The organism is Brevibacillus sp. NPDC058079 (assembly GCF_042885155.1).
Taxonomy (GTDB): Bacteria; Bacillota; Bacilli; order Brevibacillales; family Brevibacillaceae; genus Brevibacillus.
This window is the reverse complement of the sequence record NZ_JBHVSO010000002.1, coordinates 362,035-477,377: the sequence shown is the minus strand read 5'-3', so window position 1 is coordinate 477,377 and position 115,343 is coordinate 362,035. Positions and strand designations below refer to the sequence as shown.

General features: G+C 48.0%; 108 protein-coding genes, 1 pseudogene, 1 riboswitch and 1 other annotated feature (1 of these 111 running past the window's edge). Of the genes and pseudogenes, 86 read left to right on the top strand and 23 right to left on the bottom strand.

Annotated features, from left to right (window positions below):
- On the bottom strand, positions 1 to 127 hold the beginning of the coding sequence (locus ACFVS2_RS08955) for a DUF5665 domain-containing protein (RefSeq protein WP_015892138.1). The gene continues 185 nt to the left of window position 1, outside the view; 127 of the gene's 312 nt are visible here — the first part of the coding sequence; it begins with the start codon at positions 125 to 127; its stop codon lies off the left edge, out of view.
- A 168-nt stretch (positions 128 to 295) separates the two neighbouring features.
- On the opposite strand from ACFVS2_RS08955, the gene ACFVS2_RS08950 reads away from it, so the two are divergent.
- From ACFVS2_RS08950 to ACFVS2_RS08940, 3 genes are all read left to right on the top strand, one after another.
- Complete coding sequence (locus tag ACFVS2_RS08950; protein ID WP_173617185.1) at positions 296 to 754, top strand: pyridoxamine 5'-phosphate oxidase family protein; 459 nt, start codon at positions 296 to 298, stop codon at positions 752 to 754.
- Between the two features lie 74 nt (positions 755 to 828).
- A riboswitch (SAM riboswitch) is annotated at positions 829 to 948 on the top strand.
- 94 nt (positions 949 to 1,042) lie between these two features.
- Positions 1,043 to 2,206, top strand: a complete 1,164-nt coding sequence (locus ACFVS2_RS08945; protein WP_390233122.1) for an aminotransferase class I/II-fold pyridoxal phosphate-dependent enzyme — start codon at positions 1,043 to 1,045, stop codon at positions 2,204 to 2,206.
- Complete coding sequence (locus ACFVS2_RS08940) at positions 2,203 to 3,390, top strand: trans-sulfuration enzyme family protein (RefSeq protein WP_390233120.1); 1,188 nt, start codon at positions 2,203 to 2,205, stop codon at positions 3,388 to 3,390. Before ACFVS2_RS08945 ends, ACFVS2_RS08940 begins: the two co-directional genes overlap by 4 nt.
- A 23-nt stretch (positions 3,391 to 3,413) precedes the next feature.
- Here the strand turns inward: ACFVS2_RS08940 and ACFVS2_RS08935 are convergent, their stop codons facing one another.
- Entirely contained in the window at positions 3,414 to 4,016 is a 603-nt protein-coding gene (locus ACFVS2_RS08935) for a YhcN/YlaJ family sporulation lipoprotein (protein ID WP_390233118.1), read from the bottom strand.
- 202 nt (positions 4,017 to 4,218) lie between these two features.
- On the opposite strand from ACFVS2_RS08935, the gene ACFVS2_RS08930 reads away from it, so the two are divergent.
- Positions 4,219 to 5,553: a PhoH family protein gene (locus ACFVS2_RS08930; RefSeq protein WP_390233116.1), complete on the top strand. Its 1,335-nt coding sequence runs from the start codon at positions 4,219 to 4,221 to the stop codon at positions 5,551 to 5,553.
- Between the two features lie 333 nt (positions 5,554 to 5,886).
- Here the strand turns inward: ACFVS2_RS08930 and ACFVS2_RS08925 are convergent, their stop codons facing one another.
- Positions 5,887 to 6,363, bottom strand: a complete 477-nt coding sequence (locus ACFVS2_RS08925; RefSeq protein WP_390233114.1) for a DinB family protein — start codon at positions 6,361 to 6,363, stop codon at positions 5,887 to 5,889.
- A gap of 138 nt (positions 6,364 to 6,501) precedes the next feature.
- On the opposite strand from ACFVS2_RS08925, the gene ACFVS2_RS08920 reads away from it, so the two are divergent.
- Positions 6,502 to 6,948 (top strand): hypothetical protein, encoded by a 447-nt coding sequence (locus ACFVS2_RS08920; protein WP_039960866.1) that lies wholly within the window; start codon positions 6,502 to 6,504, stop codon positions 6,946 to 6,948.
- Between the two features lie 82 nt (positions 6,949 to 7,030).
- Positions 7,031 to 7,570: a hypothetical protein gene (locus tag ACFVS2_RS08915; RefSeq protein WP_390233112.1), complete on the top strand. Its 540-nt coding sequence runs from the start codon at positions 7,031 to 7,033 to the stop codon at positions 7,568 to 7,570.
- 52 nt (positions 7,571 to 7,622) lie between these two features.
- Here the strand turns inward: ACFVS2_RS08915 and ACFVS2_RS08910 are convergent, their stop codons facing one another.
- Entirely contained in the window at positions 7,623 to 8,123 is a 501-nt protein-coding gene (locus ACFVS2_RS08910; protein ID WP_390233110.1) for a hypothetical protein, read from the bottom strand.
- A gap of 63 nt (positions 8,124 to 8,186) precedes the next feature.
- Between ACFVS2_RS08910 and ACFVS2_RS08905 the strand changes: the two genes are divergently transcribed.
- Positions 8,187 to 8,834: an MBL fold metallo-hydrolase gene (locus ACFVS2_RS08905; RefSeq protein ID WP_390233108.1), complete on the top strand. Its 648-nt coding sequence runs from the start codon at positions 8,187 to 8,189 to the stop codon at positions 8,832 to 8,834.
- Positions 8,835 to 8,929: 95 nt separating this feature from the next.
- A complete protein-coding gene (locus ACFVS2_RS08900; RefSeq protein ID WP_390233106.1) occupies positions 8,930 to 10,186 on the top strand; it encodes a CapA family protein in 1,257 nt (418 codons plus the stop codon).
- Positions 10,187 to 10,199: 13 nt separating this feature from the next.
- Here the strand turns inward: ACFVS2_RS08900 and ACFVS2_RS08895 are convergent, their stop codons facing one another.
- Entirely contained in the window at positions 10,200 to 11,276 is a 1,077-nt protein-coding gene (locus tag ACFVS2_RS08895) for a coiled-coil domain-containing protein (protein ID WP_390233104.1), read from the bottom strand.
- A gap of 93 nt (positions 11,277 to 11,369) precedes the next feature.
- Between ACFVS2_RS08895 and ACFVS2_RS08890 the strand changes: the two genes are divergently transcribed.
- The gene (locus ACFVS2_RS08890) at positions 11,370 to 12,467 is read left to right on the top strand and encodes a class I SAM-dependent methyltransferase (RefSeq protein ID WP_173617196.1); all 1,098 of its coding nucleotides are present in this window, start codon (positions 11,370 to 11,372) and stop codon (positions 12,465 to 12,467) included.
- Positions 12,468 to 12,516: 49 nt separating this feature from the next.
- On the opposite strand, the gene ACFVS2_RS08885 is transcribed toward ACFVS2_RS08890, so the two are convergent.
- Together ACFVS2_RS08885 and ACFVS2_RS08880 are read right to left on the bottom strand one after the other, a co-directional pair.
- Positions 12,517 to 12,783, bottom strand: coding sequence for a DUF2626 domain-containing protein (locus tag ACFVS2_RS08885; RefSeq protein WP_017249582.1), 267 nt, complete (start codon positions 12,781 to 12,783; stop codon positions 12,517 to 12,519).
- Between the two features lie 138 nt (positions 12,784 to 12,921).
- Positions 12,922 to 13,620: a helix-turn-helix transcriptional regulator gene (locus ACFVS2_RS08880; protein WP_048033772.1), complete on the bottom strand. Its 699-nt coding sequence runs from the start codon at positions 13,618 to 13,620 to the stop codon at positions 12,922 to 12,924.
- A 463-nt stretch (positions 13,621 to 14,083) separates the two neighbouring features.
- Here ACFVS2_RS08880 and ACFVS2_RS08875 point away from each other — a divergent pair, with 463 nt between their 5' ends.
- The 3 genes from ACFVS2_RS08875 (at position 14,084) to ACFVS2_RS08865 (ending at position 16,091) form a co-directional block, all read left to right on the top strand.
- Positions 14,084 to 14,461: a Spx/MgsR family RNA polymerase-binding regulatory protein gene (locus tag ACFVS2_RS08875; protein WP_173617198.1), complete on the top strand. Its 378-nt coding sequence runs from the start codon at positions 14,084 to 14,086 to the stop codon at positions 14,459 to 14,461.
- A gap of 86 nt (positions 14,462 to 14,547) precedes the next feature.
- Positions 14,548 to 15,315 (top strand): enoyl-CoA hydratase/isomerase family protein, encoded by a 768-nt coding sequence (locus tag ACFVS2_RS08870; protein ID WP_390233101.1) that lies wholly within the window; start codon positions 14,548 to 14,550, stop codon positions 15,313 to 15,315.
- A 134-nt stretch (positions 15,316 to 15,449) separates the two neighbouring features.
- A complete protein-coding gene (locus ACFVS2_RS08865; protein ID WP_390233099.1) occupies positions 15,450 to 16,091 on the top strand; it encodes an RsfA family transcriptional regulator in 642 nt (213 codons plus the stop codon).
- Positions 16,092 to 16,177: 86 nt separating this feature from the next.
- On the opposite strand, the gene ACFVS2_RS08860 is transcribed toward ACFVS2_RS08865, so the two are convergent.
- Entirely contained in the window at positions 16,178 to 16,645 is a 468-nt protein-coding gene (locus ACFVS2_RS08860) for an N-acetyltransferase (protein WP_007723302.1), read from the bottom strand.
- 276 nt (positions 16,646 to 16,921) lie between these two features.
- Here ACFVS2_RS08860 and ACFVS2_RS08855 point away from each other — a divergent pair, with 276 nt between their 5' ends.
- The 10 genes from ACFVS2_RS08855 to ACFVS2_RS08810 all read left to right on the top strand — a co-directional run bounded on the left by ACFVS2_RS08855 (position 16,922) and on the right by ACFVS2_RS08810 (position 26,948).
- Positions 16,922 to 18,277, top strand: coding sequence for an acetyl-CoA carboxylase biotin carboxylase subunit (locus ACFVS2_RS08855; RefSeq protein ID WP_390233097.1), 1,356 nt, complete (start codon positions 16,922 to 16,924; stop codon positions 18,275 to 18,277).
- 36 nt (positions 18,278 to 18,313) lie between these two features.
- Entirely contained in the window at positions 18,314 to 18,526 is a 213-nt protein-coding gene (locus ACFVS2_RS08850; protein WP_015892116.1) for a biotin/lipoyl-containing protein, read from the top strand.
- A gap of 51 nt (positions 18,527 to 18,577) precedes the next feature.
- Positions 18,578 to 19,477, top strand: a complete 900-nt coding sequence (locus ACFVS2_RS08845; protein ID WP_173617202.1) for a hydroxymethylglutaryl-CoA lyase — start codon at positions 18,578 to 18,580, stop codon at positions 19,475 to 19,477.
- 38 nt (positions 19,478 to 19,515) lie between these two features.
- Complete coding sequence (locus ACFVS2_RS08840) at positions 19,516 to 20,289, top strand: enoyl-CoA hydratase-related protein (RefSeq protein ID WP_390233095.1); 774 nt, start codon at positions 19,516 to 19,518, stop codon at positions 20,287 to 20,289.
- 17 nt (positions 20,290 to 20,306) lie between these two features.
- The gene (locus ACFVS2_RS08835) at positions 20,307 to 21,845 is read left to right on the top strand and encodes an acyl-CoA carboxylase subunit beta (RefSeq protein WP_390233093.1); all 1,539 of its coding nucleotides are present in this window, start codon (positions 20,307 to 20,309) and stop codon (positions 21,843 to 21,845) included.
- 172 nt (positions 21,846 to 22,017) lie between these two features.
- The gene (locus ACFVS2_RS08830) at positions 22,018 to 22,983 is read left to right on the top strand and encodes a ketopantoate reductase family protein (RefSeq protein WP_390233091.1); all 966 of its coding nucleotides are present in this window, start codon (positions 22,018 to 22,020) and stop codon (positions 22,981 to 22,983) included.
- Positions 22,980 to 23,378 (top strand): DUF3397 domain-containing protein, encoded by a 399-nt coding sequence (locus tag ACFVS2_RS08825; RefSeq protein WP_173617206.1) that lies wholly within the window; start codon positions 22,980 to 22,982, stop codon positions 23,376 to 23,378. The genes ACFVS2_RS08830 and ACFVS2_RS08825 overlap by 4 nt, the downstream gene beginning before the upstream one ends.
- Positions 23,379 to 23,430: 52 nt before the next feature.
- The gene (locus ACFVS2_RS08820; RefSeq protein ID WP_173617207.1) at positions 23,431 to 23,988 is read left to right on the top strand and encodes a helix-turn-helix domain-containing protein; all 558 of its coding nucleotides are present in this window, start codon (positions 23,431 to 23,433) and stop codon (positions 23,986 to 23,988) included.
- Between the two features lie 123 nt (positions 23,989 to 24,111).
- Positions 24,112 to 25,734 (top strand): bacillithiol biosynthesis cysteine-adding enzyme BshC, encoded by a 1,623-nt coding sequence (gene bshC / locus ACFVS2_RS08815; RefSeq protein ID WP_390233088.1) that lies wholly within the window; start codon positions 24,112 to 24,114, stop codon positions 25,732 to 25,734.
- A 161-nt stretch (positions 25,735 to 25,895) separates the two neighbouring features.
- The gene (locus ACFVS2_RS08810) at positions 25,896 to 26,948 is read left to right on the top strand and encodes an S-layer homology domain-containing protein (protein ID WP_173617209.1); all 1,053 of its coding nucleotides are present in this window, start codon (positions 25,896 to 25,898) and stop codon (positions 26,946 to 26,948) included.
- 39 nt (positions 26,949 to 26,987) lie between these two features.
- Here the strand turns inward: ACFVS2_RS08810 and ACFVS2_RS08805 are convergent, their stop codons facing one another.
- Complete coding sequence (locus tag ACFVS2_RS08805) at positions 26,988 to 28,250, bottom strand: APC family permease (RefSeq protein WP_390233086.1); 1,263 nt, start codon at positions 28,248 to 28,250, stop codon at positions 26,988 to 26,990.
- A 111-nt stretch (positions 28,251 to 28,361) separates the two neighbouring features.
- Here ACFVS2_RS08805 and ACFVS2_RS08800 point away from each other — a divergent pair, with 111 nt between their 5' ends.
- The 34 genes from ACFVS2_RS08800 (at position 28,362) to ACFVS2_RS08635 (ending at position 65,008) form a co-directional block, all read left to right on the top strand.
- Positions 28,362 to 29,291: a LysR family transcriptional regulator gene (locus ACFVS2_RS08800; protein ID WP_173617211.1), complete on the top strand. Its 930-nt coding sequence runs from the start codon at positions 28,362 to 28,364 to the stop codon at positions 29,289 to 29,291.
- Between the two features lie 83 nt (positions 29,292 to 29,374).
- Positions 29,375 to 30,634 carry an adenosylhomocysteinase gene (locus ACFVS2_RS08795; protein ID WP_144614064.1) on the top strand — a complete coding sequence of 420 codons (1,260 nt, stop codon included), beginning with the start codon at positions 29,375 to 29,377 and terminating at the stop codon, positions 30,632 to 30,634.
- Positions 30,635 to 30,785: 151 nt separating this feature from the next.
- Complete coding sequence (gene mraZ, locus ACFVS2_RS08790) at positions 30,786 to 31,217, top strand: division/cell wall cluster transcriptional repressor MraZ (RefSeq protein ID WP_007717680.1); 432 nt, start codon at positions 30,786 to 30,788, stop codon at positions 31,215 to 31,217.
- 17 nt (positions 31,218 to 31,234) lie between these two features.
- Positions 31,235 to 32,179, top strand: coding sequence for a 16S rRNA (cytosine(1402)-N(4))-methyltransferase RsmH (gene rsmH, locus ACFVS2_RS08785; RefSeq protein ID WP_173617213.1), 945 nt, complete (start codon positions 31,235 to 31,237; stop codon positions 32,177 to 32,179).
- Between the two features lie 33 nt (positions 32,180 to 32,212).
- Complete coding sequence (gene ftsL2 / locus ACFVS2_RS08780; protein ID WP_173617214.1) at positions 32,213 to 32,626, top strand: cell division protein FtsL; 414 nt, start codon at positions 32,213 to 32,215, stop codon at positions 32,624 to 32,626.
- A gap of 147 nt (positions 32,627 to 32,773) precedes the next feature.
- The gene (locus tag ACFVS2_RS08775; RefSeq protein ID WP_390233082.1) at positions 32,774 to 35,245 is read left to right on the top strand and encodes a penicillin-binding protein; all 2,472 of its coding nucleotides are present in this window, start codon (positions 32,774 to 32,776) and stop codon (positions 35,243 to 35,245) included.
- Between the two features lie 64 nt (positions 35,246 to 35,309).
- Positions 35,310 to 37,238 carry a stage V sporulation protein D gene (locus ACFVS2_RS08770; RefSeq protein ID WP_007717697.1) on the top strand — a complete coding sequence of 643 codons (1,929 nt, stop codon included), beginning with the start codon at positions 35,310 to 35,312 and terminating at the stop codon, positions 37,236 to 37,238.
- A 152-nt stretch (positions 37,239 to 37,390) separates the two neighbouring features.
- Positions 37,391 to 38,869: a UDP-N-acetylmuramoyl-L-alanyl-D-glutamate--2,6-diaminopimelate ligase gene (locus ACFVS2_RS08765; RefSeq protein WP_390233080.1), complete on the top strand. Its 1,479-nt coding sequence runs from the start codon at positions 37,391 to 37,393 to the stop codon at positions 38,867 to 38,869.
- A gap of 42 nt (positions 38,870 to 38,911) precedes the next feature.
- A complete protein-coding gene (gene mraY, locus ACFVS2_RS08760) occupies positions 38,912 to 39,883 on the top strand; it encodes a phospho-N-acetylmuramoyl-pentapeptide-transferase (RefSeq protein ID WP_007717699.1) in 972 nt (323 codons plus the stop codon).
- Entirely contained in the window at positions 39,880 to 41,244 is a 1,365-nt protein-coding gene (gene murD / locus ACFVS2_RS08755) for a UDP-N-acetylmuramoyl-L-alanine--D-glutamate ligase (RefSeq protein WP_390233078.1), read from the top strand. The genes mraY and murD overlap by 4 nt, the downstream gene beginning before the upstream one ends.
- Before the next feature lie 65 nt (positions 41,245 to 41,309).
- Positions 41,310 to 42,404 (top strand): stage V sporulation protein E, encoded by a 1,095-nt coding sequence (gene spoVE / locus ACFVS2_RS08750; RefSeq protein ID WP_390233076.1) that lies wholly within the window; start codon positions 41,310 to 41,312, stop codon positions 42,402 to 42,404.
- A gap of 79 nt (positions 42,405 to 42,483) precedes the next feature.
- Positions 42,484 to 43,587, top strand: coding sequence for an undecaprenyldiphospho-muramoylpentapeptide beta-N-acetylglucosaminyltransferase (gene murG / locus ACFVS2_RS08745; protein ID WP_390233074.1), 1,104 nt, complete (start codon positions 42,484 to 42,486; stop codon positions 43,585 to 43,587).
- A 102-nt stretch (positions 43,588 to 43,689) separates the two neighbouring features.
- Positions 43,690 to 44,595, top strand: coding sequence for a UDP-N-acetylmuramate dehydrogenase (gene murB / locus ACFVS2_RS08740; protein ID WP_390233072.1), 906 nt, complete (start codon positions 43,690 to 43,692; stop codon positions 44,593 to 44,595).
- Between the two features lie 15 nt (positions 44,596 to 44,610).
- Positions 44,611 to 45,867 (top strand): UDP-N-acetylglucosamine 1-carboxyvinyltransferase, encoded by a 1,257-nt coding sequence (gene murA / locus ACFVS2_RS08735; RefSeq protein WP_173617221.1) that lies wholly within the window; start codon positions 44,611 to 44,613, stop codon positions 45,865 to 45,867.
- 131 nt (positions 45,868 to 45,998) lie between these two features.
- Complete coding sequence (locus tag ACFVS2_RS08730) at positions 45,999 to 46,784, top strand: cell division protein FtsQ/DivIB (RefSeq protein ID WP_390233473.1); 786 nt, start codon at positions 45,999 to 46,001, stop codon at positions 46,782 to 46,784.
- A gap of 22 nt (positions 46,785 to 46,806) precedes the next feature.
- Positions 46,807 to 47,517: a DUF881 domain-containing protein gene (locus tag ACFVS2_RS08725; protein WP_173617223.1), complete on the top strand. Its 711-nt coding sequence runs from the start codon at positions 46,807 to 46,809 to the stop codon at positions 47,515 to 47,517.
- A gap of 20 nt (positions 47,518 to 47,537) precedes the next feature.
- Positions 47,538 to 48,284, top strand: a complete 747-nt coding sequence (locus ACFVS2_RS08720) for a DUF881 domain-containing protein (protein WP_007717719.1) — start codon at positions 47,538 to 47,540, stop codon at positions 48,282 to 48,284.
- A gap of 2 nt (positions 48,285 to 48,286) precedes the next feature.
- On the top strand, positions 48,287 to 48,634 hold the full coding sequence (locus tag ACFVS2_RS08715) for a small basic family protein (RefSeq protein WP_007717721.1): 348 nt from the start codon (positions 48,287 to 48,289) through the stop codon (positions 48,632 to 48,634).
- 142 nt (positions 48,635 to 48,776) lie between these two features.
- A complete protein-coding gene (gene ftsA, locus ACFVS2_RS08710; RefSeq protein ID WP_007717723.1) occupies positions 48,777 to 50,030 on the top strand; it encodes a cell division protein FtsA in 1,254 nt (417 codons plus the stop codon).
- 125 nt (positions 50,031 to 50,155) lie between these two features.
- On the top strand, positions 50,156 to 51,304 hold the full coding sequence (ftsZ, locus tag ACFVS2_RS08705; protein WP_087348016.1) for a cell division protein FtsZ: 1,149 nt from the start codon (positions 50,156 to 50,158) through the stop codon (positions 51,302 to 51,304).
- Positions 51,305 to 51,539: 235 nt separating this feature from the next.
- Positions 51,540 to 52,502, top strand: a complete 963-nt coding sequence (gene spoIIGA / locus ACFVS2_RS08700) for a sigma-E processing peptidase SpoIIGA (RefSeq protein WP_390233068.1) — start codon at positions 51,540 to 51,542, stop codon at positions 52,500 to 52,502.
- A 2-nt stretch (positions 52,503 to 52,504) separates the two neighbouring features.
- A complete protein-coding gene (gene sigE / locus ACFVS2_RS08695; protein WP_007717727.1) occupies positions 52,505 to 53,227 on the top strand; it encodes an RNA polymerase sporulation sigma factor SigE in 723 nt (240 codons plus the stop codon).
- A 149-nt stretch (positions 53,228 to 53,376) separates the two neighbouring features.
- Positions 53,377 to 54,156 carry an RNA polymerase sporulation sigma factor SigG gene (gene sigG, locus ACFVS2_RS08690; RefSeq protein ID WP_007717728.1) on the top strand — a complete coding sequence of 260 codons (780 nt, stop codon included), beginning with the start codon at positions 53,377 to 53,379 and terminating at the stop codon, positions 54,154 to 54,156.
- Positions 54,157 to 54,316: 160 nt separating this feature from the next.
- Positions 54,317 to 54,595, top strand: a complete 279-nt coding sequence (locus ACFVS2_RS08685) for a YlmC/YmxH family sporulation protein (RefSeq protein WP_007717731.1) — start codon at positions 54,317 to 54,319, stop codon at positions 54,593 to 54,595.
- 81 nt (positions 54,596 to 54,676) lie between these two features.
- Positions 54,677 to 55,507, top strand: coding sequence for a peptidoglycan editing factor PgeF (gene pgeF / locus ACFVS2_RS08680; RefSeq protein WP_390233065.1), 831 nt, complete (start codon positions 54,677 to 54,679; stop codon positions 55,505 to 55,507).
- Positions 55,508 to 55,527: 20 nt separating this feature from the next.
- Positions 55,528 to 56,226, top strand: a complete 699-nt coding sequence (locus ACFVS2_RS08675) for a YggS family pyridoxal phosphate-dependent enzyme (RefSeq protein ID WP_390233063.1) — start codon at positions 55,528 to 55,530, stop codon at positions 56,224 to 56,226.
- A 42-nt stretch (positions 56,227 to 56,268) separates the two neighbouring features.
- The gene (locus ACFVS2_RS08670) at positions 56,269 to 56,697 is read left to right on the top strand and encodes a cell division protein SepF (protein ID WP_173605318.1); all 429 of its coding nucleotides are present in this window, start codon (positions 56,269 to 56,271) and stop codon (positions 56,695 to 56,697) included.
- A 31-nt stretch (positions 56,698 to 56,728) separates the two neighbouring features.
- Positions 56,729 to 56,992 (top strand): YggT family protein, encoded by a 264-nt coding sequence (locus ACFVS2_RS08665; RefSeq protein ID WP_173617228.1) that lies wholly within the window; start codon positions 56,729 to 56,731, stop codon positions 56,990 to 56,992.
- 12 nt (positions 56,993 to 57,004) lie between these two features.
- A complete protein-coding gene (locus ACFVS2_RS08660; protein WP_390233060.1) occupies positions 57,005 to 57,778 on the top strand; it encodes a YlmH family RNA-binding protein in 774 nt (257 codons plus the stop codon).
- Positions 57,779 to 57,878: 100 nt separating this feature from the next.
- The gene (locus tag ACFVS2_RS08655; RefSeq protein ID WP_007717747.1) at positions 57,879 to 58,370 is read left to right on the top strand and encodes a DivIVA domain-containing protein; all 492 of its coding nucleotides are present in this window, start codon (positions 57,879 to 57,881) and stop codon (positions 58,368 to 58,370) included.
- Positions 58,371 to 58,460: 90 nt separating this feature from the next.
- Positions 58,461 to 58,730 (top strand) — a binding site (T-box leader).
- Between the two features lie 46 nt (positions 58,731 to 58,776).
- Complete coding sequence (gene ileS, locus ACFVS2_RS08650) at positions 58,777 to 61,554, top strand: isoleucine--tRNA ligase (RefSeq protein ID WP_390233057.1); 2,778 nt, start codon at positions 58,777 to 58,779, stop codon at positions 61,552 to 61,554.
- Positions 61,555 to 61,707: 153 nt separating this feature from the next.
- On the top strand, positions 61,708 to 62,478 hold the full coding sequence (locus tag ACFVS2_RS08645; protein WP_390233055.1) for a TraR/DksA C4-type zinc finger protein: 771 nt from the start codon (positions 61,708 to 61,710) through the stop codon (positions 62,476 to 62,478).
- Positions 62,468 to 63,619, top strand: a complete 1,152-nt coding sequence (locus ACFVS2_RS08640; RefSeq protein WP_390233053.1) for a mandelate racemase/muconate lactonizing enzyme family protein — start codon at positions 62,468 to 62,470, stop codon at positions 63,617 to 63,619. The genes ACFVS2_RS08645 and ACFVS2_RS08640 overlap by 11 nt, the downstream gene beginning before the upstream one ends.
- 15 nt (positions 63,620 to 63,634) lie before the next feature.
- Entirely contained in the window at positions 63,635 to 65,008 is a 1,374-nt protein-coding gene (locus ACFVS2_RS08635) for an MFS transporter (RefSeq protein ID WP_390233051.1), read from the top strand.
- Between the two features lie 74 nt (positions 65,009 to 65,082).
- Here ACFVS2_RS08635 and ACFVS2_RS08630 read toward each other — a convergent pair whose 3' ends face one another.
- Both ACFVS2_RS08630 and ACFVS2_RS08625 read right to left on the bottom strand, forming a co-directional pair.
- Positions 65,083 to 65,556: an NUDIX domain-containing protein gene (locus ACFVS2_RS08630; protein ID WP_390233049.1), complete on the bottom strand. Its 474-nt coding sequence runs from the start codon at positions 65,554 to 65,556 to the stop codon at positions 65,083 to 65,085.
- Positions 65,557 to 65,569: 13 nt separating this feature from the next.
- Positions 65,570 to 66,499: an NAD(P)/FAD-dependent oxidoreductase gene (locus ACFVS2_RS08625; protein ID WP_390233047.1), complete on the bottom strand. Its 930-nt coding sequence runs from the start codon at positions 66,497 to 66,499 to the stop codon at positions 65,570 to 65,572.
- A gap of 237 nt (positions 66,500 to 66,736) precedes the next feature.
- Between ACFVS2_RS08625 and ACFVS2_RS08620 the strand changes: the two genes are divergently transcribed.
- The 3 genes from ACFVS2_RS08620 to ppsA all read left to right on the top strand — a co-directional run bounded on the left by ACFVS2_RS08620 (position 66,737) and on the right by ppsA (position 71,608).
- Positions 66,737 to 68,098: an LCP family glycopolymer transferase gene (locus ACFVS2_RS08620; RefSeq protein ID WP_390233045.1), complete on the top strand. Its 1,362-nt coding sequence runs from the start codon at positions 66,737 to 66,739 to the stop codon at positions 68,096 to 68,098.
- Positions 68,099 to 68,182: 84 nt separating this feature from the next.
- Positions 68,183 to 68,782, top strand: coding sequence for an Hsp20/alpha crystallin family protein (locus tag ACFVS2_RS08615; protein ID WP_390233043.1), 600 nt, complete (start codon positions 68,183 to 68,185; stop codon positions 68,780 to 68,782).
- 210 nt (positions 68,783 to 68,992) lie between these two features.
- The gene (gene ppsA / locus ACFVS2_RS08610) at positions 68,993 to 71,608 is read left to right on the top strand and encodes a phosphoenolpyruvate synthase (protein WP_390233041.1); all 2,616 of its coding nucleotides are present in this window, start codon (positions 68,993 to 68,995) and stop codon (positions 71,606 to 71,608) included.
- A gap of 86 nt (positions 71,609 to 71,694) precedes the next feature.
- On the opposite strand, the gene ACFVS2_RS08605 is transcribed toward ppsA, so the two are convergent.
- Genes ACFVS2_RS08605 through ACFVS2_RS08580 form a run of 6 tightly spaced genes read right to left on the bottom strand, consistent with a single transcriptional unit; the run spans position 71,695 to position 73,638 of the window.
- Complete coding sequence (locus ACFVS2_RS08605; RefSeq protein ID WP_017249535.1) at positions 71,695 to 71,910, bottom strand: spore germination protein; 216 nt, start codon at positions 71,908 to 71,910, stop codon at positions 71,695 to 71,697.
- Positions 71,911 to 71,913: 3 nt separating this feature from the next.
- The gene (locus ACFVS2_RS08600; RefSeq protein WP_390233039.1) at positions 71,914 to 72,306 is read right to left on the bottom strand and encodes a spore germination protein GerPE; all 393 of its coding nucleotides are present in this window, start codon (positions 72,304 to 72,306) and stop codon (positions 71,914 to 71,916) included.
- Positions 72,307 to 72,320: 14 nt separating this feature from the next.
- Positions 72,321 to 72,512, bottom strand: coding sequence for a spore gernimation protein (locus ACFVS2_RS34600; RefSeq protein ID WP_228088502.1), 192 nt, complete (start codon positions 72,510 to 72,512; stop codon positions 72,321 to 72,323).
- Positions 72,509 to 73,129 (bottom strand): spore germination protein GerPC, encoded by a 621-nt coding sequence (gene gerPC / locus ACFVS2_RS08590; protein WP_390233037.1) that lies wholly within the window; start codon positions 73,127 to 73,129, stop codon positions 72,509 to 72,511. Before gerPC ends, ACFVS2_RS34600 begins: the two co-directional genes overlap by 4 nt.
- 15 nt (positions 73,130 to 73,144) lie before the next feature.
- A complete protein-coding gene (locus ACFVS2_RS08585) occupies positions 73,145 to 73,390 on the bottom strand; it encodes a spore germination protein GerPB (protein WP_173617240.1) in 246 nt (81 codons plus the stop codon).
- A complete protein-coding gene (locus ACFVS2_RS08580) occupies positions 73,387 to 73,638 on the bottom strand; it encodes a spore germination protein (RefSeq protein ID WP_016740748.1) in 252 nt (83 codons plus the stop codon). Before ACFVS2_RS08580 ends, ACFVS2_RS08585 begins: the two co-directional genes overlap by 4 nt.
- Positions 73,639 to 73,785: 147 nt before the next feature.
- On the opposite strand from ACFVS2_RS08580, the gene ACFVS2_RS08575 reads away from it, so the two are divergent.
- Complete coding sequence (locus tag ACFVS2_RS08575) at positions 73,786 to 73,983, top strand: hypothetical protein (RefSeq protein WP_390233034.1); 198 nt, start codon at positions 73,786 to 73,788, stop codon at positions 73,981 to 73,983.
- 9 nt (positions 73,984 to 73,992) lie between these two features.
- On the opposite strand, the gene shc is transcribed toward ACFVS2_RS08575, so the two are convergent.
- Positions 73,993 to 75,975 carry a squalene--hopene cyclase gene (gene shc / locus ACFVS2_RS08570; RefSeq protein WP_390233032.1) on the bottom strand — a complete coding sequence of 661 codons (1,983 nt, stop codon included), beginning with the start codon at positions 75,973 to 75,975 and terminating at the stop codon, positions 73,993 to 73,995.
- Here shc and ACFVS2_RS08565 point away from each other — a divergent pair.
- From ACFVS2_RS08565 to ACFVS2_RS08540, 6 genes are all read left to right on the top strand, one after another.
- Positions 75,948 to 77,081 (top strand): DUF2515 domain-containing protein, encoded by a 1,134-nt coding sequence (locus tag ACFVS2_RS08565; protein ID WP_390233030.1) that lies wholly within the window; start codon positions 75,948 to 75,950, stop codon positions 77,079 to 77,081. The genes shc and ACFVS2_RS08565 overlap by 28 nt on opposite strands.
- An 85-nt stretch (positions 77,082 to 77,166) precedes the next feature.
- Positions 77,167 to 79,425: a type IA DNA topoisomerase gene (locus ACFVS2_RS08560; protein WP_390233028.1), complete on the top strand. Its 2,259-nt coding sequence runs from the start codon at positions 77,167 to 77,169 to the stop codon at positions 79,423 to 79,425.
- A 116-nt stretch (positions 79,426 to 79,541) separates the two neighbouring features.
- Entirely contained in the window at positions 79,542 to 80,207 is a 666-nt protein-coding gene (locus ACFVS2_RS08555) for a PspA/IM30 family protein (protein ID WP_390233026.1), read from the top strand.
- A gap of 66 nt (positions 80,208 to 80,273) precedes the next feature.
- Positions 80,274 to 80,678, top strand: a complete 405-nt coding sequence (locus tag ACFVS2_RS08550) for a DUF350 domain-containing protein (protein ID WP_007717777.1) — start codon at positions 80,274 to 80,276, stop codon at positions 80,676 to 80,678.
- Positions 80,679 to 80,703: 25 nt separating this feature from the next.
- Positions 80,704 to 81,210, top strand: coding sequence for a DUF4178 domain-containing protein (locus tag ACFVS2_RS08545; RefSeq protein ID WP_173617245.1), 507 nt, complete (start codon positions 80,704 to 80,706; stop codon positions 81,208 to 81,210).
- A 17-nt stretch (positions 81,211 to 81,227) separates the two neighbouring features.
- The gene (locus tag ACFVS2_RS08540) at positions 81,228 to 82,019 is read left to right on the top strand and encodes a DUF4247 domain-containing protein (protein ID WP_173617246.1); all 792 of its coding nucleotides are present in this window, start codon (positions 81,228 to 81,230) and stop codon (positions 82,017 to 82,019) included.
- Between the two features lie 76 nt (positions 82,020 to 82,095).
- Here ACFVS2_RS08540 and ACFVS2_RS08535 read toward each other — a convergent pair.
- Positions 82,096 to 85,034, bottom strand: a pseudogene (locus ACFVS2_RS08535) (collagenase).
- A gap of 314 nt (positions 85,035 to 85,348) precedes the next feature.
- Here ACFVS2_RS08535 and ACFVS2_RS08530 point away from each other — a divergent pair.
- The 5 genes from ACFVS2_RS08530 to ACFVS2_RS08510 are packed head-to-tail and all read left to right on the top strand — an operon-like array spanning position 85,349 to position 94,677.
- Entirely contained in the window at positions 85,349 to 85,969 is a 621-nt protein-coding gene (locus ACFVS2_RS08530; protein WP_390233021.1) for a DUF4912 domain-containing protein, read from the top strand.
- 10 nt (positions 85,970 to 85,979) lie between these two features.
- Positions 85,980 to 88,817, top strand: a complete 2,838-nt coding sequence (locus tag ACFVS2_RS08525) for a 1,4-alpha-glucan branching protein domain-containing protein (protein ID WP_390233019.1) — start codon at positions 85,980 to 85,982, stop codon at positions 88,815 to 88,817.
- A 30-nt stretch (positions 88,818 to 88,847) separates the two neighbouring features.
- Entirely contained in the window at positions 88,848 to 91,253 is a 2,406-nt protein-coding gene (locus ACFVS2_RS08520) for a sugar phosphate nucleotidyltransferase (RefSeq protein WP_390233017.1), read from the top strand.
- A gap of 18 nt (positions 91,254 to 91,271) precedes the next feature.
- Positions 91,272 to 93,233, top strand: coding sequence for a glycoside hydrolase family 15 protein (locus ACFVS2_RS08515; RefSeq protein WP_390233016.1), 1,962 nt, complete (start codon positions 91,272 to 91,274; stop codon positions 93,231 to 93,233).
- A 19-nt stretch (positions 93,234 to 93,252) separates the two neighbouring features.
- Positions 93,253 to 94,677 carry a phosphoglucomutase/phosphomannomutase family protein gene (locus ACFVS2_RS08510; protein WP_390233014.1) on the top strand — a complete coding sequence of 475 codons (1,425 nt, stop codon included), beginning with the start codon at positions 93,253 to 93,255 and terminating at the stop codon, positions 94,675 to 94,677.
- A 612-nt stretch (positions 94,678 to 95,289) separates the two neighbouring features.
- On the opposite strand, the gene ACFVS2_RS08505 is transcribed toward ACFVS2_RS08510, so the two are convergent.
- Both ACFVS2_RS08505 and ACFVS2_RS08500 read right to left on the bottom strand, forming a co-directional pair.
- On the bottom strand, positions 95,290 to 95,733 hold the full coding sequence (locus ACFVS2_RS08505; RefSeq protein ID WP_390233012.1) for a DUF2269 family protein: 444 nt from the start codon (positions 95,731 to 95,733) through the stop codon (positions 95,290 to 95,292).
- A gap of 2 nt (positions 95,734 to 95,735) precedes the next feature.
- A complete protein-coding gene (locus ACFVS2_RS08500) occupies positions 95,736 to 96,089 on the bottom strand; it encodes an ASCH domain-containing protein (protein WP_390233010.1) in 354 nt (117 codons plus the stop codon).
- A 327-nt stretch (positions 96,090 to 96,416) separates the two neighbouring features.
- On the opposite strand from ACFVS2_RS08500, the gene ACFVS2_RS08495 reads away from it, so the two are divergent.
- The 14 genes from ACFVS2_RS08495 to pyrE all read left to right on the top strand — a co-directional run bounded on the left by ACFVS2_RS08495 (position 96,417) and on the right by pyrE (position 112,944).
- A complete protein-coding gene (locus ACFVS2_RS08495; protein WP_173617255.1) occupies positions 96,417 to 97,055 on the top strand; it encodes a hypothetical protein in 639 nt (212 codons plus the stop codon).
- Between the two features lie 1,373 nt (positions 97,056 to 98,428).
- On the top strand, positions 98,429 to 99,070 hold the full coding sequence (locus ACFVS2_RS08490) for a serine/threonine-protein kinase (RefSeq protein WP_173617256.1): 642 nt from the start codon (positions 98,429 to 98,431) through the stop codon (positions 99,068 to 99,070).
- A gap of 77 nt (positions 99,071 to 99,147) precedes the next feature.
- Positions 99,148 to 99,597, top strand: coding sequence for a signal peptidase II (lspA, locus tag ACFVS2_RS08485; RefSeq protein ID WP_173617257.1), 450 nt, complete (start codon positions 99,148 to 99,150; stop codon positions 99,595 to 99,597).
- 45 nt (positions 99,598 to 99,642) lie between these two features.
- A complete protein-coding gene (locus ACFVS2_RS08480; protein WP_173617258.1) occupies positions 99,643 to 100,572 on the top strand; it encodes an RluA family pseudouridine synthase in 930 nt (309 codons plus the stop codon).
- 19 nt (positions 100,573 to 100,591) lie between these two features.
- Positions 100,592 to 100,993, top strand: coding sequence for a VOC family protein (locus tag ACFVS2_RS08475; protein WP_390233007.1), 402 nt, complete (start codon positions 100,592 to 100,594; stop codon positions 100,991 to 100,993).
- Positions 100,994 to 101,092: 99 nt separating this feature from the next.
- On the top strand, positions 101,093 to 102,454 hold the full coding sequence (locus ACFVS2_RS08470; RefSeq protein ID WP_390233005.1) for a hypothetical protein: 1,362 nt from the start codon (positions 101,093 to 101,095) through the stop codon (positions 102,452 to 102,454).
- 223 nt (positions 102,455 to 102,677) lie between these two features.
- Complete coding sequence (gene pyrR / locus ACFVS2_RS08465; RefSeq protein ID WP_173617261.1) at positions 102,678 to 103,217, top strand: bifunctional pyr operon transcriptional regulator/uracil phosphoribosyltransferase PyrR; 540 nt, start codon at positions 102,678 to 102,680, stop codon at positions 103,215 to 103,217.
- Positions 103,218 to 103,379: 162 nt separating this feature from the next.
- Entirely contained in the window at positions 103,380 to 104,732 is a 1,353-nt protein-coding gene (locus ACFVS2_RS08460; RefSeq protein ID WP_390233003.1) for a solute carrier family 23 protein, read from the top strand.
- Between the two features lie 255 nt (positions 104,733 to 104,987).
- Positions 104,988 to 105,929: an aspartate carbamoyltransferase catalytic subunit gene (locus tag ACFVS2_RS08455; RefSeq protein ID WP_173617509.1), complete on the top strand. Its 942-nt coding sequence runs from the start codon at positions 104,988 to 104,990 to the stop codon at positions 105,927 to 105,929.
- The gene (locus tag ACFVS2_RS08450) at positions 105,896 to 107,176 is read left to right on the top strand and encodes a dihydroorotase (protein ID WP_390233001.1); all 1,281 of its coding nucleotides are present in this window, start codon (positions 105,896 to 105,898) and stop codon (positions 107,174 to 107,176) included. Before ACFVS2_RS08455 ends, ACFVS2_RS08450 begins: the two co-directional genes overlap by 34 nt.
- Before the next feature lie 55 nt (positions 107,177 to 107,231).
- Positions 107,232 to 108,329 (top strand): carbamoyl phosphate synthase small subunit, encoded by a 1,098-nt coding sequence (locus ACFVS2_RS08445; protein ID WP_390232999.1) that lies wholly within the window; start codon positions 107,232 to 107,234, stop codon positions 108,327 to 108,329.
- The gene (carB, locus tag ACFVS2_RS08440) at positions 108,313 to 111,525 is read left to right on the top strand and encodes a carbamoyl-phosphate synthase large subunit (protein ID WP_390232997.1); all 3,213 of its coding nucleotides are present in this window, start codon (positions 108,313 to 108,315) and stop codon (positions 111,523 to 111,525) included. Before ACFVS2_RS08445 ends, carB begins: the two co-directional genes overlap by 17 nt.
- Before the next feature lie 15 nt (positions 111,526 to 111,540).
- Positions 111,541 to 112,278 (top strand): orotidine-5'-phosphate decarboxylase, encoded by a 738-nt coding sequence (gene pyrF / locus ACFVS2_RS08435; protein WP_390232995.1) that lies wholly within the window; start codon positions 111,541 to 111,543, stop codon positions 112,276 to 112,278.
- Positions 112,279 to 112,305: 27 nt separating this feature from the next.
- The gene (gene pyrE / locus ACFVS2_RS08430) at positions 112,306 to 112,944 is read left to right on the top strand and encodes an orotate phosphoribosyltransferase (protein ID WP_390232993.1); all 639 of its coding nucleotides are present in this window, start codon (positions 112,306 to 112,308) and stop codon (positions 112,942 to 112,944) included.
- A gap of 32 nt (positions 112,945 to 112,976) precedes the next feature.
- Here pyrE and ACFVS2_RS08425 read toward each other — a convergent pair whose 3' ends face one another.
- Complete coding sequence (locus ACFVS2_RS08425; protein WP_390232991.1) at positions 112,977 to 114,074, bottom strand: saccharopine dehydrogenase family protein; 1,098 nt, start codon at positions 114,072 to 114,074, stop codon at positions 112,977 to 112,979.
- Between the two features lie 99 nt (positions 114,075 to 114,173).
- Entirely contained in the window at positions 114,174 to 114,491 is a 318-nt protein-coding gene (locus tag ACFVS2_RS08420) for an ArsR/SmtB family transcription factor (protein ID WP_390232989.1), read from the bottom strand.
- 190 nt (positions 114,492 to 114,681) lie between these two features.
- Between ACFVS2_RS08420 and ACFVS2_RS08415 the strand changes: the two genes are divergently transcribed.
- Positions 114,682 to 115,343 (top strand): peptidoglycan-binding domain-containing protein (locus ACFVS2_RS08415; RefSeq protein WP_390232987.1); only part of this gene is annotated, 662 nt, incomplete at its 3' end.

Sequence of the window (115,343 nt, the reverse complement as noted above, 5' to 3'; positions counted from 1 at the left end):
GGGCTGTGTAATTTTGGATCACATCTGCTAGTCGAATATCTTCCAGGAACATCGCAATTTTATGCATCCGCTCATTTACCTTCCGAACTTCCTGAAGCTCTTCAAGGACTTGATCAATTTGCTGCATGAGGCGGTCTGTAGGCGACAAGGTGTCCAACCCCTTCCATCATTCGGTATCGTTACCTACCAGTCTAGGGAAAAAGACAACCAGAATCAAGGTGAAGAGGAAACGTTTGCCTATCAGCTAAGCGAAGGGTAAAATGAACGTACAAAACGTTTGTTAGGAGGCTTTGAAATGGCTGAAACTGTTTCCCAATCTCTTTCCGAAGATTTATTCAAGCTCTTGCAAAAGGAGCGTTTTGTTACCTTGGGCACAGTAGACCATGAGTCAGGGGCACCATCGCTCAGCTCTTTGTCCTGGACGTATGCTGTCAGCGCCGATATGATTCGTTTTGCCGTGGATAATCGCTCACGTATTTTGGCTAATATTGCGAAGGAACCGCAAGTTGTCCTGCATTTGATCGGTGCCGGCTCGTCTTTCGCCATTAATGGTCGTGCTGTCGTCAAAACAGACCGACTGGAAGGTGTTCCGCTCAAGCTGGCCATGGCAGAAATCAAGATTGAGGCTGTTCGTGATATTATGTTTTACGGTTCCCGTATTTCCGTAGAACCACAATATGAAAAGACGTATGACAAAAATGCGGCAGCGAAGCTGGACAATCAAGTTATGACCGCCTTGAAAGATGCAAATTAACGGGTGGAAATAAATTGTTGACAAGAATCCTGCCGATCCTTTAGTATTAGGGTCAATCAAATTGAATAGCAATCTTCTTATCCAGAGCGGCGGAGGGACTGGCCCGATGATGCCCGGCAACCAATCACCTGTATTTTAACAGGGAGATAATGGTGCTAATTCCTGCAGAGTTATCAAACTCTGAAAGATGAGAAGGATTTGCTTACGGTGACGTAAACAAAGCCTTCTTTCAGAGGAAAGGGGGCTTTTTTGATGCCCTCGTACACAATTGGAGGGAGAGAAACAGACATGAAATTGGAAACGAAATTGATTCAGGCGGGAGTAGGCAGAGACGAAAAAACAGGGGCGGTGAGCTTTCCTGTTTACTATGCAACAGCCTATCGCCATCCTGCCTTGGGCCAGAGCACTGGATATGATTATACACGCACAGCTAATCCTACTCGAACCATTTTGGAGGAGACTATCGCTGAAGCGGAATCAGGGGATGCAGGATTTGCTTGCGCCTCAGGAATGGCTGCTGTTCATACTGTCATGGGTTTGTTTTCCCAAGGGGATCATCTGATCGTTTCACTCGATCTGTACGGGGGAACCTATCGATTGTTCGAGCAAGTGCTCTCTCGTTACGGTCTGACGTTTTCGTACGTGGATTTGCGTGACATTCGTGCACTCAATGATGCGATTCGCCCGGATACAAAGGCCATCTTCGTCGAGACGCCAACCAATCCGCTCATGCAGATTACTGATATTCGAGCAGTAACACAATTGGCGAAACAGCACGGGATCCTGACGATTGTAGACAACACATTCTTAACCCCGTATTGTCAACGCCCACTAGAGCTTGGTGCAGATATCGTCCTACATAGTGCAACCAAGTATTTGGCAGGACATAACGATGTGCTGGCGGGACTCATCGTAACAAAAGGAGAAGAGTTGTCGGAAAAAATCCGGTTTTTGCACAATTCAATCGGTGCTGTACTCGGACCGCAAGATTGTTGGCTTCTCGTTCGCGGGATGAAAACATTGGCATTGCGGATGGAGCGCCACCAATCCAATGCCTTGATTGTAGCGGAAAAGTTGCGTGAGCATCCAGCAGTGGCTGAGGTATTTTATCCAGGTCTGCCAGAGCATCCGGGACATGAGATCCAGGTGAATCAAGCGACTGGGCATAGTGGGATGGTATCGTTCCGCGTACGTGATGCAGAGCAGGTGGGATTGTTCCTGCAAAATCTGCAAATCGTGTCCTTTGCAGAAAGTCTGGGTGGTGTCGAGTCATTGTGTACGTATCCGGCGACGCAAACTCACGCCGATATCCCGCAAGAAGTCAGAGAGCATGTCGGTGTTTGTGATCGATTGTTGCGACTGTCGGTTGGCATCGAGCATCCAGATGATGTCGTAGCCGATTTGTTTCAGGCCTTGAATGCTAGTTTGGTCGTAGGAGGGAGTGTACGATGAATTTTGCAACCAAGCTCCTCCACGGTTCGACTTGCATTGACCCGTTCACAGGTGCGTCGTCGGTTCCAATTTATCAGGCTTCCACGTTTCATCAGGCTGATATCGATCAGCCAGGTACATTCGATTATGCCAGATCAGGCAATCCGACCAGGCAGGCTTTGGAGGAAGCCATTGCGTCTCTGGAGGGAGGCTCACGCGGTTTCGCGTTCTCATCTGGCATGGCTGCCATTTCCAGCGTGTTCATGTTGTTTTCAGCTGGAGACCATGTAGTAGTGGCGGAAGATGTATACGGTGGCACGTTTCGGTTTTTGACCAAGGTATTGTCGAGAATGGGCATCTCCGTTACGTTCGTGGATGCAACAGATACAGAAGCCGTTCGTGCGGCCATTACACCGGCAACGAAAGGGGTTTACCTGGAGACCCCCTCCAATCCCACCTTAAAGGTGACAGATATTGCAGCGGTTTCTCGTATCGCGAAGGAGCACGGCTTGCTCGTCATTGTCGATAATACATTCCTTACACCGTATTACCAGCGGCCATTGGAGCTTGGCGCAGATGTGGTCATTCATAGTGCAACGAAGTTTATCGGAGGGCATAGCGACGTCGTGGCAGGTCTGGCTGTGACCAGAGAGGCTGCGTTAGGGGAACAGCTCTACTTTATCCAGAATGGCATGGGAGCGATTTTGGGTGTGCAGGACTGCTGGCTCGTAATGCGTGGGCTCAAAACATTGAAAGCCCGACTGGATGTCAGTACGAAAACAGCCGCGAGCTTGGCTGACTGGTTGTCTTCGCATCCACAGGTAAGCCGAGTCTACTATACAGGACTGGAGGATCATCCCGGTCACCTGATTCAAACACAACAAGCGACCGGTCATGGGGCTGTTCTTTCTTTTGATGTAGGGAGCCGCGAGCGAGCAAAAGCGTTGTTTGATCGCGTAAAATTGCCGATTGTGGCTGTCAGCCTCGGGGCAGTGGAAACGATTCTCTCCTACCCAGCTACGATGTCACATGCAGCGATGCCTGCTGAGGAAAGAGCTGCAAGGGGAATAACAGATGGTTTGATCAGGCTGTCAGCTGGTTTGGAGGATTTCGATGACTTGGTGGCAGATTTGAAGCAAGCTTTGGATCATTTGCCATCTGAAGCACCAGTCCATAAAGAAAAAGAGGTATTCTCCCGGGCTTAAATTCGGGGGATACCTCTTTTCTTTTAAGGTGTTCCTGTACGATTTACGTTGATCTTGTTTTGTCCTTGTGGCTCTTTGTGCATGCGTTTTTCTTTTACTTGAGCAGGTGTTTCTTCGCGAGGCTGCACACTGCGCGGTAGTTGCGGTATGATCCGACCTACGATATCCGCTAACTCTTCCGTAATTCCGGCAACAGGATGACCGCGGCGAATATCATCTCTCATCTCCCGTAACCGTTGTACGACGGCGGGGTCTGCGGTTACGACAGCGTTCGCTCCTTGAGGGTCTTCTTTCAGTGCCTCCGCAACCGTATACTTAATGACGCCGACTTCTGGGCGATCCAGATTCGGGTCCACAGTAATACCGACTACGGCATATTTGCCCAAGACCACAGCAGTCGCGCTGTGTACTCTTTTCACACGTGTTGCCAGTTGGACCAGACGATCAGCGGTAGCTTGCGAAGATTGATTATAAGCAGGCTTAGGAGCTGTTTGCTGAACGCGTTGAGTATGAGTGGCATGCTTCGGCTGTGCAGCCTGATTCGCCGGTGGTTTATTGCCCGACATGCATGCTGTAAGCAACAAGCTAAAACCGAGGCAGAAGATCATGATCCGTTTCACAGGCATTCTCCCTTTCCCAGTATTGCCTTCCTTCGTGAGGAGGGCAGGGTTACAAGTATTTTGTTCTGGGCTGCCCATTTTCATTCTGCCAATGGGTCGTCTATCTCTGTCTACCTGAACATAGACTGTAGTACATCACGTCGCCGCATTTGAGCATCCCTCCAAAAATTGCATAAGGTATTTAAGAAGGGGAATAGGAGGCGAGATTTTGAAGAAAATCTACGTACTGGACACAAACGTACTCCTGCAAGATCCTAGGGCGATGTTTTCTTTCGCTGACAATGAAATTGTCATACCAGCTGTCGTATTAGAAGAAATCGATTCCAAAAAGCGGTACATGGATGAAATTGGTCGCAATGCTCGGTACGTATCTCGGCTCTTTGACAGTTTTCGTGAGCTGGGGCAATTGCACACTGGCATTACCCTAGAAACAGGCGGGTTGTTTCGGGTGGAACTGAATCATTCCTCTTTCCACCGCCTTCAGAAACAATTCACGGAAATGAGCAATGACAACCGCATTTTGGCGGTTGCACTAAACTTACAGGAGGAGGAAAACGGAAAACCACAGCCAAGACCAGTCATTTTGGTAAGTAAGGATGCTCTCATGAGGGTCAAGGCTGATGCATTGAATATTTCCGCAGAGGATTTTCTTTCGGATCGAGTTGTGGGGGAGTTCTCCAGTATTTACCCGGGATATCAGAAGATGATGGTAGCGTCCGACATCATCAAGACTTACTACGCGACAAGAAAGCTGCAGCTGGCCTCCTGCTTTCCACGCTATCGCTTTTACCCTCATCAATTTTTAGTGCTGAAGGATGAATGTAACCCATCTATTTCAGCGATTGGAAAAGTCGACTCGGACGGAAAAATGTTAGAAATGCTTGTGTCAGATGATGATCCGATTTGGGGCATCCGAGCCCGTAACGTGCAGCAACGGATGGCGACCGAATTGCTGCTGCGAGATGATATTCCTTTAGTAACCATGACCGGGAAGGCCGGTACAGGAAAAACCTTGCTGGCATTAGCAGCGGGCCTGCTGCAAATCGAGGACCAGCAAAAATACAAAAAACTGTTAGTGGCAAGACCTATCGTTCCGCTTGGAAAAGACATCGGTTATTTACCCGGCGAAAAAGAAGAAAAGCTTCGACCGTGGATGCAGCCGATTTATGATAATTTGGAATATTTATTTAACACAAAGCGCCCAGGTGATCTCGATAAAATTTTGGCAGGCATGGGTAGTTTGCAGGTGGAAGCTTTGACGTATATTCGTGGGCGCTCCATCCCAGAACAATTTATTATCATTGATGAAGCCCAAAACTTGACAAAGCATGAAGTGAAGACGATCCTGACGAGGGTGGGGGACGGTTCGAAAATTGTGCTAATGGGTGATCCTGAGCAGATCGATCATCCGTATCTGGATGAGAGCAACAACGGTTTAACCTACGTGGTAGAAGTATTTAAAGATCAAAAGCTAGCTGGACATATCCAGTTGGAAAAAGGCGAACGGAGTGTGCTCGCACAGCTGGCCGCAGATTTATTGTAAAGAAGATGTATGAAAAACTGGGAGGAGGTCATACTATATTTGTCGAGCCCGATGATTCATGTAAGTAAACGGCGAAATGCCTTGCAGGAGGCGAAGATCCGTGGATAATCATGATCAAGCAATCGACGAAAGTCGTATGGAAATACACCGATTCCTTTAGCTACTTTTCTCTACGATGGAGGTTGAAGAGCCAAAGAGAATAACCGGTAGAACCCCATAAGCAATTCGGGCTCGACAAGGACCGCTCCTCATTGGAGCGGTTTTCATTTTTTGCATATTCGGAGGCAAAAAGAAAAACGCGGATAAGATTTTCCGCGTTTTTGTCTGATTTACTTATTTAGCAGCTGCGATCGCTTTTCGCAATGACGAAATACATCCGATGTGCATTCCTTCATGGAAAAGAGTGAAGACCATCATTTCCCCATAAGTATGCATAGTGCCTTTGTCGCCTAGTTCAAACGGTTTTGGCAATGGATCATTCAATCGGGCATGCAATTCTTCTTTGATTCGCACATGCTGTTCCTTTAGCTCGGTAGCTAAGGCTTCGAGGGAAGGCCCTTCTTTTTGCCAATCAGCAGGCTTGGTTCCTGGAGCGAACATGGCTGCGTAATGCGGAGGACATTTCATTCCTTCTGGTCCGAAGAGCAAGTAATCTTGTGTCAGAAGAATATGACCAATATTCCAGCGAATGTTGTTATTAAAGCCAACTGGAACCACCTCTGCTTCTTCCTCGGTTATTTCCGTCAATCTCGCCAAAAACATTCCGCGAATCAAGTCGTACTGATTCCATACAAAAGAAAAGTCCTGCATAGCAATCCCTGCCCTTCCTCATATTTACATGCAACAACATGTTACCGCATAAACGGCAAAGGGGAAATATACAAACTGCAAAAAAATTTGCAAGTTGTCCCTCCAACTCCATACATATGTACAAAGGAGGGGAGCATGATGGTTACGTTGGATTCATCTATTTCTTTTTTGATTTATATAACAGCGGTGTCCAGCGCGGCAGCAGGTGTAACGGAAGCATTTAAATCAGTCATTCCCTTTTTGGCGACGGACTATGAGGCGAAAGAAAATTGTTGGGAGGATCAGTATCACGCTGCTCGATTGATGCATTACAAGCGCTTTTTCAATTTGGTAATTTCCGTATTGGCTGCTGGTGTCATTTTTGGCATGCTTGGTCTGGATCCGGCTCTCATTTTAACTGGTTCAGAATCCGCTTATGTAAAAAATTCGTGGCAGTTAGGAACCTGGATGTGGGGAATTGTTGCGGTGTTTGGCTCGCCTTTTTTCGCATCACTCCTCAAAATACTAGAGAGCTTCAAACAATCGGTGGATAGCAATCTGCCGCCTAATCGACCGCGCCGCAAAGTCAGCGGCACACGAGAATAACCTCGTCTCCCTATGGTTGCCCGATGCTTGCCGGATACGCTAAGATAACCAAAAGAGCGGTAGCAAAGGTGGGCACAGCTGAATGATGTGGAAATGCTTGCGAATGACTGCGTTTTGGGTGTTGACAGTAGTTGTCTTGGTGGCATGTTCGGCCCAGTCGGAACCAACTGCTACATTTGACCCCGAAAATCAAAAGGAATATGGAGTAAACGGCATTTATCTCGGACAGAACATAAAAGAAGCGATGGATATTTTGAAGCCGACAAAAGCTGATTTTATGGATATGGTGACAAGACAAAGCTACACAGTAGAGCAGATGGCGCAGGGTGCGGGAGATGCAGTGATGGGCATGCTGCTAATTAACCAGACCCAGATGATGATCAAAGTCCACAAAGGTGAATTAACATCGATCATGCTGGGAGGAGTTCCCCGTGAGGACGCGCAAAAATTCAAAACATATCGAGGACTCGCCATGTTTGATAGTGCTGAGCAGCTAGAGAAGCTGTACGGCATAGGAAAAGGCGAACAAGAAGTGGTATATGAAGGCAGCAAATACACCGCCAATTTTGGTCTTGTGGACAATCAAGTGGTGTGGTTCCGATTTGATCGTAAATCATCGTAAAAAGGAGAAGGGAGTCCTCTTATCAGGAACTCCCTTTTTGCATGGAAAGGATTCATTTAGTCGGATGGTGCCAAACGAGTTTCACTTGATAAGCCTTCGCGATTCCTTCTGCCAGTGGAATCAAGCTCTGATCGATCAGGTAGGCTTCGGGTTGGTGTGTATTTTCGGGTATCACGCCTAGAACATGCTCGCGGAGTTGCTCCATAGCAGCCCACTGATCTTCTGATTGGGATGGAGCTCCGAGCGTTACGATAGCAACTTGATCTGCATATACATACAAATGTTCATTTTGGGATAAAAAACCGATATCATCGAGTTGATCAATTGTGGTTGCAGACGGGAGCAGCAATAGGGAAAAGGCATCGCCTAACATGTTGGACTTCTCCAAAATGGTTTCTAGCTTCTCCTGTTCAGCTTGATGCTCTACAATAAAAAGCAGTTTGTCCCGATCAAAGACATTGACATGATCTCCGATTTTATGTATGACTTGAGCATAGAAGCCAGGGAGCTTCCCGGCTGGTACATTCAGTTCAATTCCGTACATATGGCGCATGTCATACCCCCATGTTTGCAAGCGTGTTTTTTCTATCGTATCAAAAAATCAAGGAGGTTTCCTATGACGAATCAAAATCTTACCATTGAATCTTATGCATTGGGAGCATTTCAAACCAATGCGTATGTGGTGACAAACACCGATACCAACCAAACCATTGTGATTGACCCAGGCATGGAGCCAGATCAGTTGCTCCGCGCACTCGAGAATAAAAATGTTGTTGCCATTCTTCTGACCCATGCCCACTTGGATCATATTGGTGGTCTCAACCAAGTAAGAGAATTGACCAAAGCACCTGTTTACATTCATCCACTGGAGCAGGACTGGCTCACGAACCCTGATCTCAACGGATCTCGACGCTGGAATCTGCCTGAACTCATCGTATGTGAGCGGGCCGAGCACGAGTTGGAGGATGGTCAGACGCTGGAATTGGCAGGTTTTCACATTCAGGTTTTGCATACGCCAGGTCATTCACCAGGCAGCTGTTCCTTTGTAATTGGCCAGCACTGCTTCGGTGGTGACGTTCTGTTTAACCAGAGCATCGGGCGTACGGATCTCTTCGGAGGAGATTACGAGACACTGATGATCAGTATCCAGGATAAACTGTTTGAGCTCGATGATGAAACCATTGTTTATCCAGGACATGGACCGAAGACGACGATCGACTATGAGAAAACGTACAACCCGTTTGTCACAGGCATGCTTCGTTAAATCACTTCATCATTCTTTATAAAGGTTGGGAGAGGATTTTGTCAGCTGGTGGAGAAAAGGAAGGGGGTTACCATTTACTAAAGGAGCTATTCATTATGAAGCGAACATGGAAATGGGCACTCATTCTCGTTATCGCCTGCACGAGTCTGGTTGGGTGTGCGGCACCCATCGCCCAAGCAGATAAGACGAACCAAGCTCCCAACGTGAAAGCGCCTGATCCCGAAACACCACCGCAGACAGCGCCCAATCATCAGGAGACACAACCTCCGCCTTTGCCATCAAGATTTCCGGAACAGCGCATCTCCCTTCTTGCCGTTGGGGATATCATGATGCATCAGGAGCAGTTGGATGCCGTTTGGGACCCAGCGACGAAAAGTTATGATTTTAAACGATTCTTCCCGAATGTCATCCCGATGTTCCGCGAGGCAGACTGGGTCATCGGCAATCTTGAGACAACGATGAGCGGTAGCAAGGAAAAATACTCAGGCTATCCGATGTTTAATTCTCCTGAGTCGCTTGCACATACGTTGAAGGAAATTGGATTTACTGCGGTATCGACAGCGAATAACCATTCGATGGACCGCAAAGAACAAGGGGTTCTGCAAACCATCAAATATCTCGATGAAGCCGGTCTTCCGCACACGGGAACGTTCGCAAGTTCCGAGGATCGAGATGAGCCCTTGTTGTTGACCAAGGACGGATTCACACTAGCCTTGCTATCGTATACGTACGGAACGAATGGAATCGCGATTCCAGAAGGCAAGCCGTATCTGGTCAATCTGATTTCGCCTGCGCTGATGAAAAAAGACATCGCACGGGCAAGAGAAAAAGGAGCCGATCTGGTTGCAGTAGCGCTTCATTTCGGAAATGAGTATCAACGCATGCCCAGTCCTGAACAAATCAAGAGCGCCGAGCAAGCTCTAACATTTGGAGCGGATTTGATTTTGGGTGCGCATCCACATGTGGTACAACCTTATGAATGGAAGACGGTTACCCTCGAAGATGGACGTCAACACAAAGGACTGATCACCTACTCTTTGGGTAATTTCATCTCTGCGCAGCGTTGGGACTACAAGGATGTTGGCGCTATCCTGAAGCTCGTGCTGTACAACAATGAGTCAGGAGAGGCCAGCATCGAAAGTGCTGAAATGATTCCGACTTACGTTCATTTTTATCGGAAAAATAACAAGCGCAACTATGTCATTTACCCGGTGTCAGAAACATTGGAAAAGCTGAAGCAGGGACAGAAATACCCTACGCTGACGAAAGAAGCTATCCAGTACATGACACAATTGCAGAAGGAAATGCCGGCTCATGTCAATAAGGTTGTCTCCAAGAAAAAAGCCAGCTAATGAATAGCTGGCTTTACTTCTTTCCGAATCCAAATGGAAGATTGAATTGTAACTGGAGTTTTAATTCTTCGTCCATCAGCGTGATGCCTTGCACTTGGATATTGGGGGAGATCAGCTCCGGATAAAATCCGAGATCGTACGCTTCCTCCATTTCCTCCACGGTCGATTGAGGCAAGGCAAAGCCGTCAAAGTACAGCTCGGTAATGTGGAATTTGAGTTGGGTAGGAGAGACGAGCTCATAGTTACCAACGAGCTTTAGCTCCATCTGATCATAGGTGCCTTCCACGGTTAGCTTGTTATCCTCAAAAGAGAAATGGGATTGTTTGAACAAGGCGTCTTTCTCTATCAAAAAATTGTTGAAGTCAGTCTGGTTGATGGTTAACGTATGCTTGAGGAGACCTTCCGACTGAATTCGATCGGGCGTCGCCAACTCGGGAACTTGAACCATGATCTGCGCGAGCATTCCGAAGAAGGTCTGGAAAGCGGGCAAACCACGTTTTTCCCAGTCTAAAATCAAGTGATTCATCATGGATTCCACAACCGTCGGGTCATCCAGTTTTTGTACGTTTTTTTCTTTTTCAGTGGCGACGGCGAGCATCTCTGCTAATTGAAGCTCGTATTTTTTTCGCAGCGTTTGAAGTTGGTCCAATCGATTCTTTTTGTCGGTTTGCATCGCGGTGAGCTTGGTGCGCTCAGTATGATAGGACTCTAGTCGAGACATGTCACGCTCGTACAAGATCTCGTAGAAGTCGTACATCAATAAGAACTGATTGAAATTTTCCGCATTTAATAGTAACGTCAGAAGATTAGTACGCTCGCCCATGTAATAGGCCCGCGCTACCTCACCGGCCCGACGTTGTGTCGCTTCCATCACCAGCTTTTGCCGTTGCAAATCGAGATCCATTTGAGCGATTTCCCCGTATGTCTGCGTCTCTTCTTCCTTGAGTAAGATGAGGGTTCGCTCCAGCTCTTTTTGTGTAAAATGCTGCTGCAGGATGAGCTGCTCCAAAGGAGTAGAGGGCTCTTCCTGGGCGAACACCGTCGTCAGTGGACATACAAGTAGGAACAAGACGAGAAGAAATTTGCGCATGATTTCACCTTTTGCTTTTGCCTTTCCATATTGTATGCTTCTTTTCGTATTATAGCCTTATCTAGTTGAATTTGGATAGCAGGAGAAGAGCTTATGACGATGATTGAACTGATTCGCGAAGAAATAGCAAGCCAACCAGGGAAAGCGATTACGTTCGCGCGCTTTATGGAGTTGGCCCTCTATCATGACACTTTTGGATATTATATGGTCGAACAACCCAAAGTAGGCAAAGCGGGAGATTTTTATACGAGTGCATCGGTGCATCCTGTCTTTGCGGAAACAATCGCAGATGCAGTCTTGGCATTATGGGAGAAGGCGGATATCACTTCGCCTGTGCTCGTTGAGATCGGTGGGGGAACCGGAGCTGTTTGCCGTCACCTGCTGGAGCGCGTCCGTGAGAGCAGGCCAGAGGTATACAAAGAGCTGACGGTCATTTTGATAGAGGCGAGTCCGTATCACCGGAAAATGCAGCAGGAGGCGCTCCAGTGGCACGAGGGTCCGAAGCGTTGGTATTCTTCCGTGAATGAAGCTGCCAAGCATGAAAAAATAGAAGGGGTTATTTTCTCGAATGAATGGCTGGACGCATTTCCGGTACATATAGTGGAGAAAACCAGATCCGGCTGGCAGGAAGTGTGGGTGCGTGTTGGTGAGGACGGGCTGGAAGAGTATCTAGGGGAGATGACACCAGCTCTAGGGGAATATTTGCGTGAGCTGAACTTGAAGCTGCCAATCGGAATGCGGATCGAGATAAATATGGCGATGGAGCAAGCTGCACAAGAAGTTTCCGGCCTATTGAAAAAAGGGTTCGTCATCACGATTGATTACGGTGATCTGCAAGAAGAGCTTTACCATCCCAGTCGAAAAAACGGAACACTGATGTGCTACCATCGTCATCAGGCTCATACGAATCCGTATATCAACATAGGTGAACAAGACTTGACGACACATGTGAATTTTTCTGCGTGGAAGCAGCATGGAGAAAAGGCGGGTTTACGGGAAATAGACTATATGAGACAGGATCGGTTTTTGATGCGGAATGGCTTGCTTCATAAAGCGGTCGCGCATATGGATACAGACCCTTTCACGAGCGTTGCGATGAAACGGAATCGAGCGATCCAGCAGTTGATTGATCCTGCTGGCTTGGGTGGGCGTTTTTGGGTCATGGTCCAAGAGAAAGGCACCCGGGAGTAAAAGAAGAGGAGAACACAAAAAAAGATGCTCATGGCGAGCATCTTTTTTCTTACATGATCAATTGTAGAAAAGCGTGTTCTTGTGGGCCAACAGGCATCACGAAGAATGTGTAATACGTGAATCCAACAAAAGACAGGAACATGAAGCCGAAGAAAATGTTTAGGTATACTCGTTCAGTCAGGTTCATGTAGCTCAGCGCTACGAAGAAAGCAGTCAAACTGAAGAAGATGAGCGCCATCGGGTACAATTCTGCCCAAAACGCCATCAACGCGATCACGATGGTCCAGAAACCAAGAACGCGATACATACGATCCATTTTTTGTCCCCCCTTTTTGCCTCGATCGGTAAGATTTACAAGATTCCTCCCCCATTATATAGGACAGGTGAACACGTGTAAACGATAAAGGTATGACGGATTGTTGTCACCCGGGGAGGAGAGACTGGACTTGCGGTGCTAATACTGAATCACCGTATAGTTGCAGGATTGGCATCCGCGAATTTTGGAATCATCCTCACGTAATTCAATGTTCCCCAAGTACGTTTCGAATATTCCCATCAACAGAGCGTTGTGCATCTGGCATACGGCATTCGGATATTTTTTTGCGCTGTCAGAGAAGGTGCAATTATTTACGCGAAAACGCAGCTTTCCTTCGTCCATTGCTTCGATGTCTGGTTTCAATCCCTGAGCCACGACAATCCGATGGACCAGGTCCAATTTTTCTTCCATAGAGGCTATTTCTAGATTGATTCCGCTTTGGACAACCGCCCGTTTTGCCATCTCTGTTCCAATGCGATGTCCCATTTTAATTAGAGCGGCTTCGCCAGCTTCGCCGAGCGAGAGCAGGCTTTCAATCGCGATATCGGCCAACAGCTGATAATCACGAGGAGGGAATTGCAGACTCACAACCTGTTCAGACAGTGAGTACAACCGACTGGGACGTCCTCCCTTACCACTTTTGTCTGTAACAGCAGTGAGTAAATTCACGTCCTCTAACTTCGTCAAATGCAAGCGTGCCACATTAGGGTGGATAGAGAAGTGATCAGCTATATCCTGAACCGTGATGGGATCTTTACTGTAGGCGACAAATTGGTAAATGGAAAAACGGGTGGGGTCAGCTAAAGCACTGGTTAACTTTTGCGCATCGTGGTCCATGCCGATACCCCTTTCTCAAAACAATCTCCATAAGATCAAATTCAAAAAGTCGTCTTTTCAGCACCGAGAAAGTGGTGAGAACCTGAAAAAGGAGGAGCAGAGTGTAGGGGACCTACATGAGCACCGGACTTTGAAGGTGAACGCCTCTTTCGATGTTGCCCAAGCTTTCAGGACTCCTTCGTGATCAAAAGACGACTTTTTGAACAATCTCCATAAGTGTATCCCATTTTGTGTTACTTGTTAAGGTAGCAGTGTGCTACAACAGCATATCACACGAATTTTCATCTAGTTTTTAAATTAACTACTATTGACATAGTGTTAATGAAGCAGTAAAATCCAAAGTAAGGAAAGAAAATTTATTGACTAACTTTTTGTAAGAGATTAAACGAAACATCAAGAACTACAAATGGTAAGACTTTTATAGATGAAATCACTCGTGATAGATGAGATGGAGGGGTAACAAATGGCCGTTGCTGAACGTACACAAACACAAAAATTAACGTTTTTCACTTATCCTAGCTGCACATCCTGTCGCAAAGCGAAGGCATGGCTGGCAGAAAACGGAGTGAATTACGAAGAGCGTCACTTGTTCAAAAATCCACCGACAGCGGAAGAACTGTTGGATATTATCAAAATGACTTCAAATGGCTTGGATGAGATCCTGTCGATGAGAAGTCAGCGTTTTAAAAACCTGGATGTCGATGTTAATGATATGTCTGTGAAGGAGCTGCTCGAAATGCTTAGTGAAGAGCCTCAGCTTTTGAAGCGTCCGATCCTGACTGACGGTGAAAACCTGATCGTCGGATTCAATTCTTCCGCCATGAAAAATCTGCTGTCCTAATGAAGAGGGGGGAAAGACCTCCTCTTTTTTGTTTGTCCATCGAAAGGTAAAATAAAGCCACAAGCTGATAAAAGGTGGGTGTTTTTATGGAGACCTTGCTTTTGCAAAAACAGGACGGTATCGTAACGATCACATTAAATCGACCTCATGTACATAATGCGATCAGCGTGGAGCTGGTTGACGAACTGCATCAGGTCTTACGAGACTGCCAAGCCGATCCTGAGGTAAAGGTTCTGATTGTGACGGGGACAGGCAGAAGCTTTGTTTCCGGAGGCGATCTGAATCAGTTTATTGCAGCGCGCGGTTTTGAACAGGCGCATCCTTTGCTCAGTAAAGTAACAGGGCTTTTGTCCGCCATTGATCAGTATTCGAAACCGGTGATTGCCATGATTAACGGTGCAGCGGTCGGAGGTGGCTGTGAGTTTGCGGGCGCGTGTCATTTTCGTTTTGCCAGTGACCGGGCGACCTTCGGGTTTGTACAAATCAGCATGCATATTACAACAGGCTGGGGTGGAGGAAGTCGGCTGTTGGACTTGCTGCCAGAGTCAAAAGCACTCGCTCTCCTGTTGACTGGTGACAGATTGCGTGCAGAGGAAGCCAAGTCCTACGGCTTTGTTGACGAGGTATATACAGAAGAGAAGCTGCATGAGGAAGTATATCGTTTTGCTCGAAAAATCGCTGCCCAGCCGCTAACTGGCATTGAGGCGTATATGAAGGTTTTGCAGTGGAAGCGTATGGGCATTCCACAAGAAGAACGAATCCGGCGCGAAGTGAGTCAATGTGCGCATCTTTGGGGTAGCCCTGAACACGTCACCGTAGTGGAAAGCTTCCTGACAAAGCGCCCCACGTCCTGATCGATGTAGTCCTTTTCGTTTAAACATTTATTTGCTTGGACATACTTTTTCTAGTAGAAAGCGATTCTACAAGAGTAGGGAAAAGCATAGGATGAATTACATCATCCTTTTTAAAGGTAACGGGAGGGACTCATATGGTAGCTTCCAGACAAGACGCATGGACCGAAGATGACGATCTAGTGTTGGCGGAAGTCACCTTGCGCCACATACGCGAAGGCGGCACACAGCTTGCTGCATTTGAAGAAGTGGGTCAAAGGTTAGGAAGGACAGCAGCTGCGTGCGGCTTCCGCTGGAACAGTTGCGTACGCAAACGGTACGATGCGGCTATTTCGATTGCGAAAAGCCAAAGGCAGCAGCTGAAAAAGCTCGGGAGGATTCAAGCATCGCCTCCTGTGGTGGCTGAGGTCGAGGTCGTCACATTGCACACAAAACGATCTGAAACACCAGTAGCAGAGGTACAAAAGTACGCGGATGTAGAGGAGCAGCAGATTGAAGCAGTCATTCGCATGCTCGGCAATCAAAAAGAAATGACTCGTCGTTTGCGACAATTGGAACAAGAGTTGGAAGGAAAAGAGTTGGAGTTAAAAGAATTGAAAGAAGCCCACGAACGCGCTAGAAAAGAGCTGGATCAGGTTCAGGGGGTCAATGATGACTACCGTGCCTTGGTACAGATCATGGAACGTGCACGTAAGCTTGCTTTTTTACAGGAAGAGGATTCCAACAAAGCGATCTTCAAAATGGATGAAAACGGAAATTTGGAGCGCGTGGAAAAATAAGCGCGAGGCATGAAAAAAGAAGCGGTCATTGATCCGCTTCTTTTTGTTTACGCATTCATTTGTCGTTCATGTTGGGAAAGGAAGAGCTAGTCTTGCAGCTCTACGCTCTCTGGCAACCATACGTACGGGTTTTCACCACGGTCACGCATGAGGTTGTATTTCACAGGCGTGAAGCCCATTTTCAACCAAAAATCGTCTGCGCGACAGCGGGAGTTGGTTTTAATAGGAGCTCCAAAGCTCTTCGCGTGGTTGACCAAAGCAGTACCGTAATCTTTGTGACGGTAGTCGGGCAGGACCTCGAGCTTCCACAGCTCGTAATAGTCTTGCGCAGGTTGGAAGTAACGATCGTATTTCCCGTCAATTTTGTAGAGGCTCATACGTGCTACCATAAGATCGTTGTCATAAATACCGTAAAATGGAGATTCCGAATCGTTTTCCACGATGTTCGCCTCCAGGTCTTCCTTCATAGAAAGCTCCTCCAGGCCAAATTCGCGAAACTTCTGGAATTCCTCCAGTGTCTTATAGTTGATTTGCAAACGTCTTACTTCAAACATGGTTAGCCACTCCTCTCACAGCTCTTTGCCTTGGCCACCTTTTGGCCCCGCCCCTTTATTATACACGATGATTGGCTTTTCCGAAGTGTTTTTCTTTTTTTATTGGAGGGATTGTCAGGAAATGATTTCGCTTCCTTGGAAAAATTTAAAATTTCATCCTAGAACTATGATCATTCTCGTGGCAAAATAGAAAGTAGCATCACATGATACAAACCAGGCAAACAATTTGGAAGCGCTTACGGTTGTAGTCGGTTTGTCAAAGAGGGGAGCGTTGCCATGAACAAGGTATTAATCGCAAACCGTGGTGAGATTGCCAGACGAATTATCCGTACATGCAAGGCAAGAGGAGTGGCTACGGTTGCTGTCTATTCGGATGCAGACAAGGATCTGCCGTTTGTTCGTGAAGCAGATGAGTCAGTCCATATTGGTCCACCACCTGTACCACACAGCTACCTGAACGTAGAGGCCATTCTTGCAGCAGCAAAAAGCACCGGTGCCGATGCCATTCATCCAGGCTACGGTCTTTTGTCAGAAAACGAATCTTTTGCCCGTCGCGTTCTGGAGGAAGGTCTTGTTTTCATTGGTCCAACCCCAGAGGTCATCGGTCAAATGGGTGACAAGCTGACTGCCCGCCATATTATGGAGGCTGCGGGAGTACCAGTCGTTCCAGGGTGCGAACAGGCTATCGATTCTCCTGATGAAGCAGCTGTCATCGCGATGTCCATCGGATATCCGGTGATGCTCAAGGCCAGTGCTGGCGGCGGAGGAATCGGAATGCACATTTGTCGAGACGAGGCCGAGCTGCGTCAAGCCTACCAATCGGCGAAAGGTCGCGCAAAAGCGTATTTTGGTAACGATGCGATGTACATGGAGAAGTACGTGGAACGTCCGCGTCACATCGAAGTACAGGTCGTTGCCGATCAGCATGGAAACGTCATCCACTTATTAGAACGGGAATGCTCCATACAGCGCAGACATCAAAAGGTGCTCGAAGAAAGCCCTTCGCCCTTTTTGGACACAGCAACGAGAGAGCTTCTGTGCGATGCAGCGGTAACAGCAGCGAAAGCAGTGGGCTATTCGGGTGTTGGAACGGTTGAATTTATCGTAGATGAACAGAAAAACTTTTACTTCTTGGAAATGAATACACGCTTGCAAGTGGAGCATCCCGTGACGGAAGAAATGACGGGCATTGACCTTGTGTCGCTCCAACTGGACATTGCTGATGGTCACCCGCTGTCGATCAAGCAAGAGGACGTAAAGGCTCTGCGCCACGCGATTGAGCTGCGTGTCTATGCGGAAGACCCTGTCACCTTCCTGCCATCGCCAGGGACGATTACGTTGTACCAACCACCTTCATTCGAACATGTACGAATTGATGATGGGGTAGAGACAGGTACGCAGGTGACTCCTTTTTACGACCCGATGATTGCAAAGGTCATTGTATCGGGGGAGACAAGAGAAGAGGCTGTGCAACAAGCGCAGAAAGCTATGGATCATTTTCTGATTACTGGTATTAAAACGAACATTCCGTTTTTGCAAGAAGTATTACAGGACGAACAATTCCGAGCTGGTAACTATACGACATGGTTCGTTACTGAGCGTGGAGCAGCGTCAAGCACGGAAAAACGCTAAGCTAATAAAAATGATATGCAAGGGAGAGGACCATCCATGAAACAAGTAGCAGCCAATATGGCAGGAACCGTTATTAATGTCCTGGTGCAGCCTGGTGATGAGATCAATGAAGGACAAGACGTTCTTGTACTGGAATCGATGAAAATGGAAGTTCCTGTACAGGCTCAAGCCTCAGGCAAGGTTGTGGAAGTAAAAGCGAATATTGGCGATTTTGTCAACGATGGCGATATCATTGTCGTTTTGGAATAGGATTAGAATACTTCTAAACTGAGCGACCGCTAGGCAAGGAGGTGACTTGTTGTGCGTGTGCAAATCGTGGAGGTCGGTCCTCGTGACGGGCTGCAAAATGAGAGTGTGATCGTTCCGGCAGCAGCAAAAATCGCGCTGATTCATAAGCTGATGGCAGCAGGCTTGAAGCGAATAGAAGCAAGTTCGTTTGTGAATCCGAAATGGATACCGCAATTGGCGGATGCAGATGAGGTCTTGCAGGGAATCAATCGCAGCCAAGAGGTAACGCTTAGCGCATTGGTTCCAAATATTCGCGGCCTGGAGCGGGCGCGTCAATGCGGACTGACAGAGATTGCCCTGTTCATGTCTGCTTCTGAAACGCATAATCAAAAAAATATCAATAAACGGATAGAAGACACGTTTCCGATCCTGCGGGAGGCTGCCCAGGAAGCACTGGCTCTCGGGATGAAAGTTCGCGGATATATCTCAACGGTGTTCGGTTGTCCGTACGAGGGAAACGTTCCGTTGGACAATAGCCGCAGGGTGACAGAGGCGCTATTGGAAATGGGAGTGTACGAGATTTCTCTAGGGGATACGATAGGGGTTGCAACACCGAAGCAGGTTCATGAGGTTTTTGGAGAACTTGTGAAAGATGTTACGAACGAGCGCTTAGCCGCCCATTTCCACGATACGAGAGGAACTGGATTGGCGAACGTAGCAGCAGCGCTGGATGAAGGAATCCGGATCTTTGACAGCTCAATCGGCGGCCTCGGTGGATGCCCGTATGCCCCAGGAGCTGCCGGTAACATTTCGACTGAAGATTTGGTTTACATGTTACATGGAATGGACTATGAAACGGGAGTCGATCTAGAGAAGTTGATTGAGGCTGGTGCGTATATTGGGCAGCAGTTGGACAAAGAGCTCCCCTCAAAAGTGCTGCGGGCATCGCTCGCAAGCAAACCAGCTGGATGATCTGTATTTTCCACACATTCGCAAAGAGGGGATAGAATATGACGGTTTCCCTGCAAAGAGAGGGCGCAATCGGTGTACTAACGCTGCAACGGCCAGAAGTTTTTAACTGCCTCAATCTTGAAACGCTCGTGACACTCCGCGGCTTGATCAGTGAAATCAGCCATGATCGTGACATCCGGACAGTCATTGTGACAGGTGCTGGCGACAAGGCGTTTTGCTCCGGTGCGGATTTAAGAGAGCGGCGCTCAATGTCACCACAACAAGTCGAAGTATATATCCAAACGATTCGAGATACGTTCACAGAGCTGGAAAAGCTACCGAAACCAGTCATCGCGGCGATTAACGGGCTGGCACTGGGGGGCGGTACAGAATTGGCGTTGGCGTGCGATCTGCGGATCATGAGTGAACATGCCCAGATGGGTTTAACGGAGACATCGCTCGGGATCATCCCGGGTGCTGGCGGAACACAGCGTTTACCTCGGCTGGTTGGAAAAGGCGTCGCCAAGGAACTGATTTTTACGGCAAGGCGTGTATTTCCAGAGGAGGCACTGTCCATTGGGTTGATCAATCGGATTGTTCCCGCTGATCAACTCATGGCGACAGCGATTTCTTTGGCCGAGCAAATTTCAGAGAATGCTCCACTTGCCTTAGCCCAAGCCAAGTTTGCCATCGATTGTGGAGTGGAGGTCGAGTTAGCTAGCGGACTTCAGATTGAGAGCAATGCGTACAAGCTGCTCGTCCCGACGAAAGACCGCCTAGAAGGACTCGTAGCCTTTCAAGAAAAACGAAAACCGATGTACCGCGGAGAGTGACGAGGGGGATTACGCTGATGACCAAACATTTGGAAGACACATTGCACGGAAAAATCGCTCAAGTAGTGCAAGGGGGCGATGCCAAGTATCATGACAAGCTCAAGGAGCAAAACAAGCTGTTCGTCCGCGATCGCCTCAAGCTATTGTTCGATGACGAGTTCATGGTCGAGGATGGGCTGTTCGCGAATGTTATGGCAGGTGATCTGCCGGCGGATGGAGTTGTAACCGCAATCGGCAAGGTAAATGGTCAAACTGTCTGCGTGATGGCCAATGATTCGACAGTGAAAGCAGGGTCTTGGGGATCGCGGACCGTCGAAAAAATTATCCGCATTCAAGAGACAGCTGAAAAAATGCGTGTTCCTCTTCTCTATCTCGTCGATTCAGCAGGAGCGCGTATCACTGACCAATTGGAGATGTTCCCAGGCCGACGGGGTGCAGGGCGAATCTTTTACAACCAAGTGAAGCTTTCCGGCAAAATTCCACAAGTGTGCATTTTGTTTGGACCTTCTGCTGCTGGTGGCGCTTATATCCCAGCTTTTTGTGACATTGTCATCATGGTCGACAAAAACGCGAGCATGTACTTGGGCTCCCCGCGTATGGCGGAAATGGTGATTGGAGAAAAGGTGAGCTTGGAAGAGTTGGGCGGCGCACGCATGCATTGCTCCGTCAGCGGATGCGGCGACGTACTGGCTGCCAATGAAGAAGAAGCGATTCAAGCAGCGCGCAGCTATCTGCGTTTCTTCCCGGCGAACTATACGTTGACGCCGCCGACTGCACTGGCGAAAGCCCCTGTGCCTACAGCGAAGGAAATCACGAGTATCGTGCCGGAGAACCAGAATGCAGCTTTCAATATGCATGATGTCATTACAGCATTGGTCGACGAGGATTCGTTCTTTGAAATCAAAAAGTTATTTGCCCAAGAGCTGATTACCGGATTGGCGAGACTAGATGGCAAGCCTGTTGGAATCATTGCCAACCAACCGCGTGTGAAGGGAGGAGTCCTGTTTGTCGATTCGGCTGACAAGGCGGCTCGATTCATCACGTTGTGCGATGCGTTTTCGATCCCACTCCTGTTCTTGGCGGATGTTCCTGGCTTTATGATCGGGACAGCAGTAGAGCGGGCAGGCATTATCAGACACGGGGCCAAAATGATCTCCGCCATGGCGGAAGCCACCGTACCGAAAATATCCGTCATTGTACGCAAAGCGTATGGTGCCGGCTTGTATGCAATGGCCAGCGCTGCGTTTGAACCAGATGCTTGCCTTGCACTTCCAGGTGCCCAAATCGCTGTGATGGGACCAGAAGCGGCGGTCAATGCCGTGTACAGTAACAAAATTCAGGCGATTGAGGACCCGGCAGAGCGTCAAGCGTTTATTCAGGAAAAACGCAGAGAGTATCAGGAAGACATCGATCTGTACTTACTGGCATCCAACTTGATTGTTGATGCTGTTGTGCCTCCAAGCGAACTGAGACGAGAATTAATCCAGCGCTACGAGGTTTACAAGGAAAAGCGTCACGTTTTTTCGGACAGAAAGCATGCAGTTTATCCCGTATAAATCAGGGTTCAGGCTGTCGTCAAAAGGCGATAGCCTGATTTTTTTTACAGAAAATGTGTAATAACCTAGGAATATTTCGATAATTTCGATCTTTTTTTGTGGCAATCAATTGAACAATCCCGAAAACTCTGTTATTCTTGAAAAATAAGCATTGATTAATGTGGGTGAACAAATGCTGCTAGAACCAAGGAAGTATCAGGTGGTAGTCATAGGTGGAGGGTCTGTCGGGCTGCTGTATGCAGCAAGGCTCGCACTTGCTGGACAACCTGTTACGATTGTTACACGCAGTTCACTCCAGGCGAATCAGCTAAATGAACGCGGGCTCAGCTTTCAAAAGCTTAATGGCGAAACAGTCACTGTTCCCGTCACCGCCAGCCCCATTGAAAAAGGATTGCCTGAAGGGAAGCTGTATCTGTTAACTGTAAAGCAGCCAGATTTGCACAACGTGCTTCCAGCCTTACAAGGGGTAAACCTTGAGGCAAGAGTGATCGCTTTGCAAAATGGCATGGGTCATTACGAATTGCTTCGAACCGTTTTAACGGAGACGCAGTGCTTCTTTGCGATTAATACGGAAGGAGCAAGGAGATTGTCGCCTACAGAAGTCGTGCATACCGGTACAGGTACTTTGCGCGTAGGTTCTTGGGAGACTTCTGATTGCAATGATCCACTGATTCGCACATTTGTCGACTGGGCGATATCAACAGGCATGGAGGCTGTCTATGAAAAGGCAATACAGCCCTTCGCTTGGCGCAAGCTCATCGCAAATGCGCTGATCAATCCGTTAACCGCGCTTTTTGAAATCCCAAATGGTGCTCTCCTCGAAAATTCACATACGCAACAGCTCATGCGTGCTTTATTTATGGAAGCAGCTGCAGTGGCTGCGTATGCCGGACAAAAAATCGAGGATGCAGACTTGCAGGAAATTGTCTCCATTTGCCGAAATACTTCCCGTAATCTTTCCTCCATGCTGCAGGATATAAAGAAGCGCAGACCGACGGAAGTGCAGTCTATCAACGGCTATCTCGTCCAAGTAGGAAAAGAGGCAGGGATTCCGACTCCGCTGCACGAAACCTTGCTTCGCGTTATCCTTCTGAAGTCAGACATGGGAATACGGAAGGAGGGAGGCGACAGTAGATGACCTTTTTGGCGAATGTCTGGGCCTATTTGTGGGGTACGCTGACGGTTGTGCCGTTTCTCGGGTTTCCGCTCGTTTATTTCATCTTGTATGTGACGACGCGGAACAAGAAATTGGCAGGCCGCTTCGCGATAAATATCACGAATCTTTTGGTGATTCGTTCTGCCGTTTCCGCATACGAACTGATCTGGCCCGAGGCTTTTTCCGCTTGGTGGTGGGTATTCTGCTTTTACCTGGTGGTAACCGTGCTCCTTGGGTGGGTACAAATGAAGTGGAAGGGACGGCTCTCCCTCAAAAAGGTAGGATTTTCGGCTTGGCGTTTGTCGTTTCTCTGGTTTGGATTCGTCTACATAGTGCTGTTTACGACCGGAATTATCAAAACGATGGGTGTCGTGTAAAGCACTGTTGATACATATCGTATTTATTCCGATAAGAAAGAAGGTTGGAAATATGCGACTTCCCATCGAGACCATCGGTCACAAGATTCGAATGATTCGGAAAGAACGCGGCTTTACCTTGGAAATTATGGCAGGCAAGACAGGGTTAAGCAAAGGTTTGCTGAGTCAAGTAGAGCGTGGAATTTCGCAGCCGTCGCTTGATTCGCTGTGGAAAATCACCAAAGCTCTGGAGTCACCCATCATTCATTTTTTCGAAGATATTGATCAAAAGCAGGTGCATGTGACTCGCTTGCAAAAACGCAGACAACTGGTCTTTCCTGAATCGACGGGCACTTATTCGCTGCTCTCGATGGGAGGTAGTGCCAAGCTGGGGATGCTGGAAGTGCGACTGATGCCTGGAGAAATGGTTGTCGACAAGTTCGTACAGTCAGAGGGAGAAGAGTGCTTCACGGTCATTACTGGTAGTGTGACAGCGCGCTTCAACGATGAAGAGCATGTATTGGAAGCAGGAGACAGTATTTCATTTGACAGCAGCAAAACACACTCAATCGAAAATACAGGAGAAACGGAAGCGTTGTTAATCTGGTCCGTCACCCCTCCGCAATTTTAATACAAGCGCAAACGAGTCTGTATTACACTTTGACAACCCATTAAAGTGGGTTGTCTTGTTTTTTGTGGCTGTGGAGCATGGTATAATTTTGGATGACCATGGCCCTAAGAAAGGTGAGCTAGCATGAATGTTGAATGTCTCGCGCTTCCATTGGCGAATCCGCTGGCACAGGAGTACCAGCAGCAAAATGCCTCTGCATTACAGTTTTTTGCGCATAATCCCTACCGTGAACAGTCCTACCGAGAACGCGTGGAATGGCTTCAAAGTCAATCCTATCCTCACCGGAACCAGCTCGTGGAAGGCTTATATCATTTTAATAAAGAGATGGGTACTCACCCTGAAGCACTGAAAAATATCGAGTTGCTCAAACAGCCAGACACCTATGTGGTCATTGGCGGTCAGCAAGCAGGAGTTCTGGGTGGACCACTCTATACGGTCAACAAAGCTGTTCATCTGATCCAGGCAGCGAAGAGGCTGTCTGCCGAGCTTCAGGCGAACGTCATTCCGGTGTTTTGGATTGCTGGCGAAGACCATGACATCGATGAGATCGATCATGTGTACTGGGGAGCGGACGATGGGAAGCGCCTACACAAAGAGCGACTGGCTCTGAACAAAAAGGGCCGCCAATCGGCAAGTACGCTACCCTTGGACCCTGAACTGTGTACGCAGTTCCTGGAAAAGTTTTTCCAGGGACAGACAGAGACAGCCGAAACCAAACAGATTCGTGAGTTGCTGACGCAGACTGCAGCAGATTCGCGTACAATCGCAGAGTGGTTTGCCCGCTTGATGGCAAAACTGTTTGGCAGGCACGGTCTTGTTCTGGTTGAATCTTCGTTGCCGATTGTTCGTGAACTGCAGCAACCCATCTTTTCACAGATCATTGAGAACAATGAGCAATTGACGAAGGTGTTGCTACGGGCAGCGGATCGGATTTCAACCGCTGGCTATCCGCTTCAATTGCAAGTGGAAGAGCATCAAGCCAATCTATTCGTCTATGAGGGCGATGATCGATTGCTGCTAGAACGTCACGGGGAGCGCTTTATCAATCGGAGACGTTCTTACAGTCGCGATGAATTGCTCAAGCAGGTTGCAGATTCACCGGAGCGTTTCAGCACAAATGTTGTTACCCGCGGGTTGATGCAGGAGCATCTGTTTCCTACGCTTGCCTTCATTGGAGGTCCGGGCGAGATTGCTTATTGGGCATATTATCGGGAGGTATTCGAGCTATTCGGGATGCAGATGCCGATCGTATTGCCTCGTATGTCCATTACCCTTGTGGAAGGTGCTCAACTGAGACTGCTGGATAGCTTAGGGCTTTCTATTGAACAAGTCTTGACTGATTTCACTGCTTGGAAAACCGAGTGGTCCAAAAACCAGCCGCCACATCCGTTGGAGCAGCAATTCGCATCGGCACGGGAGTCGATCATGTCGATCTATCGTCCGCTGGTAGAGGAGGTTATTTCTCTTGATGGCGGATTGCGTGGTCTGGCTGAGAAAAATAGTAAGCTGTTGTTAGAGCAAGTATCCTTTTTGGAAGAGCGTCTGATTCGCTCGCTACAGCAAAAAGATGACGTGGAGCATGTGCGCGTCCAACGAATTGAGACCGCATTGTTGCCCGAAGGTGGGCTGCAAGAAAGAAAGCATTCGTTTTTCCCGTTTGCGAATAAATATGGTCTTGGCTTGGTTGACCGATTAGTAGATGCGCCATTCGCGCATGATGGTACTCATCAACTTTATTACCTGTAAAATGCAGGGCAAAAATAGTCGGATCGTCCTAGAGGTGGACCCGGCTATTTTTTGTTGTTTAAGCAGATGGAAAACTTTTCTTCAAATTATGCCGAAACTTTTCCGACAAATTCTGCGTATTAGTAGTAATGGATTGTTTTTGGGGAAAGGTGGTACTCGGGATGCAGATTACATTACAACAAATCGGGAAAAAAGCCACTCTACTAGTTGTAAGCTTGTCGGTTTTATTGACGGGCATCGCAACCGCAGGATTGAAAAAGGCCGACGCACGGGAAGCATACGTGGCCAATTCCCCTGCATTTATCGACACAAATGGACATTGGGCAGCAAAAGAAATAGGGATTGCTACCAAAAAAGGATTGATTAAAGGCTTTCCCGACGGAACCTTTAAGCCAGAGCAAACAGTGACGCAAGAACAGTTTTTATCCCTGATTGAACGCGTCATTCCTTCCTTTACAGGTCATGAGCCGGAGAGCTTTATCAAAGAGACCTACTTGCAAGCTGCTGTGGGACGTTGGTCGGAAAAAACCTATCACCATTTGGCTTCAGCGGGTATCATGCCATCCGGGAAACCGACGGATAGCATGACGCGGTTAGAAGCAGCAAGAACCTTGCTGGCAGCCATCGGGCATCAATCAGAAGGGGAAAAATATCGGGGAACGACAGCGAAATTTTTCACGGATCTTTCGGTCGAAAATGAAACACAGGTGATGACGGTCTACCCTGCCTACAAAATGGGGATTTTGGCTGGCTTTCCAGATGGAAGCTTTCGGCCTGATGACAAAATCAACAGAGCACAGGCAGTCGTTCTGTTAAATCGTTTGGAAACAAAAATCGACGAGCTGTACCCTGGCAATGTAACAGAGAGCGAGAAAAAGGCAATGACACAAGCTGTCTCGTCATTTGTAGGTGACGTGATGGATAAGCAAAAGATTCGTCGCTTTGATGACTTGGTCGCGTATGTAAAGAAAAACAATCTGCCTGTGAGCGAATCGTTTTTACGCGAGCATTTTTCGTTTATGCAGTATGAAGTGTATGATTATGTCCGGTTTCCGCAGTTTAATGAGCTGATGTACTTTGCAAAAATCGGAATGAATAAATATAGAATGACGGTTCAATATTACGCAGGAGATTTGGGTGGAAGCGTCGATCGCACGTTTTACCTTTACTCAAGCGATGGCAAAACGTTTCGACTGATTGGAAAAGATGAATAAGAAAAGAAGGCTGGGACATGATCCCAGCCTTTTTTCGTGTCAGGCATGACGTTTTTGCCAGATAAAAAGGACGAGTGCAATCACGAGTGGATAGAGAGCGGACCACCCCAAAAAAGGATAGAGTCCTACTGTACAGATGAGAGAAGTCCAGGAAGCGATTCGGCCTACGCGACTATTGCGCAAGAGTCGGACCCCAGCAAGACATCCACCGATGTAAGTCGCAAAAAAGGTTGCATTGGGTAGCTCGATGAGTCTGGACAAGTCGATTACGTCGAAATAGAGTACGCCGAGAACGAGGACAAAACAAAGAGAGAGAAACAGAAGCCCGCCGGTTGGAGTCCGGTACTTGGCGTGGAGGGTGCCAAACCAGCGAGGAGCGATCTTTTCTTGCGCCAACGAATAGGCGATGCGTGACGCAGCTCCAATGTAAGCGTTGGCTGTTGCGATACAAATGAACAAGGCGGTTACGGCTACAATCCATCCGCCGATCGGACCCAGGGAGAGTTGAACCATGACACTGAGCGAGGCAGCAGAGATGCCGACCCCGTAGCTATGCGTAGCCACAGTCATAAAGGCCACGGCAAAATACAAGAGAGCAACGATTCCCGCACTCCACAAAACGCCGCGAATCGCGTTTTTCGCAGGATCGACGAATTCCTCTGAGAGATGCGTCACGGCTTCCCACCCAATGAAGCACCAGAACATCAGACCTGCTGCTTGCACGACACTCAACCAACCGTTTGGCATAAAAGGGGAAAAGTGAGTGACAGATGCATGCGGAATGCTTGCGACAACGGCCAAAATCAAAATCGTGATAATCAGCGAAACAACAATCGTTTGGACACGTGCAGCTACATGCAAGCCTACAACATTCATCATAAGGACAGCGAGAAGAAGCAGAGCAGCTGTTGCATATACTTGCGAGTCATTCCAGTTCAGCAGGATCGCAATATAGTTGGCCCCTGTAACACTCAGGATCGGTGCGCCAATCGGGACAGACAAGAGAAAGAACCAGCCTACCATGTTTCCGAATCGATCTCCATACGCTGTCCGTACAAATGTAGAGACTCCACCTGAGCTTGGATAACGAGCAGATAACAGCCCCATCGTAATGGCCATAGGTAGGACGAGAATAGACATGACGAGCCAAGCTAAAATGGAAGCAGGGCCAGCCTTTTGCGCGGCGAGTCCGGGGATGAGCAGTACGCCGGAACCGATCACCGCCCCGATGTATAAGGCGACGATCTGCGGAAGTCGCAGTGTTTTGGCTAGTCCGGGGGCTTGCGTGGATAAATTCCCCATAGGTAGATCCCTCACTTTTTTTACTTACCTTGTCGTTGGTAACTGAAGTGTAGCATAGACATAATCATCGGAGTTATCTATAATATTAGATAATTCGAATCGATTTTTCCGATGAAAAGAGGGGGAAATCTGGATACTCGTTATTTGCAAACATTCCGTGAAGTAGCAAAATGCCAGAGCTTTACACGTGCAGCAGAAATTTTAGGCTACGCGCAGTCAAGTGTGACGGCCCAAATTCAAAATCTGGAATCGGAGTTCGGTGTCAGCCTATTCGAGCGTTGGGGCAAAAAAATCAGGCTTACCCACGCAGGCGAAGTGCTTCTCGGCTACAGCGAGCAGCTGCAAGCCGTATTAGAGGAGGCAAAAGCGAATCTGTCGGAGCAGGCACATTTGGCGGGAACGTTGAGTATTGGAACAGTGGAGTCACTGGCAGCCTTTTATTTACCACCTTTTTTGCAAAAATTTCGCTTGGAGCAACCACGTATGCGGATCATGCTTGCACCGGGCATCTGCCAAGACTTGAGACAGGGAGTAAAGGAAGGGAAGTTCGATTTTGCCTTTGTGCTCGATTGGCTCCAAGATCAATCTGAGCTGACAAATGTCGTTTTAGGTGAGGAAAAACTAGTTGTTGTGGCTGCACCTACCCATCCGCTTGTAAAAAAAGAAAAGGTAGAAACTCACGATTTTAACGGGGAAACCTGGATTTTTACAGAAAAGGGATGCAGTTACCGAGGGATGATGGAATCGGTGTTGCGTGAAGAAGGAGCCACAGTGGAATCTTCTTTTGAATTTGGCAGTTTGGAAGCGATAAAACAATGTGTTGCCTATGATTTAGGAATTGCGTTACTTCCGAAAATTGTCGTACAAGAAGAAGTGAAAAATGGTACACTAGTGATACTCACGTTTTCCCATCCGGATATCCGTGTTTTCCGACAGTTGGTCTACCATAAAAAGAAATGGATGCCTCAGGCTTTGTTACGCTTTTTGGAGCTGCTTACGGTAGAAACCGCAGAGCGTAAATTGCCGATAATAGGAAAATAATTGGAAAAACTGATGATGGTTGAACTTGCGTATGATATGATAGACAAGGTTGCTTTATGAGATAAAAGGAGGTCCATCCGTACATGAACACAGTATCTGAAAGCATCGTAAAAGATATGGCGTTGGCGCACAACGGCCATCTGAAAATTGATTGGGTAAAAGAACATATGCCTGTTCTTAACCGCATTCGTGAGCGCTTTGAAAAAGAGCAGCCGTTTGCAGGCCTGAAAGTTGCGATCTCCTTGCACTTGGAAGCAAAAACGGCTTATCTGGCAAAAGTAGTTCAAGCTGGTGGCGCTGAAGTAACCATTACCGGTTCCAACCCGCTGTCCACGCAAGATGATATTTGCGCAGCTTTGGTGGAAGACGGTATTCGCGTATTTGCGAAATACAACCCAGATCCTGCGGAATACAAAGATCATCTGATCAAAACACTGGAAACTCGTCCTGACCTGATCATTGACGACGGTGGCGACCTGATCACTATTTTGCACAGCGAGCGCCGTGATCTGTTGTCTCAAGTACGTGGTGGTGCAGAAGAAACGACAACAGGTATTCTGCGTCTGAAAGCGTTGGAGAAAGAAGGCAAGCTGGAGTTCCCGATGGTTGCCGTAAACGATGCATTCTGCAAATACTTGTTCGATAACCGCTATGGTACGGGTCAATCCGTATGGGATGGTATCAACCGTACAACGAACCTCGTAGTAGCTGGTAAAACTGTTGTGGTAGCTGGCTATGGCTGGTGCGGTAAAGGTGTAGCGATGCGTGCAAAAGGTTTGGGCGCAAAAGTAATCGTAACCGAAATCGACCCAATCAAAGCGGTAGAAGCTTACATGGATGGATTTGAAGTAATGCCAATGCTCGAAGCTGCGAAGCATGGTGACTACTTCGTAACAGTGACAGGTAACCGCGATATCATCAGCAAAGAGCATTTTGCAGTGATGAAAGATGGCGCAATCTTGTCCAACGCGGGTCACTTCGATGTCGAAGTAAACAAGGTCGATCTGAATGCAATGTCGACATCTTCCCGTATTGTGCGTAAAGATATTGAAGAATTTGTCTTGACTGATGGTCGAAAAGTGTACCTGCTCGCAGAAGGCCGCCTCGTGAACTTGGCTGCTGGCGACGGACATCCGGCTGAAATCATGGATATGACCTTTGCTCTGCAAGCGGTATCCTTGGCTTATGTCAATGAACAGTACAAAAACATTGGCAAAAAAGTGCTGAACGTACCATTCGAGTTGGATCAAATGGTTGCTCAGTACAAGCTGGAAGCTCTGAACATCGGAATCGACAAATTGACAAATGAGCAAAAATCCTACCTGGAAAGCTGGGTCGAATAGTCCCTCGAATCCCGTCTTTTCCCGGCAAAAAAATATGCGAAAAAATCCTGCTTACAAACGCAGGATTTTTTTTTATAATAACAAATAGGTACTAGGTGGGGAAAAGTGGGGGAAAGTGGAGCCAACCGACAGGAAAGTGGGGGACTAGGGCGTGTTCATGGGGGAATATCAACACAGCATCGACGAAAAAGGCCGCCTGACGATCCCAGCCAAATTCCGTGAAGGGCTAGGCACTTCCTTTGTTATTACCCGCGGTCTGGACCAATGTTTGTTTGCTTATCCGCAAGATGAGTGGAAACAACTAGAGGAAAGACTCAAGTCTCTCCCATTTACAAAAGCAGATGCTCGCGCATTTACACGATTTTTCTTTTCAGGTGCCACCGAATGCGAGTGGGACAAGCAGGGAAGGGTAAACATACCACCCAATTTACGTGAGCATGCAGGCATGCAAAAAGAATGTGTGATCATAGGGGTGTCAAACCGTGTAGAGGTATGGAGCAAGGAACGCTGGGAAGATTACTTTGCCCAGTCAGAAGGCTCTTTTGGAGAAATTGCCGAAAAACTGGTTGATTTTAATTTGTAGCAGCGAGAAGAACAGGAGTGACGACATTGTCGTTTCATCACGTAACCGTTTTAATGGATGAGGCTGTCCAAGGGCTGAATATTCGTCCTGGAGGCATTTATGTAGACTGTACGCTCGGTGGAGCAGGGCATAGCAGTTTGATTGCTTCCAAGCTGACGGAGGGCGGTCGACTTATCGCCATCGATCAGGACGACTGGGCGCTGGATAATGCCCGCGAAAGACTCTCTTCCTATATGGACAGAGTCACGCTGGTAAAGAGCAACTTCCGCCATATCAAAGACATTGTAAGCGATTTAGGTTTGACTGGCGTAGACGGAATTTTGTTTGACCTTGGGGTATCCTCTCCACAGTTGGATGAGGGAGAGCGTGGCTTCAGCTACAATGCTGATGCGCCTCTGGATATGAGAATGGACCAACAAGCGCCATTGTCAGCCTATGACATTATCAATGAGTGGGAAGAAGAAGAGATTGCCAAGATCATTTGGCTGTACGGAGAAGAGAAATTTTCCCGCCGAATTGCCCGGCAAATCGTTCAACAACGAAAGAAGCAGCCGATCCAAACAACAGGCGAGCTGGTTGAATTGATTAAGGAAGGAATTCCTGCCGCTGCGCGCCGTACCGGACCCCATCCGGCGAAGCGCACATTTCAGGCGATTCGGATCGCAGTCAATGATGAGCTGGATGCATTCAAAGAGGCCGTCGTCGATGCTATTACTGTCTTGAATCCAGAAGGTCGGGTAAGCGTCATCACGTTTCATTCCTTAGAGGACAGAATCTGCAAGCAAATTTATCAAGACTTTGCAAAAGGGTGCACGTGCCCGCCAGCCTTTCCGATTTGCACATGTGGGAATAAAGCAGTCGTAAAAGTCATTACAAAGAAGCCGATTTTGCCATCTGAAGAAGAATTGGAAGCGAATAAGCGTGCACGATCAGCTAAGCTACGGGTAGCGGAGAAGCTGTAGAACGGAAACAACGAGAAAGGAGAGGGAGAAGCGATGAGTTATTACTACCGAGGAAATTTAGCTATGGAGTTGGAACAACAATCCAAATCTGTAACGAAGACAACAAAGCGAACGGTTCGGATCAAGCCAACGATTCCGACCGGAGAAAAATTGCTGTATCTCTTATTTATCTCGTTAACCGTCGTCGGCTTGGGTCTAGTGGGTGTCCGCTACTCGCAAATTTCCCAGTTGAATTACGAAATCCAAAGCACTAAACATGAAAATCGTGTGATGACAGAAAAAAATGCAACGATGAAATTGCAAATTGAGCAAATGACTAACCGGGATCGCCTGCAAAAAGAAGCAGAGAAGCAGGGGATGGTATACAATCCAGGAGCTGTACATACGATTGGGAAATCAGAAGTACGGGCAAGTTCTCTGCCACAAACACAACCCAAAAAACCTTAAATGTTACTGCTCCTTATGTGCGGTAACATTTTTTCTTAGCTGGGCCAGAGTTTCTGACTCGGCTATTATGTGTTCGTCTCCCAAGAAGGGATACATTCTCGTGGCTTAAGGAGCGGGCGATCTTTGATGCGATGGAGTTGAATGGAGATGGAATGGAAGCGAAAAGTAAATTGGCGAATTCTCATGGTAGCCTTATGTACGATTTTGATTTTTTCGACGTTGAGCTTTCGAATCTACTGGCTTCAGACCGTCAAAGCTACCGATATCATGGGAACGGCTCAAGAACAGTGGGACAGGCAGCAAGTCTTGAAGCCGAAGCGCGGAGCGATCTATGATCGAAACGGCGAGATTTTGGCGTATGATGGTAAGGCATACACGGTAAACGCAAAACTGAAGCCGCGCAATGAAAGAGACGAAGATGTGGTGAAAGATCCTTACTACACAGCGAATATGCTGGCTCCTATTTTGAATGCGCCTGTTCCAGAATTGGTGAAGAATTTGACCAAGCCGAACAAAGTCGTGGAATTGGGACGCTACGGGCAAAAGATCAGTGAAGAGCAAAGGAACCGAATTCTGAATTTGCAATATCCGACCCTGCCAAGTGGTGAGAAGCTCAAAAAGAATCAGCTCCCAGGAATCTATTTGACTGAAACGACTCGCCGGGTTTATCCGAATAACGCCTTCGCTTCCCATGTGATTGGTTATCTTGATTTGTATGATGAACCGAAAATGGGGATCGAGCTGCAATTGAACGAAGAATTGGCTGGCAAAAAGGGACATATTGCCTACCAAAAGGATCGCGCAGGCTACCAGCTGCCGGACGGAGAAGGGGAGTACATTCCGGCAAAGGATGGTTTAGATGTTTACCTGACAATTGACCGGCAAATCCAGAATTATGTAGAGCAAGCGCTTGACAAGGTGGAACAGCAGTACAAGCCGCAGGGCATGACGGTCATTGTGGCTGACCCGCAAACGGGTGAGGTATTGGCGATGGGCAACCGCTCGCAGTTTAATCCGAATACATACTACAACGGGATTGATAATTACAATAACCATGCTGTCACCACAATGTTTGAGCCGGGCTCTACGTTTAAGATTATTACTCTTGCGGCAGCAATTGAAGAAAAAATGTTTAATCAGAATGAAACCTATCAATCAGGTGCTTATACCATCAAGGGGCAGATTCCGATCCGTGACCACAACAATGGTGCCGGTTGGGGAACCATCACCTTTTTGGAAGGGGTTCAGCGATCCAGTAATGTATTGTTCGCGAAGTTGGGGTATGAACGTTTGAAGCTGGAAGGTCTGAAGAAATACTTCAAAAAATTCGGGATGGGTGAAAAAACCGGAATTGAGCTTCCTTACGAGAAAAAAGGAAGTCTGATCAACCTGGAAAAACCTCGGTCACCACGTGACTGGGCTGCAACAACGTATGGACAAGCAGCGACGGTCACGGCGATCCAGCAGATTGCCGCTGTAGGGGCAATCGCGAATGGAGGAGAGCTTCTAAAACCTCATATTGTAAAAGAAAAGCGTGATCCTCACACGGGAGCAGTCGTCAATCGCACGCAACGTGAGGTTGTGGAGCGGGTTGTAAGTGAAGCGACTGCGCAACAAACACGAGACATTTTGGGTAAGGTTGTCTCAGAGAAGCCCGGGACTGGTACACTATATCAGATCGAAGGGTACCAAGTAGCAGGAAAGACGGGAACTGCACAAAAATATGATCCCAACACAGGGAAAATCATGGATGGCCGTTACGTTGCTTCTTTCATCGGTTTTGCGCCAAAAGACAACCCGAAGCTGTTGGTTTATGTCGTCATTGACGATCCGCAAACAGATGCATGGTATGCATTGTGGGGCCAAATGATGCTCGCTCCCATGTTTACAACCATCATGGAACGCAGCCTGCAATATTTGCAGCAGCAGCCTGATTTGTCGGTAGGCAAGAATAAACAGAATGAAAAGGCAACGTCGAAAAAAGAAGCCCAGGCAGCACTGGCATCCTCACCTGCTACACCGAAGACATTGCCTAAGTTTGAAGGGATGTCCACGACAGCCGCGCAATTGCGAGCGAAGCAGGACAATTTGACGGTCACAGTAGCCGGGACAGGTACGAAAATCGTTAAACAGTACCCGGAAGCGTATGATCAGGTCGTTCCAGGTGAACAGATCATCCTTGTAACAGACAGGGTCAAAGGAACAAAGATGCCTGACTTCAAAGGAAAATCATTGCGGGACGTCATGGAGTTCAGCTCTTTGATCAATCTCGCAATGAAATCGACTGGAACTGGCTTCGTCACCCAACAAAGCATTCCTCCGGGAACGGTGCTCCAGGGTACAGAGTTGCTTCAGGTGACGCTGCAATCCGTGTCGGAACCATCTGTACCGACAACACCTCCTCCAGGTCAGGAGGGCAGCACAGTGCCTGCTACAACGACGCCAAGCAATACGGCGCCGGATGCTACTACAAATCCAACAGGTGGAAATAATCCGGCTCCGCCATCTTCCGGTCAGCAAACTGGGCAAGGCGGTGCAGCACAGCCGCCAGCATCTGGACAGACACCTCCTCCTGACAATCCAGGAGACCAATCAACACAAACACCGACAACTCCATAGTTCTAACTAGTCCCCCCTGCGAATAAGGTTAAGAAGAGACAACCTATTTGAGGGGGGACTCGCTTTGCGGGTATCCAATGCTACTGTACGCCGTCGCATTTTTATCATCTTGATTGTAGGAGTTGTTTTGTATTCGGCACTTGTCACCCGTTTGGGTTATGTTCAATTGATAGAAGGACCGAAACTCTCGCAAATGTCTGATGAACTGCTCAAGCGGGAAATTAAGTTTCAACCCAATCGCGGTCGCATTCTAGACAGAAGCGGCAATGAGCTCGTGACGAATATGACCGTCCCCACACTGGTATCGGTAGGGGCGCAAATCAAAGACCCTAAAGAAACAGCGAGACAGCTCGCCGTCATTTTGGAGCGAAAAGAAGAAGATGTATTTCGTGCCATTACGAAAAAAGAAATGAGCAACAACCAGATTCCAGGTGGAAGAAAATTGTCTGTTGAAAAGGCAAGAAAAATACAAGAACTGAATTTGCCAGGTATATACTTGGCAGGGGATACGAAGCGTTTTTACCCGAACGGTAATATGGCAGCCCATATTCTTGGGTTCACAGGCATTGACAATCAAGGGCTGACAGGGCTTGAAAAAATTTACGATCCCTTCTTGATGGGGACTGAGGGACATATCTCATTTCCGTCAGATGCCAAAGGGCGCGTACTGCCAGGTGGAACCGAAGACTACGTAGCACCCGTGAATGGTATGGACATGTATTTAACACTCGACAGTACCATCCAATCGTTTATCGAACGCGAGCTGGATCAGGCGGTGGTCGCTTATCAGCCTGATGATGTTCTGGCGATCGCCATGAATCCAAAGACAGGAGAAATATTGGGGATGGGAAGTCGCCCGACTTTTCAACCGGATGCGTACAGAGACTATCCTTCAGAGGTGTACAATAGAAATCTCCCTATCTGGAAAACATACGAGCCTGGTTCCACATTCAAGATTGTGACACTGGCAGCCGCTTTAAACGAAGGGGTCATCAATCTGAATGAAGGCTTTTACGATCCGGGATTCATAAACGTGGCCGGTAAGCGATTGCGTTGCTGGAAGCGGCAGGGGCATGGACAGGAAACGATGCTGGAAGTGGTAGAGAATTCTTGTAACCCTGGCTTCGTTACGATGGGCCAGCGACTGCAAAAAGAACGACTTTTTGACTACATCAAAAAATTTGGCTTCGGACAAAAGACAGGGATCGATTTGATTGGCGAAGAAAACGGGTTGTTATTCAACTTGAATAAAGTGGGACCGGTAGAACTGGGGACGACTTCTTTCGGTCAAGGGGTATCGGTAACGCCAATTCAACAAATGGCTGCAGTCTCAGCCGCTATCAATGGGGGCAAACTTATGAAGCCGTTTGTCGCCAAAGAATGGCGGGATAGTGTGACACACGATGTCGTAGCGAGGACCTTGCCGACAGAAGTTCGACAGGTGATTACCGCGGAGACCTCAGCGAAGGTTCGGCATGCGCTGGAAAGTGTGGTTGCTCAAGGAACGGGTAATAAGGCATATATTGAAGGATATCGGGTAGGAGGAAAGACGGGAACTGCGCAAAAAGTAAAAAATGGCCGTTACATGGATGGGGAATACATCGTGTCGTTTATCGGCTTTGCGCCGGCTGATGATCCACAGATCGTCGTATATTTCGCCGTAGACAATCCGAAAGCACTGGCGTTTGGTGGATTGATTGCCGCTCCGAGTGTAAAAAGTATCATGGAATCCTCCCTTCAACATTTGAATGTACCGAAACGAAAAGATGGCATCCCCAAGGAAATTAACAAAGCACTTGGAGAAAGGGCGCCAATCGAAGTACCAAACATGGTCGGACAATCCATGAGAGACGTAGTGACAACATATGATACTCTGCCGCTAGTCGTTTCAGGTAAAGGTCAGTACGTCATCCAGCAGTCCCCTGCTCCCGGAGTAAAAATTGATGAGGGCGGAAAAATTCGCATATACCTTGGTGACAAATTGACCAATTAGCTATAAAATGAGATTTCGAAGGCGGAGGGGAGTAGGCTTGTCTACGTTCGCTCTGCCTTTGTTCGTCAAGACTGCGCCTAAATGTACGGCGTAGCCAAGTACAAATGTTCAAATTTCTGTCTATACTAGTTGGAGAATGGGGTGCCTGTTTCATGTTTCTACGGGATCTGCTCATGCCTTTGTTGCCAGTAACGGTTTCGGGGGATGACAGCATGGAGATTACGGGTTTGACAGCAGACTCGCGCCAGGTAAAGCCCGGCTACTTGTTTGTCTGTCTGACTGGATATACCGTGGATGGACATACGTTCGCGGCCCAGGCGGTGAAGGATGGTGCCGTTGCCGTGTTATCCGAACAAGATCTGGACGTGCCAGCGACTATTGTCAAAGTACCGGATACCCGGCGGGCAATGGCTATGCTGGCTGATCGTATTTTCGGATCTCCTACGAAAGAAGTAAAAGTCATTGGCGTAACGGGGACAAATGGCAAGACGACCACTACGCATTTGATCGACAAAATTTTGAGCGATCAAAGCAAGCAAACAGGCTTAATCGGGACGATCCATATGAGAATTGGAGACGTAACGGAGGAAGTCAAAAATACGACTCCGGATGCCATAGATTTGCAAAGAAGCTTTCGTCGCATGTGCGATGTAAACACAGACTATGCGATTATTGAGGTTTCCTCTCATGCATTGGAGCTGGGAAGAGTCCGCGGTTGCGAAATTCATACAGCGGTTTTCACCAACCTGACGCAGGATCACCTCGACTATCATAAAACGATGGAAAACTATCGCTACGCCAAATCATTGTTGTTTTCCCAGCTGGGCAACGGCTATGACACAGACCGTTTAAAAACGGCTGTACTGAATGCGGATGATGAGGCGTCCGAATTATATGCTACCGTTACACCGGCGCGAGTCATTACATACGGCATAGATCAACCAGCAGATGTAAGGGCAAAACAAATCGAAATCACCAGTAAAGGAACTTCTTTTACAGTCGAAAGCTTTGCTGGTAGTGCGCGTCTGAACTTGAAGCTGATGGGGAAGTTCAATGTGTATAACGCTTTGGCAGCCATCGCGGTTACACTTGCAGAAGGTATTCCACTAGAAGCGATCAAAGCGAGCCTGGAAGAGGTAGCGGGCGTAAATGGGCGATTTGAAGCAGTAGATGCTGGTCAGCCGTTTGCGGTACTCGTCGACTACTCCCACACACCAGACAGCTTGGAAAATGCATTGATGACCGTCAAGGAATTTGCCCGTGGCAACGTATTTTGCATTGTTGGTTGCGGAGGAGACAGAGATCGAACCAAACGCCCAATCATGGCGCAAATTGCAACGAAATATGCCGATCTGACCGTCTTAACATCAGATAATCCGCGTTCGGAGGAGCCGCAGGCGATTCTCGATGACATGCTGGCTGGCTTATCGGAAGTGGCACCTGATCGTTATGCGGCACTGACAGACCGACGCGAAGCAATTGCGCATGCAGTTTCGCTTGCAAAGCCGGACGATGTGATCTTGATCGCCGGAAAAGGACACGAAACGTATCAAATTATGAAAGACCAGGTGTTGCCCTTCGATGACCGTGAAGTTGCGCGCGAAGCGATTGCCCGGTACAACCAAGAATAAAACAGATGCCACACACTGCATCGAAAGAAAGGAGGCTCGGGCATGTTCGTTGACAACGTCCTAATCGTCACGATCGTCGCTGCGTTTCTCATCGCCGTACTCATTGGCCCATTGTTTATTCCATTCCTTCGCCGCCTGAAATTTGGGCAGGCAATTCGTGAGGAAGGACCGCAATCCCATTATAAGAAGGCTGGAACTCCCACAATGGGAGGCACCATCATTCTTTTGGCACTCATATTTACCGTGTTGAAGTTTGCCAATGCGAAAATGGAAATTTACTTCCTGTTATTGGTGACTCTCGGATACGGTTTAATCGGGTTTCTGGATGATTTCATCAAAATCAAGAAAAAACGCAACCTCGGCTTGACCGCCAAACAGAAGTTTGCAGGTCAGATTGTCTTGGCAATCGGCGCTTATATTTTGCTGCTCATGATGGGGCATGACACGTCTATTCATCTGCCAGGTACACCTTGGAAGCTGGAGCTCGGCTATTTTTACTTCCCATTCCTGTTGTTCCTCTTGGTAGGTACAACGAATGCCGTTAACATCACAGATGGAGTGGATGGACTATTGGCAGGGACGGGAGCCATTGCTTTTGGTGCTTATGCGATCATCGCATGGTTTGGTCAAGATTATGACACCGCTATTTTTAGTGCGGCTGTTGTAGGTGCGCTACTTGGCTTCCTCGTCTTCAATGCACATCCGGCACGCGTGTTCATGGGTGATACCGGTTCACTCGGACTTGGTGGAGCACTTGCGGGGATTGCAATCATGACCAAGACGGAATTGCTCTTGGCTATTATCGGTGGGGTATTTGTTGTCGAGACGCTCTCTGTTATTATGCAGGTAGTCTCCTTTAAGACACGTGGAAAGCGCATTTTCCGTATGAGTCCCCTGCATCATCATTTTGAATTAACAGGCTGGTCAGAGTGGCGCGTGGTTGTCACGTTCTGGCTCGTTGGTATGTTCTTTGCTGGATTGGGTGTATACCTTGAGGTGGTGACAATCAGATGATGCGTTTTCAAGATAAGCATGTCGTCGTTATTGGTATGGCAAAGAGCGGTGTCGCAGTGGCAAAACTGCTACACCGCTTTGGTGCTCATGTCGTCGTAAATGATAAAAAGCCACGTGAAGAAGCGGTGGGGATAGAAGAGCTGGAATCGTTGGGGATTCCGGTCATTTGCGGCTATCACCCAGATGATCTGATTCATGAAGGCGTCTCCTTGGTGGTCAAAAATCCGGGGATTCCGTATGAAGCAGCACCCGTCAAGCAGGCGCAGGCACTAAGCATTCCTGTTGTGACGGAGGTGGAGCTGGCCTCCCAGATTGCCAAGGCACCGATTATCGGCATTACAGGCTCCAATGGCAAGACCACGACTACTACGCTCGTCGGACTGATTTTTAAAGAAGCGGGTCTGGATGCGAAGGTAGGAGGAAACATTGGTACCGTGTTGTGCGGCCTAGCGGAGGAAGCTGGTCCCGACGAATGGCTCGTTGCCGAATTGAGTAGCTTCCAACTGATGGGGACGAGGGAATTCCGCCCGCATATCGGTGTTTTGCTCAATCTGTATCCTGCACATCTCGATTACCATCACACAATGGAAGAGTATTTGGCAGCCAAACTGAAAATGTTTGCCAATCAAACGGCAGATGACGCAGCTATTTTGCCATATGACCAACCAGAGATTGTAGAAAAATGCAAAGACCTCCCTTCAGCTATCTACTACTTTAGCAAGAGTCAAGAGGTGCCAAAGGGAGCTTTTATCAAGGATGGTTTGATCTTGTTTGCGGATGGGAATGGGAATACAGAGCCAATCGTGGCGATAGCAGACATTACTGTTCCTCATCTGGACAACGCTCTGGCAGCGATTCTAGTTGCGAAGCTCGCGGGCGCGGACAAGCAATCGATTATTCAAGTTCTTACTACCTTCCCAGGGGTAGAGCACCGGATGGAGTTCGTGGATTCGATTCGCGGTGTCAAATACTTCAATGATTCAAAAGCGACTAACCCGGAAGCGGCATCGCGCGCCTTGCAAGCATGCAAGGAGCCGGTCGTATGGATTTGCGGCGGGCTCGATCGTGGTGTTGATTTTCGGGAACTGCTACCTGTGATCCAAGGTCGGGTAAAAGCAGTCATCGCTCTCGGGCAAACGGCTCCGATTTTACTGGAACGTGCTCAGGAAGCAGGGATTAATGAGCGTATCCATGTCGATACTGTGGAAAAAGCCGTTCTTGCTGCTTCCCAGTTAGCCGAATCAGGTGATGTGGTCTTACTGAGCCCTGCTTGTGCGAGTTGGGACATGTTTCCTTCGTTTGAGACAAGGGGGAGCATGTTTAAGGACGGCGTGCATAGACTTAAAACAAGCCTAGCATAACGTCCCACTGTACCATCAAGAATATGACAAAAGCGGGACGGCATGAGAAAGGATGACCTGGCACAATGAGCAAGGTACGCTCTGCCCCCGACTTCGTAATTATTTTTGCAACACTTTTTTTATTGGGAATTGGCATCGTGATGGTGTACAGCGCCAGCGCGATCGTGGCGCAAAAGCCGCCATTTTCTGATCCGTATTTTTTTGCCAAGCGGCAACTGATCTTCGCTCTGTTAGGGATTACATCCATGTACATTACGATGAATATCGACTACTGGGTGTGGAAGCACTGGGCCAAGCCAGGGTATTTGATGAGCATCGGTTTGTTGATTCTGGTTCTGATCATCGGGATTGAAGTAAATGGCTCGAAAAGCTGGCTTGGTTTTGGAGCTTTTGGAATTCAACCAGGTGAATTTGCAAAGCTTGGCGTCGTTGCATTCTTGGCGAGGTGGCTCGCAGATAATCAGAAGCAAATTGTCTTGTTCCGAAAAGGTCTTATGCCTGCCTTGGGAATCCCAGTTCTTTGTTTTGGTTTGATCATGCTGCAACCGGATTTGGGCACAGGAACGGTTTTGATGGGAACAGCAGTTATCATGATTTTTGCGTCAGGTGCGCGGATCAGTCATTTTGTCGGATTAGGAATGATCGGAGTTGTTGGCTTCATCGGCTTGGTTTTGTCAGCACCTTATCGAATCAAAAGGATTACGTCTTTCCTCGATCCGTGGTCTGACCCCCTCAATACTGGCTATCAAATCATCCAATCCCTTTACGCAATAGGTCCCGGCGGCTTGTTGGGTCTTGGTCTAGGGCAAAGCAGACAGAAGCATCTGTATCTGCCTGAGCCTTACAATGATTTTATTTTCTCGATTGTCGCGGAGGAGCTTGGCTTTATCGGAGGCACGCTCATTCTCCTGCTTTTCCTCCTCTTGTTGTGGAGGGGAATGCGGACAGCGATTACGGCTCCAGATTTATTCGGAAGCCTACTTGCGCTAGGGATCATCGGCATGATAGCCATCCAGGTGGTCATCAATATTGGTGTTGTGACAGGGATGTTTCCAGTGACAGGAATCACGTTGCCGTTCTTAAGCTACGGTGGTTCATCGTTGACACTGATGCTCACGGGTGTAGGTGTTTTGTTGAACATCTCTCGTTTTTCTCGATAATAGAAACCTCAACAGGGAGTACGCAATAAGCGAGTAAATCAGCCTATTGCTACTCCTTCTCAAAAAAGGGTGTGAACGTATGCGTGTCGTCTTAACAGGCGGTGGCACAGGTGGACATATTTATCCGGCGCTTGCGGTGGCGAGGGAAGTTTCTCGCCAAAATCCGCAGGCTGCCTTTTTGTATATTGGCAGTAAAAAAGGCTTGGAAGCAGGTTTGGTTTCGAAATCAAATATTCCTTTCCAATCCGTGGAAATTAGTGGGTTGAAGCGCAAGCTGTCGTTGGACAACCTGAAGACCTTGTGGAAATTCGTCCGTGCCGTTGGTGATGCCAAGAAAATGTTGCGCGAATTCAAACCGGATGTCGTAATTGGGACAGGTGGCTACGTATGTGGTCCAGTCGTATATGCAGCTTCTCGATTGGGAATCCCGACTCTCATCCATGAGCAAAACGTAGTGCCGGGCTTGACCAACAAGTTTCTTTCTCGTTCAGCTACAAGGGTGGCCGTTTCGTTCAAAGAATCGCTTGACCATTTCCCCCCTTCTAAAACAGTACTGACCGGCAACCCGCGTGCTACGGAAGTCATGCACGGTAATGCAGAGGCGGGGCGTAGCTTTTTGGGCGTGGACAACAACAAAAAAATCGTCCTGATCTTTGGAGGCAGCAGGGGAGCACGCGCAATAAATGAGGCAGTGCTTTCGGTTGTTACGCAGTTGGGCAAATATGCCGATACTCATTTTGTATATGTGACAGGCGACGTTCATTTTGAAACGATTTCGGCACAGCTTCGTGAACTGGGAACACTTCCAAGTAACATTTCTGTGCTTCCTTTCGTCCATAATATGCCGGATGTTTTGGCGGCGACGCATGTATTGGTTGGTCGTGCAGGGGCATCTACCTTGGCAGAAATAACGGCACTAGGTGTGCCTTCGATCTTGATTCCGTCCCCGTATGTCACGAACAACCATCAAGAGAAAAATGCAAGGGGATTGGAGCGCGTAGGGGCAGCTCAAGTCATCGTAGAGCGGGAGCTCACCGGAGAGAGCTTGCTACTTTCCTTGGAGAATATCCTTGCCAATCCAGCGAAATGGGAAGAGATGAAAAACAGTTCACTTTCATTGGGAATGCCGCAAGCTGCGACGGAGATTGTCCGTCAATTAGAGGCGATTACACGAAAAAAATGATCAGATGGGCGATTGTCACGCCGATCTGGGCGAACGCATAGTATGGAGCAAACACGTGAGAAGACTAGGTCCGACCTAGCAAACGTATCAGGAGGTTCACAAATGAAAAAGATCGCAGATGAACTCATGCAAGCAGGAATCGAAAAAGTGTGGACCGATGAACCCCTTGCTAATCATACAACGTGGCGGATCGGGGGTCCTGCTGATTTGTTAATCCAACCCAAGGATAAAGCATCCTTGCAAAAAGCCTTGCAGATCATCCATCGTCATGAAATTCCTTGGAGTGTAATCGGGCGCGGTTCAAACCTTCTGGTGAGGGACAGAGGGATACGTGGAGCCGTGCTTAAAGTGGCCGAGGGCTTGAGCCACTGTGAGTTCAAGGGCGAAGAGGTGTGTGTGGGTGCCGGATATTCCATGATCCGCCTGGCGGTGGAGACAGGCAAGATGGGATTAACAGGTATGGAGTTTGCAGGAGGGATTCCTGGTACGGTAGGCGGCGCCGTCTATATGAATGCGGGGGCACACGGATCTGATCTTTCACGTATTCTTATTGATGCCGAGATCCTTTTCGAAAACGGCGAAAGTAAAGTGTTGAGTAACGAGGAACTGAGCTTTAGTTATCGGACTTCTCTTTTGCAAAAGCAAAAAGGGATCGTGCTAGAAGCCCGTTTTCAATTGAGGATGGGCGACAGCAAAGAGATTGCGGCCACGCTCGCTGCCAATAAGGAACGACGGCGCAATACGCAGCCACTGCAGATGCCGTGTGCCGGCAGTGTGTTCCGAAATCCGCCAAATGACCACGCAGGTCGCCTGATTGAGGCGGCGGGGTTGAAGGGCTATCAGGTCGGAGGAGCTCAGGTTTCAGAAAAACACTCCAACTTCATCGTGAATTGCGGAGGAGCAACGGCTGCCGACGTCCTCACCTTGATTGATCACGTTCGGAGCACCATTCTCGAGAAAAATGGGATTGACCTGCATCCGGAAGTCCTGGTGGTGGGCGAGGGGTAACACGGAGGTGAAAGTTTGGAGACTTTTGCGATCGAAGGCGGAAGACCTCTGTCCGGTTCGCTTCGGATCCAAGGTGCTAAGAACGCTGCTCTTCCCATTCTTGCCGCTGCTGTGCTCGCGGAAGGGCAATTCTATATCTATGACGTCCCCCATCTAAAAGACATTAAAGTCATGCTCGAAATCTTGACGTTGCTTGGGGCGAATACGAAGCATGAGGACGGATGTGTCGATCTGGATACAACATCTGTCTGTGTCCCGCAGGTGCCGGATGACTTAATGAGCCAAATGCGATCTTCGATTTTTTTGGCGGGACCACTCCTGGCACGTCTAGGTGAGGTCACGATTTCCAGGCCAGGTGGATGTGACATTGGAGAGCGCAGGATTGACTTGCATTTAGCTGGATTGACTGCGCTAGGAGCCAAAATCGAAGAAAGTGAAGGCTACATTACATTTCGGGCCAAACAATTGCGTGGGTCCAATATCTTTCTTTCCTTCCCCAGTGTGGGCGCGACGGAAAATATCATGATGGCGGCTGTGCTGGCAAAAGGCACCACCCGAATTTGTAATGCAGCACGAGAACCGGAAATCATCGACCTCCAAAATTTCCTGAATGCAATGGGGGCGCGGATCAGAGGGGCAGGCACCGATACGATTGAAATCAGTGGTGTACCTCGCTTGCGTTCCGTCAGTTACCGGATCATCCCGGACAGGATTGTGACAGGAACCTATATGCTGGCGGTCGGTATTTCACAGGGACATATCGAATTGACCAATACTCTGCCTGAACAATTGACGGCATTGATTGAGGTCGCCCGTAGCTGCGGTGTTGAAATCAAGACCCGCCATGATATAATGGAAATCAAAAGCACCTCCCGTCCACGTGCCTACGACCGGATCATCACCTCGCCATATCCTGGGTTTCCAACCGATTTGCAGGCGCAGCTGATGGTGTTTCTATCACAGGCTAGGGGAACGAGTGTCATCAAAGAGACCATTTTTGAAGGAAGATTCAAACATGTGAATGAATTGGCGCGAATGGGCGCCTCTATATACGTTGATCTTGGCTCCGCAATCATTCGGGGTGTCAACAAATTGACCGCTACGAATGTCGAAGCTACTGACCTTCGAGCAGGTGCTGCCTTAGTCCTCGCAGGGCTTGCTGCAGAAGGTATTACCACGGTGAACCAGATCCATCATATCGATCGCGGTTACGATCGGCTGGAAGAGCAGTTGCGTCAATTAGGAGCCGATATATCACGAGTATCGATTTAACCGAGGGAGAGTGGGCGGCATAATGTTATGCCGCTTTCCCTGTTTTGTTTAGTGACATTTATTCGAAAGACATCCAGTAATTTACTTTGCTCTGGGCAAGGAGCCTAAAAAACATGAGGAAGGGTACGGCCATGGCGGTATATGAGGAACGCATTCCGCAAGTCAAGCAACAACGCCCCAGAAGAAGGGGCAACCGCAAGCTGGTCATTCTACTGGTATTGTTTTTTCTTACCATTCTCATCATCGTTTTTATCCGTTCCCCTTACAGTAAGGTGCAAGAGATTCGAGTGATTGGTAATGATATTTATACGACGGAGCAAATCATTACACAATCTGGCTTAAACAAGGACATGCAGTTTCTAAACGTATGGGAGAACAGTGTACGAAATAACTTGAAACCACTAGAGGCCATTAAAGATGTGACGGTGAGCCGCTCTTTCCCAGGATTGATCACGCTACATATAACTGAACAAAAGCGCGTCGCTTTTTGGAGTGTGCAGGACGGAAGCCGCTATGCTTTACTGGACAATGGCTATGTGCTCAAACAGGTTAATTTCGCCAAGCGCGTAGTGGACAGGCCATTGATTAGCTCGTGGGCCTCACCTGAGCTCCTTCCCCATCTCGCGAAGTCGCTATCGAAATTATCGCCAGATGTACTCGCGGAGATTTCGGATATTACACTGACGCCAACGGTTTACGACAAGCAGCGCGTCACGCTGTACATGCGAGACGGGAATGAAGTAAGAAGTGTTATCTACAAGCTGGACAAGATGATGAACTGGTATCCGACGATCGTGAAAGAATTGCCGCCAGATACAAAAGGGGTGCTCTCTTTGTTTGAGCAGCCATGGTTTATTCCGTACGGGGCTCAAGGGGCTATTTCTATTCAGGAAGGGCAAGAGCAACCACAGCAGTAAATGAAAAAGGGGAAAGTTGACAATGAGTCGTCGTCGCAAATTTCATTTGTATTTAACCATCGTGACGTTTTCTACCGGCTTTCTAGTGGCCACTTCCTTCGAAACGAACAAGCTTACGCGCAAAGAACGGCTGAATGATCAGCTGTTCCAACAGGAAACGCAATTGAATGACCGAATTTTGGCTGAGAAGGAGCAAAATCAGCATCTGGAAAATCAGCTGCTCGATTTGCAGCGTCAGGTGGGAAAAGTGGAAGAAGCGATGGCGGAGCGTAAATCGGAGGCTGCCGAGACACTCAGTCAACTGGATGCAGCGCGGATGCTGGCAGGGGTAGTCGCTGTCCAAGGGCCGGGTATCGTCATAACGATGCAGGATAGCCAGAATGCAGCGAACAGCGCAGACATCGCGAACTACATCGTACATGAGCAGGATGTCCGCCTGGTCGTCAATGAACTGCGTGCAGCAGGAGCAGAGGCGATCAGCATTAACGGACAGCGAGTGGTGAGTAATTCCGAGATCCGTTGCATTGGACCAACGATCATTGTAAACGGCATCAAGTCGGCCGCTCCATTCGTAGTAACAGCGATCGGAAATCCCGACACACTAGACAGTGCGTTGAACTTGCCGGGAGGCGTTTTGCACTCCTTGCAAGATTTTGTCCAAATAAGCGTAGCCAAAAAAGAGCGGGTCGAGCTGCCTGCCTTTGTTGGTGACACGAAAACGAAACACTCCTAAATAAAAGGATGCGTTTACCTATGTTACAAAAAAGCCGTAAAATCACATTTATTCTTGCCATTATTAGTGCTATCATAGGTGTGATGTTGACTGTGCAATTACGAAGCAGTCTTCATCCTATTCATAAAGAGTCTCGCAGCATCGCGGAACTTCGGACCACGTTGCAAAAAGAACTGGAGAAACACAAAAACCTGCTCGCAGACATTTCAAAGTATAATCAGCTGTACTACCAATACGAAACCTCACTCAGTGAAGATGAAAGTATCTCCGTTATGAAAGAGGAGTTGGCACGGACTCGCCGAATGGCTGGTATGGTAGGGATGGAGGGAGAAGGCATCGTTATTGATGTTGTCGATGCCCATACGCCTGAAGAACCAGCTATGGATGAACATATGCCTGTGCCAGTTGTAGGAGACTATACGATTGACGATGAAGATTTGCGCTGGTTGGTAAATATCCTGTTTGCAAACGGAGCACAAGGTGTTTCCATTAATGGTCATCGACTGATTGCTACCACTGCGATCCGCAATGTGGGAGACGTCATCCAAATCGATACCAGGACGATCAGGGCTCCGTATGAGATAAAAGCATTGGGGGAACCTGAAGTATTGTTGTCCGCATTGAAGCTGGAGGGCGTAGAAGAGAACTTTCAGCTGGCGAATAAGAAGGTGCTGGCCGAAAAACGGGACAAGCTGATGATCTCAGCGAATAACGAAACGCGTGTCATTCAATTTATGAAACCTGTGAAAGAAAAAGGAGATTCGTAACCATGTGGCTCCCGCTTATCGGACTGATTGTCGGTCTTGTTGTCGGCTTCCTGCTGGATTGGCGTGTGCCCCAGGAGTATAGCAGCTATCTATCAATAGCCCTCTTGGCTGGATTGGATACGATCTTTGGGGGGATTCGTTCGTTTTTAGAACGTACTTTTAACGTTCGTATTTTCATGTCTGGATTCTTTTTCAATACACTTTTTGCAGCAGGCTTGGCCTTTATCGGAGGGTTCTTGGGGATTGATCTGTATTTGGCTGCGATCGTGGCTTTCGGGGTCCGCTTGTTCAACAATCTCGCTGTCATTAGGAGAATTGTTCTATCCAAATGGATCAATCAGCAAGAATAACGCGAAGAAAAATGGGAAGATGGTCATTTTTTCACAAAAAATCAATAAGAAAAAAAGGGAATGGTTGTCCTGTGTGGAATAATTTATGCAGGTGTTCTCACTTTAGCAAGAAAAAAGACGTAGCAGGGGAGGTGTCACAGGTTTGGTAAGCAATGAATTCATCGTCAGCCTAGACATTGGAACATCCAAAGTACGCGTCATGATCGGCGAGATCAACAACGGTTCCATCAACATCATCGGCGTCGGACAATCACACTCAGAAGGTATCAAGAAGGGCGTGATTGTAGACATCGACCAAACCGTGCATGCCATCCGAGAAGCAGTTGATCATGCCGAGCGCATGGTTGGCGTTTCAATCGAAGAAGTGTATGTGGGGATCACTGGAAACCATATCGATCTGCATGAAACCCAAGGGGTTGTCGCTGTATCCAGCGAAGACCGTGAGATACGAGAAGAAGATATTCAACGCGTAATTCAGGCAGCGAAGGTTGTGGCTATTCCTCCAGACCGTGAAATCATCGAGGTAGTCCCAAAGGAGTACATCGTTGATGGACAAGGGAGCATTAAGGACCCACGTGGGATGATTGGTGTCCGACTGGAAATGGAAGGGACCATTGTGACCGGATTGAAAACGGTCGTACATAACATCGTTCGCTGTGCTCAACGAACCAATCTGCGTGTAGCTGGAATATTCTTGCAACCGCTTGCGGCTAGCACTGTTGCTCTATCCAAAGATGACAAAAATATGGGTGTCGTTCTTGTCGACATCGGTGCGGGTTCTACCACGATCGGTGTATTCGAGCAGGGGAAACTGGCAGCGACCACCGTGATCGGCATCGGTGGCGACCACATTACGAGCGATATCTCACTGGGACTGCGCACGCATACAGATGTGGCAGATCGTGTGAAAACCAAGAACGGCTGTGCCCTTATTGACGAAGCATCCGAAGATGTGAAGTTCAAGGTGAACCGGATTGGCAGCGAAGTCGAGAAGCAATTTACGCAAGTGGATTTGGCCAATATTATCGAGCCGCGCGCTGCGGAAATATTCCAATTAGTCGAGGATGCTGTATACAAATTAGGCTATCGCGACGAAATTGCAGGTGGCTATGTTCTTACGGGTGGTACCGTAGCCATGCCGGGCATGTTGGAATTGGCAAAAGAAGAATTGGACGCACCTGTTCGAATTGCGATTCCTGATTACATCGGAGTGCGAGATCCTGCCTACACCACTGGGGTAGGTTTGATTCAATATGCCTTGCAGTTGATGGAGCGCCGCAGCATTCGCGTGACCCCCTCATTCAAGGGCACTCAGAAGCAAACCGTCTCGTCTAAGCCAAAAGAAGGCGGCGGTTTGATGGAAAAAGTAAAAAACTGGTTTAGCGAATTTATTTAATGAAGTTCGCTTACCAAGCTTAACTACAATGACGAAGATGAGGATCGATTCGTTCCATTGTGTTTAGTTGACAGGCTTCTGTAGCCACGAAGTTTTCTTATGTTGAATTGGGGAGGACTAGCAATATGCTGGAATTTGATATGGACTTGGAATCCTTTGCACGAATTAAAGTCATTGGTTGCGGGGGCGGAGGTAGCAACGCAGTAAACCGCATGATCGCAGGTGGAGTAAAGGGTGTAGAATTCATCACCTTGAACACTGACGCGCAAGCACTTCAGCTCTCTAGTGCAGATATCAAGCTGCAAATCGGGGAAAAGCTGACACGTGGACTTGGAGCAGGTGCGAATCCTGAGATCGGTAAAAAAGCGGCGGAAGAAAGCCGTGATTTGATTGAAAACGCTCTGCGTGGAGCTGACATGGTATTCGTAACTGCCGGTATGGGTGGTGGTACGGGTACAGGTGCAGCACCTGTTGTTGCAGAGATCGCCAAAGAAATGGGTGCTCTTACAGTTGGTGTTGTAACCCGTCCATTCTCCTTCGAGGGTCGTAGACGTTCCCAACACGGTGAGATCGGTATCGCTGCTCTGAAAGAAAAAGTAGACACACTGATCGTGATTCCTAACGACCGTCTGTTGGAAATCGTTGATAAAAATACGCCAATGCTCGAAGCGTTCCGCGAAGTTGACAACGTACTGCGACAAGGTGTTCAAGGTATTTCCGACCTGATTGCGGTACCTGGATTGATCAACTTGGACTTCGCTGACGTGAAGACGATCATGACTGAGCGCGGTTCTGCTCTCATGGGAATCGGTGTAAGCAGCGGCGAAAATCGTGCGGCTGAAGCAGCTCGTCGCGCTATTTCCAGCCCGCTGCTCGAGACTGCGATTGATGGTGCACGCGGTGTTCTCATGAACATCACAGGCGGTACCAACCTGAGCTTGTATGAAGTAAACGAAGCAGCTGACATCGTATCTTCTGCATCGGACCCAGATGTAAACATGATTTTCGGTGCGGTAATTAACGAGGATCTGAAAAATGAATTGGTAGTGACCGTGATTGCTACAGGCTTCGAGCATAGTCAACGCGCGGTGGAGGCTCCTCGCCGTCAACAACAGCCGATCAACACGCCTGGCAATCGTCCGACACCAGTTTCCAATACGAATAACAGCCGTGCGAAGGAAGAAGAGGAAGACAAGTCCTTCTTCTCCATGGGCAACCTGGATAATCTGGATATTCCAGCATTCCTGCGCAATCGCCGCCGCAACAAAAACTAAAGCAATAAATGACTGTCAAAAGCCTTGTTCCCGTCAGTGGGGACAAGGCTTTTTTTCGTTGATTGGATGAAAAATGTTAGACAAAAAAACCAAAAAAACACCGTCAAGAATTGACAGACTTTACATACACATTGATATATACTGCTTTTACTGATAGAAGTCGTCCTACTATTTACCATTTTTGCTAGGACACATGCTTGCTGCCAAGTCGGTTAAAAGATGAGGGGGAAAGCAAGTGGTTGTGTATCTTGATATCATTCTACTCCTGAATGTGGCTATTGATACCTTGTTACTCTGGTTTACTGCTTATTTTCGCAAAGAGCGCATGGTGTGGTGGAGAATGATACTTGCCTCTGTTTTTGGCTCCGCGTATCTGGTCTTTTTCTTTTTCCCTGTGTTTTCTCCGATGTATCAATGGTGGGTCAAACTGCTCTTTTCTGTCATCATGCTGTGGATTGCTTTTGGGAACAGGAGGTTGTTGTCCTTTGCGCAAAACTTGATCATTTTTTACTTTGTCGCATTTGTGTTCGGAGGGGGAGTGCTTGGGCTACAGTATTTTTTGGCACCGCAGAGTGAAATTGTGAATGGACTGGTTGTCACGCATAATGATGGGTTTGGCGTTGGGTTCAAGCCAACCTTGGGGATCGTCCTGATAGGTTTTATCCTGATCTTTTTCCTCGGGAAAAAGAGCTACCGCGCAATCCAGGAGCCGCGAAGAATCGAAACCTTTCTCGTCGATGTCATCGTTACGTTGGCAGGGGAAAAAGTCATTTGCCGTGGACTTGTGGATACAGGAAACCAGCTCCACGAGCCGATTACACGCATACCCGTCATGATTATGGAGAATCGCATGTTCGCACATTTGCTTCCGCCGTCGCTTCTCCGACAAGCCGATGAAAACGGTGGAGTGTGGGAGAAGCTGGACGGATCTTGGGACCAGCTGCCGCTGGAATGGCAGTCTCGGGTACGTTTGATCCCGTATCGCAGCGTGTCAAGAGGTATGGATTTTTTGCTCGCGATCAAACCAGACCATGTGATGGTCGTGCAAGACGGGATTCGTTTTGAAACAGAAAGGGTGTTAATCGGGCTTAACCCGATCCCATTGGCCGCTGACGGCAAGTATCAGGCCATCGTGCACCCAGCCATGATGGAATCTTATACAGAGGAATCAACCTTTATTCTCAAACAGGAGGGCTAATCATGTATGTAAAACTTCGCCTACAACTCCAATTGACCTGGTACCGAATCTTGCTCTGGCTTGGTGTACGCGCCGAAGAAGTCTATTATATTGGCGGGAGTGAAGCATTGCCTCCACCGTTGACCAGAGAAGAAGAGGAGCTGCTGCTCGGACGACTGCCTTCTGGTGATCCGGCTGTCCGCGGTATGCTAATTGAACGCAATCTTCGTCTGGTCGTATACATCGCCCGCAAGTTTGAGAATACGGGAATTAATATTGAGGACTTGGTCAGCATTGGCACCATTGGCTTGATTAAGGCAGTGAACACCTTTGATCCAGACAAGAACATCAAGCTGGCAACGTATGCATCTCGTTGTATCGAAAACGAAATCCTCATGTATCTTCGCCGTAATAATAAAATTCGTTCAGAGGTATCTTTTGATGAACCGCTTAACATTGATTGGGATGGCAATGAGCTATTGCTCTCAGATGTTTTGGGTACGGAGAATGACACGATCTATAAAAACATCGAGGACCAAGTGGATCGAAAGCTTCTGAAAAAAGCACTGGATAAGCTATCTGACCGCGAGAGAATTATCATGGAGCTGCGCTTCGGCTTAGCGGGGGAAGAGGAAAAGACACAGAAGGATGTAGCGGATTTGTTGGGTATCTCACAGTCGTATATTTCGCGTTTGGAAAAGCGAATTATAAAACGGTTACGAAAAGAATTCAACAAGATGGTCTAACGCATATTTTCCCAGCTTGGGGGGATACTGTTCCTAAACCGAAACAGATGGTGGTTTTTGCCACCTTCTTGGTCGGCTACGCGTCAGTTACGCGGCCTTTCAAGACAACCGGGTTAGGGACTTTTTTCTTGCTTCGAGGAGGGAAAGACGTGACGCGCAATAAGGTAGAGATATGCGGGGTAGATACCTCCAAGCTTCCGGTGTTGACAAACAAAGAGATGCGAGAATTGTTTGAGCGCCTGCAAAGCGGGGAGCTTGCTGCCCGCGAGAAGCTGGTCAACGGCAACTTGCGACTGGTGCTTAGCGTAATCCAACGGTTCAACAATCGCGGAGAGTTCGTGGATGACTTGTTTCAAGTGGGTTGCATTGGATTGATGAAAGCGATCGACAACTTTGATCTCGGACAAAACGTGAAGTTTTCCACGTATGCCGTACCGATGATCATCGGAGAAATTCGACGCTATTTACGGGACAACAATCCGATTCGCGTTTCCCGCTCTTTGCGAGACATCGCGTACAAGGCCTTGCAGGTGCGTGACAATCTGACCAACAAACATTCGCGAGAGCCTACCATTATCGAGATTTCTCAGGAATTGAACGTAGCCAAAGAAGACGTCGTGTTTGCACTCGATGCGATCCAAGATCCGGTTTCATTGTTTGAACCGATTTATCAGGATGGCGGCGATCCGATTTACGTCATGGATCAGATTAGTGACGAGAAGAACAAAGACGTCACGTGGGTAGAGGAAATTGCGCTTCGTGAGGGAATGCAGCGACTAGGTGACCGAGAAAAAATGATATTATCCATGCGCTTTTACGAAGGAAAAACGCAGATGGAAGTAGCAGAGGAAATCGGAATCTCACAAGCACAGGTCTCTCGATTAGAAAAAGCGGCAATTGCCCATATGCAAAAGCACGTTCAATCGTAAGGAGAAACCAAATAGGCGACCCGGCGGTCTTGTACCGTTCGGGTTTTTTGTACGAGTCGAAAAGTTAGTTTTCAATCGCCTTACTTTTTGCCAAAGAAGCGGACATATTCCTCATTGGACTCATATACTGAAAGTAACGGAGAAAAGAAGGTGAGGAAGAATGGTAAAAATCTCTGACTTCCAGACCAAAGAAGTGGTAAATATTCTCGATGGGAAACGGCTTGGGCAAGTTTCAGATTTGGAGATCGATCTGCGTCACGGTCGTGTAGAGGCTATCGTCGTACCGGGACCAGGCAAGTTTCTCGGCTTCTTTTCTGCCGGGAACGATTATGTCATACCCTGGCGCAATATTGTGAAGATCGGGAAAGATGTGGTGCTTGTTCGGATGGAAGAAGCACTTAAAGTTGAAGTAAAAACTTCTGGTGGAGAAGAATACTAACGCGTAAAGGGAGAAAGGCACGGATAGCCTTTCTTTTCTTTTCGGCTATGGTATGATTAGCCATATGAGGAAGGTGACAACATGAGAGAACCTTTTGTCAGGGTAGAGGATAAGTCAATCTTATCGTTAACAGAGTGGGAGCAACAATTTCCTGGATTAGTGGCGGGGTTTACTATTCGCTCAGGCGGGGAAAGTGAACAACCGTACGGGTCTTTTAATATGGGGCTGCATGTGGGTGATGAATCTGCGAACGTAGTAGCCAATAGACGCAAGCTGGCAGAACAAGTCGGGATGTCTTTTACGGCGTGGACATGCGCCGATCAAGTGCACGGGAATCGGGTATGCCAGGTCACAGCAGGCGGTGCGGGTAAAGAAAGTCTGGAGGACGTCATATCTGCAACGGATGGTTTGTTTACCCTTGAAAAAGGAGTCATGCTGACCTCGTTTTATGCAGATTGTGTTCCCCTCTATTTTCTGGATCCCCAATCGGGAGCAATCGGACTTGCTCACGCAGGTTGGAAGGGGACAGTGGGCCGTATTGCCGAGGAAATGGTGAAGGCCATGAAGAAGCAATATCAGGCAAAGCCAGAGGACATTCGCGTCGCAATTGGCCCATCCATTGGCGGCTGTTGCTATGAAGTCGATGAGCGAATCATGACGCAGGTACGCACTTGTGCAGCCGATTGGGAAAAAGCAGTCATCTCCTCCACAGGGGAGCGGTACATGCTGGACCTTCGTCAGCTGAACACAGAGATATTGCTCGAAGCAGGAATTTCTTCAAGGAATATTTTATCCACAGATTGGTGTACAAGTTGCAGAACAGACTTGTTTTTCTCTCATCGCAAGGAAGCCGGGATACAAGGGACTACTGGACGCATGGCTTCCTATATCGGCTGGAAGGAAAACCTGTAGAAGAAAGGGAAGGGTTCGTTATGACCAAGGAACAAGAATTGTTAAAAGAACGACTGCAATCCATCGAAGCAAGAATTCAGGCTGCTTGCGATCGGGCGAACCGCAAACGTGAGGAAGTAAAAATTATTGCTGTGACCAAGTATGTCGATGCAGATGCCATTGGGGACTTGCTCGCGGTAGGCGTAGAGAATATCGGGGAAAATCGCGTGCAGGATGCCCTGCCCAAGTACCAGCTACATGGCGATAAAGGAATCTGGCATTTTATCGGGCACCTCCAGACGAACAAGGCAAAAGAAGTTGTAGGACGATTCCCGTACATCCATTCTCTGGACCGACTTTCTTTGGCACAAGAGCTGAATCGACGCGGTGAAGCGTTGGATCATGTCGTAAAATGCTTTTTGCAGATCAATATATCCGGCGAAGAGACAAAATTTGGGCTTAGTCCCAATGACGTATTGGCTTTTTTGCGCGAAACCAGTAATATGAAACATATAAGTATCGTCGGATTAATGACGATGGCGCCTGTTGTCGAAAACCAAGAGGAAGCCAGGAAGGTGTTCCGTGGCCTCTATGAGTGGAAGCAACGGATTAACGAAATGGCATTCCCACACGCCCAGGTGGAAGAGCTGTCCATGGGCATGTCTAGTGATTTTGAAGTTGCCATTGAAGAGGGAGCTACATATATTCGTTTGGGATCGGTATTGGTCAAGCCGGAGTAAAGGAAAACAGACCAAACCACGGAGTAAGAGAGGAGGAAGAGTATGGGTGTTATGAATAAATTGATGGGGTTTCTGGGGTTAGAAAACGAGGAATACATCGAAGAGACAACAACGGTGGAAGAGGAAAGAGAAGAGCAAGAGTCCTCGCACAAACGCCAGCCAGCGATCGGCCGAACTAACAACGTGGTACCGTTTCAAGCACGGGAAAAGGAGGGAATCCGTTTGATTCTCTGTGAACCCCGTCATTACAGTGATGCACAGGATATCGCAGACAACCTGCGTCATCGTAGACCGGTTGTGGTCAACCTCCATCGTGTGGAAAAAGACCAAGCTAAAAGAATTATCGACTTTTTGAGCGGGACGGTCTACGCATTAAACGGCGATATCCAAAAGGTCGGAGACACGATTTTCGTGTGCACGCCTGATCATGTGGATATTCAGGGTACGATTTCAAGTGTGTTGGAAGAGTAGCCAATTAAGACGAAATTAAAAGGGTGAGCAAATGATTGCTGTTTTTTCGGTTTTAAATTTTGCTTTTACGGTATATCAATACATGATTATTGCTTACATTTTGATGTCATGGGTTCCTCAAATGAGAGGTACAGGCATCGGACAGTTACTGGAAAAACTGGTTGAGCCTTATTTGGCTCCATTTCGCCGGTTTATCCCACCGCTCGGGTTCATCGATATCTCCCCCATTGTCGCATTGATTGCACTGCGCTTTGCCCAATCTGGCCTGTTCGCCATTTTGCAACAAATCATGTAGGCGAGTGAAACGATGAGCATATTTGACCATTTTTCAAAAGAAGAACGTCCCTTTGTTGAACGGGCGCTGGAAATGCTGACGCAAGTAGAGCGGACGCAGGCCATGCGCCTTACTGATTTTGTAGACCCGAGGCAATTGATGATTTTTGAGAGTCTATCTTCACAAGTAAGAGATGTGAAGGTTTCTCCTTATGGAGGCTACGAGGGTGCTGAGCGTGTTCGGATTATCATCCATCCGGAGTACCTCCCTGTTGAGCCTGAGGATTATCGCCTTACCTTATTGGCAATCAAGGCTGATCAGCGCTTTCATGTGCTAGAGCATCGAGATGTGATGGGGGCGATGCTGGGCGTCGGGATGAAGCGGGAGAAATTCGGAGATATGCTGACAGATTCAGCTGGCAGCTACGCAATTGTAGCAGAGGAAGTCGCTGATTTTGTTTGTGCGCAGGTGACGCAAATTCATCGGACATCTGTTAAATTTGAGCGGGTAGCATGGGAGGCGTTTACACCGCCTGCACCCAAGTTTGTAGAGAAAACAATCACCGTGCCATCACCGCGAATTGACGCGATCATTGGAGAAGTACACAATATGTCTCGCGCAAAAGCACTGGTGCCAATTCGAGCGGGAAAAGTAAAAATCAACTGGAAAGTAATCGAAGACCCATCTTATCAACTCCAGATGGGAGATATGGTATCTCTTGCAGGCTATGGTCGGTTCAAAATTCTTGAGGTAGCAGGTCCAACACGCAGTGGAAGACTTCGCATGATTGTCGGACTGGTTACATAAGATGGACCAAGGCTCAAAAATTTGTAAAATACGGCAGGAAACACAGCTAATTCTGTCGAAATGATTGAAGACGAATTATCGGGAAAAGTGGGGGGTTCATGTGCCATTAACGCCGTTGGATATACACAATAAGGAATTCAGCACAGGCTTTCGTGGGTATAACATTGACGAAGTGAATGAATTTCTCGATCAGGTGATCAAAGATTTTGAGCTCTTGATAAAAGAGAAAAAAGAACAGGAAGAGCGCGTAGCCATTCTGAATGAGCGCGTAGATTACTATAAGAGCTTGGAAGAAAATTTGAGCAAGTCGATTCTGGTGGCGCAGGAGACAGCGGAGGACGTGAAGTCGAATGCCCGCAAAGAAGCGCAGCTCATCTTAAAAGAAGCCGAGAAAAATGCAGACCGAATTGTCAATGAAGCACTGGCGAAGTCGCGCAAAATCGCGATCGAAATCGAAGAATTAAAAAAACGTGCTTCGGTTTACCGTATGCGCTTTCGGACGCTTTTGGAAGCACAGCTCGAGATGCTGGAGAATGGCGATTGGGATAGCATTGAACAGCCACAAGTTGATTCGCCTGTAACAGTTGAATAAATCATTGACGTTCGAGCAATGATGGTATTATAATGAAAGACAACTTTTTCGAAATAAAGCACTTATAGTAGTTGAACAGGCTTATACAAATCATAGACGATGAACGGGAAGAGTACGTGAGCCAGCACTGCCTAGAGAGTCGGGAAAAGGTGAAAACCCGGCCAGTTGCTTTCGCAGAAAATCACCCGGGAGTTCAATATCCGAAAGCCCAGAAAAACCTTGATGGTGAAACAGGTGAGTAAGTGAGCGCGTCATTCCCGTTACGAATGAGTGAAGTGGAACAATTCCGATGCAGGTTTTTTTGCCGTACGGGTTTGTTCAATCAGGGTGGTACCACGGGAGCTTTCTCTCGTCCCTTTTATGGGATGAGTGAAAGCTTTTATTTATTTAAGGAGTGAATCAGGCCATGGATTACAGCAAAACCTTAGCGCTACCAAAAACAGATTTCCCCATGCGCGGAAATTTGCCAAGCCGCGAGCCACAAATGCAAGCGGCATGGGAAGAGCAAAATATTTATCAACAAGTGTTAGATCGTACAAAAGACCGCCCGTCTTTTGTCTTGCATGATGGCCCTCCGTATGCGAATGGAGACATCCATATCGGTCACGCACTGAACAAAATCCTCAAGGACTTCATCGTTCGCTACAAATCCATGGCAGGTTTTTATGCGCCGTACATCCCAGGCTGGGATACACATGGTTTGCCAATTGAGCAAGCGATTATCAATGCACAAGGGCTGGATCGCCGCAGCATCGAAGTGAACGATTTCCGCCAGCGCTGTGAAGAGTATGCTTGGTCCTACATCGACAAGCAACGCGACCAATTCAAGCGTCTGGGCGTTCGTGGAGATTGGGAAAACCCTTATGTGACACTCCTGCCTGAGTATGAAGCCAACCAAATTCGCGTATTCGGCGAAATGGCGAAAAAGGGTTATATTTACAAAGGTCTACGCTGCGTGTACTGGTCTCCGTCTTCTGAGACTGCTTTGGCTGACGCAGAAATCGAATACAAAGACAAGCGCTCTCCTTCTATTTACGTCAGCTTCCAGGTAGCAGATGGAAAAGGCAAGCTGGACACAGAAACAGGCGTTGTTATCTGGACAACGACTCCGTGGACATTGCCAGCAAACCTTGCGATCAGCCTGCACCCTGAACTCGAGTACAACGTAGTGAAGGTAGATGGCCGCAAATTCCTGGTAGCCAACGGTCTGATTGAAGCTGCGAGCAAAGAAATTGGCTGGGAAGGCGTAGAGATTCTTGCGACCTTTAAAGGTCAAGATTTGGAAGGCGTAGAAACTCAGCATCCGTTCTATGATCGCAAGTCTCCACTCATCCTGGGTGAGCATGTAACCTTGGATGCAGGTACTGGTTGCGTTCATACTGCTCCAGGACACGGGGAAGATGACTTTACCGTTGGTCAAAAATACAATTTGGGTGTCCTTTGCCCAGTAGACCACGAAGGTAAAATGACCAATGAGGCACCAGGATTTGAAGGTCTGTTCTACGAAGATGCCAACAAAGTGATTACAGAAAAGCTGAAAGAAAACGGAGCACTCTTGAAGCTCAATTTCTTCACGCACTCTTACCCACATGACTGGCGTACGAAAAAACCGGTTATCTATCGCGCGACAGAGCAATGGTTCGCATCTATCGACGGATTCCGTGCGCAAATGCTCGAAGCGATTAAAAATGTAAAATGGATTCCGCATTGGGGAGAAACTCGTCTGGCAAACATGATTGCGGATCGTGGCGACTGGTGCATTTCCCGTCAGCGTGTATGGGGTGTACCGATTCCAATCTTCTATTGCAAATCGTGTAACGAACCGATCATTAACGACACGACGATCAACCATGTTGCTGATCTGTTCCGGAAAGAAGGATCGAAAGTATGGTTCTCCCGTGAAGCAAATGAGCTCATTCCAGAAGGGCTTTCTTGCACCAAATGCGATTGCAATGATTTCCGCAAAGAAACGGATATTATGGACGTTTGGTTCGACTCCGGTTCCAGCCACCAGGCTGTTTTGCGCGAAAGAGGCATTGCTTGGCCAGCTGACATGTACCTGGAAGGCTCTGACCAGTATCGTGGTTGGTTCAACTCTTCTCTCTCGACGGGTGTTGCTGTGTATGGCACAGCTCCTTACAAATCCGTCCTGAGCCACGGCTTTGCTTTGGATGGAGAAGGACGCAAAATGTCCAAATCCCTCGGTAACGTCATCGTGCCTCAACAAGTTATTGACAAGATGGGCGCAGATATCTTGCGTCTGTGGGTAGCTTCTGTTGATTATCAAGCTGATGTGCGCATTTCCGATGCGATTCTGAATCAGATCGCTGAGGTGTACCGCAAAATCCGCAATACGTTCCGCTTCCTGTTGGGTAACCTGGATGGATTTAATCCAGCAACAGACCGCGTAGCGTACGAAGAGCTGGGAGAGCTTGACCGTTATGTTCTGGCGAAAGCAGCAAAAGTAGCGAAGCGTACACGCAAAGCGTACGATGAATATCAGTTCCATACCGTTTTCCATGCCGTTCACAACTTCTGCGTTATTGATTTGTCCGCGTTCTATCTGGACATTTGCAAGGATCGCCTGTATGTAGAGGCGCCAGATAGTTTGAAACGACGCGCTGCACAGACAGTGATGTACGATTGCTTGATCAGTCTGGTGAAGCTGGTTGCTCCACTGTTGCCGCATACAGCCGATGAGGTGTGGGCGTTCATTCCAGGCGTGGAAGAGAAGAGTGTGCAGTTGACGGATATGCCAGAAGGCGACGAACAACATCTCAGCTTTGCAGCAGAAGCAGAGAGCAAATGGGATGCGTTCCTGGCGATCCGAGACGAGGTTCTCAAAGCCATGGAAGAAGCGCGCCGCAACAAGGTGTTCGGTAACTCCGTTGATGCGAAGCTGGCTCTGTACCCACAAACGGAAGAAGTTGCGAAAACATTGGCAGCAATGGACGATCTGGCTGACCTGTTCATCGTGGCTCACGTGGACGTACACAGCGGTTCTGCTCCGGCAGAAGCGGTACAACTCGAAGGAATTGCTGCTGTGGTCTCTGCCGCAGACGGTGGAAAATGCGAGCGTTGCCGCGTAGTGAAACCGGATGTTGGCACTCGCGAGTCGCACGCGTCGCTCTGCGTACGTTGCGCAGATATCGTAGAACAACACTACGCACATGTAGCAGAATAAAAATCGGTTGATTAACCTGTCATTCCCTTTGGGGATGGCAGGTTTTTTGCTGTGATAGGCCACATGCGAACCAACAAAACGATCATGGCCGTTTTGTTGGTCATATTTCCTACGGGACCAAGACATACTACCTGTTGAGGAAACCAAACAAAGGTGGTGTACAGCGTGGACCAAAAGAGAGTGGCCAGCTTCCGGGAAAAGCTGCTGGAACAGAAAAAAGAACTGGAAGACCGCGTACAGGACCATTATGGCATGAGAGAACCGATGACAACCTCTTTGCAGGAGTTTGCCATGTACGATAATCATCCGGCAGATATCGGCAGTGAGATGTTTGAACGGGAAAAAGATTTGGCCCTAGACAGTCTCGATCGTGAGACATTAAAAGAGATTGATCAGGCGCTACTGCGCATGGAGGAAGGCACCTACGGCCTGTGTACGGTCTGTGGAGAGCAAATACCTGTGGAGCGACTGGAAGCACTGCCTCAGGCACAAACGTGCAAGGAGCATGCACCAGCGCCGTCAATCAACGAGTCGCGTCCGATCGAGGAACAGTTTTTGCAGCCGCCGTTCGGACGTACATCTCTGGATGAAAAAGAAGGCCAGAACGGATTCGACGGTGAGGATGCTTGGCAAATTGTCGAGTCATGGGGGACATCCAGCACGCCTTTCTCGTATCAGGAACCCGACAAAACAGATTACGATGAAATGTATATCGAGAGCAATGAGCCGGATGGCTTTGTAGAAGCCGTAGAGGAAATCGGTTATACCGATATTGAGGGCTATCATGGACCGGATAGTGTGCATTTTATGAGAAGCGGGACGTATGAGGAGTACATGAGAAAAGGAGAAGGGAAAGGAAACTTCCTCTCCTATAACGATTACGAAGGAGAGCAAGCAGAACGAGAGGGATTGGATGACTACTAATGAGCAGATAGCGGTCATTGACCTGCAAATTGAGCGAGTGGAAACGTATCCGCTACTTCATCGTCTACCGCAAGCTTACGGCGATGCGAATGGGTATAAGCGTTATCGAACCAGTTATCTCATTCGGATTATCACAAGGGCTGGAATAGATGGCTGGGGAGAAATTATCGACTGGCTGCCGACGCTTCATAAGGGATTTTGTGAGCGCATCATTCCGTACTTGCTGGGTAAGCAGGTGGACAACAGAGTAGCCATTGTAGATGTCATAGGAAAGTGGCATCAGCGATCGGCTTCAGGTGTCAGTATGGCACTTACGGAAATTTTGGCAAAAGCGGCGGGGCTATCTGTGGGTCAACTGTGGGGAGGCCAGATACATTCGGGCATCCCGGTATATGCCTCCCTCCAATCCTACCGTGAAACAGAAGACTGGATGCAGCAGTCATGGAAACAAGTCAGCCAGCAAGTCGACGACGGCTTCAAGATGGTGAAAGTAAAGATTGGAGGGCGCTCTGTTCAAGAGGATCAGACGCATATCGAAAAACTGATGAATTTGCTTCCTGAACAAGTTCAAGTAGCGGTAGATGCCAATCAGAGCTACGACTGTGTGACTGCAAGGAAGTGGGAGGGGCTTTTTTCCCGTTATGGCAATTGGCTTTGGCTGGAGGAGCCGATGCCCATGGATCGTACAAACGAGTATATCAAGCTTCGTTCGGCATTATCCATCCCGCTTGCTGGTGGAGAAAACTTGATTCGCTGCGCACAGTTTTTGCCCTTGTATGAGGGGGGCGCTATCGATATTGCTCAGCCTGACCTGATGCATACGGGGGGCATTGACGATTATCGAACGCATCTTCAAATGGCCCGTCAGTTTGGCTATCGCGTGTCTCCACATTCCTTTGACGGATCACTGGCACGATTGTATACGTTATTTGCACAAGCGTGCTTGCTGGCATGGACCAAGATGGATAGCCATCCGATTGAGCCTGTCGAATGGGATGTCATGGAGAACCCGTTTTCACAATTGTTTCCGCTGCGACCCATAAATGGCGAAGTGACGCTTCCTACTGGCGTGGGAATAGGCGTTGAGCCTGACTGGGAGATTATTAACGCGTCGCGCTGGGACGGTAGCGCTTATGCGTAAGACAAGGAGTTTCGTATGGCACAAAATGCGAAAAACCTGATTGGGCTTGTCGGGGTTCCATTAGTGATGGTGCTGGGCAACTCGATGCTGATCCCTGTACTGCCTACGATGAAAACAGAAATGAAGCTCACCGCCTTACAGACGAGCTTGTTGATCACTGCTTTTTCGATTGCAGCAGGTATTGTTATCCCTTTTGCCGGCTATTTGTCAGATCGATTTGGGAGAAAAATTGTCATTATCATCTCCCTTGCCTTGTACGGTATTGGTGGTTTGCTCGCAGGGCTTGCCGCGTTGTGGATAGATCAACCTTATATGGCTATCATGGGAGGGCGAGTCTTGCAGGGGATCGGGGCTGCCGGGACAGCGCCCATCGCAATGGCATTGGTAGGGGATCTGTTCGATGGCGCTTCGGAGAGTAGGGCATTGGGGCTGTTGGAGACATCAAACGGGATGGGAAAAGTATTAAGTCCGATTTTTGGCTCCTTGCTTGCTCTCATTTCTTGGTACATGGTCTTTTTAGCTTTTCCGATTATTTGCGGTGTCGTCCTCCTGATGTTTTTATTTCTGACTAAGGAAAAGAAACAGGATAAGAAGCCACTCCCTGTCAAGCAGTACATGCATTCGATCGCGCAAGTGTTTAAGCAGCATGGAAAATGGCTTGTCCCCGCGTTTTTTATTGGGAGCATCTGCCTGTTCACGTTGTTTGGTGTACTGTTTTACCTGTCTGATTTATTGGAAGAAAAATACAAGATCGATGGTGTCATCAAAGGCTTCTTTTTGGCGATTCCCTTGCTTGTGATGAGTATCGCGGCATATGTGACAGGAGTCATCATCAAAAAGAAGCTGAAGCTGATGCGTCTGTTTGTGATTATCGGCATGTTTTTGCTGGCTACGTCTTACATTCTGGCCAGCTTTGTCAAAGGGGCTTATGTCCTGATTGGCATTTTGGTCATCGGCAGCGCGGGGACGGGAATGATTTTACCGTGCTTGAACTCCATGATCGTTGGGGCCGTGCAAAAAACAGAGAGAGGCATGATTACTTCTTTGTATAGTGGTGTCCGTTTTATCGGTGTTGCGATCGGCCCACCTATTTTTACCTGGTTGCTCGGGATTTCTCGATCGGTCATGTTTCTATCAATCGCAGGTTTATCGCTCGTTTTCGCTGTGCTTGCGATCTTTTTCTTGAAGCCCAAGCAGGTCGAGCAGCAAGGACAAGGGACAAAAGACAGCGAGACGAATGGGTGGCGGCAAATATCAGAGGTACTTGGAATTGAACCAGAAACGGTGCACGAGGTACAACGAGAGAGAGCCATCGAAAAGTATGGCTTTGATCCAAATGAGCTCGTCAAGCGTGTGTTGTCGGGAAAGAAGGAAAAGGAAAAACAATAAACAGGCTGTCTCTGTCGGTCAGTCTCACCGAATACAAAGCCGGGGAGCGACAGGGACGAGCCTGTTTATGATGGCTAGGACTCCGCAAAAGGATGACGTAAAGCTCGTTCGAGTGCGAGCGGGTACACATCATCTTGCAGAATACGACTAAACTCCTGATTGCCTTTTACATCTCGCGGGATATCCGCAAACACAATGGTGGCGAGCACGTCTGAGCCACTTGGCTGGTTTGTATAATGCGCTACCTTTGCGATATAAATGTCTTTTCGCATCGAGTCGTCGACGGTGTACTGTCCGATGCGCTCAATCCCTTCCAGAATGGCGCCGGTTTCTTCATAGACCTCACGAACTGCTGCCGCTAGGCTGTTTTCACCCGCTTCTACTTTTCCCCCTGGTAGCTCCACGCCGCGTGTACGATGGCGAGTAAATAACAGCTTTCCCTGATAAAAAGCGAAGATCAGCACGTGACCTGCTTGGTGGTTACGATACTCTTCGGGAGAAAAGGTTAGCTGGACAGGTAAGCCGAAATCGTCGTAAAAAGCGTACATGCAAAGCGCTCCTCTACAGGCTCATTGATCTATTGTTTTGAATTTGCAAGGAAATATGCTTGACTGCCTTCATCGCTTGACCAGCTGCCAGTGCCAAACTCGCATAAGCGGCTCCGTTGCTCACATCTCCGACTGCGTATATCCATGGAGAGTTGACTCGTTGATACGAATCCGTTTGCAAATAGTCATCGCCAAACGTGTCCAAACCTTCGAGACCCGCTGTGTTTCCATGAACACCAATTCGTGGCAGAATCCAATCGACTACGATCGTCTCTGGATTGCCTGCGCGCGTAGAGGTGAGTGTCAGAACCGTCCGTGCCTCTTCGTCCTGATAGTCAGTTACTTGTGTTTCCCACAGGACCTGGATGTTGGGTAGGCCTGTGATTTTCTTTTGCCATTCGGGACGAGCACGCCACTCACTGCTCCGAACCAACAGATAAACTTGTCGGGCATGAAAGCTCAAATTTGCTGCACTCTCCAATGCGCGATCTCCTCCGCCGATAACGGCGATATCTTGCCCGGCGATGGTGTGAGCTTGGGCTGTTGTAGAAAACCAAGGCGACAGGACACTTGGACAATCAGCTAGGGCCGGTATTTCATTCCAGCCAACTCCTGTGGCGATGAGTAGATAGTCGACACGATAAACGGATTTCGAAGTCATTACCTGTTTCGTTTCCCGATCAATGGAAAGAATGGCTTCGTTCAATCGTATGTTTGGCTGCTGGATGAAAGGATGGGCGATCAGTACCTTTACAAGGGCAGCTCCCTGGTCATATACAAGGGGCGGAAAGTCGGTAATCTCGTTGTAAATGTGATGCAATTGGCCGCCGAGTCTATCCGTTTTTTCGATAAGAAGACAAGAAAGACCTAATCGTTGGCACCATATTGCTGCGGACAACCCTGCGATGCCGCCACCTACGATCAGCACCTGTATGTGTTCCACTCTCAAGTCCCTCCGATTCCCATATTCATCTATCTGATTTTCCTCAGTTTTAGACTACCTTTTTCGATTCGCAAGTGCAAGAACTCTCAGGGAAAACCGATCGAGTTGAATCGGCAGGATTCTACATTTTGACGGCATATTGTGGTAAAATGGGACGAAAGTTTTACAGAATATATTGAAAAATGAAAAGCCCAAAGCACTATGGACCCTGTGATTTTAAAAAGGAGTGAACCGAACGTGCAAGCCAAGAATGACAAGCCTCAAGCTCCTGCAAAACAGCCGCGTAAACGGATCAAGCGTGGCCAGCGAAGCAAGCGGATGTATCTGCTCTTGGCGGGTTGCTTATTCCTCTGTTTGTTGGCCGTAGGAGCAGGCTTCGCCCTCAACCAGTTAGACAAGACATTGGACATCGTAACGCAAGACCCTTACAAGTTACCGGATCAACCTGTGGTGGAGAAGCCGTACGAACAAAAGAAATCAATCGCCTTCGCCATCGTCGGGGTGGATACGCGCAAAAACATCGGTATGTTAAACACGGATGTTCTGGTCGTAGCCGTCGCTAATCCGGTTACGCAAAAGCTGAGCATGGTATCGTTGCCCCGTGATACCCGCGTTCAAATCCCAGGATATCCAGGCTTTCACAAGGTCAATGAAGTATTTGCATTAGGGGAAAATATCAGGAAAGATGCGGAAATCAAAGGAAAGCCTGTTACGGAAAATGGCATGACGATGCTCAAGAAAACATTGAATCACATGCTGGGGATCTCGGTTGAGCATTATGTGCAGCTTGACTTTGAGGGCTTCACAGCGGTCATTGACAAGCTGGGCGGGATTACGGTTGATGTAGATCGCGATCTCGTATACGAACTGCCGAAGCAAGGTGTATACCGTAATTTGAAAAAAGGGAAACAAGTATTGAACGGAGAGCAGGCACTCGGCTTCGTCCGTCATCGCATCGACAGACGTGGAGACGCTTACAACTCGAGCGACTTCGATCGCAACCGCAGACAGCAGCAGGTGATTCGTGCTGTTGCAGAAAAGAGCATGTCCTTGGATGGATTATCGAGTTTGACAGCCGTACTGGATACCGTTGGTCAGCATATTAAAACCGATCTGTCGACAGACCAAATAAAAGGATTGGCCCTTGATTTTGCCAGCTTTTCGTCAAGCAACATGGTTACTTTGGATAATGGGGCGATCTGGAGCTCTCCTTATTCCTTGTGGCCGAGGGAGAACATGCAAGCTGTTCGAACTGCCCTCCAAACAGAAGTGGGTGTAGCTGGAGCGAGCGAACAGCTCAGTGATGCAGCTGTAGCGGAAGTAGCCAAGGTCGAAATGAAAACAGAGAAGAGAGCACCAGCTCCGAAGCCCAAGCCCACGACAGGTACAAAAGAGCAGCCAAAAACACAAAAACCAGCCACACCATCACCAAATCCGGCTCCAGAATCAACACAGGAGCCTGTAACACCGCCGACTATACCAGATGGAAATGGCGGCGAATCCAATCCTGAGCCGACGGATAGTAACATGCCACCACCAGATATTTTGGCTCCGCCTGCACCAGCGACAGATAGTGCTGATGTAGGGCAAACTGGATGATCTTGAACACACCCCCCAGGCAACAGTACATATTCTATCGTACAAAGACAGTCGTGCCTTTGCTGGGGAGGGAGTGCGGAAGTGATGAAAAACCTGCAAGAGACCATGAAGCAGTTACAAAAAGCATCCGAAAGTTTGTCCAAGCTCGGCTTTGACCCAGATCATCCGTGGAAAGCATTGAGCCAGATGGGGCAGGTGCTGGATACGAATTTTTGGGAGAATATCGCGACGCTCAATAAGCAAGCAGCACAAAAGACGGCCACCGCCGCCGCAGCGCCAAATGTACCACCCGGGAAAAAGGGGAAAAAAAAGACGAAGGAAAAACCGATGCGTTTTGTGCAGGTAGACGATTCGCATTTTTCCCCAGCCTCGGATATTTTCCAATCAGAGCAAATGGTCATCGTTTCCTGTGAACTGCCGGGCTTCGATCGCGATAGTTTGGAGATTACCCTCTCCGACCAACGGTTGCTAGAGGTCAAAGGGATCTTCAAAGAAAGTGAGCACCAGGGACTTCGTACACAAGGGGAAAGAAGCTACGGCCCCTTTTATCGAAAGCTGGCTTTACCGGTTTCCGTTAGTTCAAAAGGGATGAAGGCCCAGTATCAAGACGGGGTGTTAGAAATCTATTTGATGCGTGATGGAGCTGCGAACGAACGAAGAACAACATTTAAAGCGAGTTTGTAAAAACAGGTGGTAGTGGAAAAATCAAAAAAGAACCTGAGTATTCCTACCAGGTTCTTTTTTATTGCACATAAACAGAGGCGATGATATAATCAGTTCACGACTGTTTATTATATATAGTCATAATTATTGCATCTTACACTTTAATCGTACCATGCTGGTGAACTCTTGTCAAATGTTTTTTCTCAATTTAATGGTTAGGAGAGATATTGAATGAGTTCTTTGGTTCTCAGTTTTCAGGAGATGGAAAAAACGCAGCTTTTGCTCGTTGGCGGAAAAGGGTTACATTTAGGGGAATTATCGAAAATTCAAGGAATACAAGTACCGGAAGGATTTTGTGTGACAACAGTGGGATATCAAAAGGCCATCGAACAAAACGAAACGTATCGTGCTTTGTTGGATCGACTAGCCATGCTAAAAGTACAAGATCGAGAACAAATTAGTGGAATCAGCAGGAAGATTCGCCAATTCATTATGGAAGTAGAAATTCCTTCAGATGTTGTGAAAGCCGTTACTCATTATCTCTCCCAATTCGGAGAGGAGCATGCTTATGCAGTGCGTTCCAGTGCGACTGCTGAAGATTTACCACATGCCTCTTTTGCAGGTCAACAAGACACCTATTTAAATATTATTGGTAAAGAAGCAATCTTGCAGCACATCAGCAAATGTTGGGCTTCTCTATTTACGGATCGCGCGGTAATCTACCGTATGCAAAATGGATTTGACCACCGTCACGTTTATTTATCCGTTATCGTTCAAAAAATGGTTTTCCCACAGGCTTCCGGTATTTTATTTACCGCTGATCCCATTACATCCAACCGGAAGTTGCTATCAATCGACGCCAGTTATGGACTTGGAGAGGCACTGGTCTCTGGCCTGGTATCTGCTGATTGTTATAAAGTGCAGGAAGGGGAAATCGTCGATAAGAGGATAGCAACCAAAAAATTGGCTATCTATGGACGAAAAGAAGGTGGAACAGAGACAAAGCAGATCGATCCTGATCAGCAAAAGACCCAAACACTTACGGAACAACAAATTTTACAACTGGCACGTATTGGAAGACAGATCGAAGCTTATTTTGGTTGCCCACAAGATATCGAATGGTGTTTGGTTGATGATACTTTTTCTATTGTCCAGAGCCGTCCAATCACGACTTTATACCCCATCCCTGAAGCGAACGATCAAGAAAATCATGTCTATGTATCTGTTGGCCATCAACAAATGATGACCGATCCCATGAAACCATTGGGACTGTCTTTTTTCCTGTTAACGACTCCGGCACCTATGCGTAAAGCGGGAGGAAGGTTGTTTGTTGATGTTACAAATATGTTAGCTTCACCTGATAGCAGACAAATCATATTAGATACCCTGGGACAATCCGATCCGCTTATAAAAGACGCGCTTCTGACCGTAATAGAGCGAGGAGATTTTATACCATTGTTACCCATAGATAAAAAAGAGCAGAGTCCTGGTAAAAGCAAGAAAGGTATGTCGTCTTTGGGTTTTCAAGAACAATTCGAAAACGATCCGATCATTGTTTCTGATTTGATTAAGCGTAGTCAAGCATCGATCGAAGAGTTAAAGCATGACATCCAAACGAAATCAGGAGCGGATTTATTTGATTTTATTCGAGAAGACATTCAGCAATTAAAGAAGATTTTATTTGATCCACAAAACATAGGTGTAATTACGGCTGCAATGAATGCTTCAAAATGGATCAATGAAAAAATGAACGAGTGGTTGGGGGAAAAAAATGTAGCAGATACGCTTTCTCAATCTGTGCCACACAATGTTACTTCGGAAATGGGGCTGGCGCTCATGGATGTTGCAGATGTCGTTCGTCCTTATCCAGAAGTAATTGATTTTTTACAGCGTGTAAAAGAAGATAACTTTTTGGATGATTTGGTTCAGTTTGAAGGTGGGCAGGAAACGCAAGACGCAATCTATGCTTATCTCACGAAATACGGAATGCGATGTGCCGGAGAAATCGATATAACGAAAACGCGTTGGAGTGAAAAACCAATGACGCTTGTCCCCATAATTCTAGGTAACATCAAAAACTTTGAGCCGAATGCTGGCAATCGGAAATTCGAACAAGGGCGACAGGAAGCTTTGGAAAAAGAGCAAGAGCTATTAGAGCGATTGAAGCAATTACCGGATGGTGAACTAAAATCCAAAGAAACAAAACAAATGATCGACCTCATCCGGAATTTCAGTGGGTTTAGGGAATATCCAAAATACGGCATGGTGAATCGCTACTTCGTTTATAAGCAGGCTTTACTGAAAGAAGCCGAGCAACTCGTACAAGCAAGCGTTATTCATGAAAAAGAAGATATATACTATCTCACTTTTGAAGAACTTTACGAGGTCGTACGCACAAACAAACTGGATGATCAGATCATCAGCAAACGAAAAGACGATTACAAGTTTTTCGAAAAACTGACTCCCCCACGTGTCATCACGTCTGATGGTGAAATCATTACAGGTGAGTACAAACGAGAAAATCTGCCAGCCAATGCGATAGTAGGTCTACCTGTTTCTTCCGGGGTTATAGAGGGGCGAGCACGAGTCATCGTAAACATGGAAGATGCTGATCTAGAAGATGGAGATATATTAGTCACCTCCTTTACTGACCCTGGTTGGACACCGTTGTTTGTATCCATAAAAGGTCTTGTCACCGAAGTCGGTGGACTGATGACCCATGGGGCAGTGATCGCGCGTGAATATGGCTTACCAGCAGTTGTCGGCGTGGAACATGCTACCACTCTGATAAAAGACGGGCAACGAATTCGCGTGCATGGAACAGAAGGGTATATTGAAATATTGTAGTCAGGGGGCCTCGTGCCTCCTTTTTTGTTTCGTTTTTCAGCCAAAATAAAAACAGTGTCAATGAAAAGACATTAACACTGCCGGGATTAGATGTTCCCAAACATCGGTTGATCGACGACATTGGGGTCCAGTGTATTCGTTGCGTTGACACCATTGAGTGTATTGACGACGTTACCTGTGTTGCCGCCTCCTGAACCGGAGAATGTCTTGGCGGCTGTTTTTGGCGATATGTTGAGCGTATCTCCGAAGTTAACGGTACCCGAATTACTATTGATATTGACAGCTCCAATGACAGAAGGCACAGCCTACCCCCTCCCTCTAGTTTTCGGCTCTTCTTGGAAAATGTGACGAATATTTACGACTCGTGTTTCGAGTTTTATGGATTCGTTCGAACCAACATGGATGACGGAGGATCCTGCTACGAAAGGGACTTCCACTTTTCGAATGAAAATGTACGGGCAGTCGTGGAACGTATCGATGCAAATCGGATCTGAGAGACTAGGGGGAGTTAAAGGTACGGAAAAGGTCGAGTAATTCTCAAACATAAATTCATTTTCATAGAAGATGGCCTGCTCACGTTGGACGGCTAATATGTTTGCGACAGCGTCAATCTGCCGGGAATCACCTATTTGCAGAACAGATGAGGTATCGACCGAGAGAACATCCAGCTTACGGACATGACTGGTCCTTCGGTACATGGTGACAATCCTCCTTATGAAGCGGGCAGCGCAGTATCAATCGGGATCGTGGCTCCGACAATCATTTTTTCGGGTGGCGTTTCATAAATCGCTCTGAGGTCTACTGTCTGCGTGTCCCCAATAAACAAGGAAGCGGAAGAAGTGAGAGCACTGACGGAGACCCTCTTTACACAAATGGCTTCGTTTATCACTTGATACCTCATCATGGTTCGTTCACCTCACGCGGCAAATTTTTCACGAATGTTTCGCAGGTCTTGTCGATATCCCGTTTCACTTTTTGGACTGTCTTTTGTACGAAAACATCGAGCTGCTCTGGTTCTAGTTCTAGTTCATCGGTAGGGAGCTCACTCAGGTAATACTTAATCCGTTGATCGATCTGCTTTTTAATGTCATCCAAGATAAAGGCACGATAATTGTTATCCAGTGGATAGTTGCACTCTGTTTCGATTCTTTCAAGAACGAGGTAGGCATCTTGCTCCAAGTATTGATAAATTTCTTTCTGGACACGGTCAAAAAGTGGGGCATTGCTTTGGTGCGGATTAGGGACATCCATCGATTGATTGATGGAAAAATCACCGATTCCTGCATCATTTCCTTTCGGGTTTAAACCGATATTGAGAGTCCCTTCCAGTCGCTCAACTTTTAGCAGATCGAATTTGTACTCGTTTTTGATGACGGAAGGAATCTGTTTTTCCTTGAGATCATTTACATCTTGCTGCAGCTGTTCAATCATTTGCTTCAATTTCTCGATCTTATCATTTTGCAATTGTATATAGTCATGTAACTGTTGCATATACTGCATCATTTCGGGATCCATGTACATGACGACCATCCTTCTTCATCTAAGAGTGCCAGAGCGAACAGGTGAAGGCTGAACCAATGGAATGAGGGGCACGAATTCTTCCGCACCGGTTGTGGGCAGAGGCCCCACCTGTGGAGCTGGCTCTGTGAATCCGCCGGTGTTGTACAGCTTGGAAACGGGCTTGATAATCCCTGCGCTTCCTATTTGGCACACCGAAGAGTTGCTTATGCCTTCGATCTTGAGCGAATTGATTACGATATGTTGCGTAACAAAAAAATTCATGCGAAATCTCGTCCCTTTGCCCTGAAATCGTTCGTTTCCTCTACAAAAAGCGGGATATCATTATCGGATTGTTCATTGACGTAGACGACGCTACGTGGAATTTTAAAGGATAGATTGGTACCAGAATTGAATGATCCTCCACCCGCGAAGGTTTTGGCATAAGTGGTAGGTGCGATTTTACGGACGTCTCCGACATTGAAAACGCCGCCCACGTTGTTTACATTGATGACTCCAACGAATGCTGGCATGTTCGGCACATCCTTTTGGGAGAGATCCTCTCTGTATTGTATGTCGTAGGCCAGTGGGTGTTCATACCTGTTTTTGCGACCGAACCAGTGTAAGCAGCATACGATGTATGGATAGGCGCGAGTTTTAGGAAAAGGAGAAAAAGTTCCATGAATATGAAGGTGACGAATAAAAAAATTGATGTCGGTGATTTCAGCTTTGGTGGAGTAACTAAGTCGTCGATTGTGCTGATTGGGGACACCGATGTCCTTTCCTGCTACTCAATATTTGATACGCCGCCACACGCCGTGATTTATTCACCCCAAGTTCCTCTCCAGCCGTTAGACATTGGTTTGCGAAGAGGGTAGAGGTGTTTTTTACTGGTTCGCGTATTTCGTCTGGTAGTGGCTGAGAGCCAGCAACGGCCAAATCCAACGATAGCTGTGATAAGCAAAGTAAGTGCCGCCAGGACGGCCCCCGCCAGTCGGGTAGCGAGTCGTCCAGTCATTTGCTTGATTGTGAGTGAGCAAATAGTGAATCCCTCGTTGAAGCTCTGCTGTCGGCTTGGATGACACGGCTATCAGTGCATCGATTGCCCATGCCGTCTGCGAGGGAGTACTTGCTCCGAGGGGGACGTACGTTTTTTTCTGGTCGCTTTGGCAAGATTCGCCCCAGCCGCCGTCGGGATTTTGATTGGCAACCAACCACGAAACCGCTTTTTGGATGGCGGGATCAGTAGGGGAAAAGCCAATCGCCATCAGCCCGGTAATCGCAGCCCATGTACCGTATAGGTAAGCAATTCCCCAACGTCCATACCAGGAGCCGTCTGACTCTTGATGTTTGAGAAGCCAGCGGACTCCTTTTTCTACATGTGGGTCAGTCAATGTTCGGCCGGCATAGTTTCCGAGGAACTCTAAGGTCCTCCCTGTCAAATCGGCAGAGGAGGGATCTGTACTGACGGTATCGGCACCTTCGATCGGCAAGTGGCGAATGAAATCAGCATCTGTATTTCGTTCAAAAGCAGGCCAACCCCCATCGTCGTTTTGCATCGATAATAGCCATTCGAGACCGCGTTTCCAAGCGGCTGCTGTTGTTATATTCGTGCGGGCGAGCAGGCGCAGAGAGCGCAGAGCTGCCGTCGTATCATCAATATCCGGGTTCATGGTGTTGTAGTCAGAAAAGCCCCAACCGCCAGGCTTTCCTTTTGGATTGCGGATTTTCCAGTCACCGTACGTATGCTGCTGCTTTTGGAGAAGGTAACGATTTGCTTTTTGAATCGCGGGATGTGTGGTAGGAAGTCCACTTTTTTGCAGGGAAGAAGCCAAGAGCGCAGTGTCCCAGACGGCTGAGGTAACTAGCTGCAAATGTGCGCCGTTTTCATAATCGTAGACACTATTCGCAAGCCCCTGCATCGCTTTTTGGATGAGTGGGTCTTTCGGAGAAAACCCCCGAGCGAGCAGCGCAAATATCATGAAAAAGGTAGAGGTCGAATAATTGTACAGAGTTCCGTCCGGCTCGATTCGCGCCAGGATGTATTGTTCCAGACGCCGTAGGGCGAGCTTATGTAGTTGTCCGGGCAAAAAGGGGAGACTTTGCAAGGAATCGTGGATGGTAGCGAGGAACGATTGGCCCTCTTTGAGGAAATGATCTAGGAATCGATGCGGATATAGCCCACGAGTGATAGGCGTATCTGCGTATAGATCGGACAAGTCTGGCGCATCGTCAGGCTTTTTTACATATTTGCGATCAGCCACAATCATCATGGGGGCAAGATGGACACGTGCGTAGCCGACAAAATCGTAAAAGCTGACAGGGAAACTCGGGGGCAATAGTGCAATCTCGACGGGAACGAGAAAATGCGAGGGCCATTGGTATTGGCCTGTCAGGGCTGTAGAGAATTTGGTCAGTATGTTCGCTTGTGTCAGCCCACCCTTTTCCAAAATAAAGGAGCGAGCCAGGGCCATTCTCGGTTCGTCCTTCGTGTATTTGCCTGATAGTAGAAGGGCGTAATACGAATCAATCGTCGTAGATAGATGGCCTTCATGCTCGTCGGGATACAGCTTCCATGCCCCATTATCGTGTTGGAGAGACGTGATGTGAGCAGTGAGCTTCTCCATCAAACGCTCATCATGAATACCCAGCGTGCGCAATAGGATGATCATGTGAGAATCTGTCATCGGTGAGCTTTCCAAACAAAAGCGCCAAGTGCCATCCTCTTGTTGGCGCTGTAACAAAAAGGCTTGAATGCGGTTCATTTCTTGCTGAACTTCACGCAACTCATTCACCTCCCGATAAAATACGGCACCAAAGGAAGAGAGGGGGAAGAGCATCGATGGGTTTGTCGTGGTACCAATACGCATCTCGCTTGCCGCTTGCCAAAAATCTGGGGAAAGTCCGTACGGCGACAGCACCATTGCCAGCACAAGATCAAAAGACGGTAGAGCGGATTAGACAGGAGACGCTCGCCCAAAACCGTGACAATCTCGACAGAACGCGCGCCTATTTGTCGTTTTATCAAAAGCATCCACAAATTCATTGGGCGTTATTGGCCCATCTTGTATCGCGCAATGCGGGATGGAGTATGACCGATTTGCGGGGAGAATTATTGCCTCGCTTGCTGCGAACAAAAGAGCAGCAGGATTATTTTTCGTTTTTGGAGCGGGGAAACTGGCTGATTTTTCACGATGCGTACCCTCAATTGTTACTGTATGAAGAGAGTGTCAGGCGACAGACCAACCTTTTTTATATACTGCCTCATTTGGGCGTGTCTACTTTCATGCAGGCGATCTGGAATCATTTCTGGAAGACCACTGACAAAGAGCTACTCACCATTGGATTGATTATCAATGAACAAAACTATTTGGAAGAACAGGTTATGAAAGACCCGGCCTATCAAAATTCAGTTGTCCGAACAATCCCGTTTGCCCTGCAGGAGCTTTTGCAACTGAACATGATCTTGCTTCCCTATCGGAAAGTGACTGATGTGCAGGGAAGCTCCTTGCAGCTCGCGGGTGAGCGAGTGTTTCATTTTGCCTCCTTACCGGAGAGAATCACCTTGGGAAAAAGGCTGTACAGTCTGCTGTTCGGTGGTACGAATAGGCAGGAGACTGTGTACACTTGGGCATTGGAACAGCCACACACAGGTTCGCGAAAAGATTATTGGCCCCATCTCTTTCATGATGTGAATGATACAGCTCCTGGCAAGCCTTATCAGGTAAAACTAATGAACTGTCAGCTGCGTTCAGGGGCAAAGCGGCTATTTTCCCCAACGTTGCGCCAAGTTTGGAAGCCTATCCACCATGAGCCGCCAAAGGAGTTCGATTGGTACAAAAACAAGAGCGATGTATGGCGTATGCTAACTCAGACGGAGGAGATAACAAATGCAGCAGAGATGAGTGAAGCGTATTGTCAGGCGTTGGCAAAAATCGAGTGGGCTGTCGCAGCCAGAACGAGAATACTTAGCTAACTTGTAGTAAAATAGAGAGGAATTCAGAACGTAAGACTAATCCTCGACGGGTTGCTTAGAGAGTTTTAGAAGGAGCGATTATCATTTGAAGACACTAATTATTGCGGAGAAACCTGACATGGGACGAAATATTGCCGCCGCAATAGATCCTAAAGCTAAAAATCACCGCACCTATTTAGAAGGTGAAAAATACATTATTACGTGGGCAATCGGGCACTTAATTGAACTGGCGGAACCGGAGGCGTACGACCAAAAATATAAAAAGTGGAACATCAATGATCTTCCTATCATTCCCGATCCATTTAAGCTAGTGCCCAATCGGAAAACATTCGATCAGCTAAAAATGATCGGGCAGTTGGCCAAACGAAGCAATCTGCTGATTAATGCATGCGATGCCGGGCGGGAAGGTCAACACATCTTTTCACTCATTCAGCGACATCTAAAATTGAGCCACCCCGTTAAAAGACTGTGGATCTCGGATTTGACCCCTGAAACGATCAGGAAAGGATTTGCGGAGATGAAGGATGCCGCAGCCTATGAAAACTTAACGAGGGCAGCAAAAGCTCGTAGTGAAGCCGATTGGCTAATCGGGATGAATGGCTCGCGTGCATTTACGACCAAACATAACGTGCTCCTTTCTGTCGGACGAGTACAGACTCCTGTCCTTGCTCTTATTTATGATCGACAGAAACAGATTGAGGCTTTCTCATCGGTTACGTTTTTTCAAGTGGAAGGGCATTTTTCGCAGGGTGAGAGGATGTACAAGGGTCTTTGGCAAGGTGATCGCTTAACCGATCCATCTAAAGCAGAAATGTTGGCTCGTAAAGTGAAAGGAAAACAAGGGCGGATAGCATCCTACGAAGTAAAGGATACCAAGGAGTATCCATTTAAGCTGTATGACCTGACATTGCTGCAACGTGAGGCCAATGGCAAGTACGGTTTTTCCGCCAAGAAAACCTTGGATTTAGCACAGGCACTCTATGAAAAACACAAAGTGATTTCTTATCCGAGGACGAATTCCAACTATGTGACAGAGCAAAATATTCCCGAAATGCACAACACCTTGTCGTCCTTGCAAGGCACTGGATATGACGCTCTGGTAAAGGGTGCAAACCGTAGTTTGGTTCATAAAGGCAACAAATTTATATGTAATCCAGCAAAGGTAGACGACCACCATGCTATCCTGCCGACAAATCGAAAGGCTTCAGGGCTTACGCCAGATGAGCAGAAGCTATACGATTTGATCGTGCGCCGCTTTCTGTCACAGTTTTATCCGCCAGCTGAATATAAGATGCATACGATCATAACCGATGTGGAAAATGAAATGTTCAAAACGTCGGTGAAAGAACGGAAAAGTCTCGGTTGGAAGATTATTTATGCCGATCAGCAGAAGGAAAAGCCCAAGAGTGTGAAAGGTGCGGCCAAAGAAGAAGAGGATAAAGAAGAGATTGAAGTGAACGAGCCTTTTATCATTCAATCTGATGCCAGTGTAGTATGCTCGGATGCGATGGTAAAGGAGAAAGAAACACAGCCGCCCAAGCATTTTACGGAAGGAACGCTCCTAAAGGCCATGGAAAGCGCAGGCAAGCAAATCGAGGACGAGGAACTGCGTGATGCGATGAAAGAATCTGGTCTGGGAACTCCGGCAACTCGTGCAGCTACCATCGAACGACTGAAAAAGGTCGGATACGTTGAGATGCAGGGGAAAAAGGTTCAACTTACGCTAAAAGGCCGTACCGTTATCGAATTGATTAGGGGAGCAGGTATCGAACTATTAACCTCTCCTGAAATGACGGGGCATTGGGAGCGCCGCTTGAATGAGATCTCCCGAGGGACCGCCTCCGACGGGCAATTTATGGAGAATGTGAAGAAATTCGCTACAATGATCGTAGAAAAGGTTCGCGTACAATCTCGTGCTGAGAAGACCTTGTTTGAGAGTGAGAGTACCACTCAGAAAGGATCTTCGAAAACAAGAGGACGAGCTGGCGGGCGAAGTACAGGTAGATCAAGTAGCAGTAATGCCACAACAAAGGCTTCAACTCGAACAGTAGCAAAGACCACTCGTACAACTTCGAGTATCATCACCAAATGTCCACGACCGGGTTGCGGAGGCTCCATTTTCATGGGACGCAAAGGTTACGGTTGTTCGAATTACAACGTAGGCTGTAAATTCGTCATATGGAAAGAGAATTACGGGCGAATGCTGACGGATACACAGATTAAAGCACTCATTGAAAAAGGCAAAACAGGTAAAATGAAGCTTGAACGTCAGGATGGGACACAATTTCAAGCAAAGCTTATTTTGAAAAGTGTAGAATCGGGCGAACTTACTTTCGAGCAGTAATCCAATAAAAAAATAAATTATTGAAACTTACTTGCGTAATGATCGTAAATACAGGTATAACGGGGACGGCAAATTCAGGCCGAACTACCTAGCAGGTACTTAAGGAGGAATATTCCATGTCCATTTTTAAAAGACTGCGTGATTTGACCATGTCCAATTTGTACTCTTTGATTGAGAAAGCAGAAGATCCAATCAAAATGACAGACCAGTATTTGCGTGATATGCAAGAAGACTTGAATGAAGCAGAGAAAGCGGTTGCCGCCCAAATTGCTTTGGAAAAGAAATTCAAGGTACTGTATGAAGAACAGGAAGCCTTGGTGAAAAAGCGTGATGAGCAAGCTCATATCGCAGCACAAGCGCAGAACATCGATCTGGCTCGACGAGCTCTGGAAGAAAAGAAAGCCGCCGAGCAAAAAATGAACGAATACAAGGATAGCTACGAGAAAAACAAGCTGGCAGCCGATGGATTGCGCGAGAAGCTGGCTGAAATGAAAAAACAGATTACCGAGCTGAAAAACAAGCGCGAAACATTAGTTGCCCGCGTCAATGCAGCCAAAGCGCAAAAGACGATCAACCAGGCGATGGGTGGCTTCGACACGAACTCGGCTATGTCTGGCTTGAAACGCATGGAAGAAAAAGCACTGCAAATGGAAGCAGAAGCAGAAGCCAGCGGCGAGATTTACAAAAAACAGAGCTCTTTAGATGATGAAATTGCGAAGCTGAATAAGGATCAAGCCGTTGAAGACGAACTGGCTGCTCTGTTGAAAAAATATGAGGGGTAAACCGCTTCAGGCGGTTTCCCTTTTTTTCAGACCTTAAACACCTTGACGAAAGTGGAGTGATTCGCTTTGACGTGGACAGAAATACTAGGGATGCTGGTTTGGACAGGAGCCGGCGGCATTTTACTTTTTGTTTTGATGTGGATCGATTCGTTGTTTACGAAATACAAGGACATCACGGAAATCAAAAATGGAAACATCGCGGTCACGACGCGTTTTGTCATGAAGCTGTTTGCGCAAGGATACATCTTATCGCAATCTATTATTACTTCCAACCTATTGTGGACAGCACTGCTCGTTTCTGTGCTCTCATTTATCATTCTGTTCCTTTTGGAGAGAATCGTGGAGTGGCTGTTAAAGCAAGTGGCCGGACTGGACTTGGAAAAAGGGACGCAGGAAGGAAAAGTGGCACATGCCATGATGGCGGGTTCATTCCATCTCGTGGGTGCCTTGATTTTGGCTGCATGTCTGTAAGACGTGATAGGGAAGGGAGTACAGCATGAGTTTGATGAAGCGAATCCAAAACATTTTTGCCAAGCATGAGCCTCCTGCACCGGAGAAGAGCATCCTGACGGTGGGACCGGGTGATGTGGTCGATGTATCGCTCGTTACCTATCAAGTAATAGGGAAGGCGAGTAATGCGAGTCGCAAAGCCACAATGCTTACGTTGCAGGATGGAACGACCATTCGCTACCTGTATATCGAGGAACGGGAGAAGGTTGTCTATCATCTGTATAGCGTGATTGATGGACGACTGGATTCAATAGACGAAGTACCAACTACAATCGAGATGGACGATGTTACCTACCATTTGGAGGAGCAATATAATGGCTCCGTCCAGACTGTGGGGAAAGCGCCGTTTCACACATCAGGGGAGCAGTACATCTGGCAATTCCAATCCGATCAACGCCAGTTGCTGCGAATCGAGTGGCAGGATGGCCGTTTTATGCTCTATGAGGGAGAAAGTGTTCTGCCAGCGGATGTGCAGGTGCTGCGCGGCACATAGAGAGGAGGGACAAGTACATGCCAAATCCATGGATGAAATCAATCAAGCTCCTGCTGATTCCGGCGTTGTTCCTCCTTACGCTAGCGGGTTGTGGCAGCCCTGCAGTTGGCGAGACATATCCGCTTGAATCTGTCTCAACCAAGGACAATGGACAGTCGTCACGCGTCTATCGTGCGGAAGACAAGACTGTACCGGAGGTAGCCTTGGAGCTGGCGGAGCAGAATACGCCAGATGAAATCTCCAAAGAAGATCCGCAGCATATGTTCCTCATTTACCCGGACGAGATATACCATCTGCAGCAAGACGCTGCCAAGCCGACGGATACGTTGATCGAGGTCGACAGCAAAGAGTATGTCCGGCAAAACTACGATTCTTCGTTTTTGCAAGGATACATTGTAGCTAGCGTACTGGATGATTTGTTCGACGGGCTTAAGAAAAGTAAAAAGGGCAGCTATCGTGGCTACTCTAGCAAGGATATATACAAGCCTTCCGGAACGTATCGCGTGCCTACAATCGAGGACAAAAAAGTTGCGCCGCCAATTACCAAAGAGGGTACGGGAAGTATTTTCAAACGGAGTAATGCGAAGAACACGGATGGTACGGTAGGTTCTGACGGAAGCCTTTTCAAGAAGCAGGGGGAGTCGTCTTCTAGCGGTAGTTCAGGTAAAATTATTCGTTCTTCCAGCGGACAATCTTCGAAGTCGAGTGGATCTGTCTCATCCAAACGCTCGAGCTTTTCCCCGCCGAAAAGTAAATCGCCTCCACGAACGAAGGTAGGGGGCTCTGGGCGAATTACAAAGCGCCGATAACTGTAAAAAACAGGAGAGAAACGAACACCCCCAAACGATTTTTGTAGCTCGTTTGGGGGTGTTTTTGTTTTGCAGATTAGCGCTGCTTGGTCTCTACCGTATACACAACGTCTTCATTTTGATATTTGTACACATACAAGTAGTAACGGCCAGGCATTACTTGATAATGGGCGCTTTGCAGATTTCCCTCTATCTCTTGTGGGTACGCTACAGGCTGATCTTGATTTCCTTCGTGGAATAGCATCCAAGTCACACCTTGTCCCTGCTGAGGGTTCAGAGAAATACGTATTTCTTCTGGCTTATCTACTTGGAAGGCAAAGATATCTTGCCAGTCGTTTCCTTTCATGTCACCTGAAACAGACGTACCTATCGGCAATGGACCATTTGCTTGCTCGATAGAATCATTGCTCTCGCTTTCTTGATAGAGTTGCTCTTGCGGGCTATCTTCACCCGTAACCAATAAGGTAAACGGTTGGTCCTCTTGTCCTGTACGATACGTATAAGCAGTCACATAGTAAGTCCCAGGTTTTGCATCGAATGATCCGATCAGCTTGTTACCTTCACGCTTGGTGGGATAGGCGATGTAGTTCTCTCTATCAGACTCGTGGAATACAAGCCACGCCACTCCATCTCCTTGCTTCGTTTCCATCTCTACTTGAAGCTGTTGGGCTGATTTCACATCGAGACGGAACTCCTGATTCGGTTTTTGTGGATGGATGATACCAGTTATCTGCTTACCCAATGTAATAGACGATTCGTCAGGGGTTGGCTGTTCTGTTTCGGAGCCATCTTCTTGAGCCAGCTTCCCGTGGAACACGACATCATAGGCAAAACGTCCATCTTTTGTCGTACGATAATTGGTGAAGTAGCTCGTAACCGTGTCATAGCCATTCCAGGAAAGATCTGATAATTCCTTGAGGAATCCATCTGTGAGGCGATTCATTTCTTGCCAATCCTGATATTCCCCTTGGGAAGCTCCTCCCGTATAGACCCCGCGCAACGTGAAGCTGCGGAATTCCTCAGAGTCCTTTTCATCTGTTTTTACATCGGTCAGAGAGGCAACCTCTGCGATTTGACGATAAACCTCTTCTTTGCTCGTCACGTCCACTTTTTGTAAGTAATCATCTGAAACGAGAGGGACATCCAACTCTTCATACTGGTCGATCAATTCTTCTAGCGTTTCTTGATAGCCACGTTCAAGAGCGCGATCACGGCTGAAATCTTCGATCAAATTATCATAAGCTGATACATCATTGGAACGGATCGTATCATTGATTTTATCCAGACGAGCAAAATCATTCTTGAACATATGGTACTGAAGTGCAAATGAATAGTCGTAGAATGCCAGGGTTCCATATTTGGCACGCATCATATCTGCCGCAGTGTAATCGAGATAAGACGATGCATTTCGGATATTGCCTACAACTGATTGACGAGGCTTGATTCCTTCTGTTCGGGTAGCACCTGCGAAAAACTCAGCTCCGCCTTCTTCATACCAAGGCAAGCGGCTGTTCTCATAAATCTCTCCACGTCCCCACATGCCCGGTACTTCATATCTTCCTTGCAAATAATGGACGAATTCATGACGGAACAGCTCTTCCAGACTGTAGATGCTTTGTTCTTTTGTCCGATCGTAGGTGAAGAAAGTGCCGGTACCCTCAATATAGATACCACCATTATCTGTGTCGTATCCGTACAAGAAGCGATTCATTTTATATTCATCAGGCGTATTGTAGATGACAATAGTCAGTACATCATCCGGATTACCGCTCTCTAGCTCCTTGTCATTGCCGATGACACGATGAAATTGTGCCTTCACTTCCTTGGATGCCCAATACAAGCGCTCAACCTGTTCTTCTGTTAGTTTATCTCCCGTTTTGAACACAACCGCTCCGCCATCAAAAGTAAATTGCTGCGGAAGATAATGCTTTTTCCCTTCTTTTTTCATTTCCTCGAGGTCGATTTTGTTTCCATTGGCATCCTCGCCATATGTTTCCTCGATTTGTTGCGCGGCAGTGAAGTATGGCTCGCTCCACTTTTTATAAGTTTTCATCGCTTTCGTCAAAATGTCATTGGCTTTGTCTGGATCACTGTAGTAGCTTCCTAATTTCCCTGTGTAATACAAGGCATTGTTCGTCAACCATACGTGATCAGCGGAAGTGTCACCATTTTCCGCCATGTCAAAAATGGGGTCGAGAAATGCGTCGATGCTGCCTTTTAGCTCATCTCTTTCTGAATCATCTACACCCCAAATCAGAACATAGCCAACACCTTGAAGGACGCTGTAAAAGGCCTCGCTTGCTTCGCGATCATCTGACCATTTATCCCGATTGTCGTTAAAGTCCTCCATTACTTTTGACAGAAGACCGATTGTCTCAGAATCAACAGTCGTGTTGCTAATTAATTTTCCCGTAGAACTGATGATTTCGTTTTGGGTCTTTGTACCTAAGTTGAAATTTGGATTGGAAGTAATGGCTTGAAGTGCTGGAATAATGTTTTGCTTATACTTTGGCTCCATCAAATACTTTAATTCATTATTGTAATACCCCAAGTAATACCCCGAACGCAAAACCTCTACATATGTATGTATGCCTTGCTCGTCATCCTTGGTGAAGTTCTTGCCACTCTCTTGCAAGGCATCGATGATCGCCTGAACCCGCTCCCGATCTTCATAAAATTCCTGGGTGTCTTCGTTGTAAGTAAACAGCTCAGGGATTTGCGTCCAACTGATTTCCTTCAACAATTCAACAAGCTCTGAATTGTCTAATGTATTCAGGTGCGAAATGCTGTACTTCTCCTGTTTGGCTGCTTGGCGTAACTGTTGTTTCGACATGTTTTCCTGAACCGGTGTATGACCAATTTGCGAATCATTGGGCTCTTGGGATGGGCTTGGCAGTGTGCTTTTGGCTTGAGCTGCTAGTGGCATGCCTACCGCTACCGTTGAAATTGCAATTGATCCTGCTGTTACCATGCTAATCCATGAACGATTCATTTCTTCATTGACTCCTTTTTCATTCTTTTTGGAAGTAGAATTGAATATTTTATAGTATCGGTATCCAACATGAAAATCCTTACAAATAAAACAAAAGATGACGGAATATAGCTCTTTCTTCCTATTTGCCAAAAAGAAAAGAATGTCTAGAGAAGTAGCTTTGTAAGAATGGAAGAAGAGCGACTTTTGTTTGCCTATGACGAAAACCTGATTGTTGATCGACAAAAGAAGAAGGGATGTGCATCCAGCATTCGACAGTCTTTGTTAGAAGCATTGGCTATGATTGACATTGGGAAAGCACAGATAGGCGAAGTTGGCGGAGGGGGAGTGCTAGAAGATGCTGGAAAAAATTCTCGAACTGCGTTCACGATCCATGTCCATTGCACAAATTGCCAGAGAGTGCGGCTTAACGATCGGTCAAGTTAAGTATCGCCTGAAAAAAGACCGTGCGAAGCCAGAGACACCACCTCCCGCTAGAACGGAATTGGAATGGCAATTGCCTGCGTTTTATGGTCGGGACATTGTCAAAGTCATGGCACAAGGACCGACTGTGTTATTCATCTATTGGGAAATTACTTGGCCGCGCATGAGAATGGTCGCATCGTACCTGCAAGCTGATTATCGTCACATCCAGAAGGGCTTGCGTCTGTATGATGTTACCGAACGCTTATTTGATGGAAAAAATGCGCATTCCGTCCGAGATGTGTTTGTACATGAAGAGGCTCATTCCTGGTACGTGAAAGATGTGGAGCCAGGACGTACATACATTGTTGATTTTGGTTTATATGAACACAATCGGTTTTGTCCGATTTTACGCTCGGAAACGGTAGTTACCCCACACAATTCAAAAGCTAGCTGGGGGGAACCGTTAGTTGAACCCGTCCACGATCCAGCTACTCCTTCCTGGTTTGAGAACTTTTCCTCCTACTCGTTGTATACCAAAACATCAAATAAGTGAGGTGTCATTTGTGCACAAAGGTTATCTCTCCCTCGTGTTGCATGCCCATCTGCCTTATGTCCGACACGGGGATCGGGACGATCGCCTGGAAGAGCGCTGGGTGTATGAAGCCATGCTGGAATGCTATCTTCCCTTGCTCATGGTTTTCGACAAGCTCCTCTCAGACGGCATCGCTTTTCGCATGACACTTGCTATTTCTCCGACATTACTTTCCATGCTAGATGATGATCTGATCGTGACACGCTTTCGCACACATCTAGCCAAGACCGTTGAATTGGCTGGGAAGGAAGTCAAACGAACCGCAGGTCAACCCGAAGAACACCGTATCGCCAAAATGTATGTGGAACGTTTTCGAAGCATCATTGCCTATTGCCGCAAGTGGGATTTTCAACTGATCAAGGCCTTTAGGCATATCGCGGATAGCGGATGCCTCGAACTCATCACTTGCGCAGCCACTCACTCCTTTTTGCCCTATGTGGAAACAGAAGAGGCGATTCGGGCACAGCTTCAGGTGGGCATCAATACACACGAGCGGATTCTGGGAAGACGTCCGAAGGGGATTTGGCTGCCAGAGTGCGGATATACACCTGGACTGGATCGCTTGCTGAAAGAGGCAGGGCTTCGGTATTTCTTTGTAGACAGTCACACGATAGAGCATGCGACGCCTTTACCTCGCAGAGGGTTGTTGGCACCCTTGTTCACGCCGCATGATGTGGCTGCCTTTGCCCGTGATGAAGTGGCTTCCCGCCAGGTATGGAGCTCGAGCGATGGTTATCCAGGGGACTATGACTATCGTGAATACTACCGGGACATTGGGTTTGACAGGGAGATGAGCTACATCGAGGCGTACATCCATCCTGACGGCATTCGCGTGCATACCGGTTTGAAATACTATCGGATCACCGGAAAAGAAGGGGATAAGGACTGGTATGAGCCAAGCTGGGCGCGCGAAAAAGCAGCGTCACATGCGGGACACTTCCTGTATCACCGAGAGCGTCAAGTGGAGGAAGCCAGTCACTGGATGGATCGCAAGCCGTTGGTCGTCGCCACTTATGATGCGGAGCTGTTTGGTCATTGGTGGTTCGAGGGTCCGCAGTTTTTAGATGACCTCATGCGGAAAACGGTTTGTGATTCAAAAGAAGTGAAATTAATGACACCATCTGAATATTTGGAGGAGTACCCAGAGCAGGATCGCGGCCACTTGCCTATGTCTACATGGGGAAGAAATGGCTACGGAGAAGTCTGGCTGAACGAGAACAATGGCTGGATATACAGGCATCTGCATCAAGCAGAGCGGGAACTGATCGGTGCGATTACTACCTTTTCTGAGCAGAAAGGAGATCAGCTTTCTTTACGGTGCCTCCAGCAGGCTGCACGCGAATTGATGCTGGCCCAAAGCAGTGATTGGGCGTTTATTTTAGACGGTCAAACGGTCACCCGGTATGCGGTGCAACGCGTTCATGATCATTTGTTTCGCATGCGGGCACTCTTGGTGATGTATCGAGAGCATCAACTGGATGAAGAGGCTATTACACAAGCAGAAGCTGACTTTCCGATCTTTCCTGACTTGGATATCACGTTCTATTTGCCTAAACAAACGCATAGAGTGAACGTATCGCGTCATTTGGTAGCGGCTACGCAAGATCAGTCTTCGACAAAAACTGTTTTGATGCTTGCATGGGAATTTCCCCCTCATGTGGTAGGGGGGCTTGGTCGGGCTGTCTACGATCTCGCTAGGCATCTTGTCCAGCAAGGAATCGTGGTGCATGTGCTGACGCGTGCGACAGATTCATGCTCCATAGATGAGACGATGGAAGGGATTCACGTACACCGTTTGCCTACGTACATTCCTTCTGAACAAGCTGACTTTCTGGCATGGGTGTTTCAACTGAATTTGGCAATGGTCGATGCTGCCTCCCAGCTCTGGTCACTTGGGGTGCGACCAGATGTCATCCACGCTCACGATTGGCTTGTCAGCTGGGCTGCGATCGAACTGAAACAGAGGTACCCTCTTTCGCTCATCAGCACGATTCATGCTTTGGAACATGGTCGGCATCAAGGCATTCATACACCGTTGCAGCAAAGGATTCATGAGTGTGAACGTACGCTAACACAAAGTTCTGACTCAATAATCGTTTGCAGCAAGTATATGGAGTCGGAAGTCATGCGTCTGTTCGGAACACTATCATCCCAATTACGTGTCATTCACAATGGTGTCGATCTCATTCCCCTACCGGATGTAAATCGTGAACAGCTTCGGCAGGAGTTGGCGATAGGCGATGGACCGGTCCTCTTTTTTGTAGGGCGCTTGGTCCAGGAAAAAGGTGTTCATCTATTGTTGGAAGCCATGGCAAGGCTACGCAATGAGTTTCCGCATGCGAAGTTGCTTATAGCTGGCAGAGGACCAATGCAAGACGAGTGGAAGCGGTTGGTTCATCAGATGGGACTTTCTGAGCAAGTCCGCTTCTTGGGTTTTGTAGACGACGCAAGGCGAAATGAGCTGTTCGCCTTGGCTGATGTGGCGGTATTCCCGAGCTTGTATGAGCCTTTTGGAATTGTTGCACTGGAAGCGATGGCGCTGGGTACGCCAGTACTTGTTGCGGATACGGGAGGGCTGAGTGAGATCGTTCGCCATGGAGAAAACGGCGCCATGATGTACACAGGCGACCCCGAATCCTTGACGAATCAACTCCGCTGGCTACTTCGCGACTCTGATCAGCGGCATCAACTGGCCCAGACGGCAATGCAAGACGTTAAACAGTTTTATAACTGGACTCTTCTTGCTAGTCAAACCATCGATCTATACCGTTCACTTGGCGTATCCGCGGGAATCGGCATGACAACATAGATTGCAACGATGAAGGAGGAAGAAAAGAAGATGAAGGCAGTAATCATGGCTGGGGGAAAAGGTACACGACTACGTCCGTTAACATGCCATACGCCAAAACCAATGGTGCCACTCTTAAACCGGCCTTGCATGGAGTACACGATTGATCTATTGAAAAAGCATGGGATTACAGAGATAGCAGTGACACTCCAGTATCTGCCTGATGTCATCCGCGATACGTTTGGTGATGGATCTCGCTACGGTGTTTCGCTCGTCTATTTTGAAGAAACAATTCCTTTGGGCACGGCAGGCAGCGTGAAAAACTGCGCTGATTTTCTCGATGAGCGCTTTGTCGTGATCAGTGGAGATACGTTGACAGACATCGATTTGTCGGCAGCTGTACGTTTCCATGAACAAAATAACGCACTGGCTACTTTGATTTTGACTCGTGTAGAAACACCGCTGGAATTCGGAGTTGTCATGACAGATGAGAGCGGACGCATTACCCGCTTTTTAGAAAAGCCGAGCTGGGCAGAGGTTTTTAGCGATACGGTGAATACCGGGATATACGTCTGCGAGCCCGAGGTCTTGTCTTATATAGAAGAAGAGCGGGAAGTGGATTTCAGCAAGGAAATTTTCCCGTCTTTTTTACAAGCAGCAAAGCCTCTATACGGATATGAGGCAAGTGGTTATTGGTCTGATATTGGCTCTTTGGAGGTTTATCAGCAAGCCCAGTTTGATTTGCTGGATGGACGCGTGCATCTCGAAATAAAAGCACAAGAAATCGCACCGCGCATTTTCTTGGAAAATGATGTTCGCATCGATTCATCGGTCCGTTTGGAAGGCCCTGTCTATATCGGTGAAAATGTACACTTGCAGGCTGGAGTTTCCGTTGGTGCTTATTCCATTCTGGGGAAAAATACCGTAATTTCTTCCGGTACGAAGCTGTCCCGGACTATCATTTGGGAAAACAGTGTCATTGGGAAAAAAGCAGAGATCACAGGAACGACCCTCTGCCGCAACACCCGAATAGCAGATTGCGTACAACTCGGGGAAGGGGCGGTCATTGGAGACCAGTGCCTCATTGGAGCGAAGTCGGTGGTAAAGGCAGGGGTCAAAATTTGGCCGGATAAGGAAGTCGGGGAAAATGCGACTGTCACCACCTCGCTCATCTACGGTGCCAAGCAAACGAAAAATTTGTTTGGGACGCATGGAATCAAGGGCATTGGCAACGTTGACATCACGCCCGAATTCGTCACGAGACTTGCTGCTGCCTACGCGTACTTACTACAAGCGGGGGATAAAATTGCGCTCTCTGCATGCGCACACCCATTTGCTCAGCTATTGAAGCATAGCATCATGACGAGCTTGTGCTCTTCCGGAATTGATACAGTCGATCTCGGGATTGGCAATTCACCCTTGATTCGATACGGCGTGCGCTCCCTGGATTGCAGAGGCGGCATTCATATTTATATGGCAGAGCCAGTCGATGATAAAGAGATTGTCATCCAATTCATCGATCAAGCGGGCTTGCCGATTTCTCGTGATAAGGAGCGCAAAATTGAGAATGCTTACTGGCAAGAGACTTATGTTCGCAACCTGCATCGGTTGGGAGCACTGCAAGTCGAGCATCAAGTACAAGAAGCTTATCTTCATGCATTGGTCCAACACTTGAATGTACCGTCCATCCAGCGTCAGCGCTTCCACCTGCTGATCGATTGTGAACAGCGTTTTTTCCCTACTTTTCTTGCGCCACTCTTGCATGCACTGGGAGTCTCTGCACAATACAGCTCCATACAAGAGGGTATTCGTAAAAAGGGAGCGGATTTAGGAGTTCGTCTCGATAAAAATGGCGAGCAATTTACCTTGTTTACCGAGCATGGAGAGAAACTCTCGAATGAACAGATCACGGCACTGCAACTGCTGGCTTGCAGTGGTCAACATCGGCGCATCGGTCTTCCTGTGAGTGCACCGATTGAATTGGAGCATATGGCCCAGCTGTTGCAAATGGAAGTTGTACGCACCAAGGTCTCTCCGCGCTCCATGATGGAGGTATCGAGCGAACAGCGCTTTCATCCGATGTTTGATGCCGTGTACAGCCTCATGAGAATCCTTTCGTATCTCGCTTCTGAGGAAAAACCGCTCAGTGTTTTGTTGGAACTGTTGCCAGCGTGCCATATGGAGAAAAAGACTGTCTTTTGCCCATGGGCAGCAAAAGGAAAGGTCATGCGTAGAGTGATGGAAGAAAACAAAGGCAAGCTGCTGGAGCTCGTCGATGGAATCAAGGTATACGATTCGAACGGCTGGGTGCTGATTTTACCCGATTCAGAGGATTCGCACGTAAAAGTGATTTCGCAAGGGGCGACGGCAGAGACCGCGGCTACGCTTGCTTCTTCCTATGCGAGGCGAATTGTCGAATATCAGTTTCACGAAAAGAGAGAGATCGACAGCCTATAACGAAAAGGACGTGAAGGCATGCCGAGACCGCTCGTCGTCGGGAACGGAAAACTGCTGATTAATTTTGATGACAAGCTGCACATGCGAGATCTCTATTTTCCGTATGTCGGTCAGCTGAATCATGTTGGGGGACACTTTAGCAAGCTGGGGATATGGGTGCAAGGTCGCTTTTCCTGGCTGGATGAAGACGGCTGGACGCGGAAGCTCGGATACGGACAGGAGTCTTTGGTGACAGATGTTCATGCGCATCATGAACATCTGGGCATCTCCCTGCAAATTGCAGATGGGGTGCATCAGCGTGACCCGATTTATTTGAAAAAGGTGTGCGTTCGGAATTTGACGAGCGAGGTGCGGGAGGTCAGGCTGTTTTTTAATCACGATTTCAGCTTGAATGAGACGGAGGTAGGGGATACCGCTGTTTTTGATCCCATCCTGCGCACCATTTATCACTACAAGCGCAATGTGTACATCATGGCGAATGGAATAACGGATACGGGTGGGATCAATCAATATAGCGTCGGGATCAAGCGGTTCAACTATGCGGAGGGGACCTGGAGGGATGCGGAGGATGGTCTTTTGTCCGGTAATCCGATTGCACAAGGCTCCGTAGATAGTACGATCTCCTTTTCCCTCATGCTGCAACCGCAAGAAGAGAAGGCGCTCTTTTACTGGATGTGCATTGGTGAATCGTATGAGGATGTCAAAGTATTGAACCAGTATGTACTCGAAAGTGATCCAGAACGTTTGCTCAGTCGGGTCGCTGTGTATTGGAAGCGTTGGGTCAATAAGGAAGAGCGGGACTTTGCTGATCTTCCGGCAGAGGTTGTCAATCTGTACAAGACCAGCTTGCTACTCGTGCGCACGCAAATCGATCAGAACGGAGCTATTCTCGCTGCGAATGACTCGGATATTCTCCAATTCAATCGCGACCATTACAGCTACATGTGGCCAAGAGATGGGGCGTTGATTGCGAGTGCGATGGCGAAAGCAGGCTATACGGGAGTGGTCGCACCATTTTTTCGATTTTGCGCAGATGCCTTGAATAAGGAAGGGTATTTGCTGCACAAGTACAATCCAGATGGGTCTGTCGGTTCCAGTTGGCATCCGTATATTGTTGACGGAGAAATTCAGCTCCCGATTCAGGAGGATGAGACGGCGCTCGTGCTGTACGCGCTCTGGGAGCAATACAAGAGCGGCAAGCAAATTGAAGACTGCCAGGCGCTATATCCCACGCTGGTTCGTCCGGCGGCCCGCTTTTTGCTGGAGTATGTCCATCCAGAGCTGCAACTCCCGAATCCAAGCTACGACTTATGGGAAGAGCGACGGGGAATTTTTACGTTTACCAGTGCTACGGTTTTCGCGGGCTTAATGGCTGCGGCTCGTTTCGCCCAGTTGTTCGGGGATGATCGGCGCTACAAACGCTACGCAGAAGGGGCAGAGCGCATTCGTGGGGCAATGGAAAAACATCTGTACGACCCTGAAATCGGGCGTTTTCTGCGAGGGATTTATGTAAGAGCAGATGGGAGTGTCGAAAAAGATTTCACGGTGGAGAGCAGCTTATTCGCCTTGTTTGCGCTTGATGTGTTTTCCGTAGACGATCCGAGAGTTGAGCGGACAATGGAAGCTGTCAAAAAGAGTTTGCGGGTAGATACTGTGATCGGTGGAATTGCTCGTTATCAAGGGGATTACTATTTCAAAAAATCACATGACACGGCGAATGTGCCGGGGAATCCATGGATCATTTGCACGTTATGGGTGGCTGATTGGGAAATTGCCAAGGCAAAATCGCTCGATGAACTCCAAGAGCCAAAGAACAGACTGGCCTGGGTCGTACGCCATGCTCTACAAAGTGGCGTGCTATCCGAACAGCTCGATCCGTATACAGGTGCTCCCGTATCCGTTGCACCGCTGACGTGGTCGCATGCTACTTATGTTGCCACTGTTTTGCGTTATTTGGAGAAGGTGAATGAGTTGCGGTAACGAGGGGAGAGATGAGGAGATGACAACGATCCGTTTCGGTACGGACGGTTGGCGTGACATAATCGCAGATGGCTTTACTGTCAAGAATGTCCGCATTGTCGCACAAGCCATCGCCAGCTATACCAAAGAAATCGGACAACAGGAGCAGCCTGTTTTGGTCGGGCACGACACGCGGTTTTTGGGGAGACGCTTTGCTGAGGAGGTTGCAGCTGTCCTGACCGCGAATGACATTCGTACCTATTTGGTGAACGAAGCAGCGCCAACGCCTGCCGTAGCCTTTGGAGTGAAGCATTTTGCAGCGAGTGGCGCAATCATGATCACGGCCAGTCACAATCCACCCGAATATAACGGCATTAAATACATTCCGGAGTATGCTGGGCCTGCAACGCCTGCGATCACGCAAAGATTGGAAGAGTGGATCACCGAAACCTACCAGGCGAAATCGGTACGTACGATTTCCCTCGCGGAAGCAAAGGCCCGCAAGCTGCTGCAAATCATTGTGCTGCGACCTCATTACGAGGCGCATCTTAGACGGATGATAAACATGGATGTTTTGCAAAACTCGTCCTTGTCCGTTGTTGTCGATGCCATGCATGGTGCAGGCATGGGCTACGTGAGCGGTTTTTTGTCAGAGGCGGGGGTGAAAAACGTCGGAATCCGAGAAGTCCCGGATGCGGCTTTTGGAGGAGATTTGCCTGAGCCAAACGATAAGCATTTGCATTTGCTAAAAAAAGAAGTCGTAGAACGCCAAGCATCTCTTGGTCTTGCCAATGATGGGGACGCGGATCGCTTCGGAGTCGTCGACCGCTTCGGACAGTACATCACGCCAAACGAAGCACTCGTGCTCCTAACCTATCATTTGAGAAAAAATCGTGGTTTGACCGGACGGATTGTCAGGACAGTAGCGACTACGCATCTACTGGATCGGATGGCTAAGCATTATGGTCTTGAGCTGGTGGAGACGCCAGTCGGCTTCAAGTATGTAGGTGAGGAAATGCGCAAAGGCGACGTGCTCATCGGCGGAGAGGAAAGTGGCGGGGCCAGTATTCTCGGTCACATCCCAGAGAAGGACGGCGTACTCATCAATTTGTTGCTCGCCGAGATGTGCGCGCATGAAAACAAAGGAATCGATCAAATACTGCGAGATGTATACGAACAGTTCGGCGAGCTGTTCCATACGCGGCTTGATATGAAATTGCCGGAAAAAGATCAATGGGTACAGCAAATGATCGCCAAGCCTCCTGCACTCGTTGGTCCTTATCAGGTTTTGGAGATTCAACGTGTGGATGGGGTCAAGCTGTTGCTCGAGGAAGGACATTGGATCTTGATCCGTCCGTCTGGCACAGAACCGTTGGTACGCATCTATTGTGAAGCAACGAATGCGACGGCTTTGCAAAAGCTGCAAGATGCGATTCGCGAATGGTTTTTGGAGATTAATGTGTAAATTCAGAAGGGAGAGCCTGCATGGATGTGCCAGGTTCTTCTTTTTTTGCTGAGGATTCTGTTATGTGGCTGCGGTGAAGAGAAGAATATTTCCAGTCTAGGCTCCAGGCTCCGTCCTGCTGGGGGCTGAGACTGTCCGCTAAGAAGGGATTCGCGGGGAAACGCAAAAGTGGTAGCCGCTTCGTAGCGCGGGCACGTTGCGTTTCTTTTGCCCGCTCATCCCTTCTCCGCTCGGTAGGACTCCACAAGTCGCTACGTCTGAAAATATTCTTCTCTAGCGTAACAGATCGCATTCTTCAATCTTTTAGAGAATCTAAAAATCGGATCACAATAAAATGTTCGTAGAGGAAACAGGAGAAAAAAGCGAAGATCTTAGGGACACCGACCGAGACGCAATGCATTGTGCAGCACCGGCACCATCCGCCGGGTGTATCGGCAAATGAAACACATCGAGGAATTGGTTATCGAATTAAAAGAAGATCAAATGCCAATTAATCCGGCAGATATAACCTGCTAGTTAACAAAAAAGAAAAAGACACCTGAGGCGCCTTTTTCCATCAGTGAACGAGAACACAGTTAGAGGTCATCTTGGACAAGTGAAGGACGATCATCTCTACCATACCTCAGGCTTCACCACCATGAACCATAACATGGCCAGCAAAAGAAACAAATAGATCCAGATCGAACGAGTAAGCGACTGCACCAATTTATCCTTGTCCTGGTCAGTTTCATTAAACTTCCGTATCTTCGGCGAAAATGCGCGTGCTAGGAAATATAAGGAGCTTACCAGGATCAATATGGTCATCACGATCCAGGACGACTTCCATGACCAATTTCCACCCATGACTAGCAATACCCCGGATATGACCAAAACATGACCGGCATGCTTCGCCAAACGTGTGGTAGACCTGAAAGTATCCAGATAGGCTTGTTGTTTGGTGAGGTCAGCCTCTCGCAATCTTTTCATCATGGATAGCAGAACAAAAAACGGTCCAATGGACATCATGGCACTGAGAATATGTAGATAAAGAATCGCCTTATATAATAAAATGCCCACCGTTATTTTTTCTTGTCCGGGCTAAATTCATGGACCCACACTCTCATTTGCGGCAGCCAAGGCATCCCAGGATGAGATGATAGAATGGATTGCTTATATTCCTCTACATTTGAATATCCCTCTTGCTTGGCATTATCATCGGTTAATTCCCCGAGCGACTGTGAATAAACCTTGTCTATTACAAATTCGTGGCCTTCGAGGGTCATGATTTCACCAACATCTGCGTAGCGTCCATTGCGCCGGGTCGCGGTTTTTTGTCCCGACAATACTTTCTCGATATCCGGCTTCACGGTAATTAAACGATCGATTGTACAGGTTTTTGGCGGCAAAGCGTCAGAACCCATTTGATTTTGCATACATGCCATCCTCCTTTTTTCTTCAAAACCACTTTATCATAAGTCGAGCCATGAATGCACAGGCACACGACTGTATGGTTGGACGGGTGGGTCAGTCTTTAACGGTCACGATTGTACAGAGATAACAAAGTTTTAGACTGATAAATAAAGTACTAGACTGGATAATAAAATTTTAGACTGGGGCCGTTAAAACTAACGGGCAGAATAGTGGAGTAAAGAAATGGTAAAATGGGTGTATAATATGCTCTCTTGATGATTAAGGAGACCGACTTGGAATATTCTTAAGTCAATCGATGGAGTATTATACAAGGATAAGGTGTGATGCGGATGACTGATTTTTCAATGATTAAAAAGCTGTTTCATATTACGAAACGAAATGGGTTTAGTCATGACGAGATACAAATCATTAAAAATAATTTTGGTGAATTGCCCCAGGTGTTTATAGATTATTATTTGGAACTCGGTAAAGACGAGCGGCTGAATCATACGCAAGATAGTTTGATCAAACCCGAGCAACTCCAACACTTCAAACATAAAGAATATTTAATTTTTTATTGCGAGAATCAACGTGTCTGTGTTTGGGGAATCCATAAGAACGATTTATTCAGGTCCAATCCCCCTGTCTATATGAGTTACGATGAAAAGGTATGGAAAAAGGATTTTGAAACATTGACCGATTTTTTTCATGCGATGGCCTATTTGCAAACCGTATTCGCTCTTGAATACGGCTGTGAATCGTTCTATTCCATTGAACAAACCGACTTGGATTTTATTCGTGAAAATTTTAATAATAAAGGTATTTCCTTTCGGCATTGGATAGGCATCGAATTTTATGGAAATTACGATGACAGCATAATAACAGTGATGAAAAATAACGATAGTTTTGATTTGATCTATGCTTCATGCGACAAAGAACATTTTGATGAAATGGATCGGGTTCTCTCAAAACTGGGAGTAGTAATTTGAAATTTTTTATTTCATGAAGTCAACAGAATTGGGACTTCAGAATGTCATCAATAAGTTAAATAGCCTTACAGAAGAAGTACGAAAAATAGTGTTACATCTAGTGGAGCAAGCAGCTGCTGTACTGTTTGGAATTGAGGATGAACGAAATGCCAAATGGATAAATGGAAGGTTTGGTCCAATTATTATAAATATTGAGCCTAGAAACTTGTAGGACAACAATTGAGATTTTAGATGTGTACTCTAATATCTACGTTTAAGCTAACGGGTTCGATAGTTCAATGGGGCAGTCTAAGACTTTATTATTCAGTTAAGATCCATAGACTACTTCATTCTGACGTATAGACTAAAACTAATTTTCAATTACCTGGTGATTTAGAAGACCGGGATTCCTTGTACTGTAAGGGGTTCCGGTCTAAAACTTTATTATCTCTGAACATCCACCTCTGAAACTCATCCTTGAAAGGACCACTTTGGACGCGGTTTCGCTTTTTGCATGGAGTCGTGCAGTCAATCCCGCAGGGGGTGGTCCTAGAATCTGAGCGTTTTCTCCTGTTTCCTCCCCAGCACAACAGTTACTTGAAGATCCTTCTATGCGGCTGCGGTGAAGAGAAGAATATTTCCAGTCTAGGCTCCAGGCTCCGTCCTGCTGGGGGCTGAGACTGTCCGCTCCGAAGGGATTCGCGGGGAAACGCAAAAGTGGTAGCCGCTACGTAGCACGAGCACGTTGCGTTTCTTTTGCCCGCGAATCCCTTCTCCGCTTGGTAGGACTCCACAAGTCGCTACGTCTGGAAATATTCTTCTCTGGCGTAACAGATGAGGTTCTTCAATCTTTTAGAGCATTTAAAAATCGGATCACAATAAAATGTTCGTAGAGGAAACAGGAGAAAAAAGCGAAGATCTTAGGGACACCGACCGAGACGCAATGCAAAAAGCGAAACACGCCTTTAAGCGTCCACCTCTGAAACTCATCCTTGAAAGGACCACTTTGGACGCGGTTTCGCTTTTTGCATGGAGTCGTACAGTCAATCCTGCAGGGGGTGGTCCTAGAATCTGAGCGTTTTCTCCTGTTTCCTCCCCACCACAACAGCAACTTATTTCTAAATTGAATGATATACAATCACTCGTTATACACTACATAAAAACAGATGCTATTGCTGGACATTCACTACCCATTTACCAAATCAAAAAAATGAGGTATTCTTGTCCATATGCAATCCTTTCATTGGAATCGGACAGGACTTCCTGGCCTCACCAGTGTAAAGGATTTTTTGCCCCTTATAAGAAGTGTCTGAATGATCGTAGTAGATGAACCTTCATTAATTTTGTTTTAACGTAGTTCGAAGTCGGTAACTGATGAGAGATGATGAGAAACGATGCGGATCGATCAGCATATATTGCAAGTTTTTTTACAGGAAGTTCAAGTGGAGAGTCTGTCGCCGGATGATCCAGTCGTAGTACACCATACGCCATACCCGTGGGAGCTGGTCGGTACCGGCAATTATGCTGCCGTATTTGCCCACCCAGACTATCCAAAGGTAGTGATCAAGCTGTACGCACCTGGAAGACCAGGAGCCGAACAGGAAATCGAAGTCTATCGCAAGCTAGGGGAGACTCGTTCCTTCCCCGTCTGTTATGATTATGGGGAAGGATACTTGGTCATTACGCGGATGAACGGCATCCCCCTATTTGACTGTGTTCGCTTTGGTATTCCGATTCCTCCGCAGGTGATTGAAGACGTGGAGGAAGCGCTAGAAGAGGCGCGCAGGAAGGGTTTGTTTCCGCATGATGTCCATGGGAAAAATGTATTAATGGATCAGGGACGAGGTTATCTGATTGACGTATCGGATTACTATGTCAATGATACAGACACGAAATGGCGTGATTTACGCAAGGCGTATTACAAGGTGTATCTGCCGTTTATCAAGGATCGTGGATGGAAAATCCCATTGTGGATGCTGGAAGTCGTGCGAAAAGGCTATCGACTGTACAAAAAAGGAAAGCGCTTGTTCACGTAGACTGTCTCTGGTAAAATTGTCATTTGACATTGTGTTTGTACAGTTGCTGGTCGAAGTAGAATAAGGAGGACATTCCATTGTTGTACTATCTCATTGCGGCAGTAATTATTGCGCTTGATCAGTTTACAAAGTATTTAGTCGTGAAGTATATGGAACTGGGAGAATCCATTCCTTTGATCGCGGACGTATTTCATCTAACTTCCCATCGAAACATGGGAGCGGCGTTTGGCATCCTGCAAAATCGACGTTGGTTTTTTATTGTCATTACCACTGTCGTTGTGATTGGGATTGTCATTTCCTTGATTCGCTTGGGAAAAAAACAACCTCGTGCATCGTTGGCGCTGTCATTGGTCTTGGGTGGAGCCGTCGGGAATTTCATTGATCGTGCGATGACCGGTCAAGTCGTAGATTTTCTCGATTTTACGTTGATTAACTTCCCGATCTTTAACGTGGCTGATATGGCCATCACGATTGGTGTGGGGATTTTGCTTCTCGATGTTTTTTTGGATGGGAAGAAAAACAGGTAGTCATGAGAATAATAGTGGGAAAGCTCGGATAGGTGGAGAACATACATGAATGACACGCAATTATTTGAACGTTACGATTGGACGGTAGACCCAGCGGATAAGAACGAGCGCATCGATAAATTTATCACGCTGCAAAATGAAGATTGGTCCCGTTCACAAGTGCAGGCTTGGGTGAAGGAAGGCCGTGTCACTGTTAATGGTGAACCGATCAAAAACAACTACAAGCTGCAGGCAGAGGACGAAGTGACCCTCCGTGTTCCGCCGCCAAAAGAAATGGCGATCCAGCCAGAAGAGATGTCACTTGATATTGTATACGAGGATAGCGATGTCGTGGTCGTGAATAAACCACGTGGCCTCGTTGTGCATCCTGCTCCTGGTCATTACAGTGGGACACTCGTCAATGGGCTTTTGGCACATTGCAAGGATTTGTCCGGAATCAATGGCGTTTTGCGTCCGGGAATTGTCCATCGCATTGACAAGGATACTTCCGGCCTGTTAATGGTAGCCAAAAACGACAAGGCACACATGGGGCTGGCTGAACAATTGAAAGCACATACGGTCAATCGGAAGTATGTCGCGATTGTTCATGGTGTCATCCTGCATGAAATGGGAACGATTGAAGCACCGATTGGGCGCGATCCGAAAAATCGTCAGCAAATGGCGGTCGTTTTTGAAAACAGCAAGCCCGCTGTCACACATTTTATCGTGCTGGAACGCTTCAAGGAGTACACGTTGGTGGAATTGAAACTCGAAACAGGTCGTACCCATCAAATCCGCGTACACATGAAGTACATTGGCTATCCACTGGCGGGCGATCCGAAATACGGTCCGAAAAATACATTGGAGCTCGATGGACAAGCTCTGCATGCGAAAACACTGGGCTTCATCCATCCCCGTACAGGAGAGCAACTCGAATTCGAAGCACCAATGCCGAAGGAAATGCTTGACGTCATAGAAGTTCTCAAACAAGCGTAAGAGAACAGGAGGAATAGCCGTGCTAAAAAGATTAGCGCATGTGACGCTGTACGTTCACGATTGTGAAGAGGCATTGCGATTTTACACGGAAAAACTCGGTTTCGAAAAACGCATGGATTCTCGTATGGACGAAGGCTCTCGGTGGCTCACTGTCGGTCTTCCAGGGCAGGAGATAGAGATCGTATTGCATGACCCTACGCATTGGCATCGGGAAGAAGTTGCGCAGGAAATGCTTCGTCAGGTTGGCAAAAATCCAATGTGGGTTTGGGAGACGGATGATTTTGGGTCCACATACGAAGCGTTGCGTCAACGCGGCGTGAAGTTTGTGAGTGAACCAAACGAAGTGATGTATGGCATTGAGGTTGTTTTCGAGGATCTGTATGGCAATCGTTTTTTGTTGTTGCAGCCAGTCTTCCTATGACACTTACATAATGGTAGTTGGATTGGAAAACGCTAGTAGAGAGCTAATTCTTTCTTCTGGCGTTTTTTTTCATCATTCAATCGAGAGTGTAAGGAGTGGATGCCTGTGATTCGAAAATGGGGGAAGCTGATCAGCCTTTTTGTCCTTTTGGTTGTACTTGTCACAGCAAGCGGTGAAGCAAAGGTGGCAGCCCAAAGCCAACTGCCAGAGCGTGTGAACAAGGAGATAAGCGTTCCGGCAAAAATTGCATTTACGAGCAACCAGCATTTGTTTTTGGCAGATGGACGGGATGCAACAGGAAAGATAAAGCAAATCACAAAGGACGGCTATGCGCAGATCGTGGGTTGGTCGCCAGATGGCAAGTGGCTCCTGTTCGTGAAATACAAAGGCAACGACAATTACTCGACGCCTGGCTACGTGTGGATCGTCAGTGCTGACGGCAGCAAAGCTGTGCAGGTAGACGAGCGAGCGGTTTTTGAAATGCCTAAATGGTCCCCGAAAGCGAACAAGCTAGCGTACACCGTGAATATCGGTAGTAATGAAGCGCCGAGACCATTGCTGATTGTAAAAGACGTCCATGAGCATGGAGAATTAGCTTTGCAAAGTTCAACGAAGGCTGATTTCGCAGATTTTGCCTGGATGCCGGATGGGGAAAACATGCTTGTTTCGCTACCTGCCGAAAAAAATAAGCCGATGACGCTAGCCTTGCGTACGCTTGCAGGTAAACCGTTGGCTGCCTACCCGATTGCAGAACCACCAAAAGTGGAGGAAGGTATCTACCCATGGGCAGCGACAGGCTTAAAAGTATCCCCGGATGGGAAGGCTGTGGCCTACTTTGTCAGGTATAACTCCGGCTCCTTGTCTGCTGATGGCGTACCTATTCAATGGTTTGATTTGACACAGCCTGCCAAAAAGCCAATAGTGCTCGGTACAGGATTGGCTTATCCTGATTGGCTTGCCTGGACACCAAATAGCGAACAGCTCGCTTTTATCGATGGCACTGACCGGATCGCCACGACTAACAAGCAGTTGAAGCTGGCGGATCGAGCAGGAAAGGTCAATACAGTCAGCCCTGGTCCAGTGGTGGTAGACACTTATCCGGTATGGATTCCAAAAGCTCCGTACACGCTGCTTTTCACTAGAGGCTTGTCTACGCCGTATTCGTATGATCCAAAAAAGGTCATGGTACCGGAACAAGGCATCTGGCGGCGGTCCGCAGAGGGAGCTGAGCAGCAGGTGACAAAAGGGGAAGCGAATACAGCGGACTATTATCCTGCGCCGTCTCCAGATGGAAAACAACTTCTTTTCTTGCGTTTGGATCGAGCGGAGCATGGCTCCCTGTTTATCCAAGGAATTGGAGCGGACGCGGACAAACAAGTCGAGCTGATCAAAGACATTGCAGGGGATATTGGTTATTATGCGAACTACTTGCCACCGTGGGTCAGCGTCTATTGGGAATAGTTAGACTTTTCCGGGCTGCATTGACACCCGTCCAGAATCGTGACATAATTCTACATGACGAATGGAACCTTTAAATCCAGTCCAGTGAGGCTGGCAAGGGCACGGAATGACAAGCAGGCGGGACTCTTACAGTCCGGTCAGTTTGTCCGAGGGCTTCTTGTCTCCTGACAAGGAGCCTTTTTTCGTAAGGTCCACTGTTCCCGTCGAGAAGGGGGATATTGAGATGATCAACAAAAGCGTCATTATGGACGATGCCGCAATTCGCCGAGCGCTTACACGAATCGCACATGAAATTATCGAGCGAAACAAAGGCGTCGAGGATCTCATTATCGTGGGTATCAAGACCAGAGGGATCTACCTCGCGCAACGCCTCGTGGAAAGAATCGAAATGATTGAGAATGTTAAGGTACCAGTCGGTGAGCTGGACATTACGTTCTATCGTGACGATCTGCAACACAAGTCCGAAGATGCCATTTTGCAAGGCTCCAAGCTCCCGGATCAAATCACAGGCAAGACTGTGATTCTGGTGGATGATGTTCTCTACACAGGAAGAACCGTGCGTGCCGCATTGGATGCACTGATTGACAACGGTCGCCCACGGATGATTCAACTGGCTGTTCTGGTTGATCGCGGTCATCGCGAGCTGCCAATCCGCCCTGATTTCGTCGGAAAAAACCTCCCAACTGCTCGAACGGAAATTGTCGATGTACAATTGGCAGAAGTGGACGTTATGGACATTGTGTCCATCCGACAGCTACTGTAAAAATAAAATAACTCCTCTTTAAAAACGATCCCGTGAGGTCGGCAAGAGGCAAGAAACTTCCCATGAGCATGGCGAAGCTAGCCTCTTTGTGTCCGCACAAAGAGGCTTTTTGTATAAAAGAAGCTTTTTGAATGAAAGAAACAAAACAGGGGGCATACAGTCATGAGCCAGAAAAATTACATCGATGTAGACGAAACACCACATATTTCGCGATTGTTGCCACTAAGTATTCAACATTTGTTTGCGATGTTCGGCTCGACTGTACTCGTACCGATCTTGACGGGTCTGGATGTTGCAACCGCCCTCTTGGCGAGCGGGATCGGGACACTTCTGTTCCTGTGGATCACCAAAGGAAAGCTTCCAAACTATCTCGGTTCTTCCTTCGCCTTCATTGGTCCGATTATCGTCGTGAGTCAATCGCATGGCGTAGGGACGGCACTCTTAGGCTGCTTCCTCTCCGGGATTGTGTACATCATCGTCGCCGGGATCGTGAAGAAGGCAGGAGTCAAATGGCTCGATCGGGTACTGCCACCAGTTGTCATCGCATCCGTCATCGTTGTGATCGGTCTGAGCCTAGCTGGCGTAGCAGTAGATATGGCAACGAAAGTCACTGTAGACGGTCAATCGCAGATGTCACTGACTTCGATTGAAATCTCGCTCATTACCGTGGTCATAACAGTTCTTGCAGCGGTCATGCTGCGTGGTTTCCTTGGTCTTATCCCAATCTTGATCGGAATGGTTTCAGGTTATGTATACACACTGCAGCGTCACCCTGATCTGATTCATTTTCAAACAGTGAAAGATGCTCCTTGGGTTGTTGGATTCAGTGAAATGTTTACCTCCCACTTCAAATTCGCAGAGGTGACGAGTGCAATGGCGAATCCAAGCGCATGGATCGCTGCCCTGGTTATCGCACCAGTCGCTTTCGTCACATTGGCAGAGCATCTGGGTCACTTGCTGGTAACGAGTAAAGTCATGGATCGTGATTTGATGAAAGACCCTGGACTGCACCGCAGCTTACTCGGGGACGGTATTGCAACGTCACTCGCTGCGATTATGGGCGGTCCACCTGCAACGACGTACGGTGAAAACATCGGAGTCCTTGCGATTACAAAGGTATACAGCCGCGTCGTCATCGGTTTGGCTGCCGTTCTCGCGATTATGTTCGCCTTCGCAGGTAAGGTCAGTGCCTTCTTGATGACGATCCCAACGCCGGTACTTGGCGGTGTCTCCATCATCCTGTTCGGTATCATCGCGGCACAAGGCTTGCGGATGTACGTCGAGAACAAAGTGAATTTTGCAGACAAGCGCAACATGATTCTCGCAGCGGTCATCCTCGTAACGGGAATCGGCGGATACAAAATCAGTTTTGCAGGTACAGGTATCGCTTTCCTGAACGATCTGACCATCGATAATATCGCACTCTCTACCTTCCTGGGAATCATTCTACACCTGATCCTTCCGGGAAAAGAGTCCGCGATGGGAGAAGCACACCGCGAAGAACAAAATCAATAGCACAAACGTTCCCAATCCTTTAAATCCAGTCCAGAGAGGCTGGCAAGGCAAAGAACGCTGTTTTGGCTGCCCAAAAAAGGCACTCAACCAGCTTCTTGTCTCGCTTGCCTCCAGATGCAAAGCGATGCCAAGAAGCTTTTTCTTTGTGAAAAACGTCTCGACGTTTTCCATAAAACAGGATCTGACCGCTTGCGGTCTGCAAAAGAACAGGATTGACCGTTCCTTTTGAATATTAAAGAACCGGAGGGATTCATGATGAAAAATGTAGCGCATTTGATTGGCCTCAAAGACTTATCGAAAGAACAGATCATCCAGCTTCTCGAGCGAGCAGAGTATTGGGCCGCCAGACCAACTGAGCAGGCGGATATCCTTCGCGGACGGTTTGTCGCGAATCTGTTCTTCGAGGCCAGTACCAGAACCCGCTTCTCTTTTGAGGTAGCACAAAAGCGACTGGGCGCACATGTTTTGAACTTCATTCCGGAAACCTCCTCTACCGTAAAAGGTGAAACGGTCTATGACACGATCCGCACCTTGGAAGCAATGGGAGTGGAAGCAGCCGTTATCCGCACCAAGAAAGAAGGCCTGCTGCAAGAGTTAGCAGAAAGCGTAGACATGAAGCTGATCAACGCGGGAGATGGAACGAATGAGCACCCGACTCAATGCCTGCTCGATCTTTTGACCATGAAAAGGCAGTTTGGCAAGCTCTCTGGTCTCACGGTAGCGATCATTGGAGACCTGCGCCACAGCCGCGTGCTCGGTTCTCACCTGCACGCGCTGCCAAAGCTCGGCGTGAATCTGCTGCTCTCAGGTCCAGCTACGATGATGCCGGCACATATCCCGCAAGGTGTCAAAATCGTGGAAATGGAAGAAGCGGTTCAAACCGCAGATGTGGTCATGATGCTGCGAGTTCAGCTGGAGCGCCATGCGGAATCCCTCTATCTATCGAAGGAAGAGTACCACAAGGCACACGGGCTGACTCTGGAAAGAGCCAAAATGATGAAGTCCAGCGCAGTTATCATGCATCCGGCACCCGTCAATCGTGGGGTTGAGATTCATACCGATTTGGTAGAATGCGAAACGTCCTTGATTCAAACCCAAGTGACCAATGGAGTCGCAGCAAGAATGGCAGTTCTAGAAACTCTTTTGAAAGGGAGCGAAATGACATGGGAATCATCCTTGGCAACGGCAACATACTAAATCAAGCGGGGGAACTCACCCCGATGGAAATATTGGTGGAAAAGGGAAGAATCACAGCGATGGGGGAAACGCTCGATCGCGAGGGGCATGAATGGATCGATTGCCACGGCGGCATGATTAGCGCGGGTCTCATCGATGCCCACGTACATCTGCGCGAGCCAGGCTTTGAACATAAAGAAACGATCGAAACAGGAGCAAAAGCAGCGGTACAAGGCGGATTTACAACAGTTGCATGCATGCCGAACACAAGACCGTCCATCGACAGTGTCGAGACCGTGACCTACATTTTGGACAAAGCGAGCGAGGCTGGTATGGCGCGCGTGATCCCGTATGGTGCGATTACTGTTCGCCAATTGGGTAAAGAGTTGACGGATTTCGCAGGGTTAAAAGAAGCGGGGATCTTCGCGCTGACAGATGACGGTGTGGGCGTGCAATCCACAGCGATGATGAAAAAGGCCATGCAAAAAGCAGCAGAGCTCGGTATCGCAATCGTTGCTCACTGTGAAGACGAAGACCTGTTGATCCCGGGAGCAGCTTTGCATGACGGGGTGGTAGCAGCTCGCCACGGTCTCCCTGGAATTCCATCTGAGTCAGAGTCCATCCACGTTGGCCGCGATATTTTGCTGGCAGAACAGACAGGTGTGCACTACCACGTATGCCACATCAGCGCGAAAGAGTCGGTACGTCTGGTACGCGACGGGAAACGCGCTGGCGTAAATGTAACGTGTGAAGTCAGTCCGCATCACCTCTTGCTGTGCGACGAGGATATCCCAGACAATCTGGATACGAATTGGAAAATGAACCCGCCACTGCGCTCTCGTGAGGATCGCGCTGCACTGATTGCGGGATTGAAAGACGGCACCATTGATATGATCGCCACAGATCATGCACCACACACTCAAGAGGAAAAAGCAAACGGGATGAACCGTGCACCGTTCGGAATCGTCGGACTGGAGACAGCATTCCCGCTCCTGTACACAAATCTCGTGCAAACTGGAGAGCTGACTTTGAAGAAGCTGGTTGAGCTGTTGACCGTAAAGCCAGCAGAAGCATTCAAACTGCCATACGGACGTCTGGAAGTAGGCGCGCCAGCAGACCTGACTGTGATTGATCTGGAAACCGAAAAAACAATTGACCCAAGCACATTCGCAAGTAAAGGAATCAACACACCATTTACTGGTTGGGCATGCAAAGGCTGGCCGACCCTGACGCTGGTAGATGGGAAGATCGTATATCAAAACGTGTAAAAACGACTTACAGACAAGACACAAGTTTTTACACGACAATGGAGGAGGAGCATAGATGCGTGCAAGATTGATCTTGGAAGATGGAACAGAATTTATCGGGACGGCATTTGGAGCGACAAAGGAGTCCTACGGGGAAGTGGTTTTCAATACAGGGCTGACTGGCTATCAGGAGGTTTTGTCCGACCCATCCTACTGCGGACAGATCGTCACCATGACATACCCGCTGATCGGAAATTACGGGATCAATCGAGACGATTTTGAAGCTGTTCGTCCATACATTCACGGCTTCGTTGTTCGCGAGCATTGCGAGGCACCGAGCAACTGGCGTAATACGAACACACTCGATGAACTGCTGAAAACATACGACATCCCGGGCATTGCCGGTATCGACACTCGGATGCTGACGAGAAAAATTCGTTACCACGGCACGATGAAGGGCATGATTACAACCAGTGAAGCCCCGTTGGCTGAATTGGTTGCTGCCCTAAACGGCACGACATTGATGACAGACCAAGTATCACGGGTTTCTACGAAAAGCGTCTTCAGCTGCCCAGGTACAGGTCATCGGGTAGTGCTAGTAGATTTTGGCGCCAAGCACGGGATTTTGCGTGAATTGACCAAACGCAACTGCGACGTAGTCGTTGTGCCTTACAATGTGACAGCAGAAGAGATTCGCCGCATTCAGCCGGACGGGATACTCTTGTCCAATGGCCCTGGGGACCCGAAGGACGTACCGCAAGCCGTAGAGATGATTCGCGAAATCTTGGGTGAATATCCTCTGTTCGGAATTTGCCTCGGTCACCAGCTGTTTGCACTAGCATCTGGCGCTGACACGACGAAAATGAAATTCGGACACCGTGGCGGCAACCATCCGGTAAAAGAGCTGCCAACCGGACGCACATATATCACATCCCAGAACCACAGCTATGCAGTCAAAGAACACTCAATGGCAGGCACGGAACTGGAAGTTACACATATCGCACTTAATGATGGCACCATCGAAGGCGTACGACATGCAGCGAAGAATGCATTCTCAGTACAGTACCATCCAGAAGCAGCTCCAGGACCGTATGATTCCGGCTACCTGTTCGACCAGTTTCTTGCGATGATGGAAACCGCTAAGGAGGAAAAAACTCATGCCAAAACAAGATAATCTGAAAAAAATCCTCGTAATCGGCTCTGGACCTATCGTCATTGGGCAGGCTGCTGAATTTGACTATGCAGGAACACAAGCATGCGAAGCGTTAAAAGAAGAGGGCATGGAGGTAGTTCTGATCAACTCCAACCCAGCGACCATTATGACTGATACAAACATGGCGGACAAAGTATATATCGAACCAATCACACCTGAATTCGTAGCGCGAGTCATTCGTCAAGAGAAGCCGGATGGACTACTGCCTACACTTGGAGGTCAAACAGGCTTGAACATGGCTGTTGCCCTCTCAGAAGCAGGCGTACTCGAGCAAGAAAATGTAAAGCTGCTCGGAACCAAGCTGGAATCGATCAAGCAAGCAGAAGACCGCGAGCTGTTCCGCTCCCTTATGAATGAACTGGGCGAGCCGGTACCTGAATCAGTCATCGTGAGCACGGTAGAAGAAGCTGTCAATTTTGCAAACGAAATCGGTTATCCCATCATCGTTCGTCCTGCCTACACCTTGGGTGGTACAGGCGGCGGAATTTGTGAAGATGAAGAAACCCTCCGCGAGATCGTCGCGAGCGGATTGAAATACTCCCCGATTACGCAATGCTTGATCGAGAAAAGCATTGCTGGCATGAAAGAAATCGAGTACGAAGTGATGCGCGATGCCAACGACAACTGCATCGTAGTCTGCAACATGGAAAACATCGACCCAGTCGGCGTGCATACAGGTGACTCCATCGTAGTAGCGCCAAGCCAAACACTGGCTGACCGTGAGTATCAAATGCTGCGCACATCAGCACTGAACATCATCCGGGCGCTTGGTATTGAGGGTGGCTGCAACGTACAATACGCACTCGACCCGCACAGCTTCCAGTACTACGTGATCGAAGTGAACCCGCGTGTGAGCCGCTCTTCTGCACTGGCTTCCAAGGCGACAGGCTACCCAATCGCAAAGATGGCAGCCAAAATCGCAATCGGCTACACGTTGGATGAACTGAAAAACCCAGTGACAGGCCAAACATACGCATGCTTCGAGCCAACACTGGACTACATCGTTAGCAAAATCCCACGCTGGCCGTTCGACAAGTTCCAATCCGCCAACCGCAAGCTCGGTACGCAAATGAAGGCGACTGGAGAAGTCATGGCGATCGGTCGGACTTTTGAAGAATCGATCATGAAAGCCATCCGTTCCTTGGAAATCGGCAGCTACCACATCGAGATCAAGGGAGCAGACGAAATCAGCGAGGACGATTTGAAAGCACGACTGGTGCACGCGGATGACGAACGACTCTTCCTGCTGGCAGAAGCACTGCGCCGTGGCTGGACGATCGAACAACTGCACAACCTGACCAAGATCGATCTGTTCTTCCTGCACAAGTTCCATAAAATGATTGCCTTTGAAGCGGAACTGGCAAAGGGCTTGACGAGCGAAAAGCTGTACGAAGCAAAACGCATGGGCTTCACGGACCGCAAAATTGCCGAGCTGTGCGGTGAGACAGAAGAATCGGTACACGCAATGCGCAAAGAAAAAGGCTTTGTACCTGTATATAAAATGGTAGATACTTGCGCGGCAGAATTCGAAGCGCAAACACCGTACTACTACTCCGCGTATGAAGTAGAAGACGAGCGTATCGAGACTGGTAAGAAGCGCGTGGTCGTGCTGGGCTCCGGACCAATCCGCATCGGTCAAGGAATCGAGTTTGACTATGCGACTGTCCACGCTGTCTGGGCACTGAGAGAAGCGGGCTATGAGGCTGTGATCATCAACAACAACCCGGAGACGGTTTCTACAGACTTCAACACTTCTGATCGCCTGTACTTCGAGCCGCTGTACATCGAAGACGTCCTGAACATTCTCGATGTGGAAAAACCAGAGGGTGTCATCGTACAATTCGGCGGGCAAACTGCGATCAACCTGGCTGACAAGCTGGCTGCACGCGGAATCAAAATCTTGGGTACGAGTCTGGAAAACATCGACGCAGCGGAAAACCGCGAGAAGTTCGAAGCACTGCTGCGCGAATTGGAAATCGCCCAACCACCAGGCAAAACGGTTACGTCAGTCGAACAGGCAGTAGTGGCAGCAGAAGGTCTTGGCTTCCCAGTCCTGGTTCGCCCATCCTACGTACTTGGTGGACGTGCGATGGAAATCGTCTACAACGAGTCCGAACTGTTGGAGTACATGGAAAAAGCGGTGAAGGTAAATCCTGATCACCCTGTACTGGTAGACCGTTACATGGTTGGGGTAGAAGCGGAAGTCGATGCGATCTGCGATGGCGAAGACGTTCTGATCCCAGGTATCATGGAGCATATCGAACGCGCAGGGGTGCACTCCGGTGACTCTATCGCTGTATATCCTCCGCAATCCTTGTCCCAAGCGATCAAGGATGAACTGATCGACATGACGACAAAGCTGGCGCGTGCCCTGCAAATCAAAGGCTTGCTCAACATCCAGTTCGTCATCTATAAAGACCGCCCATACGTAATCGAGGTCAATCCGCGTTCATCCCGTACGGTGCCATTCCTCTCCAAAGTAACGGGGATTCCAATGGCGAACATCGCAACGAAAGCGATCCTAGGTCACTCTATCATCGAACAAGGCTTTACACCGGGCTACCATCCAGAGGAGTCAATGGTTTCTGTCAAAGTACCAGTCTTCTCCTTCGCAAAGCTGCGTCGCGTCGATATTACGCTCGGCCCTGAAATGAAATCGACCGGAGAAGTCATGGGACGCGAGAGCACTCTTGCAAAAGCGTTGTACAAAGGCTTGGTCGCAGCGGGCATGAATATCCCGACACAAGGCACCTTGCTCGTGACAGTTGCTGATAAAGACAAGGAAGAAGCGCTAGACATCGTGAAACGCTTCCGCCACCTCGGCTTCAAGCTGATGGCGACCGCAGGCACAGCCGATTATTTGGAGCAAGCGGGACTACAAGTAACACGCGTAAGCAAATTGTCCGAAGGCACGCCAAACCTGTTGGATGTCATCCATACAGGCGAAGCGAACATCGTACTCAATACACTGACAAAAGGCAAAACGCCACAACGCGACGGCTTCCGCATTCGTCGGGAAGCAGTAGAGAACGGCGCTGTATGCTTGACTTCTCTCGATACAGCTTCCGCTCTCCTGCACGTACTGGAGACGATCACATTCTCTACAGAAGCAATGCCAGCCCAGCGTGCTGGTGCCAAAGTGGCAGTAACCATATAAAAAGGGGAGAGCAGCGTGCAACAACAACTTACCGATATTCGCGAACGCATGATTGTTGCGCTTGACTTTTCCACACTGGATGAAGTCAAGAAGTGCATCGAGCCTTTAGCGGGGCATATCCGCTATGTAAAAGTGGGGATGGAGCTCGCTTACGCAGAAGGGCCAGCGATCGTTTCCTTTCTGAAGGAAAAAGGGCTTAAAGTGTTCCTCGACTTGAAGGTTCACGATATTCCCAATACAGCAAAAGGCGCGATGAGAAGCCTGGCGCGGCTGGGAGCAGACATGGTAAACGTTCATGCGGCAGGCGGCGTAGCCATGATGGCGGCAGCGAGAGAAGGTTTGGAGCAAGGGACAGCGGCAGGTGCTGCTCGTCCCCTCCTGATCGGTGTGACGATGCTGACATCCACTGGTTTGCAAACGATGAATCAAGAATTGGCGATTCCGGGTGCGGTAGAAGATGTTGTGGTGCACTATGCACTAATGACCAAGCAAGCTGGTTTGGATGGGGTCGTTGCTTCTCCACTAGAAGTACCGATGATCAAAAAGGCTGCTGGAGACTCATTTGTAACCGTCACGCCAGGAATTCGTCCGCTGGGAGCAGATCAAGGCGATCAGACGCGTATCACGACGCCGGAACAGGCATTCCGCTTGGGCAGTGATTACCTCGTGATCGGACGCGCCATTACGGGTGCAAAAGATCCGGTAGGGGTTTGGCAAAGTATCGTCGCAGCAGTGGAAAAAGATCGTTCGTAAAGTAGCCAGCTGGAGGGAATAAGTGAAATGACGACAATGACAACCGCTAAACAAATTGCAGCGAATCTTCTCGAAATCGGGGCAGTTCATCTGCGACCGGAGCAACCTTTTACATGGACGTCCGGGATCAAATCCCCAATCTACTGCGACAACCGGATCACGATGTCCTATCCGCATGTACGTCGTGCCATTGCGAGAGCATTTGCCGATTTGATCAAGGAGCAGTACCCAGATGCGCAAGTCGTTGCTGGAACAGCGACTGCTGGTATTCCACATGCTGCATGGGTAGCAGAGGTGCTTGATCTGCCTATGATTTACGTACGGGACAAGGCAAAAGGCCACGGTCGCCAAAACCAGATTGAGGGCGCATTGGCGGCTGGTCAAAAGGTAGTCGTGATTGAAGACCTGATTTCCACTGGAGGCAGCTCCTTGAAAGCAGCGCAAGCGGTGCAGGCTGAGGCTGGAGAGGTACTGGGGGTCGTAGCCATTTTCAGCTACCAATTCCCGGATGCGCAAGCCTTGTTTGAGGAAGCGGGTGTTCCTTGCTCCACCATATCGAATTACACAGCGCTTTTGGAAGTAGCATCAGAGCAAGGGGTTATTACAAGCGAACAGGAAAAAGTATTGGGCGAATGGCGGAAATCCCCGCGTACTTTTTTTGAATAATAAGTGATACATGATGAAGAGTAGGGCGGCGGTCAAACCGTCCTACTCTTTTTTGTTTCGTCGTGGATCACAATCTGGACCCCTTCGGATCGATAGAACTGGAGGATATCGTCGCCAGTCATTTCGAAATGACCGAAATCCTCTGGAAAAAGAATACCGGGCGTAACCGTTGGGTTTTCGTTTTGCAGAATGATTTGTTGTGCAAAAATGGCAGCGCCCAAAGCGGTCAGATGAGTCTGCCCTTTCGGATCAGTAATGTCGACTTGGCGTTTCACGTTCATGCCATGCTGATTGCGCCCATTTATTTGGATAACAACATGATGAGGAGAGCCTGCGCCTGGATTGTACAGTATTTTTTGACGTGTGCTCTTGCTGAGCAGGTTCCATATCCGGCTTTTTACCAATGAAACGAGGGCAAAAGTAGACAGTTTATGGTCAAAGGCGATGCGAAAATCAGCGGTAGTTACGTTTTGGGCTTTCACGAGCGTCATGTGATCCGGTGTGTCAAGACGATAGCATTTCGTAGTGTATCCATTGGGAAAGGTCACGGGTACCGGATCTGACATGGGTGTAACTTCTTTTACGCCAGTGGGTGTGGTGACAGTAAAAGGGATCGTCATGCGATCCATATAGTCGGTGGAATCTGGACCTGCTTTGTCTTGAAGGGAATAAAGGGCGTGAAGATGTATCTGGACATCTTGCATGGAAGCTGCATGTATGCTTGCGAGAAGCGCTACAGTTCCCCCCATCCACCCTGAGGCGAGAATGACTGGAGAGCCAATGTTCTCATTCTTCAAGCGTTCGATCGATCGTGTAAATCGTTCTGTCCAACGAGTGACGTCAATCAGAGGAATCTGTCGGCGAACTGCAGCAAGTAGCAGTGTGTCATCAGGATCATTTACTGCACTAATAATCAAGGTCAAATCATCTGGAGCATGGGCGAGAGGATCGGATTTGGAGATATCCAGGAGGAAAGGCTTTAGCCTAGTGGACGCAAATGGCAAAGACTTTCCCGCAGACCTTCCTCCCAGCAATAATTCGAGAGTAGGGTGGCGATCGTGCAGAATCTTGGCAATTTGGCTCCCGACCGTTCCGTAGCCGCCGACAATTAGAACTTTGGTGAGATTCATGTAGATTTCCCCTTTGATTAAATGTTTATTCGTTTAAGTTCATTAACGGATAGCTGTGAAAAACAGGGACACACTGTCCCTTTTCGTGACGGTTCAAATTCAGTTGCACTCTTCTTCGACGAAAATCACCAATTGCTTGAAAAGTCGGATCGCTTCTGTAATTTCAAGCCGATAAAACATCTCTGTTCCCTTCTTTTGAACGTTTACTAGGCCCGCTTGTTTTAATATTTTCAAGTGATGAGACACCGTAGGTCTAGACATGGGAATATGCTCGGCGATTTGTGTTACGTTCATGCTTTCCTTGTCGATGAGAAGAGCTACGATTTGCTGCCGAATCGGATCACCCAAGCCTTGGAAGTATGGACTTAACTCCATAAATATTTGAATCGCTTTTTCATTGCAGGTTGGATTCGTCATTGCACACTCCGTTAATAAACTTAATCATTTAAACCAAAGTATATGAGTTCTTCCTTATTTTTGCAAGTCATAAAAACGTTGATAGATCAGCAATAAAAGAAGAGGAAGCGAGAATCGCCAGATGCAATAGGAAAGAAAAGTAGGGAATAGTAAGGGAGGTTACAAAAAAAGTAAAGGTAGGTGCTTGTGTATGAATAAAGGAACGGGGAGCCTGGGCTCTCTTATGAAAACAGGGAAGGTTAAGAAAATCATCGGTGCAGCTTTTTTGTCTGCCACACTCATGTTTTCCCTTCCTCATACAGGACTGGCTGTGGGCAAAGGTGCTCATGGGCCAGATATTTATGTGATTCAGGGAATGTTGAAATCATTAGGTAGTTACTCGGGTCAAATCAATGGATACTATGATGATGTTACCGTACGGGGTGTGAAGCATTTTCAGAAAAAACACGGGTTGCCTGTTACAGGAAATGTAGATAATCGTACGTTCCAAAACATTGTTTATTCCTATGATAGTATCAAATCTGGCAAACGCGGCCAAGGAGGCGGCAAAGGTCACGGTGGCGGAGCGGGCCAAGGTGGCGGTAAAGGTCACGGTGGCGGAGCAGGCCATGAAGGCGGTAAAGGTCACGGTGGCGGAGCGGGCCAAGGAGGCGGCAAAGGTCACGGTGGCGGAGCAGGCCAAGGCGGAGGCATGGGCGGCGGAGCAGGTCAAGGTGGAGGCATGGGCGGCGGAGCAGGTCAAGGTGGAGGTATGGGCGGCGGAGCAGGCCAAGGCGGAGGCATGGGCGGCGGAGCAGGTCAAGGTGGAGGCATGGGCGGCGGAGCAGGTCAAGGTGGAGGTATGGGCGGCGG

Bases quoted from the DNA above. Each gene is read 5' to 3' on its own strand.
- ACFVS2_RS08795 (WP_144614064.1), top strand. From the start codon at position 29,375: ATGAACACAGTATCTGAAAGCATCGTAAAAGATATGGCGTTGGCGCAC.
- ACFVS2_RS08775 (WP_390233082.1), top strand. From the start codon at position 32,774: ATGGAATGGAAGCGAAAAGTAAATTGGCGAATTCTCATGGTAGCCTTA.
- ACFVS2_RS08835 (WP_390233093.1), top strand. From the start codon at position 20,307: ATGACCAAACATTTGGAAGACACATTGCACGGAAAAATCGCTCAAGTA.
- mraY (WP_007717699.1), top strand. From the start codon at position 38,912: ATGTTCGTTGACAACGTCCTAATCGTCACGATCGTCGCTGCGTTTCTC.
- ACFVS2_RS08730 (WP_390233473.1), top strand. From the start codon at position 45,999: ATGGCGGTATATGAGGAACGCATTCCGCAAGTCAAGCAACAACGCCCC.
- ACFVS2_RS08500 (WP_390233010.1), bottom strand. From the start codon at position 96,089: ATGCAAAATCAAATGGGTTCTGACGCTTTGCCGCCAAAAACCTGTACA.
- ACFVS2_RS08840 (WP_390233095.1), top strand. From the start codon at position 19,516: ATGACGGTTTCCCTGCAAAGAGAGGGCGCAATCGGTGTACTAACGCTG.
- ACFVS2_RS08850 (WP_015892116.1), top strand. From the start codon at position 18,314: ATGAAACAAGTAGCAGCCAATATGGCAGGAACCGTTATTAATGTCCTG.
- ACFVS2_RS08470 (WP_390233005.1), top strand. From the start codon at position 101,093: ATGCCTGTGATTCGAAAATGGGGGAAGCTGATCAGCCTTTTTGTCCTT.
- ACFVS2_RS08460 (WP_390233003.1), top strand. From the start codon at position 103,380: ATGAGCCAGAAAAATTACATCGATGTAGACGAAACACCACATATTTCG.
- ACFVS2_RS08575 (WP_390233034.1), top strand. From the start codon at position 73,786: ATGAATATGAAGGTGACGAATAAAAAAATTGATGTCGGTGATTTCAGC.
- ACFVS2_RS08720 (WP_007717719.1), top strand. From the start codon at position 47,538: ATGTTACAAAAAAGCCGTAAAATCACATTTATTCTTGCCATTATTAGT.
- gerPC (WP_390233037.1), bottom strand. From the start codon at position 73,129: ATGTACATGGATCCCGAAATGATGCAGTATATGCAACAGTTACATGAC.
- ACFVS2_RS08640 (WP_390233053.1), top strand. From the start codon at position 62,468: ATGACTACTAATGAGCAGATAGCGGTCATTGACCTGCAAATTGAGCGA.
- ACFVS2_RS08800 (WP_173617211.1), top strand. From the start codon at position 28,362: ATGAAAAGAGGGGGAAATCTGGATACTCGTTATTTGCAAACATTCCGT.
- ACFVS2_RS08450 (WP_390233001.1), top strand. From the start codon at position 105,896: ATGGGAATCATCCTTGGCAACGGCAACATACTAAATCAAGCGGGGGAA.
- ACFVS2_RS08555 (WP_390233026.1), top strand. From the start codon at position 79,542: ATGTCCATTTTTAAAAGACTGCGTGATTTGACCATGTCCAATTTGTAC.
- ACFVS2_RS08725 (WP_173617223.1), top strand. From the start codon at position 46,807: ATGAGTCGTCGTCGCAAATTTCATTTGTATTTAACCATCGTGACGTTT.
- ACFVS2_RS08915 (WP_390233112.1), top strand. From the start codon at position 7,031: ATGATGTGGAAATGCTTGCGAATGACTGCGTTTTGGGTGTTGACAGTA.
- ACFVS2_RS08830 (WP_390233091.1), top strand. From the start codon at position 22,018: ATGCTGCTAGAACCAAGGAAGTATCAGGTGGTAGTCATAGGTGGAGGG.
- ACFVS2_RS08445 (WP_390232999.1), top strand. From the start codon at position 107,232: ATGCGTGCAAGATTGATCTTGGAAGATGGAACAGAATTTATCGGGACG.
- ACFVS2_RS08490 (WP_173617256.1), top strand. From the start codon at position 98,429: ATGCGGATCGATCAGCATATATTGCAAGTTTTTTTACAGGAAGTTCAA.
- ACFVS2_RS08920 (WP_039960866.1), top strand. From the start codon at position 6,502: ATGGTTACGTTGGATTCATCTATTTCTTTTTTGATTTATATAACAGCG.
- ACFVS2_RS08900 (WP_390233106.1), top strand. From the start codon at position 8,930: ATGAAGCGAACATGGAAATGGGCACTCATTCTCGTTATCGCCTGCACG.
- ACFVS2_RS08765 (WP_390233080.1), top strand. From the start codon at position 37,391: ATGTTTCTACGGGATCTGCTCATGCCTTTGTTGCCAGTAACGGTTTCG.
- murD (WP_390233078.1), top strand. From the start codon at position 39,880: ATGATGCGTTTTCAAGATAAGCATGTCGTCGTTATTGGTATGGCAAAG.
- ACFVS2_RS08510 (WP_390233014.1), top strand. From the start codon at position 93,253: ATGACAACGATCCGTTTCGGTACGGACGGTTGGCGTGACATAATCGCA.
- pyrR (WP_173617261.1), top strand. From the start codon at position 102,678: ATGATCAACAAAAGCGTCATTATGGACGATGCCGCAATTCGCCGAGCG.
- ACFVS2_RS08675 (WP_390233063.1), top strand. From the start codon at position 55,528: ATGACCAAGGAACAAGAATTGTTAAAAGAACGACTGCAATCCATCGAA.
- ACFVS2_RS08585 (WP_173617240.1), bottom strand. From the start codon at position 73,390: ATGAATTTTTTTGTTACGCAACATATCGTAATCAATTCGCTCAAGATC.
- ACFVS2_RS08540 (WP_173617246.1), top strand. From the start codon at position 81,228: ATGCCAAATCCATGGATGAAATCAATCAAGCTCCTGCTGATTCCGGCG.
- ACFVS2_RS08905 (WP_390233108.1), top strand. From the start codon at position 8,187: ATGACGAATCAAAATCTTACCATTGAATCTTATGCATTGGGAGCATTT.
- ACFVS2_RS08895 (WP_390233104.1), bottom strand. From the start codon at position 11,276: ATGCGCAAATTTCTTCTCGTCTTGTTCCTACTTGTATGTCCACTGACG.
- ACFVS2_RS08885 (WP_017249582.1), bottom strand. From the start codon at position 12,783: ATGGATCGTATGTATCGCGTTCTTGGTTTCTGGACCATCGTGATCGCG.
- bshC (WP_390233088.1), top strand. From the start codon at position 24,112: ATGAATGTTGAATGTCTCGCGCTTCCATTGGCGAATCCGCTGGCACAG.
- ACFVS2_RS08515 (WP_390233016.1), top strand. From the start codon at position 91,272: ATGCCGAGACCGCTCGTCGTCGGGAACGGAAAACTGCTGATTAATTTT.
- ACFVS2_RS08520 (WP_390233017.1), top strand. From the start codon at position 88,848: ATGAAGGCAGTAATCATGGCTGGGGGAAAAGGTACACGACTACGTCCG.
- ACFVS2_RS08580 (WP_016740748.1), bottom strand. From the start codon at position 73,638: ATGCCAGCATTCGTTGGAGTCATCAATGTAAACAACGTGGGCGGCGTT.
- ACFVS2_RS08665 (WP_173617228.1), top strand. From the start codon at position 56,729: ATGATTGCTGTTTTTTCGGTTTTAAATTTTGCTTTTACGGTATATCAA.
- ACFVS2_RS08945 (WP_390233122.1), top strand. From the start codon at position 1,043: ATGAAATTGGAAACGAAATTGATTCAGGCGGGAGTAGGCAGAGACGAA.
- ACFVS2_RS08810 (WP_173617209.1), top strand. From the start codon at position 25,896: ATGCAGATTACATTACAACAAATCGGGAAAAAAGCCACTCTACTAGTT.
- ACFVS2_RS08860 (WP_007723302.1), bottom strand. From the start codon at position 16,645: ATGTTTGAAGTAAGACGTTTGCAAATCAACTATAAGACACTGGAGGAA.
- ACFVS2_RS08565 (WP_390233030.1), top strand. From the start codon at position 75,948: ATGGGTTTGTCGTGGTACCAATACGCATCTCGCTTGCCGCTTGCCAAA.
- ACFVS2_RS08630 (WP_390233049.1), bottom strand. From the start codon at position 65,556: ATGTACGCTTTTTACGACGATTTCGGCTTACCTGTCCAGCTAACCTTT.
- ACFVS2_RS08420 (WP_390232989.1), bottom strand. From the start codon at position 114,491: ATGACGAATCCAACCTGCAATGAAAAAGCGATTCAAATATTTATGGAG.
- ACFVS2_RS08940 (WP_390233120.1), top strand. From the start codon at position 2,203: ATGAATTTTGCAACCAAGCTCCTCCACGGTTCGACTTGCATTGACCCG.
- spoVE (WP_390233076.1), top strand. From the start codon at position 41,310: ATGAGCAAGGTACGCTCTGCCCCCGACTTCGTAATTATTTTTGCAACA.
- ileS (WP_390233057.1), top strand. From the start codon at position 58,777: ATGGATTACAGCAAAACCTTAGCGCTACCAAAAACAGATTTCCCCATG.
- ACFVS2_RS08865 (WP_390233099.1), top strand. From the start codon at position 15,450: ATGGTAGCTTCCAGACAAGACGCATGGACCGAAGATGACGATCTAGTG.
- ACFVS2_RS08615 (WP_390233043.1), top strand. From the start codon at position 68,183: ATGAAAAACCTGCAAGAGACCATGAAGCAGTTACAAAAAGCATCCGAA.
- ACFVS2_RS08425 (WP_390232991.1), bottom strand. From the start codon at position 114,074: ATGAATCTCACCAAAGTTCTAATTGTCGGCGGCTACGGAACGGTCGGG.
- ACFVS2_RS08935 (WP_390233118.1), bottom strand. From the start codon at position 4,016: ATGCCTGTGAAACGGATCATGATCTTCTGCCTCGGTTTTAGCTTGTTG.
- ACFVS2_RS08950 (WP_173617185.1), top strand. From the start codon at position 296: ATGGCTGAAACTGTTTCCCAATCTCTTTCCGAAGATTTATTCAAGCTC.
- ACFVS2_RS08870 (WP_390233101.1), top strand. From the start codon at position 14,548: ATGGAGACCTTGCTTTTGCAAAAACAGGACGGTATCGTAACGATCACA.
- ACFVS2_RS08635 (WP_390233051.1), top strand. From the start codon at position 63,635: ATGGCACAAAATGCGAAAAACCTGATTGGGCTTGTCGGGGTTCCATTA.
- ACFVS2_RS08685 (WP_007717731.1), top strand. From the start codon at position 54,317: ATGGTAAAAATCTCTGACTTCCAGACCAAAGAAGTGGTAAATATTCTC.
- pgeF (WP_390233065.1), top strand. From the start codon at position 54,677: ATGAGAGAACCTTTTGTCAGGGTAGAGGATAAGTCAATCTTATCGTTA.
- ACFVS2_RS08825 (WP_173617206.1), top strand. From the start codon at position 22,980: ATGACCTTTTTGGCGAATGTCTGGGCCTATTTGTGGGGTACGCTGACG.
- ACFVS2_RS08805 (WP_390233086.1), bottom strand. From the start codon at position 28,250: ATGGGGAATTTATCCACGCAAGCCCCCGGACTAGCCAAAACACTGCGA.
- ftsZ (WP_087348016.1), top strand. From the start codon at position 50,156: ATGCTGGAATTTGATATGGACTTGGAATCCTTTGCACGAATTAAAGTC.
- sigE (WP_007717727.1), top strand. From the start codon at position 52,505: ATGTATGTAAAACTTCGCCTACAACTCCAATTGACCTGGTACCGAATC.
- ftsL2 (WP_173617214.1), top strand. From the start codon at position 32,213: ATGAGTTATTACTACCGAGGAAATTTAGCTATGGAGTTGGAACAACAA.
- ACFVS2_RS08910 (WP_390233110.1), bottom strand. From the start codon at position 8,123: ATGCGCCATATGTACGGAATTGAACTGAATGTACCAGCCGGGAAGCTC.
- ACFVS2_RS08495 (WP_173617255.1), top strand. From the start codon at position 96,417: ATGACTGATTTTTCAATGATTAAAAAGCTGTTTCATATTACGAAACGA.
- ACFVS2_RS08455 (WP_173617509.1), top strand. From the start codon at position 104,988: ATGAAAAATGTAGCGCATTTGATTGGCCTCAAAGACTTATCGAAAGAA.
- ACFVS2_RS08545 (WP_173617245.1), top strand. From the start codon at position 80,704: ATGAGTTTGATGAAGCGAATCCAAAACATTTTTGCCAAGCATGAGCCT.
- ACFVS2_RS08530 (WP_390233021.1), top strand. From the start codon at position 85,349: ATGCTGGAAAAAATTCTCGAACTGCGTTCACGATCCATGTCCATTGCA.
- ACFVS2_RS08875 (WP_173617198.1), top strand. From the start codon at position 14,084: ATGGCCGTTGCTGAACGTACACAAACACAAAAATTAACGTTTTTCACT.
- ACFVS2_RS08715 (WP_007717721.1), top strand. From the start codon at position 48,287: ATGTGGCTCCCGCTTATCGGACTGATTGTCGGTCTTGTTGTCGGCTTC.
- ppsA (WP_390233041.1), top strand. From the start codon at position 68,993: ATGAGTTCTTTGGTTCTCAGTTTTCAGGAGATGGAAAAAACGCAGCTT.
- ACFVS2_RS08820 (WP_173617207.1), top strand. From the start codon at position 23,431: ATGCGACTTCCCATCGAGACCATCGGTCACAAGATTCGAATGATTCGG.
- pyrE (WP_390232993.1), top strand. From the start codon at position 112,306: ATGACGACAATGACAACCGCTAAACAAATTGCAGCGAATCTTCTCGAA.
- ACFVS2_RS08855 (WP_390233097.1), top strand. From the start codon at position 16,922: ATGAACAAGGTATTAATCGCAAACCGTGGTGAGATTGCCAGACGAATT.
- shc (WP_390233032.1), bottom strand. From the start codon at position 75,975: ATGCGTATTGGTACCACGACAAACCCATCGATGCTCTTCCCCCTCTCT.
- carB (WP_390232997.1), top strand. From the start codon at position 108,313: ATGCCAAAACAAGATAATCTGAAAAAAATCCTCGTAATCGGCTCTGGA.
- murG (WP_390233074.1), top strand. From the start codon at position 42,484: ATGCGTGTCGTCTTAACAGGCGGTGGCACAGGTGGACATATTTATCCG.
- ACFVS2_RS34600 (WP_228088502.1), bottom strand. From the start codon at position 72,512: ATGATGAGGTATCAAGTGATAAACGAAGCCATTTGTGTAAAGAGGGTC.
- ACFVS2_RS08600 (WP_390233039.1), bottom strand. From the start codon at position 72,306: ATGTACCGAAGGACCAGTCATGTCCGTAAGCTGGATGTTCTCTCGGTC.
- ACFVS2_RS08660 (WP_390233060.1), top strand. From the start codon at position 57,005: ATGAGCATATTTGACCATTTTTCAAAAGAAGAACGTCCCTTTGTTGAA.
- murB (WP_390233072.1), top strand. From the start codon at position 43,690: ATGAAAAAGATCGCAGATGAACTCATGCAAGCAGGAATCGAAAAAGTG.
- ACFVS2_RS08480 (WP_173617258.1), top strand. From the start codon at position 99,643: ATGAATGACACGCAATTATTTGAACGTTACGATTGGACGGTAGACCCA.
- ACFVS2_RS08925 (WP_390233114.1), bottom strand. From the start codon at position 6,363: ATGCAGGACTTTTCTTTTGTATGGAATCAGTACGACTTGATTCGCGGA.
- ACFVS2_RS08880 (WP_048033772.1), bottom strand. From the start codon at position 13,620: ATGGACCACGATGCGCAAAAGTTAACCAGTGCTTTAGCTGACCCCACC.
- ACFVS2_RS08890 (WP_173617196.1), top strand. From the start codon at position 11,370: ATGACGATGATTGAACTGATTCGCGAAGAAATAGCAAGCCAACCAGGG.
- ACFVS2_RS08670 (WP_173605318.1), top strand. From the start codon at position 56,269: ATGGGTGTTATGAATAAATTGATGGGGTTTCTGGGGTTAGAAAACGAG.